A 112,596-nucleotide genomic window follows, 5' to 3' on the forward strand; every position below is an offset into this window, starting at 1 on the left:
TCGGGGAACTCCATCGCACCGTATCTGCGCCTCGGTCCGCTCGGCACCGCGCTGCTGCCTCAGGACCGGCCCCGGGTGCTGCTCGTCGACGAGATCGACAAGAGCGACATCGACCTGCCCGGCGACCTCCTCACCGTCTTCGAGGAGGGCTCCTTCGAGATCCCCGAGCTGGCCCGGATCGCCGCCCGGCAGCCTCGGGTCAGGGTCGGCACTCAGGACGGCCCGAAGGCCCGCGTCGGCATCGAGGGCGGACGCGTCCAGTGCCGGGCCTTCCCGATCGTGGTGCTCACCAGCAACGGCGAGCGCGACTTCCCGCCGCCGTTCCTGCGCCGCTGTATCCGCCTGCACGTCGAACCGCCCACGAAGGACAAGCTGGAGCGGATCGTCCGGCAGCGCCTGCGGCTCGACGGATCGACCGGTGACGACGACTACCGGGACCTCATCGAGGCTTTCGACACCCGCCGGACGGAAGGCGACCTGGCCACCGACCAACTCCTGAACGCCGTCCAGTTGCGGCTGAGCGGCGCGTGGTCCGGGGCGGACGAGCGGGAGGACTTCCTCAGGACCGTGCTGCAACGGCTGACGGGCCCGCTGGCGTGATCGAGGACCTGTTCCGCGCCCTGCGGGAGTCCGGCGCCGACGCCGGCCCCGAGGAGCTGGCGGACATCCTCTGGCTGGCGGCGCGTGTCGGCGGCACGGCGGGCGCGGGCGTACGGCAGTGGCCGGAGGCAGGTGCGGATCCCGATCCGCTCGACCTGCCCGAGCCCGGCTCGCCGGGGCGGGAGGAGGCGGCCCCGGAGCCGACCGAGGAGTTCTACGGCGCGGCCGATGTGACGGACGCGCCCGGCCCCTCACGCGACGGCATCGAACTGGTCCGAGTCCGTCGTGCCGCGTCCCTGCGGGACCCGCTGGCCCTGATGCGGGCCCTGCGCCCCCTGGGCCGCAGCACGGGCCGGCGGGAGCCGGACTACGGCTCCGCAGACCTGGAACTCGACGAGGAACTGACCGTCCGCCGCACCGTCGAGCAGCGACTGCCGCTGCCCGTGCTGCGCCCGCGCAAGGCGCGGTGGCTGGACCTGGCGCTGGTGATCGACGCCCACCACTCGATGCTGCTGTGGCACGACCTGGTGGCGGAACTGCGGCGCGTGTTCGTGCAGACGGGCATCTTCAGGGACGTCCGCGTGTGGCACCTGAGCGGCACGGGTGGGGGCGGGCCGCTGTCGGTCTCCCGGACACCGGACGGCGAGCCGCGCAGTGTGCAGGAGGTGTCCGACCCGTCCGGCCACCGTCTCGTCCTGGTCGTGACCGACACGGTGGCGAGCGGCTGGGCCGGGGCCGAGGCCGCCGGGATGCTGCGGCAGTGGTCGACCCACGGTCCGGTGGCCCTGCTCAACGTCCTGCCCCGCCGGCTGTGGGACCGGGGCGCGGTGCGCCCTCGGGCGTTGCTGGTCCGTTCGGTGGGACCGGCGGCACCCAACACGTCCTGGCGCCAGTCCCCGGCCAACCGGAGCCGACGCCGCCGACGCCCCGAACCGGAGGGCATCGCGATTCCGGTGGTGGAGGCCACGGCGGGGTCGGTGTCGGTGCTGGCGAGGGTGGTGGCTGGCGACAGTCAGTGGAAACGGGTGCAGTCCTTGTCGGTCCCGAGGGTGCCGGGGGCGCACGCGCCGGCATCTGCCCTTCCTGAAGAGCCGGGCGCAGAAAGTGTCGAGGAGATCCTGCGGCGCTTCCGCGCGGGAGCGTCACCGACCGCGCAACAGCTCGCCGGGTACCTGTCCGCGGTGCCGCTGAGCCTGCCGGTCATGAACCTGGTCCGCCAGGTCATGCTCCCGGACTCCGAGCACGGCCACCTGGCGGAGGTCGCCCTGGGCGGCTTGCTCAGGCCCTGGGCCGGTGCAGACGCCACCGACCCGGACAGCGTTCCTTTCGACTTCCGGCCCGGTGTGCGCGAGGCCCTGCTCGGCGGACAGCGGCGGGACGCCATCACGTCGGTGCAGGAAGTCGTACGGCGGGAGATGGGGGCGGGGGTCAGTGAGCGGGGGGCGGTCAGCGGGGGTGACTTTCTCGCGGGGCGCACCGGCCGGGGTGAGGGAGGTCAGTGGGCGGTCGCGGGAGAGGCGGTGCCGTTCGCTACTCGGGCGACGGGGGCGGACGGTTCCGGGGAGGCGTGGGAGCCGCAGTGGCAGCGGGTCTCGGATCTCTCGTGGGACGTTCCGGACGAGTCGAGCTACGTCGTGCGGGCGGTGGACGAGCAACTCGACGAGGTCATCACGCGGGCCCTGGAGGGCCACTCCTCGTGCACGGTGCTCGTCGGGGCGCGGGGCGCGGGGAAGACTACGGCGATCGCCCGTGCGGTGCGCAAGTTGCCGGCTGACTGGACCCTTTGGATTCCGCGGGATCTGGACCGGCTGGAACAAGGCCTGCTCCTCCTGCCGCCCCGCTCCGTCGTACTGCTGAACGAGCTGCGTCCCTCTGGCCGCGAGCACCTCCACTACGCCCGGTACTTGTTCGCCCCGTGGCGGTCGGGGCCTGTCGTCGTGTTCGACGAAATCACGGAGGACGAGGCGGAGGCGGTTCCGCCGCAGGAGTACATCGAGGTGGCGTACGTCAAGCCCTGGATCGCGCATACCGACGTACTGCGACGGGTTGAGGCAGCACCTTTGGTCGCCAGAGCCGTGCTGCGGGCGGCGCTGGACATTCAGCGTCTGGGCCATGCCCCCGATATGAGGCGGGACCTGCTGACGGCTGCGGCCGAGGTCTATCTCCCCACAGGTGTACCGAAGGGCCTGACGCAACAGGACATCTCCAAAGCCCTGGCGTACGCTTGCGAGCCTTTCGCGGAGAAACCGCCGCTCATACTCAGGACACCGCGCCTTGCAGGCCCGTACCGGTTGCTCCGCCTACTGCTGCACGCGTACGAGGCGGAAACCCCCTCGTTCAACCCGCCAGAGGCTCTGTGGCAGGTGCTGGCCCAGTACGCCGACCGTGACTCGCTTCCCGCACTCGCCCAGTCCGCCCGCGAGCGAGGGTTGTCCGACACAGCCCGGCACCTCGACGCCGTCTTCGCCTTCCACGACCCTGATCCACGGTCTGCCGCCGTCATCCGGGACATCGCAAAGGATGCCGAGCGGCGTCTGTGCCAGGTTCGCAGCAGTCGAGGCGACCTGCTGGGCTGCGGCGTCATCCTGTCCGACGACGGGCTGGTGGTCACCGCGTTCCCACGGATCCCCGTCGCGGACCTGACCGGAGTCCTACGAGTCCGGCCGCACAACGGCGACCTCGTCGTCGCCGCACGGCTTGCGCCGTCCCCTACGCCGACGGAGCTCTCCTACCTGACCATGAACCCCCGCGCGAAACTGCCGGGCGTGGAGCGGGTGGACGCGACGTCCATGCCGTCCCCCGGCCGGCTGGTCCTCGTGGTAGGTCTCGACGGCGAACGAGCCGCCCAGGTGACCGTACTTCGCTGTCTGGTCAGCCATACGGCAGGGAACGCCTACTACCTCGAACCGATCGCGCGTGCCCCATGGCCCGCTCCCGGTGCGGCTGTCGTCGACCTGAGCGGCAAGGTGATCGGGGCCGTGGGGGCTGTCCACGAACCGTCCCAACGGCTCGTCGGCACCCCCATCACTCCCCCCGGAAGCCTCGATGTGCGCTCGGCCCAACTCTCCGTGCCCCCCGGACTCATCGACCCGACGCGGTCGCGTGCCTTGGTCGTTGGAGCCGGTGCCTATCGTGACGAAAATCTGCCGGACCTGCCGGGCGCCGCGAACGCGGCGAACGCGCTGGCGTTCGCCCTGGGGTGGGGGCATCAGAGCAGAGCCTTCGGCTCCCAGAATGTCGAAGCGCTCTGGAACCCGCCTTCTCGCGAAGGGTTCGCAGCCAGGCTCCTCGATACGGCCCGGCAGGCCGAGCACACGCTCCTGCTGGCCTATACGGGCCATCTGATCGAGACCCAGGACGATGCGTTTCTGGCGCTCCCGGACACCGATGTCGAGCACCCCCACCCCACCGCCCTGTCCATCCAGGACCTGTATTCCATGTTCAAGCAGAGCCCGGCCCGGTTCAAAGTGCTGCTCCTCGACGCCCACGCCCAGAACCCGGACCGTATCTGGTCGTCGCTCAGCCAGGACCCCGACCGAGAGGGAACCTGGGCGTTGCTGTCGTCGCGCCAGCAGTCCGACCAAGAGCCGCACGCCATGACCCACCACATCGCCCGCTTGCTCGGCACAGGCATCCCCGGAGGTCCCGAGTTCCTGACCCTCCCGGACTTCGTGCCCACCGCCGGCAGAACCGTCTCGGCCTATTGGTACGACGTCCCTGCCCTGCGCATCCGCAACCCCGCCTTCACCCCGTCCGCCTCCGCCGAGCACACCGGCGTCATCAAGTGGTTCAACCTGGAGAAGGGCTTCGGCTTCATCACCCTCGACAGCGGCCGCGACATCTTCGTCCACGCCTCCGTGATCGACTTGAACAGTTTCAGCACGTTCGAAGCAGGTCAGCGCGTCCGCCTCACGATCAGCAAGCACGCCAGGGGGACCCAGGCCACCAACGTCCGCCCGTACTGAAGATCCGGGACTCAACCCCCACGCCCCGGGTACACGGAGCCCGACTCGTGTGATCCTCGGGAAAGGGCAGGACTCCCGTGCCGCCCGGGTGCGGCGGGCGGGTCTTCTGGCGCATTCTTGCTGTGTCGCCCCTAGGGACGGCGCACGGACGAGGTAGGGGCCGATGACTGGGAGCGTCGAGCACACGCAGCTGACGCCCGGGCGGTCGACGGCGGCGCTGATCGACGCCTCACTGAAGGCGTTCAGGGCCGCGGAAGGCCACGCGGCGGGGGTTTACATGACCTCCAGCACGCCCGGAGTGCTCCGCCTGTCCGCGCTCGTAGGACTTCCGGGCCGCCTGTTCAAGCCCTGGTGGCGGCTGCACATGGACAGCCGTTTCGCCGTCGCCGACGCGCACCGGCTCGGGGTCGAGGTCGTGCTGGCCAACGCCACCGAGACCATGCGCCGCTATCCCCAGTTCGCGGCCGGTCTGCCGTTCCAGTTCGGGTCCCTGTACGTGCCGGTCACGACCGACGGCAAGGCGTACGGCGTGCTCACCGTGCTGCGTCCGGCCGCCGCCGACGCCACCGAGCTGCTGCCGGAGCGGGAGCGGCTGGCGCGGCTGGCGCAGGAGCTGGCGGGGCGGCTCAAGGAGGCGGAGGCGGACGGGCCCGTGCGGTGGGACGGCGAGCCGCTGTGCGTACGGCCGCCCGCGTCGCATCCGCCGGGGCGGGCCGGATGCTTCGGCTGGGACCCCGCGACCGGGGCTGTGACGGCGGACGACCGGCTGCGCAGGATGCTGGGGGCGGTCGCCGAGGAGTGCACGAGCGGCGAGCGTCCGTTCGCCGATGCCGTGGCCCCAGGTGATCCCGAACCGCTGCTCGCCGCACTGCGTGACGCCTCCGCGGGTCGGCCGCCGCCGCTGCCGCTGTATCTGCGCGGCGCGGACGGCGCGCTGCGGCTGGTGGAGTTGTGGCGGGCGGACAACGGCGCGTCCCCGGTGTCCGAGGTGCACGGTGTCGTCATCGATCCCGGGCCCGCCTCGGCGGCCGAGTCCGCGGCCGATCTGCTCCCCGACGGAGTGTTCGCGCTGGACCGGCTGGGGACGGTCGTGTACGCCAATCCGCGCGCCGCCGACCTGTTGGAACTGCCCCGGTCGCAGTTGCTCGGCAGACCCCTGTGGGACGCCGTGCCGTGGCTGACCCAGCCCGCCTGCGAGGACCATCTGCGCAAGGCGCTGCTGTCCCCGGAGCCGGTGTCCTTCCACGTCGGACGGCCCGATGCCAAGGCCGCCGGGGACTGGCTCGTGCTGTCCCTGCACCCGGGCCCGGAGCTGCTGACCTGTTCGGTGCGCCCGGCGCACCACGTGGTCGAGGTGCCCGCCGACGCCCCGAAGGAGGTCGCCGAGCCCGTCGAGGCCGCGCCGGCCCCGGAGCCGTCCATGGCGCCGCTGTACCGGCCGATCGTGCTGGCCATCGCGCTGACCGAGGCGGTGACCGCGCGCCAGGTGTCCGCGGTGGTCATGCGGGAGCTGCTGCCCGCGTTCGGCGGGCGTCGGCTGGCGATCTACCTGCTCCAGGACCGCCATCTGTTCCTGGCCTGGGAGAGCGGCTTCCCGCCCGGGTTCCTGGCGCCCTTCGAGGGGGTGGGGCTGGACGAGCGGCTGCCCGGGGTGGAGACGCTGACCAGCGGTCGCCCGCTCTTCTTCGACTCGATGGAGCAGCTCGGGGAGGCCTATCCGGGCATACCGCTGGACGCCGAGGAGGGCGCGCGGGCGTTCCTGCCGCTGATCGCCTCCGGCCGTCCGGTCGGTTCGTGCATCCTCGGCTTCGACCGGTCGCGCACCTTCAGTACCGAGGAGCGAGCCGCGCTCACCGCGCTCGCCGGGCTGATCGCGCACGCCATGGAGAAGGCCAGGCGCTACGAGAGCGAGGCAACCCTCGCCCGCGGCCTGCAGCAGGCGTTGCTTCCGCGGCGGCTGTCCGCGCACCCGCTGATGGAGACCGCGGGCCGGTATCTGCCCGCGACCCAGGGCATGGAGATCGGCGGGGACTGGTACGACGTGGTCGCCGCCGGGGACGGGCTCGCCCTGGTCATCGGTGATGTCCAGGGGCACGGGGTGCAGGCGGCGGCCACGATGGGCCAGCTGCGCACGGCGGTGCGGGCGTTCGCGCTCGGGGACCGGCCGCCGGACGAGGTGCTGAGCGGTACGAACCGGCTGCTGATCGACATCGACTCGGGGCTGTTCGCGAGCTGCTGCTACATCCGCCTCGACCCGGTCACCGGCATGGCCCGGGCGGCCCGTGCCGGGCATCTGCCGCCGCTGCTGCGTAGCCCGGACGGTCGTACGCACCGAGTGGATCTGCCCGGCGGGGTGGTGCTCGGTGTGGACCCGCAGGCCCGCTACCCGGTGGCGGAGCTGGTCATCGACCCGGGCGCGGTGCTGGCGCTGTACACGGACGGGCTGGTGGAGCGGCCCGGCGGGGACATCGACGACGGCATCGGGCGGATGCGGGTGGCACTGGCCCGGGCGGGCACTCCGCTCGGCAGGCCCGGCGGGCAGTCGCTGGCGAAGATCGCGGACCGGCTCACGGCGACCGCCCGGCACACCGTCGACCGGCCCGACGACATCGCGCTGCTGCTCGCCACCCGGCGCGCGGCGCCCCGGCCCGATGCCTGAGGAACCCCGGTGACATGCTGTGACGGTGTGTTACGCCTCTCGCCTCCTGGGGTCGAGCAGTGTAGACATGGCTCATGGTCCGACTCTCGGGTCGATCAGGGGCCCGGTCACTCCGACGTCGTAGTGGTCCGCGTCCCCACCGTGCGCCCGACCGCGCCCGCGGGCTGCGCGGAGGCGGCATACCGGACGGCGGGCGCCCGGCGAAGCACAGCCGGCGGCCGAGGTCGCCGCTGAGCCGGATCAGTGTGGCCGGGCAGGTGTTCCTGTTCCAGGTCGTCATCGTGATGCTGCTGGTGGTGGCCGCGGTGGTGGCGCTGGTGCTCCAGGTACGGCACGACAGCACCCGCGAGGCCCGCAACCGCTCGGTCGCGGTCGCCCAGTCCTTCGCCAACGCGCCCGGCACCGTGGAGACGCTCGGCGCACCCGACCCGTCCAAGATCTTCCAGCCGCAGGCCGAGGCCGCGCGGGTGACGACCGGGGTCGACTTCATCGTCGTCATGAACACCGACGGCATCCGCTACAGCCACCCCAAGCCGGACCGGATCGGCAAGCAGTTCGTGGGCACCATCGAGCCCGCGCTGCGCGGCGAGGTGGTGACGGAGGAGATCGTCGGCACGATCGGGCCGCTGGTGCAGGCGGTGGTGCCGATCAAGGACGCCGACGGCAAGGTGGTGGGCCTGGTGTCGGCCGGGATCACCACGGCGACCGTGGGCGGTACCGCCGACCAGCAGCTGCCGCTGCTGCTGAGCGCGGCGGCGGTGGCGCTCGCCCTGGCGACGGGCGGTACGGCCCTGGTGAGCAGACGGCTGCTGCGGCAGACGCACGGCCTGGGCCCGCACGAGATGACGCGGATGTACGAGCACCACGACGCGGTGCTGCACGCCGTGCGCGAGGGCGTGATCATCGTCGGCGACGAGGGGCGGCTGCTGCTCGCCAACGACGAGGCGCACCGGCTGCTCGACCTGCCGGCCGACGCGGAGGGCCGCCAGGTCGCCGAGCTGGGGCTGGCCTCCGACACCGCGGAGCTGCTGACCTCCGGTCGGGTGGCCACCGACGAGGTGCACCTGGTCAAGGAGCGGCTGCTGGCGGTGAACCAGCGGCCGACGAATCTGCGCGGCGGCCCGTCCGGCAGTGTGGCGACGCTGCGCGACTCCACCGAGTTGCGGGCGCTGTCCGGCCGGGCGGAGACCGCGCGCGAGCGGCTGAGCATGCTCTACGACGCCGGTGTGGGCATCGGCACCAGCCTGGACGTGACGCGCACCGCCGGGGAGCTGGCGGACCTGGCCGTGCCGAGGTTCGCGGACTTCGTCACCGTCGACCTGTTCGGGGCGGTGCTCAGCGGCGGCCAGGCCGAGACGGTGTCGCCGCTGCACCGGACGGCGTTCAGCGGCATCCGTGAGGACGCTCCGCTGTACCCGCTGGGCAAGGAGATCGCGTTCGTGGAGACCTCGCCGCAGGCGCGGGCGCTGGAGGCGGGGCGGCCGGTGCTGGAGCCGATGCTCGCCCAGGCGCCGGGCTGGCGGGCGCAGGATCTGGAGCGGTCGGCGCAGGTGGTGGAGTACGGCATCCACTCGCTGATCGCGGTGCCGCTGCGGGCCGGGGCGCTGGTGCTGGGCGTGGTCAGTTTCTGGCGGTCGGAGAAGCCGCAGCCGTTCGACGCCGAGGAGCTGGAGCTGGCGGAGGAGCTGGTCGCGCGGGCGGCGGTCTCCATCGACAACGCCCGCCGCTACACCCGTGAGCACAGCATGGCTGTCACGCTGCAGCGCAGTCTGCTGCCCCGTTCGCTGCCCGAGCAGAACGCGCTGGAGATCGCCTACCGGTATCTGCCCGCGCAGGCCGGGGTGGGCGGCGACTGGTTCGACGTACTGCCGCTGTCCGGGGCCCGGGTGGCTCTGGTGGTGGGGGACGTGGTCGGGCACGGGCTGCACGCGGCGGCCACCATGGGCCGGCTGCGGACCGCGGTGCACAACTTCTCGGCGCTGGACCTGCCGCCGGAGGAACTGCTCTCGCTGCTGGACGAGTTGGTCGCCCGGATCGACCAGGACGAGGCGGCGGAGGCCGCGAGCGCGCCGGTGACCGGGGCGACCTGTCTGTACGCGGTGTACGACCCGGTGACCGGGTGCTGCACGGTCGCCCGGGCCGGGCATCCGCCGCCCGCGCTGATCCACCCGGACGGGAGCGTGGAGTTCCCGGACGTGCCCGCGGGTCCTCCGCTGGGGCTGGGTGGGCTGCCCTTCGAGACGGCCGAGCTGGACCTCGCGGAGGGCAGCCGGCTGGTGCTGTACACCGACGGTCTGGTGGAGGACCGGGAGCACGACATCGACGAGGGTCTGGAGCTGCTGCGGGAGGCGCTGGAGCGGGCGGGCGGCGGTTCGCCGGAGGAGACCTGCCGGAGGGTGCTGGACGCCCGGCTGCCGGACCGTCCCGGTGACGACATCGCGCTGCTGGTGGCGCGGACCCGGGAGCTGCCCGCCGACCGGGTCGCGGAGTGGGAGGTGCCGTCGGATCCGGCGGAGGTCGCCAAGGTGCGCGCGGAGGTGACCCGGCGGCTCGCCGACTGGGACCTGGAGGAGCTGGGGTTCACCACCGAGCTGATCCTCAGCGAGTTGGTGACCAACGCGATCCGGTACGGCGGTGAGCCCATCCGGGTGCGGGTGATGCGCGACCGGACGCTGATCTGCGAGGTCTTCGACAGCAGCAACACCTCGCCGCATCTGCGGTACGCCGCGATGACGGACGAGGGCGGGCGCGGGCTGTTCCTGGTGGCGCAGGTCGCGGAGCGCTGGGGCACGCGGTACACGTCCGAGGGCAAGGTGATCTGGGCGGAGCAGCCGCTGCCGTAGGGGCCGCCGCCCGTAGGCGCGAGCGCACCGCCCGTAGGCGCAGGCGCGCCGCCTGTGGACGCGGAACCACCCATAAGCGAGGCCGGGGACAACCCATAAGCGTGCCTTATGAGCTCATAGAGCGGACCCCCGTACCGACTTAGGGTTGCCTTAGCTTAGGCTTCCCGTCGAGTCGCTTGTCCTCGCTCGAAGGGAACCTGATCATGCCCCGCCCCCTGCGGGTAGCCATAGTCGGAGCCGGCCCCGCCGGGATCTACGCCGCCGACGCGCTGCTCAAGTCCGAGGTGGCCGCCGACCCCGGTGTCTCCATCGACATCTTCGAGCGCATGCCGGCCCCGTTCGGTCTGATCCGCTACGGCGTCGCTCCCGACCACCCGCGCATCAAGGGCATCATCACGGCCCTGCACCAGGTCCTCGACAAGCCCCAGGTCCGCCTCTTCGGCAATGTGGAGTACGGCGCCGATCTGCACCTGGACGATCTGCGCGCCTTCTACGACGGCGTCATCTTCTCCACCGGCGCCATGGCCGACCGCGAGCTGAAGATACCGGGCGTCGACCTGGACGGCTCCTTCGGCGCCGCCGACTTCGCGTCCTGGTACGACGGCCACCCGGACGTGCCGCGCACCTGGCCGCTGGAGGCGGAGAAGGTCGCCGTGCTGGGCGTGGGCAATGTGGCGCTGGACGTCTCCCGCATCCTCGCCAAGACCGCGGACGAGCTGCTGCCGACCGAGATCCCGCCGAACGTCTACAAGGGCCTGAAGGCCAACAAGGCCGTGGAGATCCACGTCTTCGGCCGCCGCGGCCCGGCGCAGGCGAAGTTCAGCCCGATGGAGCTGCGCGAGCTGGACCACTCCCCCACCATCGAAGTCATCGTCAACCCCGAGGACATCGACTACGACGAGGGCTCCATCGAGCAGCGCCGCTCCAACAAGCAGGTCGACATGGTCGCCAAGACCCTGGAGAACTGGGCGATCCGCGACGTCGGCAACCGTCCGCACAAGCTCTTCCTGCACTTCTTCGAGTCGCCGGTGGAGATCCTCGGCGAGGACGGCAAGGTCGTCGGTCTGCGCACCGAGCGCACCGAGCTGGACGGCACCGGCAACGTCAAGGGCACCGGCCAGTACACGGACTGGGAGGTCGGCGCGGTCTACCGGGCCGTCGGCTACCTCTCCGACAAGCTCCCGAAGCTGCCGTGGGACATCGAGTCCGGCACCGTCCCGGACGAGGGCGGCCGGGTCATGCAGGAGACCGGCGAGCACCTGGACTCCACCTACGTCACCGGCTGGATCCGGCGCGGCCCGGTGGGTCTGATCGGCCACACCAAGGGCGACGCCAACGAGACCGTGGCGAACCTGCTGGACGACTTCGCGAACGGGCGGCTGCAGACGCCGGGCACACCCGCGCCGGAGGCCGTGGAGGCGTTCCTGGCCGAGCGCGAGATCCGCTTCACCACCTGGGAGGGCTGGTACAAGCTGGACGCCGCCGAGAAGGCACTGGGCGAGCCGCAGGGCCGTGAGCGCGTGAAGATCGTCGAGCGGGAGGACATGCTCCGCGCGAGCGGCGCCTGATCCCTACGGCGTGCGGGGCCCGGGACCGGCCGTCCCGGGCCCTTCCGCGTACGCCGAGTGGCTGCCCGGCTGCACGTCGTGCACGATGTGGCGGGGGATCGTGAAAGCCGACGGAAGGATCACCGGCCATGCGCACAGGCCCCCAGCGACCGACAAGACCGCCCCGGAGCCGCTCGGCGGCCATGGCGCTGGCCGGGATCCTGGCGGCCGCCGTGGGCGCGGTCTCCCTGGTGTCGTGCGGCTCGGACGACGACGACAACGGCTCGGCACCCACACGGAGCCGCACCGCGCCGGACACGGCGTCCTTCTCGGGCACCCTGCCCTCCGCGCTGGGTTCGGCGGCCGAGTCGGTCAAGGCGTCCCTGTCCGCGAGGGCTTCGTCCGCCTCGGCGCGCGCCTCCGAGTTCGAGGCGTCCGTCTCCGCGGAGGTGGCCCGCGCCAACGCCGCCGCGCAGGAGCAGTTGGAGGACGTCGAGGGCCAGGGCAACGCCATGGCCGACGTCTCGCTGCGCGGCAAGCCCCGGGCCGACACCGGCGGACTGCTCGCCGTCGTCGTCAGCATCACCAACCGCACGGACGAGACCGCCTCGTACGCCGTCCAGGTCGACTTCAGCGACTCCGACGGCAAGGTCGTGGAGACGCGGTACGTCGGCGCGGAGGACCTGGAGCCCGGTGAGCGCGCCACCCCGATCGCCATCAGCCGCAAGCCTCCGGAGCCGCCGCTGACGGCGAAAATCGCCAAGGCGCAGCGCTACTGAGGCAGTTACCGCCCGGCGACGGCGGGATGTCATCCAGCGGGAAGACCTGATCGAAAGGTCTTCCCGCTGGATCGTTTTGTGAACGGTTCTGACCGATCGACCCCAACGGACCTCACCAGTCCGCCGCATGCATATGATCGGATCTCTTCACTGAACCTTCACAAGGGGGGCTTCGTCATGCGCATACGCATTCTTCTGGGGGCGACGGCCGCCGCGGGCACGCTCGTCGCACTGTCGGTCGTACCGGCCCAGGCCGCCGAGTACACCTCGGCCCTGAAGATCAAGGGTGTCCAGTACGACGCTCCGGGCCGCGACTCCAACAACTGCGCGACCGGCAACTCCAAGTCCGAGTACCTGGAGATCAAGAACTACTCGTCCACCAAGACGGTCAACCTCAAGGGTTACGTCGTCAAGGACGCCGTTGGGAACAGGTTCACGTTCACCGCGAACCACTACCTGCAGCCCGGTGACCAGATCAAGCTGCGCGGGGGGCACGGGACCGACTCCGACGCCAAGAACGTCGTCTACCGCGACAACTGCAACTTCATCTGGAACAACGACAAGGACACCATCTACCTGAACAAGCCCACGGGCGCGGGTGCCGACTCGCACAAGTACACCAAGAGCGGTTCCGACCCGGACGGCAACGGCTACATCAAGTACCACGGCTGACAAAGTGTGACAAAGTGCGCAGGGCCCGCCCCAATGCGGATGGTGGGCGGGCCCTGCGCACGGGCCATTGTCATGAACTCAGCCGCCTCGGACCACGAGTGAACGGCATCCGGCCGGTGCGGTCCGCACACACCCCGTGTGCGGACCCCCGGTGACGGGGGACCGCTCCCAAGCGCCGATACTGGACGGAGCACCTGCCCCCGTCGCCCCCAGGACCCATGCCCAGCACGCCGAACGTCCGCCCCACCACTCCCCCCACCGTCTGGCTGGCCCGCGGCCGGCACACCGGCTCCCGTGCCGCCGAGGAGGTGGTACGGCAGTGGCTGCGGCGGCGCAAGGACGACGGCGGCATCGACGACTTCGCGGAACCGGCCGCGCAGCAGCGCGCGGATGAGCGCGTGTTCGAGGCCCGTTGGCGGGTCGAGGGCTCGACGGTGACGGTACGGGCCCGGCTGGCCCTCTCCGGCACCGGGGACTGGACGCTGGCCGCCGAGGCGGAGCGCCCCTGGGATCCCCGCTGGCCGTCGCCCGCGGAACTGTTCTGGCCGTCGGAGCCGGACGCCGGGTGGGACCGGGATCCGGCCACCGGAGCGCGCCTGGGCGGCCTCGACCCGCTTCCCGACGACGACAAGGCCATGCGGCACCTGCTGAAGGACGCCACCGGTGACGGCTGGGCCGTCCATGTGGTGGTGCACGAGGCCATGACCACCGACCAGCGCGGACAGCGGCCGCTCGGCGCGATGCTGCCGCCGGGGCTGCGGCACCGGGTCGTGGAGCACCGCGCCGCCCCGCACCAACTGCGCATGGTGAACTGGGCGCTGCGCGGCACCGGCGTGGAGGTACCGCGCGGCGGCGCCGTCGTCCTGCCCGGCTCCCCGGTCCCGCCGGACTACGACCCGGCCGCGTTCTCCGTGCGCACCGTCTTCCTCGACGGCACCGAACCCGCCGAGCTGATCGCCGCCGTCACCCGGTACGCGGCGCTGGACCGCCCGCTGCCGGAGGGCGCCGAGGACGCCGTCACCGCGCTGCGCGAGCGCTGGACCCTGCTCACCCTCGAAGAGGAGCTCGCCCGCGAACGCGCCCTGGTGGCGATGTACGCCGAGGCGCTGGAGGCGATGACCAAGTCCCGGGACCTGTACCGGGAGGCCGCGGAACGGGCCAACGAGGCCCTCGCCGCCTATCGCGAGGCGGCCGAGCTCCCGCCCCCGCGGCAGCCCTCGTCCGAGGGTTCCCCCCTCCAGTCCCTGACCCGGACCTTCACCCGTCTGAAGGAATCCGCCCTGTCGCTGCGACCGAGCCCGGCACCCGCGCCCTCGCGGGCCACGGAGCGCTCCGAGCACAGCCCGGACAGCGCCTGACGGACACGCGCACGGGACGGCGCCCGGAGAACCCGCGAAGGTCCCTCCGGGCGCCGTACGAGCGCTGCCCGGCCGTCACTGCGGACCGGCGCTCACCCCCGCCGTTTCACGCGGCGTCGGCTCCTCGGGCGTCGCCCGCTCCACGGGCGCGGGTGCCGTGCGCGCCTGTGCCCGTCCGGGTGACGTCACATGGGCCAGCAGGCCCGTCAGAGCCACCACGGCCGCGCAGCCCGCGGTCAGGGCGGCGGCCCAGGGCGGGGCGAGGGCGAGGTGCAGGGAGCGCGACAGGGGTGCCAAGGGCAGCCGCTCGCCGAGGAGTTGGGCAGCGGCCAGGGCCGCCGGGAGCAGGGCCGCGGTCGCCAGGAACGGTGCCGTGGTCCGTAGCGTCAGCAGCAGGGCCACCGCCAGGCACGCCACCGACATGCCCAGGGCCAGGGCGTAGACCCGCAGGCCGAAGCCCTCCGGGTGGAGCGGGAAGTACGCCACCGCGCACACCACCAGGGCCGCCACGGTGAGCCTGCCGGGCCAGATGGGCGGCCGGACCGGGCGCGGGGGCGCCGCGGGCGGCTCCGGCGGCGAGTCGGGGGTCGAGAGACCGTCGCGTTCCGCCGACAGGCGCCGGATCAGTTCGACGAGTTCCTCCACCGGACGCCCGGTGGCCGCCGCGCGCACCACCAGCCGCCCGCAGTGCGGCTGCAGGTCGGTGCGGTGCAGCAGTCCGACCAGCCGCGACACGTCCTCGACCGGGCGCCGCTCGGCGGCGGCGCGGATCGTCTCGTCCGCGCCCTCGGCGGTGCGCGGTGGCCGGGTGAGCAGGTCGACCAGGCGGGTCACGTCCTCCACGGAGCGGTCCACACCGACCGTACGGAGTGCCTGAACGGTGGAGCCGGCGTGCTCGGGCGAGCGCTCCAGCAGGGTGATGAGCCTCGCGACGTCCTCCACGGGCCGGTCGGCCACGGCGGCGTGCAGCAGCCCGCCCACGGGGTCGCCGTCGGCGGCCTCGGAGGGGGCGGTGGGTATGGCGGGGTCGTTGGAACTGGGTGATGAAGAGCGGGTGGTCATGCAGTGCTCCAGAGAGGGGTGCGCTGCCGCTGCTGCGCCCCCGAAGCGACACGCGACTGTACGGAGTCCATTACTAAGCGTTGCCGAGCACAACCGCCACCGGAGTACGCCAGACGTATGAGTCGCCTCCCAGCAGACCCTCCCGACCGCCTGAGCCACCGCTTGGTCAGATGTGCGATTGCTCCGGTTGCCGCAGTGCGGCCATAGCCGCGCCGGAGCAGGGAATCCGTTGGATGAGGCGTGCGCGCCGCGGGCTCCCGCGCGCGCCCCGAGGACGAGGAGGGCTCGGTGGACTCGACCACAGTGGTGATCGTCGGCGCCGCCGTCCTCGCGGCCGGTCTGCTGGCCGTGGCGACTGCGGTGCTGGTCCGGCTGGTGCGGACCCGGCGCAGGCTGCGCCGTGCGGGCCTGCCGACCGGGCCGCGCTGGGTGTTCTGGGGCGCCCTCGCGTACTTCGTGCTCCCGGCCGATCTGCTGCCCGATCCGGTGTACTTGGACGACATCGGCGTACTTCTGCTCGCCCTGCGCGCCTTGCGTGGATCCGTCGACCGGCGTGGTCCGGGGACGCCGTCGGAGCCGGTCGGGGTCGGTCGCCGCGGGGACGCCGCCTGAGCCGTTCGTCGGTCAACGGGCCTGCTGGGAGCGGTAGTCGGGCGGTCGATTCGTCGACAGTCACGGAGAGTAAGGAAACCAACCACTCGTTCGATTCGTATAAGTGGGTGGAAGCCGAAGGAAGTCGGCGGACCGAGTGACGTCCCTGGGTGGGCGGCGCGCTCGATCGAAGCAGCACCGGCGAGGGAGAGACGATGCAACCGTTCGCGCTCAACTACGCACGTCCGGCAGTGGACGCGCAGGTCACGGCGGGGTATGCCTACGATTCCGGACTGCAGTTGAACGTGACTCCGGACGGGCGGATCGCGGCACGCGACCACGCCCTGCTGAGAGAGCTGGGCACCACGACCTCCACGGCGGGTTCGAAGACCCACTTCGACGACTGAACGCGGACCCCGCCACCATGACCGTGTTGATTCTGACCACCGAAGAGGACGTCACCGCCGACATGGTGGTGGTGCACCTCAACGCCGGTGCGGTGCCGGTGGTCCGGCTCGACCCAGCCGATCTGACCGAGGGCGCCGCGCTGTCCGGCGAGTATGTGCACGGCGCCTTCCGTGGCCATCTGTCGTCCGGGGGACGGCTGGTGAGCCTGGACGGACTGCGGTCGGTGTGGGTGCGCCGGCCGGGGGTCCCGGCCGCGCGCGCCGCTCGGCCGTCGGCCTGGCTGACCGAGGAGTCGGCGCAGGCGCTCTACGGCATGCTGCGTGCCACGGGCGCCCGCTGGATGAACGACCCCGACGCCGCGCACCGGGCCCGGCACAAGCCCTGGCAGCTGCGGCTGGCGCAGAGCTGCGGGCTGCCGGTGCCGGCCACCCTGATCACGACGTTCCCACAGGCGGCGCGGGAGTTCGCCGAGCGCTACCCGGATCTGGTGGTCAAGCCGGTCTCCGGCGCCCATCCGCAGGATCCGCCGCGGGCGGTGCCGACCAGCAGGGTCGCTCCCGACGCCGACTTCTCCGCCGTGGCCTACGGCCCCACCCTGCTCCAGCGGCGCGTCGCCAAGCGGGCGGACATCCGGCTCACGGCGGTGGGCGAGCGGCTGCTGGCGGCCCGGATGCCGGTGGCGGCGGACGCCGACCCGGACGAGGTGGACGTCCGGTTCGCCCGGGCCGCCTCGCCCTGGGAGCCGGTGGAGGTGCCGCCGCGGATCGCCGAGAGTGTGCGCGCGTATCTGCGCGGGGCCCAACTGGCCTACGGCGCCTTCGACTTCGTCGAGGACGCCGACGGGACCTGGTGGTTCCTGGAGTGCAACCAGTCGGGGCAGTTCGGGTTCGTCGAGGTGGACACCGGCCAGCCGATAGCGCGGACCATAGCCGAGTGGCTCTCCCGGCCGGCCGTGCCCCGGCAGGCGCGGTTCAGGGGCGCGGACTCGGCGGTGTGCTGAGGGCCCGGGTCAGCGCTGCGGCCCGGGCGGCAGCGCCGAGCGCTGCCATCCGGCCCCAGGCCGGTCCGGGCGCTCGGCGGGCAGTGGGCTGAAGGACTCCAGCGGCTGCATGACGAACTCCAGCTCCCTGCTCACGCGTTCGGCCTCCCGCCGCACCTGCGAGGGAACGTCGCCACGTTCCGAGATCAGTCGGTCGTAAATGGGAGAATCCTGGAACACCCGTCAACGCGCCTTTCGTATCGCGGCCCATCGGCATGGGCACGACCGCCGAGTCTAGGCGCCCCGGCACACGCGCGTGCTAATCAGGGGACCCCCATTGACGAGGCACGACCCGGCGCTACGGCGCATTCGGGGGCGCACACCACCCGTTCAGGCGCCGGTGGTGGAACCCGGCCGGACGATCATCAGTACGGTGACCGTCGCCCACAGCAGATTGAAGACGCCGGTGAACATGGCGAGTTGGACCGTGCCGGACCGTTCGACCCGCTGTTCGGCGGCGAGTTGCTCCACGATCTCGTCCTGCCGGGGCAGGACGAACGCGACCAGGATTCCGGCGGCGGCCGCGGTCAGGGTGATGGACGTGATGAGCCAGGCGTCGCCCAGGACACCCATCGCGGCGCCGGTCGCGAGACCGAGCAGCGGGACGGCGACGCCGATCCCGGAGTAGACCCTGCAGATCCGGTGCAGCAGCCGGACGGTGTTCAGCCGGCCCTCCCGGTCGGTGCGCGCGGCCGGAGGGAACATACTGGCGGCGACGGTGACCGGGCCGACGGCCACGATCGCGGCCAGGACGTGCAGGGTGAGCAGGAACTTCGTCATCGCGGGGCGTCCGCCTCCGTGCCTCGGGGTGCTGGGGTACGCGGCCACGCTAGGAGCTGTCCGGACGGTCTCCCAGAGGCGAAAGTGACAGCTTCCAACGGATTCTCGCCAACCGGCGTGGACTGGCACTTCGGACGGGGAAGCGGCTGGACCTGGCTTCCTTCCCCTGGCGGGAATCCGCTTAGGGTGGTCTCCATGCACACCGTGGCGATCCTTGCGCTGGACGACGTGGTGCCGTTCGACATGGCGGCGCCCATGCAGGTCTTCGACTGGACCCGGCTGCCGGACGGCCGCCCCGCCTACCGGGTGCGCCTGTGCGCCGAGACCCCTGAGGTGCGCGCCGACTGCGGCTTCGGGCTGCGGGTCGACCGGGGCCTGGAGGCGCTGGCGGACGCGGACACGATCATCGTGCCGGGCCGCGCCGAGGGCGCCCCGCCCGCCTCACCGGCCGTGGTCGACGCGCTGCGCCGGGCGGCCGAGGCCGGTACCCGGATCGCCTCGGTGTGCGTGGGCGCGTTCGTGCTCGCGGAGGCCGGGCTGCTGAACGGGCTGCGCGCCACCACCCACTGGGTGGCCGCCGACCTGCTGGCCCGCGGCTACCCGGAGGTGGAGGTGCAGCCGGACGTGCTCTACGTCGACAACGGCCAGATCCTCACCTCCGCCGGGGCGGCCGCCGCCCTGGACATGTGCCTGCACATGATCCGCCGCGACCTCGGCTCGGCCGTCGCCGCCAACGCGGCCCGGATGTCGGTGATGCCGCTCGAACGGGAGGGCGGACAGGCCCAGTTCATCGTCCACGAGCACCCGCCGGTGCCCCGCGGCTCGACCCTGGAGCCGTTGCTGGACTGGATCGAGGACCACTTGTCCGAGGACCTCACCCTGGCGTCGATGGCGGCCCGCGCGGGGATGAGCGAGCGCACCTTCGGCCGCCGCTTCCGCGAGCAGACCGGCACGACCCCCTTGCAGTGGCTGCTCCGGGCGCGGGTGCGCCGGGCCCAGTACCTGCTGGAGAACTCCGACCACTCGGTGGAACGCATCGCCGGACAGGCCGGCTTCGGCTCGGCGACCGCCTTCCGGGAGCGGTTCCGCAAGGTCGTGGGCACCACTCCGTACGCCTACCGGGCCGCCTTCCACTCCAAGGCGCCGGGTATCTGAGCAGGTTTCGAACAGACCGGGTGATAAATCACCCGCGTCCCCCGGGGGCCGCTCGCCGTTGAGCAGGGCGCATTGCCCATCGCACGGACGGTGTACACCCATGAACTGCTCCAGCCGCCTCCTCTCCACCCTCTACATCGCCACCAGCTCCGGGCTCGCCTGGACGGCGGTCCTCGAATACCTCTCCGGGCCGATGTGGGCCGCGTGCCTGTTCGCGGCCGCCAGCATCGTCCCGGTCATCGCGGTGGTGCGCGAGAGCGTGATCGGTGACCAGCGCCGGGCCCTGGCGCAGTGGTCGGCACGGGCCGCGGCGCCCGTCCCGGCCCTCGTCGGACCGGACCCGGACGCCGCCGAGGACATCGTCCGCGCCGAACTGGACGGCGCCTGCTGCGAGCGCTGGTGGACCAGCCTCGGCAACGACCACGACCGCACCTGCCGCCACCACATCCGCCGCAGCAGCAGCGCGGCCTGACCGCACACGCGACCGGGGCGGAAACGGTCCCTCACACGTCAGGCGACCTGACCGCTGTGCAGGGCCGCGTAGGCGCCGCCCCGGAGCAGCAGTTCCTCGTGGGTGCCGGTCTCCTCGATCCGGCCGTCGGCCATCACCACGATGCGGTCGGCGCCCCGCACGGTGGACAGCCGGTGCGCCACGACGAACGTGGTGCGCCCGCGCATCAGCCGGGCGAGCGCCTGCTGCACCAGCGCCTCCGAGCGGGTGTCCAGCGCCGAGGTCGCCTCGTCCAGGATCAGCACCCTCGGGTCGCGGATCAGGGCGCGGGCGATGGCCAGGCGCTGGCGCTGGCCGCCGGAGAGTCGGGCGCCCCGCTCCCCCACCAGGGTGTCCAGGCCCTGCGGCAGCCGGTCGACGAACTCCAGCGCGTTGGCGTCCCGCAGGGCCGCGCGCACGCTCTCCTCGTCGGCGTCGTCCATGCCGTAGGCGACGTTCTCCCGGACCGTGCCGTCGAAGAGGATCGACTCCTGCGGGACGACCGAGACGAAGCGCCGGTAGGTGCGCAGGTCGAGGGTGGTCATGTCGGTGCCGTCGAGCAGGATCCGGCCGCCGGTCGGGCGGATGAACCCGATGACGAGGTTGAGCACGGTGGACTTGCCCGCGCCGGAGGCGCCGACCAGCGCGATCGTCTCCCCCGGCGCGACCGTGAGGCCGAAGTCGCGGACGGCGGCCCGGTCCTCGTCGTAGGCGTGGGTGACGTGCTCGAAGGTGACGGCGCCGCGCAGCGCGGTCAGTTCGGCCTTGCCCTCGTTGTCCTCCAGTTCGGGCGCCTGGAGCACCTCGCCGACGGAGCGCACCGACTCCAGGCCCTTGGTGATGACGGGGGCCAGACCGGCGAGGGTGGTCGTCGAGTTGGTGAGGGTGGTCAGGAAGGCGCTGAGCATCACCACGTCGCCGGGGGTGACACCCCAGACACCGTAGTACGAGACCAGGGCCGCGCCGGCCAGGACGAGCACGCCGACCACGTTGAGGACCACCCAGGACAGCGAGCCGAAGCGGCCGTTGACCAGGTCCAGGCGCATCCCGGAGGTCAGCAGGCGGCGCAGGGTGCCGTCCATGCGGCGCAGCGCCTTGCGCTCCAGGCCGTGGGCGCGGGTGACGGGGATGAGCCGGGTCATCTCGGTGACCCGGGAGGAGAGGGTCTCGACCTCGTGCCGGAAGTGCTCGTTGTGGCTGCGCAGCCGTGCCCTCAGTCTGGCGACGATCAGCGCGGCGACGGGCACCACGACGAGGAAGACGGGCAGGAACTCCGGGGTGCGCACGCCGATGATGACGAGGCCGCCGATGAGCACGGTGGTGGCGCCGAGCCCGAGTTCGGCGGTCTGCTGCACCATCTGCTCCACGGTCTCCACATCGCGCACCACCTTGGCCTGGAGCACTCCGGCGCTGACCCGGGAGTGGTAGCCGATGGAGAGCTGCTGCATCCGGGTGCACAGCGCGGAGCGCAGGGTGGTGCCCATGCGGCGGACGCTGCCGTAGAGCAGGCGGACGTAGAGCACGTGCAGCGGGTAGTTGACGACGAGGATGAACAGGATCAGACCGGTGCTGAGCCACAGACGGCTGATCGGGTGGTGGGCGACAACGGTGTCGATGATCTCCGCGGTGATCAGGGGCAGCAGCCAGACGGGGCTGTGCTTGACGGTGAACACGCCCACCGCGCCGATGAGTCGGCGGCGGTCGGCGCGCAGCAGGTAGCCGAGGGTACGGACCGGGTGCTCGCCCCGGTAGCGGTGGTCGAGGGGTCTTTCCAGCGGCGAGGCCACGGGCGGTGATTCCTTTTCGGGGTCCGGAGTGGTGAGCGGCTACACCGCGTCCAGCAGGGCGATGTCCTCGGCCGTCAGGGTGAGGTCGGCCGCGGCGACGGAGTCACGGATGGTCTCCGGGCGGCTGGCGCCGGGGATGGGGACGACGACCGGGGCCTTGGCGAGCATCCAGGCCAGGCAGACCCGCTGCGGGCTCACCCCGCGGGCCTCGGCGACGGCGGCGAACGGCGCGTAGGCGGAGCCCAGTTCGCGGGCGCGGGAGATACCGCCGAGGGGGCTCCAGGGCAGGAAGGCGATGCCGAGTTCGGCGCACAGGCGCAGTTCGGGCTCGCTGGAGCGGAAGGCCGGGGAGAACTGGTTCTGCACGGAGACCAGCCGGCCGCCGAGGATCTCGTCGGCCTCACGGATCTGGTCGGGGTTCGCGTTGGAGATGCCGGCCATCCGGATCTTGCCCTCGTCGAGCAGTTCCCGGATCGCGCCGACGGACTCCGCGTACGGCACGCGCGGGTCGGGGCGGTGGAACTGGTAGAGCCCGATGGCCTCCACGCCCAGTCGGCGCAGGGACGCCTCGCAGGCCCGCTTGAGGTACTCGGGGCGGCCGTCCAGGGTCCAGCTGCCGTCGCCGGGGCGCAGGTGGCCGCCCTTGGTGGCGACGAGCACGGCGCCGCCGCGGTCGTGGGAGGCGAGGGCCTTGGCGATCAGGGTCTCGTTGTGGCCGACCTCGTGGGCGTCGCGGTGGTAGGCGTCCGCGGTGTCGATGAGGGTGACACCGGCGTCCAGGGCCGCGTGCAGGGTGGCGAGGGAGCGGGCGGTGTCGGGGCGGCCCTCGATGGACATGGGCATCGCGCCCAGTCCGACGGCGCTGACGTCGATGTCACCGATGCGGCGGGAGTGCATGGGGTAGTGACCTCTTCCGGATCTCACGCGGAGTGCGAGGGGACACTCAAGCGTGGCTGCCGGACGGGTCGCGGGTCCAATAGAGGATGGAGAACGCATTCATCGTTGGCGGCGCTGAATCCCGGTCCGCGGCGCCGCCGGGGCACCGCGGACCGGGTGATGCGCCGTCAGTTCTTGGCGGCCAGGTACTCCTTCACTCCGGGTGCCTCGTGCGCGTCCTCGACGTTCACCATGGCGCCGACGGCCTTGGCGTCCGGCCTGAGCACGTAGGTGGCCGAGCTGGCCGGCTTGGCCATGTCGGAGAAGTCCTGCGGGCTGCCCAGACCGGTGTCGATGTCGTTCTGCGAGCGGTGCGCGGCGACCACGTCCTCGCGGGCGAGGCTGCCGTTGTCGCAGGCCTTCTTCAGGTCGGCGCCCATGAGCTGGGCGGCGTTGTAGCCGGAGAGCACACCGGAGTCGACCAGGGCGCCCGGGTACTTCTTCTGGTAGGCGGCGACCATCTTCTGCACGCCGGGCACGTCGGCGCTGACGGCGGGGGCGGCGCTGACGACGTTGAGCATGGCCTCCAGGGCGGCAGCGGCGGGGGTGTCCATCAACTGAGGTGCGAATCCGGGGGCGCTGCTGACGACGGGCACCTTCAGTCCGCGGGAGGCGGCGACACCGACCAGGGAGGCGGTCTGGGCCGGTCCGGCGCTGATCAGGATGGCCTTGACGCCCTCCTTGCGCAGCGCGGAGACCTGCGCGGACAGATCGGTGTCGGTGGCCTTGATCTTCTGGCCGACGACCTTCATCCCGGCCTTCTTCGCGGCCCAGGTGGAGCCTTCGAGCGCGTTGGCGCCGTAGTCGCCCTCGAAGTAGACGTGACCGATCCTGTCGCCCTTCTTCAGGCCCTTGGTGCGGGTGAGGAAGTCGACGGCGGCGATCATGTCGAGGTCGTAGGTGGTGCCGATGACCTGGACGGAGTCCTTGCCCAGCAGGGAGGCGGCCCAGGCCTGCGGGAAGGTGAGCACCTTGTCCCGCTCGATGTCGTCGAGCAGGGCGGCGACCACCGGCGAGCCGATGACCTGGGGCAGGGCGACCACGTCCGGGGAGATGTCGGCGTAGGCGGTGACCGCCTTCTGCACGTCGTAGCCGTGGTCCTTGACGACGATCTCGACCTTGCGGCCGCAGATCCCGCCCTTGGCGTTGGTCTCGTCGGCCCACATCTGCTGGGCCTGCACGATGGACTTGCCGAGGGTGGCGTACGGGCCGGTCAGGTCGGTGAGGGCGCCGAGCTTGATGGTCTTGTCGGTGACGCCGGGCCCGGCCTTGACGCCGTCGGCGCCGTCCGCGGCGCTGCCGCCGTCCGCCTTGGAGCTGCATCCGGTGCCGGCCAGCAGCAGGGCCGCCACTGCGGCGGCCAGGACCGTCCTGGTGCGGTGAGTCGGGTGGTTCACGGTGTCGGCTCCTTGGCTCGTACGGCTGAGGCGGGTGAGGGGGTCGGGGTCGCGGGGTCCGCGTCCTTGGCGGCGGAGCGCCGGCGGCTGCGGATCCGGGCGCGGGCGCGCCTGAAAAGTCCGTGCAGTCCGTCGGGGGCGAAGAGCAGGATCAGGACGATCGCCGCTCCGTAGAGGTAGCGGGCGGCCTCGGTGGGGCCGACCACGCCGTCGGTGGTGCCGGGGGCGGCCACCAGGGGGAGCTGGTCGGCGTACCGGGTCATCAGCAGGGGCAGCGCGGTGACGAAGACCGCGCCCGCGGTGGCGCCGGCGACCGAGCCGAGGCCGCCGATGACGATCATGGCGAGGTAGTCGACGGAGAGGGCGAGGGCGAAGTAGTCCGGGACCACGCGGCGGAAGGCGAGGGCGAGCATCACCCCGGCCAGGCCCGCGTACATGGAGGAGACCACGAAGGCCGCCGAGCGGTAGCGGGCGATGTGCACGCCCAGCACCGCGGCCGCGGTCTCGCTGTCCCGCAGCGCCACCAGGGCCCGGCCGGGGCGTCCGCGCAGCAGTCCGCGGGCGGTGAACCAGGTCAGCGCGAACAGCGCGAGGCCGAGGTACCACAGGCGTTCCTCGGCGCCGAACGGCACGCCCAGCACGGTGAGTTCGGGGTCGGCGCCGGTGAAGGTGAACCCGCCGATCTCCAGCGGCGGCACCGAGCGGCCGTTGAAGCCGCCGGTGACGGAGTCCGCGGTGAGCAGGACGTGGTGGCCGAGGAAGACCAGGGCGAGGGTGGCGACGCCCAGGTAGATGCCGCGCACCCGGCCGGCGACGGGGCTGAACAGTCCGCCCGCGGCCCCGGCGAGCAGCACCGCGAGGACGAGCGCGAGCACGGGTGGCAGCCCCGGGCCCGGCTCTCCGGCCAGCCAGACGTATCCGTACGCGCCGACGGCGAGGAAGAAGGCGTGGCCGAGGGAGAGTTGGCCGGCCGTGCCGGACAGCAGGCCCAGTCCGACGGCGCCGACGGCGGCGGCCATGGAGAACAGGCCGATGCGCAGCCAGAAGGCGTCGAGGTAGAAGGGCAGCGCGCAGAGCAGGAGGACGAGCAGGGCGGTTCCGGCGCGGTAGCGGCGCAGCAGCTCAGACACGGGCCGCCCCCTTCGCGCCGAACAGCCCGTTGGGCCGTACGAGGAGGACCAGGACCATCACGGCGTACGGCGCGACATCGCCGAACCCCTCGCCGAGGACGTGCAGTTCGGACTGGTATCCGGCGACCAGGGCCTCGGTCAGCCCGATCAGGAGGCTGCCGGCGAGGGCGCCGGGCGGTGAGGCCATGCCGCCGAGGATGGCCGCGGGGAACGCCTTGAGGGCGATCTGCCCGGTCGTGCGCTCAAGTCCCGGCGCCGGGAAGGCCGCGAGGAACACCGCGGCCAGTGCGGCGAGTCCGCCCGCCAGGCACCAGGCGAGGGTGCGCATCCGCACCAGCCGTACGCCCATCAGGGCCGCCGCTTCCAGGTCCTCGGCCGAAGCGCGCAGCGCCAGGCCCCAGTTGGTGTACCGGAAGAGGGCGAAGACCCCGCCGATGACGACGGCGGAGACCACGATCGCGGCGAGGCGGCTGTCCGCGACCGTGATCGGGCCGAGGCCGCTGACCGAGTCGCCCCAGGGGTCGCCGAGGGTGAGCAGGTCGCCACCGATGCGCCGGGACAGGTCGGTGAGCAGGACGATGTCGACGCCGATGGTGACGATGGTCTGCACATGGGCGGCCTGCGCGTCCTGTTCGCCGGCCTGGAGCAGGAAGCGGTCCATCAGCCCGGCCACGGCGGCGGTCGCGAGGACGGCCACCGCGAGGGCGCCCGCGAAACCGAGGTCCTCGTGCAGGACGGCGGTGAGGTAGCCGCCGAGCAGGAGCAGCGAGCCGTGGGCGAAGTTGATGACGCCGGAGGCCTTGAAGATGATGACGAAGCCGAGGGCGACCAGGGCGTACACCGAGCCCAGGGCGAGGCCGTTCAGGACGTTGTCGAGGAAGCCGGTCATGCCGCGGCCTCCCCGGTGGCCTCGGTGCCGAGGTAGGCGCGCAGCACCTCGGGGTCGCCGCGGACCTCGTCGGGGGTGCCGTGGGCGATGACCCGGCCGAAGTCGAGCACGGTGACCTCGTCGGCGAGCCGCATGACCAGGCCCATGTCGTGTTCCACCAGGAGGACGGAGAGGCCGAGTTCGGCGCGGACGGTGCGGATGGTGTCGGCGGTGCGGGCGCGTTCGGCGGCGTTCATGCCGGCCACCGGTTCGTCGAGCAGCAAGACAGTGGGCTCCAGACAGAGGGCGCGGGCGAACTCCACCCGCTTGCGGTCGCCGTAGGACAGCAGCGCGACCGGGGAGTCGAAGTGCGGTCCGAGGCCGGTGAGTTCGGCGATCTCGCGGGCGCGCGCGAGGTGCGCCCGCTGTTCGCGTACCGCGCTCGGCAGGCGCAGGGCGCTGGCGGCGAAGCCCGCGCGGGAGAGGATGTGGCGGCCGAGCATCAGGTTGTCGGCGACGGTTCCCTCGGTGGTGACGATGTTCTGGAAGGTGCGGGCGACGCCGAGGGCGGCGATGCGGTGCGGGGCGAGCCGGGTCAGCTCGGTCCTGCCGAGGGTCACGGTGCCGGAGGCGGGCCGGTACAGGCCGGACAGGACGTTGAAGCAGGTGGACTTGCCCGCGCCGTTCGGCCCGATGAGGGCGTGCACGGTGCCCGGGGCGACCGTGAAGGACACGGAGTCCAGGGCGGTGAGCCCGGCGAAGCGGACGGTGACGTCCGTGACGCCGAGGACGGGCGGTGTGGTGGTGCGGTCGTTCACGCGGCCCCCTGACCGTCGGCGGTCTCGCCCAGGTACAGGCGGCGTACGGCATCGGTGCGGGCGAGTTCGTCGGCCGCGCCGGAGAGTCGGATCTCGCCGACCTCCAGGACGTAGGCGCGGTCGGCGAGGGAGAGCGCCATGCCGGCGTTCTGTTCGACCAGGAGCACGGCGGTGCCCTGGCTGTTGATCTCCTTCACCACGTCGGCGATACGGGCCACCATCTGCGGGGCGAGGCCGAGTGAGGGTTCGTCGAGGAGCAGCAGTTTCGGGGCGGCCATCAGGGCGCGGCCGATGGCGAGCATCTGCTGTTCGCCGCCGGAGAGGAGGCCCGCGGCCTGGCCGGTGCGTTCGGCGAGGCGCGGGAAGAGGTCGAATACGCGGTCGCGGGCCTCGCGGACCTGGGCGGGGGCGCGTCTGCCGAGGCCGAGGCCCCCGGTGCGCAGGTTCTCCTCGACGGTGAGCCCGGCGAAGACCCTCCGGCCCTCGGGGACCTGGACGACTCCGGCGCGCACCGCGGCGACCGGGTCGCGGCCGTCGAGTTCCGTGGCGCCGTAGCGGATGCGGCCCGCGGTGACGGCTCCGCGGTGCAGGCGCAGGGTGCCCGACACCGCCCGCAGCAGGGTCGTCTTGCCCGCGCCGTTGGCGCCGAGCAGGGCGACGACCGCGCCGTGCGGGACGGTGAGCGACACGGAACGCAGGGCGGACAGGGCGCGGCCGTAGGTCACGTCGACGGCTTCGACGCGCAGGGCCGGTTCCGCCTCCGGTGGTGCTTCGGGCATCACGTCTCCTCGGGTCCGTGCCGCACGGGCACGGGTGTTCGGGGAAGGGGTGCTCACGACAGCACGGGCGCGGGCGGGCGGAACAGGTCTGCGGGCGGGGTCGCTGCGCGGTCCCAACCGGGGTGGGCCGGGGTTGTGCGGGTGCCCAGACGGGTGGCGCGCGGCCGCGGCTGCGGATTCCCGGACGGTGGCGTGCCCCCGCCCCGGATTCCCGGACGGTGGCGTGCCCCCACCGCGGATGCCATGACGGTGGCCCGCCGCCTCAACCGCAGACGCCCAGGCGCGGCGCACCCCCACCGCGGACACCCGGACAGCGGCCCACCCCCGCAACCACCGACGCCCAGACCGTGGCGCACCCCCACTGCGGACACCCGGACAGCGGCCCACCCCCGCAACCACAGCCGGACGCCCGGGCGCGGCCCCCGGGCCGCGGGTGCTCCCCCGAACGGCCCAGCGGAGGCGGGTGCGGGGAAGCGGGGTGCCGTTACGGATGTGACCGTCGTGGAAGGGATGTGCGCGCGAACCCGAGCCGAGGAACCAGGAGGCGGCATGCTGACGGGCCTGACCGAGGGCGATGCGGCGGGAGCCGACCCCCTGCGCGGCGAGCACCCCTCCCGGCACTGCTTCGAGCGGCTCGCGGCCCTCGCCGACGCCGTGCTGTACGAGGGCTACCTGCTCTACCCCTACCGCCGCTCCTCCACCAAGAACCGGGTCCGCTGGCAGTTCGGGGTGCTCTTCCCGCGTGACTGGGTGGAGGCGTCCGGCCCTCTCGTCCCGGGGGTGTCCGGCTCCGCGGACTCCTGGTACCAGCGGACCGAGTGCCTGCTGCGGGTCCGCCGTCCCGGCGCTGTCGTAAGGGTGAAGGTGCGCTACCTCCAGATGCAGCACAAGCAGGTCGAGGAGCCCGTCCCGGACGGCGGGTACCGCCCGGTCGCCTCACTGCGGACGGAATCCGGGGCGGCGTATCTGACCTTCGACGAGGCGGTGCCCCGCGAGACCGAGGTCGCGGTCCGTCTGGACGACCTGCTCCAACGTGAACGCACGGTTCCGGTCGGTGCGGCGGCCGGCACGGACACCGAGCCGCTTCCCGAGGGCGTGGGGCGGGTGGTGCGCCGCCGTGAGGAGGTGCGCGCCCACACCACCCTGGTCGCCGAGCACGTCTTCGACGACATCTGCCGGATCCGCGTCCGGACCGCGCACACCGGATCCGCTCCCGGCCTCCGGCTGCCGCGCGACGAGGCGCTGCGCGGCGCCCTGATCGCCACGCACACCCTGCTCGACGGCGACGGCGTGCAGTTCGTGTCGATGATCGATCCGCCCGCGCCGCTCGTCGAGGCCGCCCGCGCCTGCCGCAACGAGTTCACCTTCCCCGTGCTCGGCGGCGAGCCCCCCGAGGACGGCGCCGACACAGGCGGCACCGCGCCCCTGCTGCTCTCCGCGCCGATCATCCTCCCCGACCACCCGCAGGTGGCCCCGGAGAGCCCCGGCGATCTGCACGACGCGGCGGAGATCGACGAGATCCTCAGCCTGCGCACCATGCTGCTCACGGACGAGGAGAAGCGGGAGGCCCGCGCCACCGACCCGCGGGCCGCCGCCATCATCGACCGGGTCGACTCCATGCCCCAGGAGGTCTTCGCGCGGCTGCACGGCGCCGTCCGCTCGCTGAAGCCCGCTGACCCGGCCGCCGACCAGCGCCCCGTGTGGTGGCGGGAGGACGCCGACGCCGAGCTGTCCCCGGTCACCGACACGGTGCTCGTCGACGGTGTGCCCGTCAGCGCGGGCAGCCAGGTCCGGCTCCGCCCGAAGGGCCGCGGCGCGGACGCCCAGGACATGTTCCTGGTCGGACGGACCGCCCAGGTGGCCGCCGTCCTGCACGACGTGGACGGCAGCACGCACCTCGCGGTCACCCTCGACGACGATCCGGCGGCCGAACTGCACTCCTGGTACGGCCGCTTCCACTACTTCCGCCCCGACGAACTCCAACCGCTCACGTCCGCCGACGCGGCGGCCCCCGGCGCGGCACGGACCGACTCCCCCACCGACTCAGAGCGGAGGCCGATGACATGACGACGGACAGCAGCACCACCGAGTCCGGCGAGCAGCCCGAACAGGGCGAGGAACAGCAGGGGTTCGACGAGATCCACATCCTCTGGATCTCCGAGGGCATGAGCTGCGACGGTGACACCGTCTCCCTGACCGCCGCCGACCAGCCGTCGCTGGAGGACCTGGTCCTGGGGCTGATCCCGGGCCTGCCGAAGGTGAACCTGGTCAACAAGGTGCTGTCGCCGAGCCTGGGCGGTGAGGACTTCCTCGCCCCCTACCGGGCGGCGGCACGCGGCGACCTCGCTCCGTTCATCCTCGTCATCGAGGGCTCGATCCCCAACCAGAACGTCATCGAGGGCGACGGCTACTGGACCTCCTTCGGCAACGACCCGGAGACCGGTGAGCCGCAGACCCTCAACGAGTGGATCGATCAACTCGCGCCCAAGGCCTGGGCGGTGGTGACGGCGGGCACCTGCGCGGCCTTCGGCGGCATCCACGCCATGGCCGGCAACCCCACCGGCTCGATGGGCCTCGCGGACTACCTCGGCTGGGACTACCGGTCGCAGGGCGGGCTGCCCGTGGTGAACATTCCGGGTTGCCCGATCCAGCCCGAGAACTTCATGGAGGCCCTGATCTGGCTCCTCCAGCACGCGGCCGGGACCGCTCCCCCGCCCCCGCTGGACCACATGCTGCGCCCGCAGTGGCTGTTCGGGAAGACGGTCCACGAGGGCTGCGACCGCGGCTCGTACTACGAGCAGGCGACCTTCGCCGCTGACTACAACTCCCCCAAGTGCCTGGTGAAGACGGGCTGCTGGGGGCCGGTGGTCAACTGCAACGTGCCCAAGCGGGGCTGGATGGCCGGGATCGGCGGCTGCCCGAACGTGGGCGGCATCTGCATCGGCTGCACCATGCCCGGCTTCCCGGACGCGTTCATGCCGTTCATGGACGAGCCGCCCGGCGGCACCCTGTCGTCGCTCGCCATCAAGCCGTACGGCGCCGTCATCCGCCGCCTGCGCGGCTTCACCAACGAGCTGGTCAACCACGAACCCCGCTGGCGCCACAACAAGCGCAAGCTGACCAGCGGTTACAACCCGCGCTGGCGCCCCTGACACCGTGCGCCGCGCACCCCACCCACGGACCCTGAGGAACACCGACAGCGAGGGGCAGTAACAGCGATGACCACAGCCGAGGCCCGCACGACGGGACGCAAGGCGCCGCAGATCGTGGACATGTCCTGGGATCCGATCACCCGGATCATCGGCAACCTGGGCATCTATACGAAGATCGACTTCGCCAACCGGGAGGTCGTGGAGTGCCACAGCACGTCCTCGCTCTTCCGGGGCTACTCGGTGTTCATGAAGGGCAAGGACCCGCGCGACGCGGGCTTCATCACCTCCCGCATCTGCGGCATCTGCGGCGACAACCACACCACCTGCTCCGACTACGCCCAGCAGATGGCGTACGGCGTCAAGCCGCCGCGGCTGGCCGAGCACATCGTCAACCTCGGCGAGGCGGCCGAGTACATGTTCGACCACACGATCTTCCAGGACAACCTGGTGTTCGTGGACTTCTGCGAGGCGATGGTCAAGGCCACCAACCCCGGTGTGCTGGCCCGCGCCGAGCGCACCGACGCACCGCGCGGGGACATCCACGGCTACCGCACGATCGCCGACATCATGAAGGCCTTCAACCCGTTCGAGGGCGAGGTCTACAAGGAGGCGCTGAAGGTCAGCCGGGTCACCCGGGAGATGTTCTGCCTGATGGAGGGGCGCCATGTGCACCCCTCCACGCTGTACCCCGGCGGGGTGGGCACCCTGCCGCAGCCGACCGTGTTCACCGACTACCTCAGCCGGCTGATGCGGGTCATCGACTTCGTGAAGAAGGCCGTCGCCATGAACGACGACGTCTTCGACTTCTTCTACGAGGCGCTGCCCGGCTACGAGGAGGTCGGCCGCCGCCGCGTCCTGCTGGGCTGCTGGGGCGCCTTCCAGAACCCGGACGTCGTGGACTACCGCTACGAGACGATGGACCACTGGGGCAAGGCGATGTACGTCACCCCCGGCATCGTCGTCGACGGCGAACTGGTCACCAACAACCTCGTCGACATCAACCTCGGCCTGCGCATCATGCTGGGCAGCTCCTTCTACGAGGACTGGGTCAACGAGGACCCCTTCGTCACCCACGACCCGCTCGGCAACCCGGTCGACATGCGCCACCCGTGGAACCAGACCACGGTCCCGGTGCCGCAGAAACGCGACTTCGACGGCAACTACAGCTGGGTGATGAGCCCCCGCTGGCTCGACAGCCGCACCGGGGACCACCTCGCCCTGGACACCGGCGGCGGCCCGCTGGCCCGGCTGTGGTCCACCGCGCTGAGCGGCCTGGTGGACACCCCGTACATCAAGGCCACGGGCAACAGCGTGCGGATCTCGCTGCCCAAGGGCGAGTCGCTGCCGGAGACGACGTTGGAGTGGCGCATCCCGAAGTGGAGCAACACCATCGAGCGCGACCGCGCCCGGCCGTACTTCGTCGCCTACGCGGCCGCGATGGCGCTGCAGTTCCTCGACGAGGCGATGGGCCTGGTGCGGGCCGGTGACACCAAGGTGTTCGAGAACTTCGAGGTGCCGGACGAGGCGATCGGCTGCGGCTTCCACGAGGCGGTGCGCGGTGTCCTCTCCCACCACCTGGTGATCAAGGACCGGAAGATCGCCAACTACCACCCGTATCCGCCCACCCCGTGGAACGCCAGCCCCCGCGACAAGTTCGGCACCCCGGGCCCGTACGAGGACGCCGTGCAGGGGCAGCCGATCTTCGAGGAGAACGGGCCGGACGACTTCAAGGGCGTCGACATCATGCGCACCGTCCGCAGCTTCGACCCGTGTCTGCCGTGCGGGGTGCACATGTACGTCGGCAACGGCAAGACCCTGACCACGCAGCACTCCCCGACGTACGGGGCCAGTCATGGCTGAGGCACCCGCCGAACGGCTCGCCGACGACGACGTGGAGGCCCGACTGGCGCGCCTCAACGAACTGTTGGACGGGCTCGAAGCGACACCTGGGCCCGCCTCCCGCTCCGCCGTGGCGGCGGTCGCGCTGCTGACCGAGGTCTACGGCGAGGCGCTGGCCCGGGTCATGGACCTGGCCCAAGGGACACTCGCCGCGCGCCTCGCCGACGACGAACTGCTGGGCCATTTGCTGGTCCTGCACTCCCTGCACCCGGAACCCGTCGAGGTCCGGGCGGCCCGTGCGGTGGAACGGCTGCGGCCCGCCGTGCGCGAACGCGGCGGCGACGTCGAGTGGGCGGGCGTGGCGGACGGTGTGGGCCGGGTGCGGCTCACGACGGGTGGCGGGTGCGGGTGCGGTGGCTCCGGCGATGTCGCCACCGCGGTCCGGGAGGCGGTGCTGGCCGTCGCCCCCGAGCTGACGGCGGTGGAGCCGGTGGAGGTCGCTCCCCCGGCGTTCGTCCCGCTCACCACGCTCACCCACCGGGGCGCGCCGTGACCGCGCGGGGTGCCCTGGCCCGTCTCATCCGCTCCTCGGCCGACCGCACGACGGATGTGGAGCGGTGCGACCTGTGCGCGGCGCCGGTGCCCGAGGAGCACGCGCACCTGTACGACACCGCCGAGGAGCAGGCCGCCTGCGCCTGCGGCGCCTGCGCGGTGCTGTTCGCCGACGACGGCGCCGGTGACGGCCGCTACCGGCTCGTTCCCCGCAGGCGGATCCGGCTGCCCGAGGTGGACACTGAGGTTCTGGGCGTGCCCGTCGGCCTGGTGTTCTTCGTGCCCCGCGCCGACGGCACGGTCACCGCGGAAGGGCCGAGCCCGGCCGGTGCCATGCGATGGGAGGTGGACCCGGCGGCCTGGCGGCGGCTGGTCGACACGCAGCCGGAGCTCGCCTCGCTGCAACCGGACGTCGAGGCCCTGCTGGTGAACACCGTCCACGGCCTGCGGCACCACTGGATCGTGCCGGTCGACGACTGTTTCCGGATGGTCGCGGTCGTCCGCCGGGCCTGGCAGGGCCTGTCCGGCGGAGGGCAGGTCTGGCCGGCCGTGGAGCGGTTCTTCGAGGACCTCACCGAGCGTCCGTGACCGCCGCGACCGTACGACGGTCACGACGAGGAGGAAGGAGCACCTCATGGGGAGCATCAGGGTGGGCCGGCCCCACACCAGGCCCGACGCGACCGGGCACGTGCCCGGCATGCACCAGGGCAACAAGGGGCCGTACGCCCATCAGAGGGGGCATCACAAGGACGGCACCGCCGACGCGCGCCGTTCCACCGGAATCCACTGGAAACGGCACGACGCTCTGCTCGACGTCATGCCGAACATCCCCCCGGCATGAACGACCGCGCATGAACGACCGCGCATGAACGACCCCGGCATGACGAACGACAGGGAGTGGCCGCGATGAAGGGCCGACGAGCACATACCAAGAAGGTTCCGCCCGTCAGGGCGTCGGAGCACCGGCTGCTGCTGGCCGAGGCCGTGGTGGCGGGCGCGGTGGTCGCCGCGTTCCTGGTCAAGGAGTTCCCGAGTCTGCGCCGGGAGATGCGGATCTGGCGGATGTCCGGCGGGTTCCGCGCCCGCCACCGCTACCCGTGAGCCGGCCGTGCACGAGCTGTCGATCGCGACCGCGATCATCGAACAGGCCGACGCCCGCGCCCGCGCCGACGGCACGGACGCCGTCTCGACGGTCACCGTCCGGGTCGGCGAGCTGGCCGGGGTCGTCCCCGACGCGCTGACCTTCGCCTTCGAGGTGGCCCGCGACGGCACCTCGCTCGCCGGTGCCCGGCTGGTGGTGGAGCAGATCCCCGCGCAGGCCTACTGCGGGCCGTGCGCCGAGGAGTTCGCGGTGGGCATGCCGCCGTTCTTCTGGTGCCCGCGCTGCGACCGGCCCTCCACGGAGCTGCGCAGCGGCCGGGAGCTGGAGATCACCGGCATGCAGTGACGGCAACGGTCCCCGCACAGTGCGGGGACCGTTGTTCCGTGCGGTCAGCAGATGCGCGGCAGCTGCTCCCCCAGCGGCAGGTCCACCACCCGGGTCCCGCCGAGGCCGGTCGCGACCACGACCATGCCGGGGTGCTCGGCGACACACTCCCCGATCACCGCGGCACCGGAGCCCTGCGGGTGGGCGCGCATCGCGGCGAGGACCTCCTCCGCCGCCGACGGGGGCACGAAAGCGACCAGCCGTCCCTCGTTCGCCACGTAGAGCGGGTCAAGGCCGAGGAACCCACAGGCGTTGGCGACCGCGTCGGGCACCGGGATCGACCGCTCCGAAAGCCTCACGCCCGTGCCCGAGGCGCGGGCGATCTCGTTCAGGGAGGCGCCGAGGCCGCCCCGGGTGGGGTCGCGCAGGACGTGGATGTCGGGGGTGACCGCCAGCATCGCCGCCACCAGGTCCGCGAGCGGCGCGGTGTCGCTGGCGATCTCGACGCCGAACTCCAGCCCCTCCCGCACGCTCATGACGGCCACGCCGTGCAGGCCGATCGGCCCGCTGACGATGACGACGTCACCGGGCCGGGCGCGCTGGGGCCGGATGTCCACCCCGGCGGGGACGAGCCCCACGCCGGAGGTGGTGACGTAGACGCCGTCCCCGTGCCCGGACTCGACGACCTTGGTGTCACCGGTGGCGACGACGACCCCCGCCGCCTCGGCCGCCGCCCCCACGGCACGCGCGACCTTCTCGACGACGCTCAGCTCCACACCCTCCTCCAGGACGAAGGCGGCGGAGAGGTACGCGGGCCGGGCGCCGCTCATCGCCAGGTCGTTGACGGTGCCGTTGACCGCGAGGTCGCCCAGGCTGCCGCCGGGGAAGAACAGCGGCCGTACGACGTAGGAGTCGGTGGAGAAGGCGAGCCTCGCGCCGCCGAGGTCGAGGACGGCGGAGTCGGTGAGCGCGGCGAGGGTGGCGTTGCCGTAGGCGGGGGCGAAGACCTGTTCCATCAGCTCGGCGGAGAGGGCGCCGCCCCCGCCGTGCCCCATGACTACGACGGGCTGGTCGCGCAGGGGCGCGGGGCAGGTCCAGCCGGCGGGGTCCACCGTCGGTTCGGCGAGTTCAGACAACGGGGTTCATCTCCTCGGGGACGGCCCCGCCGGCCTGCGCCACCGGGGCGTTCATCCGGCGGTACAGGTAGTAGGCGGCGCAGGCGCCCTCGCTGGAGACCATGGTCGCGCCGAGCGGGGTGCGCGGGGTGCAGGTGGTGCCGAAGGCGGGGCACTCGGTCGGCTTGATGAGCCCTTGCAGCACCTCGCCGCTGCGGCACTCGGCGGGCTCCTCGGTGCGGATGCCGGTGACGTCGAAGCGGTGCTCGGCGTCGTAGGCGCGGAACGCCTCGGTCAGCCGCCAGCCGCTGCGCGGGATCGGGCCGATGCCGCGCCAGTTGCGGTCGGTGACCTCGAAGACCTCCTCGATCATCCGGACCGCGACCGGGTTGCCCTCCTCCCGCACGGCACGCGGATAGGCGTTCTCCACCTGGTGCTCCCCCAGCTCCAGTTGGCGTACCGCCCGCCTGATCCCCTCCAGGATGTCCAGTGGTTCGAAACCGGTGGCCACGATCGGCACCTTGAACCGTTCGGCCAGCTCCGGGTACTCGGCGGTGCCCATCACGCTGCACACATGTCCGGCGGCCAGGAAGCCCTGCACCCGGCAGGCGGGGGAGGTCATGATGGCCTCGATCGCGGGTGGGACCCGGACGTGGGAGACCAGCAGGCTGAAGTTGGTCAGGCCCAGGCGGCGGGCCTGGTGGACGGCCATGGCGTTGGCGGGGGCGGTGGTCTCGAAGCCGATGGCGAAGAAGACCACCTCCCGGTCCGGGTTGCGGCGGGCCAGCTCCAGGGCGTCCAGCGGCGAGTAGACGACGCGGACGTCACCGCCCTCGCCCTTGACGCGGAACAGGTCGCGGTCGGTGCCGGGGACGCGGAGCATGTCGCCGAAGGAACAGAAGATCACGCCGGGGCGGGCGGCGATCTCCAGGGCCTTGTCGATGACGTCCAGCGGGGTGACGCACACCGGGCAGCCGGGGCCGTGGATCAACTCGATCTCTTCGGGAAGCAGTTGGTCGATGCCGTGCCGGATGATGGAGTGGGTCTGCCCGCCGCACACCTCCATCAGGGCCCAGGGGCGGGTGACCGTCGCGCGGATCTCGTCCAGCAGGACCCGCGCCAGGTCGGGGTCGTTGAACTCGTCGATGTACTTCACCGGGCCTCGCCCCCTCGGGGTTCCTCGGCGACCGCGGCGACGCCCGCGTCCCGGGCCGCCTGTTCCCAGGCGTCGCCGAACTCCTCCTCCAGCAGCCCCAGTTCCTCGAAGAGCTTCAGCGAGGCCAGCGCCGACTCCTCGTCCAGGCGCTGGAGCGCGAAACCGACGTGCACGATGACGTACTCACCGACCTTCACATCGGGGACGTAGTCCAGACACGCCTGCTTCTGGACACCGCCGAAGTCGATGATTCCGGTGAGCGGATCGGCCGCGCTGTCAATGGCCACGACCTTGCCGGGCACGGCAAGACACATGGGTCACTCCTTTCCTCGTGGGTGTGCCGCGACCGCCAGCTGGCCGAGGGCCAACCCGCCGTCGTTGGGCGGGACTTCGCGGTGCCGGAGCACCGTGAAGCCGTCGTCGGCCAGCAGCTCCGCGCACTCCGCCTCCAGGAGCGCGTTGGCGAAGACGCCGCCGGTCAGGGCGACGGTCGTCAGGCCGGTGGCGCCGCGTGCGCGTCGGCAGACCTCGTGGACGGCGCGTGCGACCCCGCGGTGGAAGCGGGCGGCGATCAGCGGCGCCGGGGTGCCGGCGCGCAGGTCGCCGAGGACCGAGCGGAGCAGCGGGGCCGGGTCCAGTCCTCGGGGGCCGAGACCGAAGGCGTACGCCGCGCTGTCCGCTCCCCAGGCCGAGGCAGCGGCGGCCTCCAGTTCCAGGGCGGCCTGGGCCTCGTACCCGGCGCGATGGCAGACGCCCGCCAGGGAGGCGACGGCGTCGAAGAGACGGCCCATGCTGGAGGTCGGCACACAGGCCACCTGCCGCTCCAACTGCCTTTCCAGCAATGCCAGTTCGTCCGGTGCGCAGGCGCGGACGCTGGGCAGGTCCGGGTTCCGGGGCAGGCCTGCGGCCCACAGCCGGGCCAGTGCCAGGCGGCAGGGGTTGGCCACGCCCGCGTCACCGCCGGGGAGGGGGGCCGGGACCAGGTGGGTGAAGCGCCGGTAGCCGGTGTAGTCGGCGAGCAGCACCTCGCCGCCCCAGACGGTGCCGTCGTCGCCGTAGCCGGTGCCGTCGAAGGCGACGCCGATCACGGGGGTGGTGCCGTCGAGTCCGTGCTCGGTCATGGCGGAGGCGATGTGGGCGTGGTGGTGCTGGACCAGCACCGGCCTGCGGTCCGGCAGTTCGGTGGCGCGACGGTGGGCCCAGCGGGACGAGTGGTAGCCGGGGTGCCGGTCGGCGGCGACGCGCTCGGGGTGCACTCCGGTCAGGCGCCGCAGGTGGGACTCCGCGCGCCGTGCGGCCTCCAGGGTGGTCAGCTCCCCCATGTCACCGATGTGCGGGCCGAACCAGGCCAGGTCGTCCTCGCCGAGGCAGAGCGCGTTCTTCAGGTCGCCGCCCACGGCGAGCGTGGGACGGACCGTGAAGGGCAGACGCAGGGGCCGGGGCACGTATCCACGGGAGCGGCGCAGTACCTGCTCGGTGCCGTCCGCGCGGACCCGGAGCAGGGAGTCGTCGCAGGGCGAGGCGATCGGGCGGTCGTGGACGAGCCAGGCGTCGGCCAGTCCCGCCAGCCGGGTCAGGGCTTCCCCGTCGTCGGTGACGATGGGTTCCCCGGAGCGGTTGCCGCTGGTCATGACCAGGGTGCGCGGGCCGGGCGGATCGCCGGGCAGCCCGAACAGCAGGGTGTGCACAGGGGTGTAGGGCAGCAGCACGCCGAGGTGCGGGCTGCCCGGGCAGACGCCGGGGGCGAGGCGGGAGGGGCGGGGGCGGAGCAGGACGATCGGGCGCCGGGGGCCGGTGAGGGCGGCGCGCTCGGCTTCGGTGATCTCGGCGAGCCGCTCCACGTCGGCGAGTTCGGCGCACATCACCGCGAAGGGCTTGCCACCCCGCTCCTTGCGGACGCGCAGGGTGTCGACGGCGCGCGCGTTCTTAGCGTCGCAGGCCAGGTGGTAGCCGCCGAGCCCCTTGACCGCGAGGATCCGCCCGTCGGCCAGCAGCATGCGGGCCGCCGCGAGGGCGTCGGCGTCCCGGGCGGGCTCAATGCCACTGCCGGGGGCGGGGACCAGGCTCAGCCGGGGGCCGCAGTCGGGGCAGGCGACGGGCTGGGCGTGAAACCTGCGGTCGCCGGGGTCGCCGTACTCGCGGGCACAACGGGGGCACATGGGGAAGCCGGACATCGTCGTGGCCGCGCGGTCGTACGGCATGCCGGTGGCGATGGTGAAGCGGGGCCCGCAGTGGGTGCAGGTGACGAAGGGGTGGCGGTGGCGGCGGTCGGCCGGGGCGGCGAGTTCGCGCAGGCAGTCGGCGCAGGTGGCGGTGTCGGGCGGGAGTTGGGTGCGGCCCGCGGAGCGCTCGGTGGTGCGGATCGTGAAGGCGCCGTCGGTGCCCGTGGGCGGTACGTCCTGCACGCCGAGGCCGGTGACGACGGCGAGCGGTGGCGGCTCGGCGGCCAGGCGGTCGCAGAAGCGGCTCACGCCGTCCGGGGTTCCCTCCACCTCGATGAGCACGCCGTAGTCGGTGTTGCTCACGAAGCCGGACAGCGTCAGGTCGGTGGCCAGGCGGTGCACGTGCGGGCGGAAGCCGACGCCCTGCACGGTGCCCCGCACGACGACGCGACGGCGTACCGCCCCGGTGGTGGTCGCCGTCACGAGACGTGGTCGGCGGTGAGGCCCGGGTGCGGGTGGGGTGCGAGGGGCGGCCGGTGGACCGGGGCCCCGTCGCGTACGGCGAGCACGCGCTCCAGGACGGTGTCGACGCCTTCGCCGGTACGCGCGCACGACCGTACGATCTCCACGCCCGGATTGACCCGCTGGACGTACGACTCGAAGGCCGCCGCGTCGAAGTCGGCGGGTTCGGCCAGGTCGGTCTTGGTGAGCACGACCAGGTGGGCGGAGCCGAAGGCGGTGGGGTACTTCAGCGGCTTGTCGGCACCCTCGGTCACGGCCATCAGCGCGATCCGCAGGCTCTCGCCGAGGTCGTAGGAGGCCGGGCAGACGAGATTGCCGACGTTCTCGACGAAGAGGACGGAGGTGTCCGGGGGCAGCCAGTCCTCCACGTGGCCGCGCAGTTGCCGCGCCTCCAGGTGGCACAGGCCGTCGGTGAGGAGCTGTTTCACCGGGGCGCCGGAGCGGGCGAGCCTGGTGGCGTCGTTCTCGGTGGCGAGGTCGGCGGTGAGGGCGGCCACGGGGACGCCCCGTTCCACCGCGCGGGCCAGCACCCGGCCGAGCAGTTCGGTCTTGCCGCTGCCCGGGCTGGACAGCAGGTTGACCACGCTCACCCCGCGCAGTGCGAGGTCCGCGCGCAGGCGCGCGGCCAGGCCGTCGTTCTTCGCCAGGACGGCCTGGGTGGCGTGGGTGACGTCCTCGGACTCGCACATGGGCGGGGGCTCCTCACGATGGACACACGGATGACACGTTGAACAAACGGATGAACCGGGACAAAAGGCGTCCCGGTCACCGATCCTCGACGCCCCCGCCCGGCGAAGCGGCGAGCCCGGCCGCTGAGCCGTGGGCGGATTCCTCCGGGCGGCTCAACCGGGGGGTGGCCGCCGGGTCGGCGAGCAGGGCCGGGACCAAGGCGTGCAGGGCGTCGACAGCCCGGTCGACCGCGTCCGCCACGGGCGCGCTGATGCCGGGGAGGATGTCCTCGTCGCCGCGCGGCCGTTCCTGGGGTTCACAGGCGAGGACCAGGACGCGCGGCAGCGGTCCGTGACCGAGGTGGGCGGCCAGGGCCAGTACCTTCGCCGGGTCCATGCCGTGCGCCTCGGGCGGGGCGGCGGGGCCGGGGCCGTCCGGGAGGTCGGGCTCGATGACGGAGAGGGTGCCGGGCGTCTGGCCCCGTTCGGCCGCGTCGACCAGTACGGCGACGTCGTAGCCCTCCAGGAGTTCGTACGCCAGGTCCAGGCCGCGGATGCCGAAGTCCCGGGCCCGCGCCTCGGGCGGCAGCGGACGGCGCTCCAGGGCGCGTAGGACCTCGGGGCCGAAGGCGTCGTCGCCCAGGAAGATGTTGCCGACCCCGGCCACCAGCAGCCGGGTCACAGCGCGCCGCCGCTCAGCGGCCGGGCCGGGCCTCCGGGCTGCTTGCGTACGAACGCGGAGCGCAGGGCGTGGTACGGGGCCGTCGGGTCGAAGAACACGGCGCGCATCCGGGCGAGTTCGGCGCGCCGGTGGTCGGTGAGCGGACGGCGTTCCTCGTCCGCCCGCCGTGCCGCGGCCTTCGCGGCGATGCGCCGCGCGAGGTCCGGGTCCCCGGCGAGGGCGATGGCCCTGCGCTCGGTCTCGGCGGTGAACTCGTGCGCCGCGACAGGGACGAGCCGGTCCACCAGGCCGATGCGGGCCCCGGTGGCGGCACTCACGGGCAGCGCCTCGTCGGTCAGCCGCCGGGCCGTCTGCGCACCGACGCGGCGCGGCAGCGAGTAGGTCCAGAACTCCGAGCCGTACAGGCCCATCCGCCGGTAGTGCGGGTTGAGGACGGCGCCGGTGCGGCACCACACCTCGTCGGCGGCGAGCGCGAGCATCAGGCCGCCCGCCGCCGCGTTGCCGCCGAGGGCGGCCACCACCAGCCGGTCGGTGGTGCGCAGGACCGCCTCCACCAGGTCGTCCATGGCGTGCAGGTTGGCCCAGGACTCGCCGGCCGGGTCGGAGGCGGCCTCGATGACGTTCAGGTGGATGCCGTTGGAGAAGAAGTCGCGTGTGCCGCCGAGGACGAGGACCGAGGTGGGGCGGGTGAGCGCGTACCGGTAGGCGGCGAGGAGTCTGCGGCACTGGTCGGTGCTCATCGCCCCGGACGGGAAGGAGAAGCTCAGGAAGCCGGTGTCGGCGAGCTGCCGGTAGCGGATGTCGGTCCAGGTCCGTCGGTCGGGCGGCAGTTCGAGCGGGGCGGGCTCGTCCGGGAGGCGGTCGCGGGCGGGGGCGCCGGCGGTGAAGGCGGCGAGCACGTCGGCCGCCGGGCGGCGGAAGGGGGCGGGGTCACCGGATTTCTTGCGGGGGCGCAGCTCCGGGATCCACACGGCACCGTCGCGGGTGGCCCGGCAGACGGCGCCCGCGCGAGTGGCGAGCAGTTCGCCGGGGCGGCCGCGCAGCCGGTCCTCGGGGTGTCCGCCGTGCAGGAACACCTCCCGGCCGAGGAGTTCGTCGAGGACGCCGGGCTGCGAGTCGCCGCCGCGCAGCTTGCGGAGCACCACGTGCGTGCTGTCCCTCTCCCAGTCGATCCGCCGCCGGTCCTGCCGGAAGGCGTCGCGCCACACCACGGGGATCCGCGGATCGCTCTGCGGGCGCGGCTTGAACGCGCCCTCGGCGTAACGCCGTACGGCGGTCCGGACGGCCGCCAGGGCCGCGTCGGCGGCCTCGCCCCGGTACAGGTCGCTCTTGCCGACCGGCGGCACCGGGAAGGTCTCGCTCGCCCAGACGGGGCCCGCGTCCATGGCGGCCTCGGCCTGCAGGACGGTCACTCCCCACTGGGGCGCTTCCTCGGCGATCGCCCAGTCCAGGGCGGACGGTCCGCGGTCGCCGGGCGGTCCGGGGTGCACGATCAGGCAGGTGTACTCCCGCCATACGTCCTCGGGGAGCGCGCTCTTCAGCATCGGGGCGAGGATCAGCTCCGGGCCCAGCTCGCGGGCCGCGGCGCGCACCGCGTCGGGGCCGTGGGAGGCGAGGACGACGTCCACCCGGTGCCCGAGGTCGGACAGTTCGGCGTGCACCCGCTGGGACAGGCTGTTGAACGCGCTGGCGACAAGCAAGATGTCCATGACGCGGGATGCTCGCCGCTTTCCGGGGGGCAGGGAAGAATCCTTACGGCGTTTCGCCGGGGTCCGACCGGTCCTTGCTCCATCCGGACTGTTTTTGCGTCATCGGTGCCGCAACCGGTCTCGCGTCATCGGCACCCCGACCGCTCCCGCGTCATCGGCGCCGCACCCCCTCTCGTGTCGTCCGTACCGCTAACCGCGCAGGAGCCGCCGCGCGGTCAGGGCCAGGCTGATCTCCACCACGTCCAGCGGGCGGGCCAGTGAGCGGCCGGTCAGCTGCTCGCAGCGCCTGAGGCGGTTGAGGACCGTGTTGCGGTGGCAGTACAGGCGCTCGCCCGCGCGCTGGGCGGAGCCGTCGCAGGACAGCCAGGCGGACAGGGTGTCCAGCAGGACGTCCCGGTCGGCCGGTTCCAGCCGGAGCAGCGGCCCGAGCACCTGGTCGGCGAGGGTCGCGCCGAGTTCGGGGCAGGAGACGACGAGGGCCTCGGGCAGATGCTCGGTCAGCCGGATCGTGCCGCCGGCCGGCGGGCACATGCTCAGCGCCAGGTCGGCCATGCGGCGGGCGTCGCCGACCGCGGCCAGGCCCGTCACCACGTTGCCGATGCCGGCCTTGACGCCCGGGACGGTCGGCTCCAGGCCCTCCAGCGGGTCGCCGTCGCCCCCCGGGTCCTCGTCACCGACCAGGACGATGCCGTGGTCCACTTCCCCTCCTGAGTGCCAGTGCACACGGGTGCCGGGCGGTACGACGACGGCGCGGGCGCCCGCGGGCCGTCCACCGGCGATCGCGACGACCAGGTACCGGCCGTGCTCGGGCAGGCCGAGGCCCTCGGCGGTCTCGGGCAGGTCAGCGATCCGGCTGGTGCCGTCGAGGAGCGCGGCGGCCAGCAGCCGTACCCGGTTCTCGCGCCGCCAGGCCAGCTGCCGCTCGGTCTGCCGGTAGGCGTCGGCCACGAGGGTGCAGTGCTCGTCGACGAAGTTCCACATGTCGGTCGCCACATGGACCAGCAGCCGGACGTCCTCGGGCGCCGTGCGGGAGGTCTCCTCCACCAGCCGCTGCCAGACCAGGGAGCCGCCGAGCCGGAAGGCGTGCAGCAGGGCGTCCAGCGGCAGCCCCTGCTCGGCCCGGCGCACCCCGATCTGCCACGAGCAGCGCCGGGCCGCGTCCCGGGTACCGCGCGGGTCGATCAGCGACTGCACGCTGTGCCGCAGGGAGCGGTGGACCTCCTGCCAGGTACCGGCGTAGTCGGTCTCCAGGGCGGTGCGGTAGGCGGCTTCCTGGTCCCGGACGAGGGCTACCAGCCGGTCGGTGAGATCCGGCAGGCCGTCGAGCAGGACCCGGGCGGCCCGGTGCAGCACCCGCAGGGCGTCGGCGTCGATCAGCGACCGCCTGCGCCCGGTCCGCGGCTGCGGAACGGGCGCCGGTCCGGTGCGGATGCTCGCGTGGGTCCGTACGGCAGGATGCATCGCGGTCCTCCCACAACCTCGGCCTCCCGGCGCCGCGCCCGTGCCGGGAGACACAGTGGTGTCCGGTCGCCCGCGTCGCCCGTACGGCGGCGGCGGCCGCCCGACTCGTCCTGCCCCGCAGGATGACATACCGTCCGGTCGGTCCCTAGGGTTCTGCACCGCTCTTTTTCCACCGGGCCCGCTCAGAAGATGCCCTCCGCCCCTCCCCGCGGCCTCCTCCCGGCCCGCCGGGTGACGCGTACCGCGGGTCACCGGCCGCCCTGCCGCTGCACCATCCGGGCCAGCTCCATCCGGGAGCGCACGCCGAGCGCGGCGAAGACATTGCGCAGGTGGTAGTCGACGGTGCGGGTGCTCACCGCGAGGCGCAGCGCGACCTCCCGATTGGTGGCGCCCTCGGCGACATGGCGGGCGATGCGCAGCTGCTGCGGGGTGAGCCGGGCCAGCTCCCCGGGGCCGTCCGCCCGCCCGGCGGCCCCGTGCGCCCGCAGTTCCCCGCGCGCCTGTTCCGCCCACGCCCGCGCCCCGCACCGCTCGAACCCGACCAGCGCCGCCCCCAGCCTGGTCCGGGCCTCCCGCAGCCGCCGTCGGCGGCGCAGCCATTTGCCGTGCAGCAGTTCGGTGCGGGCCCGCTCGAAGTCCCCTCCTTCGGCGTCGTGCCGGTCCAGCGCCTGCCGGTACAGCTCGTCGGCGCGGTCCGCGGGGGCGAGCAGCGCGCGGCAGCGGGCGAGCTGGGCGGGCGCGTGCGGGTCGGCGCCGAAGGCCGCCCAGCGGGCGAAGTCCGGCACAACCGCCCGCGCGTCCTCGGGCCGCCCGGCGAGCACGGCGGCCTCCACGAAGCAGGGGACCGCCAGCATCCAGACGGCGAAGTGACCGCGCCGCACTCCGGGCAGAACCAGCGGGCCGAGCCGGTCGACGGCGTCCAGGGGGCGGCCGCGGGCGAGGTCGGTACGGGCCAGGGCCCACTCCGCGAGCGTCGCGGCCTGGGCGAGGCCGTGCCGGCGGGCCGTGGCGAGCGCGGCCGTCGCGTGGGCCTCGACGGTGGCCCGCTGACCCGTGATGGACGCGGCCAGGGCCAGCATCGCGGTGTGGTGGGCCGCGGTGTTGCGGCGTCCGGCCCGGTGCGCGGCCCGTACGCCGTCCTCGGCGTGGGCGCGCGCCTGGGCATGGCGTCCCGCGCGCAGTTCGGCGTAGGCGAGGTACTCCAGGGCCCGCGACTTCAGTGCGGCGGAGTCCAGGTCGCGGGCCGCGGCCAGGGCGCGGGCTCCTGCCCGGCGAGCGACCACGACATCGCCGAGCAGGAGGGCCGCGGCGGCGGACCGCAGCAGGTGCTCGGGCCGGTCGCCGGGGTGGGCGAGGACCCGGCGCAGGGGTTCCACCGCGTGCTCGGGGCGCTGTTCCAGCAGGGCGCGCATGCCGGAGCGGTAGTCCCCGGTGACCCCGGGGCGGTCCGTGTCCGGTCCGCCGAGCGCCCTGAGGCATCCGGTCCGGTCTCCCGCGGCCCAGGCGGCGTCGGCCGCGGCGAGCCGGGCGGCCTCGGCCTGCTCCGGATCCTCGGCGGCCAGCAGCGCGGCCGCCCACAGCAGGGTCTCCCGGGCGTCGTCGACCGGGCCGTCACCCAACTGCTCGCGTCCACGCGCCAGTTCGGCCCGCCCCCGGTCCGCCCGTGTGCTCGTGTCACCGGTCATTCCCGTGAGACTACTGACCCGTCAGTAAAGTCGCGCTGCCGTAGCGGGACGGCTGTGCCGCCGCCCAGGGTTTCCGGGCGGCGGCCGTGCGGGGGCACAACGTCAGCCGGTGTGCGGGCAGTTGCCCCGGTACTCCTCGATGGTCGCGCTCGGCCGGGGCAGCGGGCAGAGGAACTGCTCGTAGCGGGTGTCGTTGTCGATGAACCGCTTGAGCCAGGAGATGCTGTACTTCGCGATCGTCGTGTTCGACGAGTTGGGCGTGAAGTGGGTGGCGCCGTTGAGCTCCAGATAGGCCCGGTCCAGTCCGGACGGCAGGCTGCCGTAGAAGGGCTCGGCGTGGCCGGCGACCGGGGCGATGGTGTCGCCGTCGGCGCCGATGATCAGGGTGGGTGTGCGCAGTTCGGGCCAGGTCTTGTCGGTGTTCCACGGGGTGAGCGGGATCGCCGCCTGAAGCGCGGGCCGGGACTTGGCGGCCTCCAGGCTGCCGCCCCCGCCCATGGAGTGGCCCATGACGCCGAGCCGACTGCTGTCGATCCGTCCGCGCACCGAGCTGCGCTCGGTCAAGTAGTCGAGCGCGGCGAGCAGTTGGCGGCCCCGGGAGTCGGGCTGGTCGAGGGTGGTGAGGGTGTCGATGGTGAACACCACAAAGCCTTGGGAGGCCAGGCGCGGGCCCAGCCAGGCGATCGAGGACTCGTAGGCGGTGAAGCCGGGTGAGATCGCCACCGCCCCGAAGGTGCCGTCGCTCGTGGTCGTCGGGTAGTAGATGGTGCCGCCGCCGAAGCCGGTGACGGAGAGCGAGGAGACCGAGGTCTGGGAGACGGCGTAGGGGCCGCGGGCCGCCTCGATACTGCTGGTGGTGGGTGCGGGGCCGCGTTCGTAGGGGTTGTCCGCCGCGTGGGCGCCGGGACCGGCCAGGCCGGCCAGTCCGAGGAGCGCGGCGAGGGCCGCGGCGGCTCCGGCGAGCCGGCCGGCCCTTCGGGGCCGGGTGTGGGGGTGGACCTGCACGACGAGTCGTCCTCTCTGTCGTGGCGCACGGGCGGCGCGGGGACACCGCGCCACCGGGCACCGCCGTGGTTGGCGGTGCCACTGTGAGTGCGGGGTCCGGGCCCGGGGACCGGCAAAGTCACCGGTCTTGTGGAGCGGTCTCGTCCGTGCCGCGCCGGGGCCCGGGTTGCCCGGGCCCGGGGCCGGTGTGAAACGCTCGATGGCATCCGTTACGGCAGCGTGGAGAGGCGACGGTATGCGCATCGGACTGCTCGGCACCGGCCCGTGGGCGCAGATGGCCCACGCCCCCGCTCTCGAACAGCACCCGGAGGTGGACTTCGTCGGCGTGTGGGGCCGCCGCGCGGACGCGGCGAAGGAACTCGCCGGACGGCACGGCGCCCGGCCCTACGACGACATCGACGCCCTGCTCGCCGAGGTGGACGCGGTCGCCGTGGCCCTGCCGCCGTCGGTGCAGGCGGAGCTGGCGGTACGGGCCGCGCGGGCCGGGTGCCATCTGCTCCTGGACAAGCCGCTGGCGACGACCGTCGACCAGGGGCGGGCGGTTGCTGAGGCCGCCGCGGAGTCCGGGGTGGCGTCCGTGGTGTTCTTCACCACCCGGTTCCTGCCGGAGACCGAGGAGTGGATCGCCGAACAGGCCGCGGCGGGCGGCTGGTTCACCGCCCACGCGCAGTGGCTGGGCTCGGTGTTCAGCGGCGGCGACAGCCCGTTCGCGAACTCGCCGTGGCGGCGGGAGAAGGGCGCGCTGTGGGACGTGGGCCCGCACGCCCTGTCGGTGCTGCTGCCGGTACTCGGCGAGGTGCGGCGGGTGGCCGCCGCCGCGCCCGGCCCCCGGGACACCGCGCACCTGGTCCTGGAGCACACCGCCGGCGCGTCCAGCACGCTGACGCTGAGCCTGACGGCCCCGGCCGAGGCCGCCGGGACCGCCGTGGAACTGCGCGGCGAGCACGGCGTGACCCGGTTGCCGACCGCCGCGCCGGGTGTCGTACCGGCCTTCCAGCGGGCGGCGGACGCCCTGATCGCCGCCGTGCGCACGGGGCGTCCGCATCCGTGCGACGCGGCGTTCGCGCTGCGGGTCACCGAGATCCTCGCCGAGGCGGAGGGTCTGCTGGAGGGCTGAGTCAGTCCTCGAAGGGTTCGTCGCTCCACCGGAACCAGGCCCGGTCGCCGTCGATGTGCAGCAGGAACTCGGCGACCGGCCCGTCCGGGGAGGAGAGGGAGACCCGGCGCTCGATCTCGGCGTACGCCGCCTCCCACTCCTCGACGTGCCCGTCGATCCCGTCCAGCAGGGCGAGTTCGCGGGCGAACAACTCACGTACGGAGGCATAGCCGGGCCCCGGGGTGAAGTGCCCGTGCAGCCAGGGGAAGTCGGCCTCCTCGACGCGGATCTCCCCCACCGGCCCGTCCGCGCCGCGGACCTGCCACACCTCTCCCTGGAACCCCACCGTGCCTCCGTACGCCGTCACTGCCAGTGCCCGGTCAGCATCGCACCCGGCACTGACATTGCTGCCGATACTCAGGTTCCGGTGGTCGTGGCTCGGGCACCGACCGACACAGCGGCCGCCCTACGAGGTCACGCCCGGGATGTGGAAGTCGATCCGCTCGCGGACCACCGGGTGTCCGGCCTTGGTGAAGTTCGCGGCCATCGGGAAGTTGCCCTGGTCGGTGGCGCCGCCGATGAACTCGGCACCCTGCTCGGCGAGGAAGCGGGTGCACTCCACGAGCAGGTCGTAGGCGTAGCCGCGGCCGCGGTGCTCCGGTACCACACCGATGAAGCCGATGACGGGCGCGGTCTGGTTGCGGGCCGGGATGTGGATGCCCACCAGGTCGCCCTCCGGCGTGCGCGCGATCTGCCACCACTCGCGCGGGGAGGGGCACCAGTGGAAGAAGTCCAGCTCCTCCTGGGCGGCCTGGTCGAGCCCGCCCTGCTCGATCGCCTTGAGGGCGTGGGCGTCCAGGGTGACGGAGTGGATACGGCGCAGCGCGTCGAAGAACACCGCGTCGTCGGGCTCCGGCTCGAAGACGAGGCGTCCGGGAGACTCGGGGAGCCCGCACTCGGGGGTCCAGCGGTAGATGTAGCGCTCCACGAGGGGTTCGTAGCCCGCGCCGCGGGCGGCGGTGAAGCAGGCCTCGGCGGCGGCGCGTACCTCGGGCCTCTCGCGCCAGCCGGCGGGCAGGTTGAACTCCAGCTCGACCTGCCAGGGGGCGGAGCGCAGGAGTTCGGCTCCCGCTTCCTCCTCCCCCTCGGCGACGTCGAACCAGTTGACGAGCATCGGCTCGGTGGCGTCGGGGCCGCCCCACCAGGCGCCGCGCGCGACGACCTCGCCGTCGCGCAGGGCCACGCGCTTCCATTCGGGGCGGTGCACGGTGGTGCGGTGTGCTTCGGCGGCGCCCAGCGGGTCGGGCAGGGCGTCGAAGAGATGGGCGTCGCTCTCGTCGAGCGCACGGATGACCAGATCGGTCATGGGTGGATTCCTCCGGGATCAAGCTGCGTGGAGCGCTCCCGGCCGGATCACACGAAGCACGCCGGGACGGTGAAGGGAGCGCTGGAGAGGGTGAACTGCACGGCACTCGCCTCCTTCCGTCAGCTCAAGGCGTGATGATCACACCGTAGGGGTTCTTCCTCGGGCGCGTCCAGGGCTTTTACGGCAGGTGCGTTGACGGTTCCGGACCCCGGCGAGGGCTAGGGTCGGCTCATGACCGACTCCACCTTGCGCTCCGTCTCCGTCGAGCGCACCGCCACCGGCCACTTCACCGCGGTCAACGCCGACGGTGACCGACTCGCATTCGGCACCGCGGGTGACGGTTTCACCCCGGTCGAGCTGCTGCTCGCGGCGATCGGCGGCTGCACCATGGCCGATGTCGACGTCGCCACCAGCCGGCACGCCGAACCGGACCGCTTCACCGTCACGGTGACCGGCCACAAGATCAGCGACGAGAACGGCAACCGGATGACCGACCTGGAGGTCACCTTCTCCGTCGCCTTCCCGCAGGGCGAGGGCGGCGACCGGGCCCGCGCCATCCTGCCCCGCGCGATCAAGAGCTCGCACGACCGGCTGTGCACGGTCAGCCGCACGGTCGAGACGGGTACGCCGGTGCGGACGGTCGTCACCGACGCCTGAGCGATAACCATTTGCGAGGGGCGATGGAGTCACCCGACGCTGGCCCCATGTCCTACGCCATACGCCCCGCGCGGCTCTCCGACGCGCCCGCCGTCACCGAGCTGCTGAACCAGGTCGACGTCTTCGAGACCGGCCACCCGGAGACCGATGTGGCCTCCGTCGAGGCCGACCTCAAGCACCCCGAGGTCGACCTCGCGCGGGACTCCTGGCTGGCCTTCGACGGGGACCGGCTGGTGGCCTACGCGCTGGTGTGGGACGAGTCGGGCGGCGAGCGGCTGGACGCCGACCACTATGTACTGCCCGACCACCAGGAGGCCGGGCAGCGGCTGTTCGCGGAGCTGGAGTCCCGCGCCCTGGCCAAGGCGCGGGCCAACGGCGCGTCCCGGGCCGTGGTCCACCTGCACCTGCACAGCAACCCCACACTGGAGACCGAGCTGATCCGCGAGCGGGGCTGGTCCGTGGTCCGCCGCTACCACGTACTGGACCGCCCCGTGGATCCCGCCGTCGACCGCGCCCCAGAACCTCCGGCCGGAGTACGGCTGCGGGCGTGTGCCGACGAGGCGGACCGCAGGCGCGTCCACGCGCTGTACCAAACGTCGTTCGCCGAGCACTTCGACTTCCAGCCGCGTACGTACGAGCAGTGGCTGCACGACGTGGACGCCGGGACGCTGGACTGGTCCCGGGTGTGGATCGCGGGCACCGACGAGCACGGGGACGCGGGCTTCCTCATGTCCCGCAACGACCGTGAGTCCATGGGCTGGATCCGCAGCATCGGCGTCCTGCGGGAGGCGCGCGCCCAGGGGCTCGGGGGCCTGCTGCTGCGGCACGCCTTCGCCGCGTACGCCGCCCTCGGCCGGGACACCGTGGGCCTCGGCGTGGACACCGGCAACACCACGGGCGCGCCCGGCCTGTACGCGCGCAACGGCATGACACTCCGGTACGCCGTGGACACCTGGGAGGCGGTGCTGAGCTGAGGCTCAGTAGGCACGGATGGGGTAGTGCGGGTCCTCCCAGCGGGCGGGGCCGCTGAGTCCGATCAGGCGGGCACGGTGCTGGAGTTCCTCGGAGGCTCCGCACGCGCGCAGGCGGGCCGGGGCGTACCGGGCGAGCCAGGTGGACAGCTCGGTGCGCAGGGCGTCCTCGTCGTCGTGCCAGGTGCTGAAGGGCAGGGCGTCGCCGAGCAGTTCGTACTCCCAGGCTTCGACGGTCAGCGCCAAGTGCCGGTCGGCGACGGGGTGGTGGTGCGTCTCCCAGACGTCCAGCCACGGGGTGAAGGTGCCGGCCGCCTCCGCGCACAGGGCCAGCAGTTCGTGCGCGGGTACGGCGGGGTCCGGGTCCAGGAGAGTGCGGGACCACCAGGCGTGCAGGAACTCCCATACGGCGTCGCTCTGTTGCCCCGGCCACTGGGTCCACTCGCCGCGTGTGAAGGAGGTGCCGACCATGTAGAAGCCGAACATCGGCTCCACCCGTCCGGCGACCAGCTCCCGGGCGAACTGGGGCAGGATGCGGCGCAGGACGGCGCCGTGGTCGTGCCAGTCGGGGGCGTCCCAGGTGCGTCGGAGCAGGTCCGGGTCCAGCTCGACGTCGGGGGTCTTGAGCAGCGCCAGCTCCTCCTCGTCGCCCCAGTGACAGGTGCACTGGGTCTCGTCGCGCCGGGCGGTCATGCCGCGGAAGGTGACGGACAGCGCGTCCAGGGCGCGGTCGAGGCGGAGTCGGGCGGATATGGCGTCGGGGGTCATGGCGCGACCGCCTCACGGGACTCCGGGCGGCTTCCGCCGGCCGAAGATCGCGACTCTACCCCCTTGGCGCACCGCTGTACCACCTTCCTTAAGAGCCCCTTAGTTCGCCCTTAAATCATGGCCGGATTCGGCCGGAGGCTCGATTTCCGTGGGGGACTCGATCATCCTGAGAGCGCTCTCAGACGCGGCCGGCCGTGGGCTTTCTCACCGGGCCCACGGCCGGCCGTACCCCACACGTACTACTGGAGTCCCCCACATGGCACCTCGTCACCAGCGTCAACTCGGCCGCCGCAAGCTGCTCTTCGCCCTCGGCGGTGCCGCCGTCGCCGCGCCCGCCGTGGCCGCGCTGGCCCCCCACGCGCTCGCGGACAGGAGCACGAAGGCGGCCGGGAGCCTGCCGCTGACGATCGTCAACAACTCCGGCTCGTTCGGCAACGGCAGCGTCCACGTGTACATCGTCGGCAACCAGGACGGCCGCCAGGTCCGGCTCACCCCCGACGGCACGCTCGCGCCGATCTCCCTGTCGGACAACGGCCCGGACGGCTTCACCGACTACGCCATCAGCCTCTCCGGCAGCGGCGAGACCCAGCTCTCGCTGCCGTTCATGTCCGGGCGGATCTACGTGGCGCTCGGCGAGAAGCTGAAGTTCAAGGCGGTGACCGACGGCGCCGGCAACGCCGCCCTGCAGTTCCCGGCGGGCTGGGTGACCTCGGACCCCAACTTCAAGGTGCTGCACGACTGCGCCGAGTTCACCTTCAACTCCGCCGGCATGTTCTGCAACACCACCATGGTCGACATGTTCAGCGTGCCGCTGAGCATCCGGCTGACCGGCGCGCGCGACCAGACCACCGGAACCCTGCGCAAGGGCGGCCGGGCCTCCGTCTTCGCGGCCGTACGGGAGCAGGCGGACTTCGCCAAGCTGGTGGTGGACGACACCCGGGTGCTGGCGCCCGGACACGGGCTGGACGCCGGGCTGTTCGCGAAGGACTACTTCGCGCCGTACATCGACGAGGTGTGGAGCACCTTCACCGGACGCGACCTGGTCGTGAAGACCAACGCGGGCGAGTTCACCGGGCGGGTGCGCGGTGACCGGCTGACGTTCTCCGGGCCCGCCGAGGTGTCGTTCGCGCGGCCCTCGACCCGGGACGTGCTCTTCTGCGACGGCACGCTGGCCGCGCCCAACGACGGCACCACCGGCCCGGTGGCCGCGATCCTGGGCGCCGGGTTCAACCGCTCGACGCTGGTGTCGCACCCCTCCCAGCCGACCACCGAACCGGCCGAGTTCTACAAGGGCGCCCTCACCAACCACTACTCCGCGGCCGTGCACGCGGCGACCGAGGACGGCCGGGCGTACGGCTTCGCCTTCGACGACGTCGCCGACTTCGCCTCCTTCATCCAGGACGCCGCCCCGACCGGGATACGGCTGACACTCACGCCTTTCGAGGACTGACGTTCACGCCTTTCCAGGGCTGACGCCCGTCGCCGGCTGCTCGTGCTCCCCCTCCGCGTCGATGTGCGGAAGGATCTTGTCCAGCCACCGTGGTGTCCACCAGGCGTGCGGACCCAACAGGGTCATCACCGCGGGGACCATGAGCAGCCGGACCACGGTCGCATCGATCAACACGCTCACCGCGAGGCCCAGTCCGAGCATCTTGACCACGATGTTGTCGCTGATGATGAAGGCGGCGAAGACGCTCACCATGATCAGCGCGGCACATGTGATCACCCGGGCGGTGATCTCCAGCGCGTGCGCCACCGACGCCTTCGCGTCCTTGGTGCGCAGCCACGCCTCGTGGACCCGGGAGAGGAGGAAGATCTCGTAGTCCATGCTCAGCCCGAAGATGATCGCGAACATCATCATCGGCACATAGCTCTCGATCGGCACCTTGCCGTTGACGCCCAGCGCGGGACCGCCCCAGCCCCACTGGAAGACGGCGACGACCACGCCGTAGGAGGCGGCGATCGACAGGACGTTGAGGACGGCCGCCTTCACCGCGACGAGCAGTCCGCGGAAGACGGCCAGGATGATCAGGAAGGCCAGCGCGACGACCACGGCGATGATCAGCGGCAGCCGTTCGGCCACGAGGTCGCGGAAGTCGACCTGGGCCGCGGTGGTGCCGGTGACATAGCCCTTGGCGTCGGTGCCGGAGACCGCGTCGGGCAGGGTGTCGTCGACCAGCCGGTTGGCCAGTTCGGTGGTGTTGGCGTCCTGCGGGGACGTCGTGGAGTAGACGGTGGAGATGAGGACGTCCCCGTCCTGGGTGGTCGTGAGCGGCGTGGCGAAGGCGGCCCCGGAGACGTCGTCGAGGCTCTTCTGCACCTTCGAGGAGAGGTCCGAGCGCTGGGACTGCGACACCTGGGTCTGGTCCACGACGACGGTGAGCGGACCGTTGGAACCGGGTCCGAAGGCGTCGGTCATCAGGTCGTAGGCGCGCCGGTCGGTGAAGGAGGTGGGGTCGGCCCCGTCACCGATGTGACCGAGTTGCATGGAGAAGACGGGGATGGCGAGGACGGCGACGGTGACGACTCCGACGCTGAGGTAGGTCAGCGGGCGCCGGGCGACGCGCTGGGCGTAGCGGTGCCAGGTGCCGTGCGGGGTGGCGCCCGGTTCGGCGTCGGTCTCGGCGACCGGTTTGCGGACCCGGTAGCGGTCGATGCGCTTGCCGATCAGCCCGAGCAAGGCCGGGACGAGGGTCAGGGCGCCCAGGACCGCGGAGACCACGGTCACCGCGGCGGCGAGGCCGAGTTTGCTGATGAAGGACACCCCGGACGCGGACAGGCCCGCCAGCGCGACGATCACCGTGCAGCCGGAGACCAGGACGGCCCGTCCGCTGGTGGCGGCGGCCTGTCCGGCGGCGGCGACCGGGTCGGCGCCGTCCATGAGGTTCTGCCGGTGACGGGTGATCAGGAACAGCGCGTAGTCGATACCGACGCCGATACCGATCATCGTGGCCAGGGTCGGGGAGACGGTGGCGAAGGTGAAGGCGGCGGCGAGCAGGCCCAGGATGGCCAGGCCTCCGATCACACTGATCAGCGCGGTGATCAGAGGGAGCACGGCGGCGATCACACTGCCGAAACCGATCAGGAGGACGACGATCGCCACCCCGAAGCCGATCGCTTCGCTCACCCGGTCGTCCGGTGCGGGCCGGGCCAGTTCGCCGAGCGGGCCGCCGTACTCGACCTCGGCGCCGGCCGAGCGCAGGGACTGCACCGCTTTGTCGACGCCGTCGAGGTAGCTGTCCCCGAGGGTGGAGGGCTGCACGTTGAACCGGACGGTGATGTAGGCGGTCTTGCCGTCGGTGGACAGGGGTCCGAAGTCCGGCTGGCCGCTCTTGGGCGGGGGTGCGCTCAGCGGGTTCTGGACCGACAGGACGTGCGGCAGCTTGCCCAGGTCACTGACCGTGGTGGACATCTGCGAGTCCAGCGACGTCAGCGACTTGTCCGCGTCGTGCACCACGATCTGGCTGCTGTAGCCGCCGGCCTGCGGATCGTGCTTCTTGAGCACGTCCTGGCCCTCCTGGGACTGCGACTGGGAGAGCGTGAAGTTGTCGGAGTACTCGCCGCCGTGGAGATGGTTCAGCGTCTGAAGGGCGGCGAGCGCGACCAGCCACGCGACGATGACGATCACGAAGTGGCGGGCGCAGCCCTCTCCGAGCCTGCGCAGTAGCCCCCGGCGGGGTGTCTTCCCGTTCCCTTCCCCCTGGTTGACGCTGGTCTCTGGCATGGCCCTGGCCTTTTCTGTCCGGCCCGAGACGTGACAGTTCCCATTAGACGACGCCCCGATCAACGCGGCACTTCCAGCTCGGGCCGGTCCGTGCGCCCGCCCCCGGAAGCCGCCGCGGAAGCCGCCTTCCGGATGCACGCCGGGCCGAGGCGTTGAATGGTGATAGGAAGCGATCCGGATCCGACGAGGAGCAAGATGATGCCGACGTCACAGCCCGCGTCCGGGCCGTCCGAGGAACGCGCCACTCCGGACGACCTGCTCCACACCCGCACCGGCACCGAGGTGTCGCCGGAGGACCTGGTCCTTGCCTCGGGCAAGGACATCACCCCCCGCAGTCTGGAATGGGCCAAGCGGAAGCTGGAGGCGGAGGGACCCGCGGCCCTCGACAAGATGCTCCCCTGAGCGGCCGGGCCGCCGCTCACCCGTGGTCCGCCGGGTCCGGGCACACCGCCCGGACCCGCTGGACCTGGTTGTTGGCGAATCCGCCGCGGTTCCAGGGCGGCCGGAGGGGCTGGGTGTGCCCTGCGGCGTCGGTGGCCCGCGCGCTCAGCACATGCTCTCCGGGTGTCGCGGTCCAGGGTGACCGCCAGCGCCGCCACGCCCACGGGTGTCCGCCGTCGGGCGCCAGTTCCGCCTGCCGCCATGTGTGCCCGTCGTCGGTGCTGACCTCGACCCCGGTCACCGGCGCGTGCCCCGACCAGGCGCGGCCCTCCAGGGTCAGGGGTCCGGGCGCGACCACGCGGGTGCGGGACATGAAGTCCGGGAATCCGGGCGGCACGAGCAGCGCCCTGGGCAGGATCCGGGTGACGGGCTCCCCCACCTCCTCGGGCCGCTGCCGGATGCGGTAGGCGACGGTCTGCTGGAACCCGGTGAACGGCTCGTCGACGACCGTGATCTCCCTGAGCCACTTCACGTGGGCCATGCCGTACCAGCCGGGGACGACCAGGCGCAGCGGCCGGCCGTGCTGCGGGGGGAGCGGGGCACCGTTCATCGCGTGTACGACGAGGACCTCCGGCTCCTGGCCGAGGACCACGTCCAGGGGCAGGGCGCGCTGGTAGTCCTGCTCGACACCGCGCTCCACGCCGTGGTCGGCGCCCGTGCAGACGACCTCGGCCGCGTCGCCCGCGATCCCGGCCCGCTCCAGCAGCAGCCGCAGGGGTACACCGGTCCACTCGGCGGTGCCGACCGCCTCGACCAGCCAGGGCTGGCTGACCGGGCGGGGGCTGAGCAGGGCCCGGCCGTTGCCCGCGCACTCCAGCGTGACCCGGGTGGTGACCTGGGGGAACGCCCGCAGATCGGCGAGGTGCAGGCGGAGCGGGCGGTGGACGCGGCCGTTCAGGGTGAGCTGCCAGGCGGAGGTGTCGGGGGTGTACGGGATGTCGTAGTGGGTCAGTACGTAGTGCAGGCCGGGCGGGGTGAGGTCGTAGCGCAGGGCCTCCAGCGGCAGGCCGTGGTTCCTGGTGGCGAGCGCCAGCTCGTCCCGGCCGACGGCCTCGTCGGACACGGGTGGCCGGGCGGGTACGCCGGCGTCACCGAGTCGTGCGCCCATGGCCGCATTGTCCCGCCGCGAGGGCCCGAACGCCCTGCCGAGGGCGTCTCTTGATCAACCGGCCGCTCCGCCGGGCGGGTCCGGATCGGCTTCGCCCTTTCGGAAACGGTCTTGGAGCTGCCAGACTCCGGAGGATGCCCGACTTCGACATGCTCGTCCTCGGATCCGGACCGGGCGGCCAGAAGGCCGCCATCGCCGCGGCCAAACTGGGCCGCCGGGTCGCCGTCATCGACCGCCCCGACATGGTGGGCGGTGTCTCCATCCACACCGGCACCATCCCGTCCAAGACCCTGCGCGAGGCGGTGCTGTACCTCACCGGTCTCACCCAACGCGACCTGTACGGCCAGAGTTACCGCGTCAAGGAGGACATCACCGTCGCCGACCTGATCTCGCGCACCCAGCACGTGGTGGGCCGCGAGGTCGACGTCATCCGCAGCCAGCTCTCCCGCAACCAGGTCGCCCTGTACGCCGGGACCGGACGGTTCGTGGACGACCACACCGTCGCCGTGCGCGAGGTCACCGGACAGGAACGGCTGCTGACCGCCGAGCACATCGTGATCGCCACCGGCACCCGGCCCGCGCGGCCCGCCAGCGTGGAGTTCGACGGGCGGACGATCATGGACTCGGACAATGTGCTCACCCTGGAGCGGGTGCCGCGTTCGATGGTCATCGTCGGCGCGGGGGTCATCGGCATGGAGTACGCCTCCATGTTCGCCGCGCTCGGCAGCCGGGTCACGGTGGTGGAGAAGCGTGCCGGGATGCTCGACATGTGCGACGTCGAGATCGTGGAGTCGCTCAAGTACCACCTGCGGGACCTGGCGGTGACGTTCCGGTTCGGGGAGACCGTCGCGGCGGTCGAGCGGCATCCGCGGGGCACGGTCACCGTGCTGGAGAGCGGCAAGAAGATCCCGGCCGACGCGGTGATGTACTCGGCGGGGCGACAGGGCCTGACCGATGAACTCGACCTGGACAAGGCCGGGTTGTCCGCGGACCCGCGCGGGCGGATCTCCGTCGACGAGCACTACCGCACCGAGGTGCCGCACATCTACGCGGTGGGCGATGTGATCGGCTTCCCGGCGCTGGCCGCGACCTCCATGGAGCAGGGCCGCACGGCGGCGTACCACGCCTTCGGGGAACCGGTCGGCCGGATGCACCACCTCCAGCCGATCGGCATCTACACCATCCCGGAGATCAGCTTCGTGGGCCGTACCGAGGACCAGCTCACCGAGGAGCGGGTGCCGTTCGAGGTGGGTATCTCCCGCTACCGGGAGCTGGCCCGCGGGCAGATCATCGGTGACTCGCACGGCATGCTGAAGCTGCTGGTCTCGACCGAGGACCGCAAACTGCTCGGCGTGCACTGCTTCGGCTCGGGGGCGACCGAGCTGATCCACATCGGTCAGTCGGTGATGGGGTGCGGCGGCACGGTCGACTATCTCGTCGACGCGGTGTTCAACTACCCGACGCTCGCGGAGTCCTACAAGGTGGCCGCGCTGGACGCCACCAACCGGCTCCGCCAGGTCGACCGGATGACCGACTAGGGCCTGTCTTCAAACTCCCGTCGTCGCCCGGAGGGCGGCCCCGCGGCGTCAGGTGCGTGCTCTCGGCGTGCCGGACGAAGGTCCTCGTAGCGGAGCTACTTGGACCTTTGGCCGGTGCGGCGAGAGTGCGTGCATGGCGGCTCGGGGCAGGCGGGAGTTTGAAGACAGGACCTAGCTCGCCGTGCCTCGTGCAGGGGGACCGCCTCGACCGGTCAGGCGGTCTCCTCGCCCACGATATGCACGGCCGCCTCCTCGGCGGACCCGGTCTCCTCGTCCTCACCGGCACCCGAACCCTCCGGGGCCTCCCGGGCGAGCCGTTCGTCCAGGCTCTCGCCCTGGTGCTGCTCGGCGGCGGTGGTGCCGTACTCGGTGACGCCGAGGGGGTGCTCGGGCGGGGAGTAGCCCGCGTCGAGGACGTCGTCGTAGGACGGTTCACCGACGGTGTTCTCGGGGTCGAGGGGCGTGGCGTCCTCCTGCTCCTCGTTGCCGCCGGTGGGCCCGTAGGTGTCGTCGGCCATCGGCTCGGGGGTGCTGGGGTCCGGGGCCATGACGGCCTCCCTCGTCTCCGGGCGCGGCCGGTCCGCCGCCTCCCGCACCGCGTTTCCCGATCCGCACCGGTCAACCACCCGGCGGGGTACGCCCAGGTCAGGGGGTGGCGACCGGGCCGTCGGGGCGGCTGCGGCGCGCCTCGACCATCTCCCGGCTCAGCTGCTCCGTCTCGGCCTCGGTGAGCCGCTCGAAGCCGTCCTCGGTGATGACGGAGACGATCGGGAAGATCCGGCGGCCGAGGTCCGGGCCGCCGGTGGCGGAGTCGTCGTCGGCGGCGTCGTAGAGCGCCTGGAGCGCGGCGAGGGCCGCCTCGCGGCGGGACATGCCCCGGTGGAAGAGCTTCTTCAACGCGCTGCGGGCGTACGGGGATCCGGACCCCTCGGCGTAGAAGTCCGTCTTCTCGTACAGGCCGCCGCCGATGTCGAAGGCGAAGATGCGGCCCCGTTCGCCCTCGGGCCGGGCCGGGTCGTAGCCGGTGAGCAGCGGGACGACCGCCAGGCCCTGCATGGCCTGGCCGAGGTTCTCGCGGATCATGCCCGCGAGGCGCCGGGCCTTGGCGCCGAGGGTCATCGGGACGCCCTCGATCTTCTCGAAGTGGATCAGCTCGACCTGGTACAGCTTGACCATGTCCACGGCGAGACCGACGGTTCCGGCGAAGGCGACGGCGGTGTAGTCGTCGGCCGGGTGCACCTTCTCCAGGTCGCGCTGGGCGATCAGGTTGCCCATGGTGGCCCGGCGGTCCCCGGCGATGAGCACGCCGTCCCCGAAGGTGAGGGCGAGCACCGTGGTGCCGTGCGGCACCCGGTCCGGGTCGGCGAGCATCCCGTCCGGCAGGACGCGGCGCGTGCTGAGCAGTTCCGGCCGATGGGCCGCGAGGAACTCCGTGAACGAGGAGGACCCTGGTGTGAAGAACTCCTCGCCCAGTCGCCCGCCGTACTCGTCCTGCGTCATGGCCCTCCCCCTCGTCCGCCGTCCGACAACCGAAGTCCTACCAGACGCGGCGACGCGGGCAACTCCGTTCGGATCACAGAGCCATCAGGCGGAGGCAGACCGGCAACCCGTCACCGAGCCTTGCGGCGGACCGGCAACCGGTCACAGCGCCTTGCGCCGGATCAGCACCCCCAGCACCAGCAACCCGGGCACCAGAGGCAGCCACACCGTCAGCAACCGGTAGCCGAGTACCGCCGAGGCCGCCGACGCGGCCGGTGCGCCGGACGCCGTGAGCGCCAGGGCGAGGGCCGCGTCCAGGGAGCCGAGGCCGCCCGGGGTGGGCAGGAGGGCGGCGGCGCTGCTGGCGGCCAGGTAGAGGAGGGCGACCTTCAGCGGGGGCAGGGGCAGGGCGACGGCCTGAGTGACGGCGACGAGGACCAGGCAGTGCAGCGCGGCGAAGGCGAACGAGCCGCCCCACAGGGCCGCCGCCCGCAGGGGCCGGGTGTGCACGGCGCGCAGGTCGGCGAGGGCGGTGCGGCAGACCCGGCGGCACCGCTGCCGCAACGGCCCGGCGAGCAGCGCGGCCACGGTCGCGACGGCGGCCGCGGTGAGCAGGACCGCGGTCGGCCCGGGTGAGCGGCGCGGGAGGGTGAGGACGCCCGGGCAGGCGAGGGCGAGGGAGGCGATGAGGACCGCGCGGACCAGGATCCCGGCGGTGCCTTTGGCGGCGACGGCGGTGGCCGCGCGGGCCGCCGGAAGGCCGCAGCGCATCAGGAACCGCAGGTTCACCACGCCCGCGCCGAGTCCGGCGGGCAGGACGTGGTTGGCGGCGGAGGCGGCGAACTGGGCGGCGACGAGCCGCACTCGGGGCAGCCGTTCGGGCACGGCGCCCTGTTGGGCGAGGGACGCGCACAGCCAGGTGCCGATCGCCGCCGTGCCCGCCACCAGCAGCCCGCCCTGGTCGGCCACGGCGAGCCGGACGGCGCCGTTCTCCAGTAGCGGCCAGTGCCGCTTGGCCAGCCAGAGGACGGCGACGAGGACGGTGAGGCCGATCGCGGTGTGCCAGTAGGCGGCCCGTCTTCGGGCGGGTGCGGCGACAAGCCGCCCGGATGTCACGGTGTTCCGCCCTCACGCGGGGCAGGCGCGATGCGCACGTCCACGCCGTCGAGGTGGTGCAGCTCCCAGTCGCGCGCGTAGGCGGGCGGTGTGCCGCCGGGCACGCTGAGCACGGCGACCGGTTCCCGGCGGGCCGTGCTGAGGATCTCCGCCCGCGTGATGTTGGCGTTGTTGCCGCGGATGGCGCCCGAGGCGCAGCCCGCGTAGTAGGCGACCGGGATCGCCTCGTGGCCCAGGAGCAGACAGGGCGGGCGGACGCCGAGGGAGCGCATCGTCTCGACATTGCGGGCCCAGGAGCCGTGGTGGGCCGTGGTGCGGTCGACCATGCCGTGCAGGACGGCGTACTGCACCGCCAGATGCCCGGCCACCGCGACCGCGAGCACGCCCGTGGCGAGTGGCCGCCACCGTCCGGCCCGGGTCCTGACCAGGTGCAGCAGCCCGTCGGCGACGGGCAGGGCGACCAGCGCGTAGGCGGGGGTCAGGAAGCGGGGCGCCGCGTAGCCGATGAGGAACAGATAGGGGACGGCGGCGGTGGTCGCGCAGGCCAGCGGGAGCAGAGTGCGCGCGGTGCGCCCGGCGCGTACCGCCACGGCCAGTCCGAGCAGGGCGAGCAGCGGCAGCAGGAACCACCACACCATCAGCACGGGGTCCGGCATGGGAACGGTGCACGGCCGGCACAGGGTCCGACCGCCCAGGCTGCGCATCTGGTCGTCGACGGCGAAGTTCCAGCCCAGTCCGCCCTGCACCCGCGACGCCTGGTCGAGCCGCTCGCGCAGTCCGCCGTAGGAGGTGTACGCCTCCACCACCCAGGGGACGGCCCCGGCGGCGAGGCCCGCCGTGGTGACGAGGCCGAGCCGCCAGTGGCGTCCGGCCAGGGCCGCGGCGAGCAGTGGAAGGGCGACATAGACCGCGTCCGTCGGACGCATCAGCGCCATGAACGCGGCGCCTGCCGCCACGCCCCACCAGGCCCCCCGGTCCGGGCGACGTGCGGCGCGGGCACGCAGGTAGCAGCCGACGGTGAACAGGCCGCCCAGGGCGACCCAGAGGTTGGGCATGGCCTGCGGGCCGTAGTAGAGGACCACCCACAAGGTGGCGAACAGGGCGCCCCCGGCGGCCAGTACACGGGTCGGGAACAGCCCCCGCCAGGCGCGCAGGGCGAGGAAGAGGGCGAGTCCGGAGAGAACGGCGAGAAAGAGGCGCAGCAGACCGGTGGAGGACGACCAGAGGGCCACCGGTGCCACGAGCAGCGGGACACCGCGGGCGCGCGGCGCGCTGAAGAAGGCGGCCGGTGCCTGGTCGCTGACCTGGCTGACGTAGACCGACTCGTCCCAGCCGAGCCCCATGTCCGGGTTCCCCAGGAGGAGTTGCCCGGCGGTGAAAGCTCCTGCCACGAGGGCGAGCGGGGTGTTCCCGCGCCTCCACCAGGGCGCTCCCGCCATGGCTGCCGGTTCGTGCCGACCGGCCTTTAAGAGCATGGCGTTACTGCCGTGGGACATCATCCACCCCTGTCTGGACCATCCACCCCTGACCGGAAGTGGAGAAAACACGGACAAAACTAACTCGGCCTGTGGGAAGGCGCAGGGTGCTGTTCGGCCAGCCGCCTGACGGCCCGGATGACAGACTCTGCTCGTGCCTCGAACGTTTGATCATCTGCTGGCCCGCGCCCGCGCTCTGGCCTCCTCGGGACAGCGCGCGATCCTCGGTATCGCGGGCAGCCCCGGCGCGGGCAAGTCCACCCTCGCCGAGCACCTGGTACGGGAGCTGAACGCGGACGGGCGGCCCTTCGCCGCCCACGTCCCGATGGACGGCTTCCACCTCGCCGACGCCGAACTGGACCGGCTGGGCCGCCGCGACCGCAAGGGTGCCCCGGACACCTTCGACGCGGCCGGGTACGCGGCGCTGCTGCGCCGGCTGCGCGACGAACCGGACGGGGAGGTGGTCTACGCGCCGGGATTCGAGCGGGAGCTGGAGCAGCCCCTGGCGGGCGCGATCCCGGTGCCCCCGTCGGCCCGTCTGGTCGTGACCGAGGGCAACTATCTGCTGTTGGACACAAGTGCCTGGGCGCGGGTACGGGCCGCCCTGGACGAGGTGTGGTTCTGCGAGCTGCCGGAGGACGAGCGGATCCGCCGCCTGGTCGCCCGGCACGAGCGGTTCGGCAAGAGCCCCGAGGCGGCGCGCGCCTGGTCGCTCGGCACGGACCAGCGCAACGCCGATCTGGTGGCCGCCACCCGCGGGCGCGCCGATCTCGTCGTCCCGGCGACGGCCGTGCCGCGGCCCGTGTGCCCCGGACCGGGCCGAAGTGCGTCGACCGCGGGCCGGTGCTGCAATTGACACGAGGGGGCTTCACGGGGGGCATACGTGAGCACCGGGAGTGGCACCGTGAGCGACGAACTCGAAGACGTGGGCCCGATCGACTACCTGGTCGTCGAGTTCCCCGGCAACCGGATGACGGGTGAGAACTTCCCGCTCCTGGTCGACCTGGTGGACCGCGGCATCATCCGGATCCTGGACCTGATGTTCGTCCGCAAGGAGGCGGACGGCACCGTCAGCGGCCTGGAGATCGCCGACCTCACCGGCGACGGCGCGCTCGACCTGGCCGTCTTCGAGGGCGCCTCGTCCGGGCTCCTCGGCCAGGACGACCTGGAGGAGGCCGCGAGCGCCCTGCAGCCGGGCAGCAGCGCGGGCATCCTCGTCTACGAGAACCGGTGGGCCGCGCCCTTCGCCGCCGCCCTGCGCCGCAGCGGCGCCCAGCTCGTCGCCTCCGGGCGGATCCCGGTGCCCGCCCTGGTCGCGGCCCTCGACGAGACCGAGTCCGCGTCCTGAACGCTGAACGCGTCCTGACCGAAAGGATCAGTCATGCCAGGTCTTCTCCGCGGAATGGCGCGCACCGCCGTAGTGGCCGGAACGGCGACCGCGGTCTCCAACCGGGTCAGCCGCCGTCAGGCGGGACGCTGGGCGGCGCAGGAGGCGCAGGAGGCCCAGTACGCCCAGCCGCCCGCGCCCCCGCCGGCCGCACCGGCCGCCGCTCCGTCGGCCCCCGACATGACGGACAAGATCGAGCAGCTCAAGCAGCTCGGCGACCTCAAGGCGCAGGGTGTGCTCAGCGAGGCGGAGTTCGAGGAGCAGAAGCGCCGGGTGCTGGAGGCGTGAGCGTCAGCTCGGGTCCCCCGGCGGCGTCGCCCGCCGGATCGCCGAGCAGCGCCGTGAACTTTGGTGTGTGTACGGTCAGTCCGGCCTCCGTCTGCTCGAACCGCACGGTGAGCGCGCCGGTTCCGCCGTAGCGCACCGCGAACACATGCAGATCGGCGGGGGCGTTGGGCGCCGGTTCGGCCTCCAGTGCGCTGGAGGCGATCAGATGGCTCCAGCCCTCGTCGGGGTTGCCGTAGCCGCGCGGATCGGCCGCGAGGGCGAACGCCGCCTGTTCCTGGGTGCGTTCGGCGCGGGTGTCGAAGTGGTCCGGGCTGTCGGACTGTGGGTGGGCCAGCCGGAGTGCGCCCGCCGCCGTCACCTCGTGGGCGGCGGTCCTGCGCACCCGGTCGCCGTCGTCGGCCGCGTACGGGAACCCGGCGAGCAGGTACGGCTCCCCGGGCAGGCGTTCCACGGCCACGGTCAGCCACAGACAGGTGCCGTCCGTGACGTACAGCGAGCGCACGTGGCGCAGGACGTGGTCGCGGCCGACGACCGGCTTGGTGACGAGCTTCGCCGCCAGGCCCGCGGTGCGCGCGTCGCGCACGCGGACCTCCCCCATGGGGCGGCACAGCAGGAAGCCGTCGGCCACCGGGCCGATGCCGTGCTGGCGGCCGACCGCCGCGGGCAGGTAGTAGGTCCCGCCCGCCTCGATCAGTGACGGCGTCATACGGCTGTCGAAGGCCACCGAGACCCCGTCCGCGCGCAGTTGGTGGCGATGGGTCGCCCGGGAGGGGGCGCGGTGCCAGGGCGTGGTGTCCTGGATCTGCCACACCAGCATGAACGCGAAGTGCCCGTCGATCCCGCCGTCCGGTTTGACCGCGTACCGGCCCCAGCGGCTGTCGCCCCGGTAGCGCCCCAGGTCCGCGCCGACGCGCCGACCGAAGTAGCGCAGCCCCAGCACCGACTCGAAGCCCGAGTGCTGCTCGCTGTAGCGCGGCCCGCCGATGTCGAAGCCGCCGCTGGTCAGCCGGGCGTCGAGGTAGCGGGCGAGGGTGTCGCCGTCCTCGGCGAAGACCGGCTCGCCGCTGACCCGGTGGGCCTGCGCGAGGAAGGACAGCGAGATCGGGCCGTAGTTGTTGTCGTACGCGCCACCGTGCTCGGGCGGCAGCAGCGCGCCCCGGTCGCGGACCCGGTGGGCGCGGATCTCCTCCTCGTACAGGCGCATCGCCCGGCCGCGCACCTCCTCCGCGTCCTCGCCGTCCAGGTGCGCGGCGAGCATCAGGCCGCCGACGACGGCGCCGATGGCCTGGTTGCCGGCCTCCTGCGGGTTGAAGAAGGTCGCCTCCGTCAGCCAGCGCCAGTAGCCGTGGCCCAGCTCGACGAGTGCGGTGCGCAGGGCGTCGTCGAGCAGGTCCTCGGCCGTGTCGAGGACGTTGACGAGCTGGAGCAGCGCCCACACCGTGCTCGGCCAGTCGCCGATCGGGTGCGCGCCGGGCTCCAGGACGTAACGGGCGTACGGGAGGCCCGAGTCGCGCACCTTGAGGTTGGGGTAGCCGGGGTTGTCCTCGGTGTAGACGCGCTCGCGCAGGTGGAAGCGGAGGGAGCGCAGTACCGGCTCCGGCAGCCGGGGGTCCTTGGTGCGCCGGTGTGCGAGGGCCAGCAGGGAGGTCACGCCGAGGGAGGTGTCGCCGATGTCGTCGAGGGCGTCGGGGTGTTCGAGGTTCCCCTCGGGGGTGAGGCGGGCCAGGGCCTGCTCGGTGATGTCGGCGAGGACCTTGTCGTACGCCTCCGGGGTGTCCGGCAGGTCGTGCAGCGGGCCGCGCTGGTGCGGGAGGAGCATGCGGTGTTCAGCCCTTCATTCCCGAGGTGGCCATGCCCTCGACCAGCCGCTTCTGGAAGATCAGGAAGCAGATCAGGGTGGGCAGCAGGGCGAGGGTCGACATCGCGAACATGGCGCCGTAGGAGGAGCCGCTGGTCTGGTCGAGGAACAGGGTGAGGCCCAGGGGCACGGTGAACTTCTCGTTCTGCTGGAGGTAGACGAGCTGGTGCAGGAAGTCGTCGTAGGTCCAGATGAAGGTGAAGATCGTGGTGGTGATCAGGGCCGGCTTCATCAGCGGCAGGATGATCTTCCAGTAGATCTGCAGGGGGTTGGCGCCGTCCATCATCGCCGCCTGGTCCAGCTCGCGCGGGATGGAGCGGATGAACTGGACCATCAGGAAGATGAAGAAGGCGTCGACCGCCAGGAACTTCGGGACGATCAGCGGCAGGTAGGTGTTGATCCAGGTCAGGTTGTAGAAGATCGTGTACTGCGGGATCAGCACCGCCTGGGTGGGCAGCATCAGCGTGCCGAGCATCAGGCCGAACCAGATCTTCTTGCCTCGGAACTCGAAGCGGGCGAAGGCGTAGGCGGCCAGCGAGCAGGAGATGACGTTGCCGATCACCGCGCCGATCGTGACGATCAGCGAGTTGGTGATGTAGAGAGAGAAGGAGTTGCCGGAGCCGCTCCAGCCCTCGGAGTAGTTCTCCGGGCGCAGTTCGCTGGGGATCAGGCCGGGGTGGGTGAAGATCTCGGTGTCGGGCTTGAGCGAACTGCTCAGCATCCACAGCAGCGGGTACAGCATCACGACGGCCACCCCGATCAGCAGGGTGTGCGTGAAGATGCGGCGCGGGCCGGTCAGCGTACGCAGGCGGGCCAGCGGCGAGGCGTTGGGCGTGATGGCGGACATGGGGTGAAGGCTCCTCGCTCGGCTCAGTCGTCGTAGTGGACCCAGTAGCGGCCGGCGATGAAGTTGACCGCCGTGAATCCCGCGATGACCAGGAACAGCACCCAGGCCAGCGCCGAGGCGTAGCCCATCTGGAGGTCGGTGAAGCCCTTCTTGTAGAGGTAGAGGGAGTACAGCATGGTCGAGTTGAGCGGTCCGCCCGAGCCATTGCTGATCACGAACGCGGGGGTGAACGTCTTGAACGCGTCGATGATCTGGAGGACCACATTGAAGAAGACGATCGGGGTGAGCAGCGGCAGGGTGATCCGGAAGAACCGGGTCACCGGGCTCGCGCCGTCGATCGCGGCCGCCTCGTAGACGTCCTTGGGCAGCTGCTTCAGTCCGGCCAGGAAGATCACCATCGGGGTGCCGAACTGCCAGACGGCCAGCAGGACCAGGGTGTAGAGAGCCGTGTCGGGGCTGGAGATCCAGTCCTGGCCCTCGATGCCGAACCAGGCGAGGAAGTCGTTGAACAGGCCGTCGCCGCCGAAGACCTGCCGCCACACGATGGCGATGGCGACGGCCCCGCCGAGCAGGGACGGCAGGTAGAAGGCGGCCCGGTACAGGCCGATGCCCTTCAGGTCCCGGTTGAGCAGCATCGCCACGGCGAGCGCGAGGGCGAGCTTGAGGGGCACCGAGACCACGACGTAGACCAGCGTGGCGTGCACCGAGTCCCAGAAGACCGGGTCGTCGGTGAACATCCGCTCGTAGTTGTCGGTGCCGGTCCACTGAGCCGGGGTGAGCAGGTCGAAGTCGGTGAAGGACAGATACAGCGAGTCGAGCATCGGGTAGATCGTCAGCCCGAACAGGCCGACGAACCAGGGGGCCAGGAAGAGGTACGGCCACCATCCCCCGCCCCGCCGTCTGGCGAGGCGGCGGCGCATCCGGTCGCGTTCCCGCCGGTCGGACGGGGTCGACGGAACCGGCGGTTCCGATGTGACCGCGTCGGTCTTCGCAGTGGTCGTACTCATGTCTCCCTGGCCCTCTCCGGGTGTCCTGTGCTGCGCGGTGCGGGCTCAGCCGCCCAGAATGCCCGCCGCCTGGTCGAAGAACTCACCGAGCTGCGCCTTGACCGACTTCTTGTCGAAGGCGATCGCGAGGTTCGACTGGAACAGCAGGTCCCAGATCTGGTCGGCGCCCTGCGGCGGAGCCGGCGGGGTGGGCAGGGCGTCGCTCGCCGCGGACACCCGCTTGGAGATGTAGTCGGCCATCTCCATGTTGAGCTTGTCTGTCTCGCTCAGGCCCGAGGCGATCAGGTCGCGGGCCTTCTCGGTCGGCGGGATGCCGCGGAAGAGCTGCATCGCCTTGATGGCGGTCTCGTCCTGGGCGAAGAACGACATGATCTTCACCGAGTCGGCGACCCGCTTGCTGGACTTGGTGGCGCTCAGCAGCACACCGCCGTTGACGTAGTTGCCCTCGCGGGCGCCGGACCAGTCGCCCTGCGGGCTGGGCAGGAAGTCCAGCTGCGCGTCGGTGACCGAGCCGCCGGCGCCGTAGACGCCGATGTCGAAGGTGAACAGGGCCTTGCCGATGACGACCGCGTTCTTGGTGAGGTCGTTGTGCGCGGCGGAGGTGATCGCCGGGGGCGGGCAGGCGTTGAGCTTGCGCATCTCGGCCCAGTACTCCCACCACTGCTGGAGGGTCTCGGGGGTGAAGCCGACGTTCTTGCCGTCCTCGGAGAAGAAGGTCTCACCGTGCTCGCGGGCGTAGATCTCGAACGCCTGCAGGGCGCCGCCGCCGACGTCGTCGACGCCGTGGATCTTGCCGCCGCTCTTCTTGTACACGTCCTGGGAGATCTTCCTCAGGTCGGCCCAGGTCCACTCGCGGTCGGGGAGCTTCAGCCCGAGGTCCTCCAGGCCGGAGCGGTTGACGGTGAGCTGGTTGACGCCGATGCCGGAGGGCACGCCGTAGAGCTTGCCGTCGACGGTGCCCGCGGCGAGCAGGGTCTTGGAGAAGCCGGTGAGGTCGAGTGACTTGCCGACGTAGGAGTCGAGCGGGGCGAGGACGCCCTTGCGGGCGTACTGCGCGACCAGCGCGGTGTCCATCTGGAGCAGGTCGGGGGCGCTGCCGCCGGCGATGTTGGTGTTGAACTTGTCGAAGTACCCGTCGTACCCGGAGTAGGTCTCCCGGATCTTGATCTTGGGGTTGTCCTTCTGGAAGGAGGCCAGCGCCTTCTTGTAGGCGGCGTGCCGGTCGTCGCTGCCCCACCACGTCATGGTGAGCTCGCTGCTGGTGCTGCCGGCTCCGGTGCCGCCGCCGCAGGCGCTCAGGGCGCCGCCGAGGCTGCCGGCGACGGCGAGGCCGCTCGCGGTGCGGAAGAGGGTTCTGCGCGAGATCTGGTGACCCACCGGGTCCTCCCTGGATGTGCGTGACGGATCGCCCGCCGATTCAGGCGGCTCGGGATCCTCGTGGATGGCGCGTTCCGGTGCCGCGACCTCGCCCGGTCGCACGGCCCTGACGGGCGGGGTGCACGGCGTTCGTCCCTGCCGTGTCCGGACGAGCACGCCCTCGTCCGGAGCGCCGTACGCGGTACGGCGCGGTGCCCCGCCCTGAACCGGGTCCCGCCGGTTCAGAAAGCGCTTGTCCGGACATTGGCAGAAGCGGCCGGAGTCCGTCAATGCCTGCCCGCGCCGACACCGGTCACGGTTTGGATTCCGCGGGCCACGGCGAGCCGGGTCGCCCCGACGACGGTGCCGCTGTCCCCGAGGGCGCTGCTGACGACCTCGGTGGGCCAGCTCAGCTCGGCGAGCGCGGTGCGGACACCGGGCAGGAGCCGCGGGTTCGCGCCGACTGCGCCGCCCAGCACGAGCAGGCCCGGGTCCAGTACGGCGGAGACCGCGGCGGCGAGCCGTCCGATGTCGGCGGCGTGCCGCTCGACCATGGCGGCGGCGGTGGCGTGCCCCTCGCCGGCCAGCGCGAACAGCCGCTCGACGGTGCGCGGGCAGGGTCCGTCGCCGTCCCGCCACGCCTCGGCCGTACGCCGCAGCAGCGACCGCACGCCGATGTGTTCCTCCAGCGCCTCGCGGCGCGGTTCGCGGGACTCGTCCCACGGGAAGGGCAGCCGGGCGACCTCACCGGCGGCGCCGTTCGCGCCGCGCAGCACCCGGCCGCCGATGACCACACCGAGGCCGATGCCGACGCCGATGCGCAGGTAGCCGAAGGTGTCCCGGCCGCGGGCGGCGCCCTCGTGGAGTTCGGCGAGGGCGGCGCAGTTGACGTTGTTCTCCAGGTGGACCGGGACGCCCGGGGGCAGGGCCACCGCCACCTGGTCGTAGACCGGTCCGGCCTTGGCGGTCGCGGGCCGCATCCGGGTGCCGTCGCGGGTGGTGACATCGCCGACGGCGACGACGATGGTGCGCAGCGGGGCGTCGGCGGGCAGCTCGGCCAGTACGGCGCGTACGGTCCCGGCGGCCTCGGCGCGGGTGCCGTCGCCCTCGGCGAGCAGGGCGCCGTCGAGGGCGCAGCCGCGGACCCGGGTGCGGTCCGGGCCGAGGTCGACGGCGAGGACGGCGCCGGCGGCGGGGCCGAGCCGGTAGACGGCGGCCGAGCGGCCGATCGCACCGGCCGCGGTGCCGGAGTGGGCGGCGAGTCCGGCCGCCTCCAACTCGGCGACGGCGGAGGACACGGTCGGTTTCGACAGTCCCGCGTCCGCCGCGAGCCGGGGGCGGGTGGCGGTACTCGCCCCGGCCAGCACGGCGAACACCGCACGCGCGCTCTCGCTCAGGTCCATGGTCTCCCCAGATCGTGCTGTGGCCGTCCGGTCTCGGTGCGGCGCTTGACGCACCCTACTTCGTTAGTTAACTTCCTAACGAACTCCGGCGGTACTCGCCTGCCGCACCCCTTCGAAGCCCGTCCCGGGGCTTCCCGACCGACTTCCCCTGTCCAGGCGCGGTTCGCCCGCCGTCGCAGACAACAGCACCCCTGCTACGACTGCAACGACGAAAGAGATCCCGTGCAGGACTCTTCTCTCCTGTCCCCGCTCGTGGTCGGTATCGACGTGGGCGGCACCAAGACGCATCTGCGCGCGGTCGCGGGCGCGGACCTGGTCGCCGACCGGGTCCGGGCGAGCACCGGCTGGCGGCCGCACGACCCGGTGGCCGCGGCCGACTGGCTCGCCGCGCTGATCGCCGACGCCCTGCCGAAGGGCGCCCGCCCGGCCGCCGTGGCGGTCGGCGGACACGCCTGCGAGACCCCACGCCAGTGCGCCTGGATCATCAATGCGCTGCAACTCCACCTCGACGCTCCCGTGTTGGTGGTCGGCGACGCCGAACTCCTCGTCCCGGCCGCCGGTCTGGAAAAGGGCGTCGGCCTGGTCGCGGGCACCGGCTCGGTCGCCGTCGGGCGGCTGCCCGACGGCAGCCCGCTCCAGGTCGGCGGCTGGGGCGCGGTCCTCGGTGACGAGGGCGGCGCGGCCGGGCTCGTCCGGGAGGCCGTACGGGCCGTCTGGGCGGCGCACGATCGCGGGGAGGCCCCGGACGCGCTGGCCGAGGGGCTGATCTCCGCGTTCGACGTGGCCGAAGTGCCCGCGCTGGGCGCCGCGTTGGAGTCCGCCGAGGATGTCTCCGCCGACTGGGGCAGCCGTGCGCCGGTCGTGTTCGAAGCGGCCGAGGCCGGTTCCGCGCTCGCCCGTTCCGTGATCACCGAGGGCGGCCGGTCGCTGGCCGGGCTCGTACGGCAACTCGCCGTGCGCGGCGCTCCGGTGGATGACGTGGTGGTCGCGGGCGGCACGATCCTGGCCCAGCCCGCGCTGTACGAGGCGTTCGTGGGCGCGCTCGACGATTGCGTTCCCGGGGCACGGTCCACGCGCCTGAGCGTGCCGCCGGTACAGGGAGCGCTGGCGCTCGCCCATGCGCTCCTTTGATCCCCGAGGCTCCGTCACTTCCCCTTCCCTTCCCGGCCGTTCGGCCGTGGCACTCCAGAGAGGCAGTCGCATGCCGTCCACCGCCGGGCCCCGGCCCCTCGCACCGGTCAGTGAAGTCGCCCTGAACAGAAGGGGGTTCCTCAGGACGTCCCTGGGTGCCTCGGCCGGGGTACTGGCCGCGCCCACCTTCGCGACCTGGCTGTCCGCCGCGGACGCCAAGGCCGCCGCCGGACTCCCCGCGTTCGTCGACGACTACCGCAGCAACATCGCCACGAACCTCACCCCCGAGACCAACGCCGTCGTCCGCATCCTCGGCGGCTTCGCCGAGGTGTGGAAGACCGGCGACGCCTGGAACACCGGCACCCCGCTGCTGCCCGAGGTGCTGCGCGCCAACGTCCGGCACTGTGTGCGCGTCACCACGGCGCGCACGGCCGAGCAGGCGAAGGAGGCGTTCGTCGTCGACCGCCAGCACCAGAGCTACGCCATGATCGCGGGCCTGGGTCCGCTGGCCGAGCTGTACCGCGCGGGCGGCAAGGCGGTCACCTCGATCACCAGTGCCCCCGACGGCACCCCGCCCGGCCGGATCAGCGACACCCTGCCCGCCGACGCCCCCGCCGGGTCGGCGCTCGGCGCGGGCTCGCACAGCTCGGAGCTGGGCAAGGTGGCCGAGCTGGTGGACGCCGTGCGCGGCCCCTTCGCGTCCGGCAACCCCGCCAAGTTCGCCTACCAGTACCCGCGTCCGTGGCGGCTCAACGCCAACAGCGAGGTCGCCGACACCGGCCGGACCGACGAACTCGGCTACCCCGTGTACGACTCCGGGGTCGTCGTCGCCCCGCAGTTGCTGCGGCAGCGCGGCACCGACCCGGCCGAGGACGGAGGTTTCCCCAGCGGGCACACCAACGCCCTGCACCTGGCCGGGCTGGCGTACGCCTACGCCGTCCCGGAGCGGTTCCAGGAACTCGTCACCCACGCCTTCGCCCTGTCCGACACCCGGATCGTGGCCGGTATGCACTCCCCCGTCGACGTCGTCGCCGGACGCGTCATGGCGACCGCGCTCACGGCCGCCGCCCTCTGCGACCCGGCCAACGCCGAGCTCAAGGCCGCCGCCCGCGCCCAGGCGCTCGCGTACTTCCGGGAGCGCACCGGCACGGAGGACCTGTACACCTACGCCCACTCGGCCGGCCCCGGCACCGACCCGTACGCCGACCGGGAGGCCAACGCCCGCTCCGTGCGCCCGCGGCTGACGTACATCCTCCCCCGGCGCGGCCGCGATGTGCCGCTGACCGTGCCCAAGGGGGCGGAGGTGCTGCTGGAGACACGGCTGCCGTATCTGGACGCGGCGCAGCGGCGGGCGGTGCTGCGCAGCACCGCGCTGCCGGCCGGGTACGTCCTGCTGGACGGGTTCGAGCAGTGGGGGCGGCTGAACCTGTTCGCGGCGGCGGACGGTTACGGCGCCTTCGACTCCGCGGTGACGGTCACCATGGACGCGGCGGCGGGCGGCTTCCACGCGGCCGACAGCTGGCGCAACGACATCGGCGGTCGCGGCTCGCTGACCAAGCGGGGCACCGGGACGCTCACGCTGACGGGGAGCAACCGATACTCCGGCGGGACCGTGGTGGAGGGCGGTGTGCTGGTCGCGGGTGCCTCGGACGCGCTCGGCCGCGGTGATGTGCGGGTGGTGGGACCGGGGACGCTGCGGGTGGCCTCGGCGGTGCGGGTGCCGGGTTCCTATGCGCAGGACTCCGGCACGCTGGAGGCGACGCTGAGCGCCGGGTGCGGGCCCGTGCTGCGGGTGGAGCGGCGGGCGCGGCTGGAGCGGGGCAGTGCGCTGGTGCTGCGGCTGGACGCCGAGCGGCCGCCCGCCGAGGGCAGTACGGTGCCGGTGCTGCGCGCGTCGGCGCTGCGCGGCCAGTTCGACCGGATCGAGCTGAACTCCGAGCGGCTGCGGGCCGTACCCGTCTACACGGCGGACGGTCTGTCGGTACGACTCCGGAGGCGGTGACACCGCTTGTGGCGGGAGCTGGTGCACAGTAGGCGCATGACGCGCCGCGGCACCCCTCCCGCCTCCGCGCGGCCGGTGACATGACGGAGCGGATGATGGCAAGCGAACTAGACACCCGCCCCTCCGTCCCCGCCGCCAGGCGCGCGCCTGCCCGGCGGCGCCCGGCCTGGCTCGTGCCGCTGCTTGCCGCCCTGCTGCTCGGGCAGATGGCCGTGGCGATGGTGACGACTGCGGTCCGGCAGACGCCCACCATCGACGAACCCGTGTACGTGGGGACGGCCGTCGTCTACCTCCACGAGCACAGCCTGCGCCTCAACCCCGAGCATCCGCCACTGGGCAAGCTGGTGGTGGCCGCCGGGGTGGCGCTCGCCGATCCGCGCTACGACGCCGCGTTCGAGGGCGATCAGGGCGAGGTGGGGCGGCATCTGCTCTACGAGTCGGGCAACGACCCCGGGCGGCTGATGCTGTTCGCGCGGCTGCCGGTGATCGTGCTGACGCTGCTGTTCGGGCTGGTCGTCTTCGCCTTCGCCCGCGAACTGGCCGGTGCGGTGGCGGGGTTGACCGCGCTGGCCCTGTACTGCTTCTCCCCCGATCTGATCGCGCACGGCTCGCTGGCCACGCTGGACGTGCCCGCGGCGGGCTTCGTACTGACGGCGGTGTGGCTGCTGTGGCGGGCCCGGCTGCGGCCACGGCCGTATGTCGCGCTCGCCGGAGTGGCGCTCGGGGCGGCGCTGGCCACGAAGATGAGCACGCTGCCCGCGGTGCCGGTGCTGATGGGGCTGGTGGCGGTGTCGGTGTGGCACGCGTCCGGCGGTGCCGACCGGTGGATCGCGGCGCGGCGGGCGTGCGCGAGTGCGGCCGTGGTGGCGGTGGTCGCGGTCGCCGTCGTGTGGGTCACGTATCTGGTGGTCGATCCGCGGCTGCGGTGGGACCCGGAGCAGCCGGTGCCGGTGGTGCGCGGGCTGCGGGGGCTGGCTGTGGAGCTGATGCCGTTCCCGGAAGCGTACCGGGACGGGATGCGGATCCAGTTCGCCTTCGAGAACCACCCCTGGCAGGGCTTCCTGTTCGGGCGTCTGTACACCGGTTCGCTCTGGTACTACCTCCCGGCCGCGCTGCTGGTGAAGACCCCGCTCGGCATGCTGGCGCTGTGGGTCGCCGGTGCCGTGGTCGTCCTGGCGGTACGGCGGCTGCGGCCCGCGGCGCCCTATCTCCTCGTGCCGTCGGGTCTGTTGCTGGCTGCGGCCATGCAGGGCTCGCGGGACTTCGGGACGCGGTACGCGGTGTTCGTGCCGATGTTCCTGGCGGTGGCCGCGGGGTGCGTGGCGGGCGTGTGCGGGGGGCGGGTCCGCAGGGGCCCGGTGTGGGCTGCGGCGGCGCTCGTGGGATTCGTGGCCGCCAGTTCGCTGCGGACGTTTCCCTACTATCTGCCGTACTCCAACGAGGCGTTCGGCGGTCCCGCGAAGACGCATCTGCATCTGCATGACGCGGCCGTGGACTGGGGTCAGGACCTCGGCGCGCTCGCGGACCGGCTGGAGGAGAAGCGGTACCGGGGCGAGCGGGTGTGGCTCGTCTACAAGGGCAGCGGCGTGCCGTCGTACTACGGCATCGAGGCCGCCGACCCGCGCAAGGTGCCCGCCGGTGAGGTGCGTGGACTGCTGGTGGTGTCCGACAGCGCGGCGGCCAAGGCGACCGGCCGACTGGCCGAGTTGATCGACAGCAGTCATCCGATCGATACAGTCGGGCACTCGATCACCATCTACCGACGCTGATCGGCGATCATCATCGGTGAGCGTTGTGATCCCTCACGCGCCGGCCGTCGATCTGCTCACAGTCAAGCCCTGGTCAACACAGTGCGTGGGCTATGTTGAAGCACTGTGGAAGACAAAGGAGGAGCACCGGTGCCATCGCCGCAGCAGGCACGCGCACAGGCATCCGCGATCACCTCGGGCAAGACCGCTCCGGAAGTGGAGGCGTCCCCGACTTCCCAGCTCCGCGTGCTCTTCGACGACGGTCCTCATCTCTCCCCGGGTCAGCGCCGCATCGCCCAGTACCTGATCGAGAACATCACCGAGGCCGCCTTCCTGTCGATCACCGACCTCGCCGAGCGGGTCGGGGTCAGCCAGCCCTCGGTGACCCGGTTCGCCGCCGCGGTCGGCTTCACCGGCTACCCGGCACTGCGGGAGAAGCTCCAGGCCATCGCGCTGGGCGCGCTCGCCGGAGGCCCGGGGACCGAGGAGAACAGCAGCAACGAACTCCAGGCCGCCGTGGACGCGGAGATCGAGAACCTGGAGAACCTGCGGCGCGACTTCGGCGACCCGGACCAGGTGATCGCGGTGGGCCGCGAGCTGTCCCGGTCGACCCCGCTGACCATCCTGGGTCTGCGCATCTCGGCCTCGCTCGCCGAGTACTTCGCCTACGCCGCCCGCCGTATCCACCCTGACGTCCGTCTGGTGACCCGGGGCGGCAGCGTCGCCTACGACGCGCTGCTGCAGTCGCGGGAGGCGGGCGGCACCTGGGTGCTGGCGTTCTCGATGCCGCGGCACGCCCAGGAGACGCTGACGGCGGTGCGGGTGGCGCGCAGCGCGGGGCTGCGGATCGCGCTCGTCACCGATCTGGCGCTCGGTCCGGTGGCCGACGCGGCGGACTACGTCTTCGCCACCGGCACGGGCTCCCGGCTCGTCTTCGACTCCTACGCGGCACCGGGCGTGATGGCCGCGGCGCTCCTCCAGGCCATGACCGACGCGGACCCCGAGCGGACCCAGGCCCGGCTGGAGGAGTACGAGCAGATCTCCGACCAGCACCAGTTCTTCCTGCGGGACTGACCCGCGCCTCCCGCAGGTTCTACTCGCGGGTAAGCCAAGAACCATACTCACGGGTATCCCACCGGGTCTGACCGGCGCTTTTCCCTCGGACCGGCACTCACCCCTTCCGCCAAACCGGATCACAGGGGCAGCATCCGGCTTTTTTCGAGCATGAATGTTTTCATACGTCTTGCAAAGCGGACGGCATATATAAATACTTCTCCACGCCGCACCAGCCCGCGGCAGCCGACGGTCCGCTCGCGCACGTCACCCCATCCGCCGTGCGCTTCCGTCAGCCCCGCGGGCTCCGCGACGGGCACCCTCAGCCGCCGTCTCCTACCCGCGTCGGCGCCCAGGGTGCTCGGCCGGGCGGCCCCGGTCATCCCCTAGGCCGGGGCCGCCCCGACCTCGTCGGACCACCCATCACGACGCCGCAATCCCCGGAAGCGAGCACCATGACGACACTGACGACCACGCGGACCCCCGCCGACTGGCCCTGCCAGGTCAAGCTGCCCGGCAGCTACGACTGGGAGCGCTCGGCCGCGAAGTGGCTGCGCGAACTGGTGCCGGCCCGCTACGCCAGCTACCCCGCCCTGATCCGCCACCCCGTCCTGCTCGCCCGTCATGCCCAGCTTCAGGTCCAGCAGGAGATCCGCGTCGCCCGTACCGCCCTGCAGACCGCCCGAGCGGACCTGCCGGCGCTCGGCATGCCCGAGTCGGTCATCGAGCACACGATCAAGCTCTACGCGGCGGAGGTCATGCAGCTCCAGCACATCGCGCGCAGCGTGCGGGCGGTGTCGCAGGCGCTGATCGAGCGCCGCTGACGCCTGCGGCGGCCGTCGAGGGGCCCCGCGGGAGCCTGCGGTCCCCGCCTGCCTCAGTCGTCGTGGCGGTGCAGCCAGTACCAGGTGACGCCCAAGGCCAGGGCCAGGAGGTAGACGGTGGGCAGGAGGAGGCCCACGGCGCGGGAGCCGTTCATGGGCGGCCCTTCGGGTAGGTGCGGGCCGGTCGCCGGTTACGCGGCCGGGCGCCCATGCTGACGCCGGGTCACACAGGGTGTGCGCCGCTTTCCGCACCTCTTGCTCTGTGTTCGAGGCTCAGCCGCCCGCCGGGGCCGTGCGGGACTCCAGCGCCGCGCGGGTGTCGTCCCCGTAGACGCCGGTCTCGTCGCCGCTGATGCCGTACCAGAGCTGGAAGCGCGCCACGGCCTCCCGGAGCGTGGCGTCGTAGAGACCGCTGGTGGAACCGGCGGTGTAGACATCGGGGACGTTCAACAGACGTCTCTGGAGCTCGGCGACCTCGGGTCCGCTGTCGCCCTCGCGCAGCGTGCCGGGGCCGTCGGGGTCGGGGGCGTCGGCGTCGGGAGCGCCGACGCCCCCGTCCGAGGACGGTGGGGCGGTCGCCGGTGGCGGTGCGGTCGCCGCGCCGTCCGGGCTTCGGTCGCCGCCCTGCGGTACGAGGAGCGCGGCGGCGCCGAAGCCGATCAGGGCCGCGGTGATCACGGCGGCCGCGGCGGCGAACCGCGGCAGGGAGCCTCCGTCGCGGACCGGCCCACGAGGTTCCTCTGCCGGGACGGGCGGCAGTTCCTGGGTGTCGTCCTCCGAGCCACCGGGCGGGGCTGACGGATCCACGGACTCGTAGCGGCCGGAGCCGTCCGCGGGTTCGCGGAACAGGTCGGCGAGGGCGTCGGTGCGGCGTGGACGCAGGACCCGGGCCGGTTCGAGGGGTGGGCCGTTGTTCTCCACGGTCGGCTTCCTTCCGTCCCGTACGCGAGGGCGACTTCACTCCGTCGAGTGATACGGCCCTGTCACATCCGGCGTTCAGCCACCCCTCGACCCCCAAACGCTCAATACGATCATTTTGGTTGAAACTGTTGAGCGTTTGATCGGTGGCTGCTAGAAACCGCCGACATGACGACTCGTTGGTCACGTCGCGGCTTTCTGACCGCGAGCACCGCGTCCGCACTCGCGCTGACCGTCCCCGTCCCGGCCGCGGGCACCGCTGCCGCCGCGGAGGCGGACGAGTTCGCGACCCTGCGCGCCAAGTGGCGCACCCTGGTGCTCGGCGAGGGGTTCAGCCCCACCGCCGAACCGTTCAAAAGCCGGCTCGCCGAACTGGGCAGCACCGCGAACGAGCTGCGCGCCGCCATGGCGCCGGCCCCTGGATCCCTGTGGCCGGACCTGGTCTACGCCGACCCCGAACCCGACGCCGACCAGCAGTCGTACGGCTACTCCGGCAACATGCACGCCAGTTACGGCCGACTCCACACGCTCGCCCTGGCCTACAGCCGGCCCGGCACCGGTCTGACCGGCAACAGCACGCTCAGAACGGCCATTCTGACCGGACTCGATCACCTGTACACCGATGTGTACAACGAGAACCGCGCCCGCTACGGCAACTGGTACAGCTGGCAGATCGGCGCCCCGCAGGCCCTGCTCGACGTGTGCGTGCTGATGTACGACTCGCTCACCGCCGCGCAAGTCGCCCACTACTGCTCGGCGGTCGACCACTTCGTGCCCGATTCGGCGGTCGCCAGCTACACCGGCACCAGTACCGGCGCCAACCGCGTCGACCTGTGCCGGGTGCTGGCACTGCGCGGCATCGTCGGCGCCAGCGCCGCGAAGGTGGCGCTCGCCCGGGACGCCCTCTCCCCCGTCTTCCCGTACGTCACCAGTGGGGACGGCCTCTACAGCGACGGCTCGTTCGTCCAGCACACCACCGTGCCCTACACCGGTTCCTACGGCTCGGTGCTGCTCGGCGGTCTCGGGATGCTGTTCGCGCTGCTCAACGGGTCGACCTGGGCGGTCACGGACCCCAACCGGCAGATCGTGTTCGACGCGGTGGAGACCGCCTGGGCGCCGTTCCTCTACAACGGCCTGGTGATGGACTCCGTGTCCGGCCGGGCCATCAGCCGGGGCCTGTCCGCCGCGGACGCCCAGCAGATCCAGCAGGACGACCACCTGCGCGGCCATCCGGTCCTCGCCTCGATCGTCCTGCTCGGGCAGGGAGCGAGCGCGGCCGAGAACGCGCGCTGGCGCGGTCTGGTGAAGGGCTGGCTCCAGCGCGACTACTACAGCCCGCCCATGAACGACCCCGCCCTCGCCCTGCCCCAACTGTCCCGGCTGAAGTCGGTCCTGGACGACACGGCCGTCATCCCGGTCGCCGAGCCGAACGGGCACCGGCTCTTCCCCAACATGGCCCGCGCCACCCACCGCAGGCCGGGCTGGGCGGCCTCACTGAGCATGGCCGACCGCAGGATCACGTACTACGAGACCGGCAACGGCGAGAACCTGCGCGGCTGGCACACCGGTTCCGGGATGCTCTACTGGTGGGGCGACACCTTCGCCAACGGCCAGTACAGCGACGCCTTCTGGCCCACCGTCGACCCTTACCGCCTGCCCGGCACCACGGCCTCCCGCAAGGTCCTCGCCGACGCCGCCGGCGGCGACTGGGGCGCCTCCCTTCCCGATGTGAACTGGGTCGGCGGCGCCACCGACGGTCAGCGCGCGGCGATCGGCCAGTACGTGAAGGGGCTCCAGTCCACGCTGCTGGCGAAGAAGTCATGGTTCTTCCTCGACGACACGGTGGTCTGCCTCGGGGCGGGCATCCGCTGCACCGACGGCACGAGGGTCGAGACGACCGTCGACAACCGCAACCTCGGCCCCGTCGGCAACGCCCCCTTCACCGTCAACGGCGCCACCAAACCGCTCGCCTACCCCTGGTCGGAGACGCTCACCGGTGCCCGCTGGGCCCACATCGACGGCCACGGCGGCTATGTCTTCCCCGGCGGGGCCACGGTCAAGGCGCTGCGCGAGGCACGGGACGGCCGCTGGAGCGACATCAACAGGGGCGGCTCCACGACCGTCCTGAACCGCAAGTACCTGACGCTCTGCGTCGACCACGGCACCGACCCGGCCGCGGCGACCTACGCCTATCTCCTCATGCCGGGCGCGCCGGCGGCGCAGACCGGGGCGCGGGCCGACGCCATGGGCTGGCTGACGGTCCTCGCCAACACCGACGACCAGCAGGGCGTGGCCGTGCCCTCGCTCGGTTTCACCGGGGTCAACTTCTGGTTCGGCGGCACCGTGGGCAGCCTGGTCGCGAGCGACCCGTGTTGCGTGATGATCCAGGAGCGCGGCGACGGGACGGCCGTGATCTGTGTCAGCGATCCGATGCGCATGCGGACGGGGCTGACGCTCACCTGGAACCGTGCGGTCGCCTCGGTGACGTCGAAGCCCGCCTCGGTGACCTCGGCGACGACCGGTTCCTCGTTGCGGCTCACCTTCGGTGACCTGCGCGGAACGGCGGGTGCCACCCAGCGCGTGACGGTCAGGCTCGGCTGAACATCCCGTGCAGGGACGCCTTCATCGCCCCGATAAAGGCGTCCCCGCGCGGGGGGTCGAGGGCGTCCAGGGAGAGGTACGGGTTGAGGTCCTCCAGCTCCACCAGCAGCAGCTCGCCGCCGGGGGCGCGGCAGGCGTCGACGCGCTGGATGCCGTGGCCGATGGCGTTCCAGTCGACGAACCGGCGGGCGAACTCCAGGTCCGCGCCGCTGGGTTCGTAGGGCTTCAGCTCCCAGCGGCGGTCCGGGTCCGGGGCGTACAGGGCGTACTGGAAGTGCTCGTCGACGAAGTAGAAGGAGACCTCGTACGCGAAGTCCACGCACGGCTGGACGAGGACGCTGCCGTCGGCCAGTTCGCGGGCCCGCTCCCGGGTGACGGTCTCCAGTCCTATGGAGTCGGCGCCGAGCTTGGGCTTGACCACGTACCGCTGCGCGTCCGGCAGCAGGCTCAGGTCCTCGGGCCGGTCCACGGTCGGGATCACCGGGAAGCCCTCGGCCGTCAGGTCGAGCAGGTACTGCTTGCCCGCCATGTCACCCCGCCCGGTCAGCTCGTTGTAGACGAGCGCCCCCGTCGCGGTCGCACACGCGCGGAAGGCGTCGTAGTCCTCCTGGTACGCCAGGACCGGGCCGCTGTTGCGGACAACGACGGCGTCAAAGCCGGCCATGAGCGCGACCGCGTCCCGAGGGTGGCACAGGGCGAGGTCGAAGTCCTCGCGGAGGGCGGCGGTGAGCCGGATGTCCTCGTCGCAGTAGCGGCGCCCGCGGGCCGGATAGGCCAGGTCGGTGACGTAGAGCAGGCTGCGGCGGGCGGTCGGCATACGGGCTCCTCGGGCGGGTGGGAGCCGATCGTACGCAGACCGCCGCGTACCGAACAAATGTCGGGTTACGGCGTCACAGGCCCGCCGACCACAGCTCCGGCCTGCCGATTCCCGCCAGGCCCCGGCGGACCGTGCGTCGGGGGCCGGGTTCGACGGGTGCGTAGGAGGGGACGGCGAGGACTCGGCAGCCCGCGGCCTCGGCGGCGGCGATGCCCGTCGGCGAGTCCTCCACGACGAGGCAGGCGGCGGGGTCGACGCCGAGGGCTCGGGCTGCGGCCAGGTAGGGATCGGGGGCGGGTTTGGTGCGCGGGGTCTCGCCCTCGGCGACCGTCGTACGGAACCGGACGGCGCCGAGGGTCTTCAGGACCGCGTCCACGACCGGACGGGAGGAGGCGGAGACCAGGGCGGCCGGGATGCCCCACTCGTCGAGGCGGTCGAGCAGTTCGAGGGCGCCGGGGAGCGGGGTGGCCTCGCGCTGGACGGCGGTGAGGAAGCGGGCTTCCAGGTCGGCGGCCAGGGTGTGCTCGTCCTCGCCGGTCAGGGTGTGCAGGCGGGCCGCGGTGTCGGCGGCGGAGCGGCCCAGGGCCTGGAACAGGTCGTCGGGTTCGATGCCGGGGGCGGCCTCGCGGACGGTGCGCAGCCACAGGGACTCTGTGTCGACGAGGGTGCCGTCCATGTCGAACAGCACGGCGTGCGGGGCCGCCGCGAACGGGGTCCCGTCGAGGGTCCAGTGCCGGTCGGGGTGACGGTTGAGCGCGGCGAACACCTGGGCGGCGACGTCGACGTGCCGGAGCGGCCGGGACGGGGCGCCGATCCCCGGTCCGGCCGCCGCCAGCCACGCCGTGCGCTCCTCGGCCGTGCGGCCGCCGTGGCCGCCCGCGTCGACGTGGCCGTGGTCGGTGACGACCAGCACGGTCCACTCCTCGTCGGGGTACGAGGGCCGGGAGCGGACGGCGTCGAGCAGGCGGCCGAGGCGGGCGTCGGCGTTCAGGATCGCCCTCTCGTACGCCTCGCCGCAGCCGAGGACGTGCGCGGTCTCGTCGGCCGCGCCGAGGTAGACGAAGGAGGCGGCGGTGTCGTCGGCGGGGTCGGCGAGGAGGCGCACGGCGGCCTCGGTGATCTGTTCGTCACAGTGCTCCCAGGCCTCCAGGGTGTCGGCGATGGGTGAGATGTACACGGAGCGGGAGGGCGCGGTGAACAGGGGGCTGCCGCCGCGGGCCTGCATCAGGGGCTCCCAGCCGGCGGCGACGAAGGTGCGGCGGCCGTCCTTGACGGCCAGCCGGGTCGCGAAGTCGGGGAAGACGGCCAGGCGGTGGCCGGTGAAGTCGTTGCTCCACACGCCGTGCCGGTCGGCCGTGACCCCGGTGACGATCGTGGCCCAGCACGGGCCCGACATGGTGGGCGTGCGGTCGTCGACCTGCACGGGGGTCAGGAAGCCCTCGGCGGCCAGGGCGTCGAGGTGCGGGGTGGTGAGCCGGTCGAGGGTGTCGAGGCGTACGCCGTCGATGCCGACGACGAGGACACGGCGGGCCGGGTCGGGCATGAGGTTCCTTTCCCGCTGCAGGAGTTCAGGCCGAGCGGATCAGTTCGTCGGGGGCGATCTCGTGGGCGAGGGGCAGGCCCTGGGCGTAGCGGGCGACCTCGTCCACGGCCCAGTCGGTCATCCGGGCCAGCTCGTTGCCGAGGGAACCGGCGATGTGCGGGGTGAGCAGCACGTTGGGGAGGGTGTACAGGGGTGAGTCGGCCGGGGGGACTTCGGGGTCGGTGACGTCGAGGACGGCATGCAGGCGGCCGGTGACCAGGTGGGCGACGAGGGCGTCGGTGTCCACGAGGTCGCCGCGGGAGGTGTTGATCAGTGTGGCGCCCTCCTTCATCAGGGCGAGTCGGCGGCCGTCGAACATGTGGCGGGTCTCGGGTAGTTGGGGTGCGTGGATGGACACCACGTCGCTGCGGGAGGCCAGTTCGTCCAGGGTGACGGGCTCGGCGCCGAGTGCGCGAGCCTGAGGGGCGTCGAGGTACGGGTCGTACAGCAGGACGTGCAGGTCGAAGGGGCGCAGCAGTTCGATGACCCGGCAGCCGATCCGGGAGGCGCCGACGATGCCGACGGTGCGCCGGTAGTTGCCGTGGCCGGTGTAGTACGGCAGGACGTCGGGGCGGGTGCGCAGGTCGGCGTAGTGGCGGGCGGCGTCCAGGACGCGTTTGCCGGCGAAGAGGACGGCGGCGAGGGTGAACTCGGCGACGGGCAGGGCGTTGGCGGCCGCGGCGGAGGAGACGGTGATGCCGCGGCGCCAGACGGCGTCGGTGACATGGTGTTTCACGGAGCCCGCGGCATGCACGACCGCGCGCAGCCGGGGCATCATGCGCAGCGCCTCCTCGGTGAGCAGAGGGGCGCCCCAGTGGGTGAACAGGACTTCGGCGGCGGCGAGTTCGCCCGGGTCGGCGCCGGTCAGATCGGTGACGACGGTGGTGGTGTCCACGCGGGCGACGGTGTGCAGTCGGGTCAGGGCGTTCTCGGCGAGGAGCTGCCGGTGGATCTGGGCGCCCATGGCGAGGACGGTGTGCGGGCGGGGGGTGGTGTTCAGGGGGGTGCCTTCCGGTGCGGGCATCGTCACTTCACCGCGCCGGCGGTCAGCCCGGAGCGCCAGAAGCGCTGGAGGCAGACGAAGGCGGCGATGAGCGGGACGACGGCGACGAGGGAGCCGGTGATGACGAGCGAGTAGAACTCGGGCTGCTGCTGGGTGACGCTGTTCCACATGAACAGGCCGAGGTTGACCGGGTAGAGCTGTTCGTCGTTGAGCATGACCAGGGCGCCGAAGAAGTTGTTCCAGCTGGCGGTGAACGAGAACAGGAAGATGGTCATGAAGCCCGGCGCCAGCATGGGCAGGCCGATGCGGGCGAAGGTGCGCAGTTCGCCGGCGCCGTCGACGCGGGCCGCCTCCAGGACCTCGCCGGGGACGTAGCCCTCGGAGAAGACCCGGGCGAGGTAGACACCGAACGGGTTGACCAGGGCGGGCAGCAGCAGGGCCCAGTAGGTGTTGACGACGCCGGCCTTAGTGGCGAGCAGGTACATCGGGAGCTGGATGACGGTGGTGGGGACGAGGACGCCGCCCAGGACCAGGCCGAACAGCTTCTCCTTGCCGCGGAACTCGTACTTGTCGAAGGCATAGCCGGTGGCCACGCACAGCAGGGTGGAGGCGGCGGAGCCGACGACGGAGTACAGGATGCTGTTGCCGAACCAGCGTAGATAGATGCCGTCGTGGTAGGTGAGGACGCGTTCGAGGTTGGCGAGCAGGTGGAAGTCGCCGAAGGCGAAGCCGGAGGTGGCGAAGAGGTCGCGGTGGTTCTTGGTGGCGGCGAGGAGCAGCCAGCTGATCGGCATCAGGGTGTAGAAGGCGGCGACGATCAGCAGTGCGTTGACGACGCCTCTGGAGAGCAGGGTGCCGGAGGCGGTGCGGCGGGGCTTGCGGGTGGGTCTGCGCGCGGCCGTGGGGCGGGCGGCGGGGGGTTCGGTGTGCTGGGTGAGGGTGGTCATCGCGCGGCCTTCCACCGGTTGCCGAGCCGGGTGACGAGGTAGGAGAGGGCGACGCCGAGGGCGGCGAGCATCAGGGACGCGGCGGCGGCGAGGCCGTAGTCGTGCTGCACGAAACCGGCCTTCCAGATGTACAGGGTCGGGGACCACTCGGTGTCGATGGAGGGGGCGCCGCGCTGGTTGAGGAGTTTGGGCTCGGTGAAGATCTGGATCGCGCCGACGCAGGTGAACAGAACGGTCATGACGACCGCGGAGGCGATCATGGGGACTTTGATGGTCAGGGCGGTGCGTACGGCGCCGGCGCCGTCCACGACGGCCGCTTCGATCACTTCGCGCGGTACGGCCTGCAGGGCGGCGTAGAAGATGACCATGTTGTAGCCGGTCCACTGCCAGGCGGTCAGGTTGACCAGGGAGGTGAGCACGTGATCGCTGGAGTAGAAGTCCCAGCTGCCGCCGAGCGCGCCGATCCAGTCGAGCACGGGGCTCAGGCCGGGTGTGTAGAGGTAGATCCAGATGATCGAGGCGATCAGTCCGGGGATCGCGTGCGGCAGGAACAGGGCGAGCTGGAAGAACCGTTTGGCGCGGGCGAGGGCGGAGTCCAGCAGCAGGGCGAGGGCGAGTGAGCCGCCGATCATCACCGGGATGTACAGGGCGCAGTACAGCGCGATGTGCCCGAAGGAGGAGCGGAAGCCGGAGGCGGACAGGGCCTTGGCGTAGTTGCCGAACCCTGAGAACACCCGCTCGGTGCCGCCGAATCCAAGCCCGGAGGAACGTTCCTGGAACAGGCTCATCCATGCCGCGTAGGCGATCGGGGCCGCCATGACCACGGCGAACAGCACGAAGAAGGGGACGATGAAGAGGGCGGCGGCACGGCGCTGCCCGCGCCGCAGCGGGGAGGCTCCCGGCGGGTGCGGAGCGGGTGCCCGCGCGGCGGCTGGGCGTACGGCCGGGGCGGAGGGGGCTGCCACGGGGGCTCCTTGGGGTTGGGCGGAGAGGGCGTGACGGGTGGGGCCGGTCGGGGTGACGAGTGGGCCGGAACTCCCGGCCCCGCGCCGCTACTTCGCCAGCTTCAGGCCGCGTTCCGTGATGCCGGACTCCGCCTTGCGCTGGCCCGCCTCGACGCCGGAGGTGAAGTCGGACTGGGCGGTCCGGTCCTGGACGGCGGTGTAGACGTCCATCTGGTTGGGGCCCCAGGTCCAGCCGGGGACGATGGTCTCGGCCTGCTCGGAGGCGAGGGCGTAGAGGTCCTGGCCGTTCAGGTAGTCGGTGTCGAACTTCGCGGCGGCCACTTCGCGCATCTCGGGATTGGCGGGCAGGGCGCTGCTGGGTGACTCCAGGTCGGCGAGCCGGGCCTCGACGCCGGCCTTGTTCGTGGTGAGCCAGGTGATGAACTCCGCGGCGGCCTTGGCGTTCTCGCTGCCCTTGAGGACTCCGTAGGAGGTGCCGCCGTAGTTGCCGCTGGCGGGGGTGCCCCAGTGCGGCACGGGCGCGGCGGCCCACTTTCCGGCGAGGTCGGGCATGGCGGTGCGCATACCGCCCGCGGACCAGGAGGCGCCGAGGAAGGACAGGGTCCGGCCGCTGGTGCGGGCCTTGGTCTCCTCGGGGCTGTAGCCGGTGTAGGACTGGACGAGGTCGTCCTCGATCAGGCCGTCCCAGTAGGTGGTGACCTTGGTGGTCGCGGCGTCGTCGACGGCGGGCTTCCAGGCGTCGCCCTCGACGGAGAACCACTTGGCGCCGGCCTGCCAGGACAGGGCGGCCAGCAGTGCGGGGTCGTTCTTGGGCATGGAGGCGAGCCGGGCGTTCTTGTCCTGTCTCTTGACCTTCTCCGCGGCGGCCTTGAACTCGTCCCAGGTGGTGGGGACTTCGATGCCGTACTTCCTGAACAGGTCGGCGCGGTAGTAGTAGAGCTGCGGGGCGGCGTCGTAGGGGACGGTCCAGGTCTTGCCGCCGAAGGTCACCAGGTCCTGGAGGGACTGCGGGAACTTCGTCCTGACCGTTTCCCCGGCGTATTCGGTCAGATCGATCAGGTTCCCCTGGCTGGCGAACTCGGGGACCATTTGGTACTCGATCGTGGCCACGTCGGGCGCGTTGCCCGCCTTCACGGCGTTGGCGAGCTTGCTGTACCCCTCGGTGCCGCTCGGTATCTCGGTCAGCTCGACCTTGATGTCCTGGTGCGACTTGTTGAACGCCTCGACCGTCGACTCGGCCCCGAGTGTCCAGGTCCAGTAGGTGAGGGTGACCGGCTTGCCGTGGGCGGCGGAGCCGGTCGAGTCGCCGTCGCCGCCGCCGCACGCGGTGGCGAGCAGGCCGAGCGCGGCGACGGCGGCGAGGGTGGCGGTGCTGCGGAACGATCTTGAGGTGCGCATCATGGCACGTCTCCTACGGAACCTCGCACGGGAAGAGGCGGTCGCAGGACATCCTTTGCGCCACAACGATCGACGTCAAGAGCGTTCGACCAATTCAATCAAAACGATCGTTGAAATGAGCGGATCGATCAGTCGGTGTTCGGCTCGCCGCCGCAGGACTTGCGGATGCGCAACGCGGGCAGCAGGTCCACGTGCTGACCGGGCCCGGGGCGCTGCCCCTCCCGCCGCTCGGCGAGCCGCTGGAGCAGCAGTTTCGCGGCCAGTTCGCCGACCGAGCGCTTGGGCGGGGCGACGGCGGTGAGCGGTACGTCGGACAGACCCGCGACCTCGTCGTCGTAGGCGATCAGCGCGAGATCGTCCGGGACCCGCACCCCGGCCGCCTGGAGCCGGGGTACCAGCACGATCGCGTCCTCGTCGCTGTGCACCAGCGCCGCGGTGACCCCGCGTTTGCGCACGGCGTCCACCAAGTGGTCGACGCTCGCCTCGTAGTCGCCGTGCTCGCGCACCGACGGGGCATCGATGTCAACGTCCAGACCGAGCGCCCGCACGGCCGCCCGGAACCCCGCCGAGATCTGGTCGGCGTGCGGTCCCTCCTGCAGCACCGCGGCGATCTTGCGGTGGCCGAGCGAGGCGAAGTGGCCGACGGCGACTGCGGCGCCGTGGGCGCGGTCGGTGCGGACCCGGTCCAGGTTGGCGGCGGGGTTCCCGGGCGGCGCCGAACGCTCTACCAGCACGGCCGGTACGTCGTGCTCCAGCAGCCACTTCTCCTGGCCGTCCTCGGGCACTCCCCCGAACCAACTCGGCGCGACCAGCAACCCCTGTGCCCCGCCCGCGATCAGGTGCTCGGCCTGCACCGCGTCCTCGGCGTCGACGTAGCCGGACACCCCGAGCACCAGCCGCCCGCCCTGGGCGGCGACGGTCTCGCGGGCGCCGCGGACGATGTCGGCGAAGATGTAGTTCGTGGTCGGCACGATCATCCCGATCACGGCGCCGGCGGCCCCGGCCGCACGCTCGCGCGGTTCCGGCGCCGCGTCCTCCGGCCAGACCACGGCGCCGTGCAGCCGCTGCACCCGCCCCTGGGCGGCCAGTGCCTCCACGTCCCGCCGCAGGGTGACCGCGGAGACACCGAGTTCGGCGGCGAGTTCGGCGACCCGGATGCTGCGCCGTTCGCGGACGAGTTCGAGCACTCGCTCATGGCGCTGGTCGACATGGAGTCGCATGGGTTCCCCCTGGGCGATGACGGTTCCTCCGGGGCGGACGGCATGATCCCGGAGCGCCTACTCTACGCCTCCAATCGTATCGATCGTTTGCGATCAATACGATCGGGTGCTGCTCGGCCAGCCGCGACGGTGGAGCTGGTCGGATGGTCGGCCGGTCAGCTGGTGAGGACCTGCGGTGAGGTCTCCTTCAGTTCGGTGTTGGCCCAGCGGAGCTGCCGCAGAGTGTCGGGATGGCAGCGCCGGGCCAGTCCCAGGAGCCGTTCGTCGGCCATGGCCTGGGCTGCCTGGGCCACCAGTTCCCAGTCGAGGGAGACCGCCGAGGCCCGCCCGCAGATCTCCCTCAGGTCGTTCAGGAGGAGCATCCCGGGGTCGGTGGGCCGGCCAATGAGCGCGCCGCCCTTCTCGCGGAGCCGGTCGGTGCGGCGCGGGCCGTCGTCGGGGTCGGGGTCGAGGCGGAGACCGTATGTGTCGGCGACGTCGGCCAGGTCCCGCAGGTGGCGGTGCGACCAGGTGGCGAGGTCCAGGGCGAGGTGATGGATTTCGTGGGCATCGCGGTGGCGTTCGGCGGTGAGCAGCAGACAGCGGATCAGCTCCCGCTCGTCGTCGTGCAGTTCCCGCAGGACCGTACCGATCTTCATGGGCTGTCTCCGCTGTCTCCGCCGTTTACGCTGTGTCCGCCGTGTCCGCTGCGTCCGCTATGTCCGCTGCTTCCGCTGGAGGGGTCGGGGTGTCCTTGCTGGAGGGCCGGGGGATGTCCTCGTCGACGTCCGCGTATTCCGCGCCGGTGCCGCTGTGCCTGGCAGGCACGGCGGCGTCGACGGGGGACGTGACGGTGGCCGGGGGCGCCGGGGCCGGGCCGTCGGCCGGGGCGAGGCGGCGCAGAGCCGCGGCCGCGGTCTTGAACAGGGGCTGTTTGGAGACCGGGTCCCAGTCCGTGAGGGTGAGTTCATTCGCGGCCCGGCCGGGTCGTCCCTCTCCGGGTCCGGTCGCGTCACCGGTGTCCCAGTAGCCGTAGTGGAAGGGCAGGAACAGCACACCGGGACGGATGCCTCCGACGCGAGCGCGGGCCCGTACGGTGCCGCGCGGGGTGGTGAGTTCGACCAGGTCTCCCTCGTCGATGCCGAGCGGGTCGGCGTCGACGCGGCAGATCTCCACCCACACCTCGGGGGCGGCGGCCCTCAGTTCAGGGGTGCGGCCGGTCTTGGTGCGGGTGTGGAAGTGGTACAGGGTCCGGCCGGTGATCAGGGCGAACGGGTAGTCGTCGGAGGGCTGTTCGTGGGGCGGGAGACAGCCCGCGGCTCTGATCACCGCCTTGCCGTCCGGGTTGAGGGCCCGGTACTCCACTGGCTCGGCGGGGGCGCCGGTGACCAGGTCGCGCCCGTAGCTCTCGCACAGGTCGGGGGCGCTCCAGAACGCGCCGTCGGCGTAGAGGCGTTCGGTGCCGTCGGGGTGGTCGGCGGTGCACGGCCACTGGATGCCGCTGGGGGTGGTGCGCAGCAGGTTGTGGCTGAGGCCGGTGTAGTCGCAGGGCCGGCCGCGTGAGCACTCCTGCCAGGCCTGGAACGCCGATTCGGGGTCGTGCCACTTCACCAGGGGGTCGCCGTCCTTGTCGCGCAGGTCGAGGCGGCGGGCGTAGTCGAGGAAGATGTCGAGGTCGGGGCGGGCGAGCCCGGGGGGTTCGACGGCCTTGTCGGAGAGGTGGACGGTGCGGTCGGCGTTGGTGAAGGTGCCGGTCTTCTCGGCCCAGCCGGCGGCGGGCAGGACCACGTCGGCGAGGGCGGTCGTCTCCGTCGGGTAGAGGTCCTGGACGACCAGGAAGAGTCCCTCCCGGGCGAGCACAGCGCGGATGCGGGCGAGTTCCGGCAGGGACACGGCGGGGTTGGTGCCGGAGATCCACAGCATCCGGAGGGAGCCCTGTTCGGCGTAGCGGAAGATCTTCATGGCGTGGGTCGGCGGGCCGTAGTGCGGCAGTCGCTTCGGCTCGATGTTCCACAGCCGGGCGATCTCGGCGACGTGGTCGTCGTTGGCCCAGTTGCGGAAGCCGGGCAGGTCGCCGTTGGCGCCGCACTCGCGCGTGTTCTCGGCCGTGGGCTGGCCGTTCATCTGGAGGACGCCGCAGCCGGGGCGGCCGAGCATGCCGCGCACCAGGTGGATGTTGTTGACCTGCACGGCGGCGGCGGTGGCCTGGTGGGACTGGTAGAAGCCCTGGAGCACGGTGGACAGCAGGCGTTCGCCCGTGCCGAGGAGGCGGGCGGCGTGCCGGATGTCCTCGACCGGGACGTCGCAGATGACGGAGGCGCGTTCGGGCGGGTACTCCTTGACGCACTCGCGCAGGTCGTCGTAGCCGACCGTGTGGCGTGCGAGGTAGTCGGGGTCGGTCCAGCCGTTGCCGACGATCTCGTGCAGCAGGCCGTTCATGAGGGCGAGGTTGGTGCCGGGGCGGGGCGCGAGATGGACGGTGGCGGCGCGGGCCACGGGGGTGTCGCGGGGGTCGACACAGATCAGCGCGGGTGGTTCGGGTCCGGCGAGCCGGTCCAGGATCCGGGACCACAGGACCGGCTGGGTGGCGGCCATGTTGTGGCCGAACAGGGCGATCGTGTCGGCGTGGTCGATGTCGGTGTACGAGCCGGGCTGGCCGTCGCAGCCGAAGGTCTCCTTGAGTGCGGCGGCCGCGGTGGCCGTGCACAGGCGGGTGTTGCCGTCGAGGTGGTTGGTGCCGATGCCGCCGTGGGCGATGACGGCGAGGGTGTAGTACTCCTTCAGGAAGAGCTGGCCGGTGGTGTAGAAGCCGATCGCGCCGGGCCCCTGCTCGTCGAGGAGGTTCCGGGTGCAACGCACCACCCGGTCCATGGCGGTGTCCCAGTCCGTCTCGACGAGCCGTCCGTCCTCCCTGATCAGCGGCGAGGTGAGCCGGTCCGGTGCGGCGACCGCCTGCCAGGCGTACAGGTCCTTCGGGTCGAGGCGGCCGTGGTTGACGCGGTCCTCGGCCCGTCCGCGCACCCCGACGATCCGGCCGTCGCGCACGGCGATGTCGAGGGCGTCGCCGTTGGAGTGCAGCACCGACGCGGACCGCACCCAGTGCTCGACCTGGTCCGGCCGGACGCCGTCGGCCAGATGGGTGTCCACCCGTACCGGCCACGGCTCGCCCCTGCCGTACGGCGTACGGCTTCCCCACGGCTGCGCGATGCGGTCGACCCTGCCCATGTCCCCTGCCTCGGGTTGTCCTGCGCTGCCCGCTCCGGGTGCCCCCCGGAAAGCGGGTGAATCCGGGGGGCTGTGTGAGCGTGCCGACCTCGGGCACTCGAAGTCCCGCGGCGGCCCGGCCGGGGCGCCGTCCGAGTCTGCTGGAGGTGAAGGACATGGGTCACGGTGGAAACGTGATCGACGAGCTGATGGTCGATCACCGCGAGGTCGAGGAACTGTTCGGCAAGATCGAGGCGCTGCCGCCCGGGGACAAGGACCGCAAGACGTACGCGGATCAGGCCACGATGGAGTTGGTCCGGCACTCGGTCGCCGAGGAGGCGTACCTGTACCCGGCCGTGCGCAAGCACCTCCCGGACGGGGACGCGCTGGCCGACGAGGAGCTCAAGGACCATGCCGAGGCCGAGCGGATCATGAAGGACCTGGAGGGCTGCGACGCCGGGGACCCGGAGTTCGACCGGCTGATCGGCATGCTGATGTCGGAGGTCCGCGCGCACATCGCGGACGAGGAGGGGCGGCTGTTCGTCAAGCTCCGCGCGGCGTGTCCGCCCGAGGCACTCGACGAGCTGGGCGACAAGGTCCGCCGGGCGAAGAAGACGGCACCGACACGGCCGCACCCGTCGGCTCCGGACACTCCGCCCGCCAACAAGCTGCTGGCGCCGGGCGTCGGCATGATCGACCGGATGCGGGACGCGCTCACCGGGCGCGGCAAGGAGGACTGACCGGGCCGGGCGGCGGCCTCGTACGGCCCGAGGCGAGTCCTCATGGCCGTACGAGGCCGGTCCTCACGGCCGTACAAGGCGGGCCCTCACGGCCGTACAAGGCGGGCCCTCAAGGCCGTACGAGCCCCGCCGCCCCGGTGCCCGCGTCCCTGCCGCCCGCCCACCGCCACAGCACCACCGAGCACACCGCCGCGACCGCGCACCACGTCGAGACGAACTCCATGCGCCACAGTGCGGCGCACACCACCGCGCCCACCGCCACCAGCGCCCCGAGGCCGATCAGTCCGCGGTCGCCGGAGAGCAGCAGGGAGCCGATGGTGGCGAGCAGGTAGGCCGCGATCAGCAGCTCGGCGTCCGGCAGGTCCACGGCGTAGCCGACGGTGTGGCCGCGGATCTCGGCGCGGACCTCGCGGGTGGCGAGGACGTAGGAGAGCACCGCTGCGGTGACGACCCCGGCGGTCAGGGGGATCAGGAGCCGCGGGCGGGCACGGGGTGGTGCCGCCAGGAGGACGGACACCGGCAGCCACAGCGGAAGTAGCGGAAGCGCGATCACCGCCCAGGCGAGGGTGGCCGGTCCCGTGCCGCCGTCGCCCGCCCAGACCGCGGCCTCGATCAGCTGGTGCGCGCCCAGCAGCAGCGGGAGTGCGGCCATGGGCAGATCGCGGGCGCGGCGGACGCGTACCACGCAGGCCATGCCGACGGCGGCGATGCCCGCTCCTGCCACGAGGTTGGCCTCCGCACTCCAGCACATCGCTCCCCCGGTGATCGCACGGCAGGAGTTCCATCTTCTCCTGTCCACGCCAAGTGCACTCAGTTCCCCGCAAACGCTGCACTGAGTGCCATCACGGGTGATCAGGTGCTACGTTCCCGAGCATGAGCTCCAGCAGTGCGGCGCCCCGCCGCCGCGACAAGGCGGAGGCGGCGGCCGCGAGACCGTCCATGCGGGAGGCGCTGATCGCGGCGGCCTTCGAGCTGTTCCTGGAGCGGGGGTACGAGCAGACGACGATCGACGACATCGTGTCGCTCGCGGGGGTCGGACGGCGGTCGTTCTTCCGGTACTTCCCGTCCAAGGAGGACGTCGTCTTCCCCGACCACGAGCGCTGTCTGGCGGACATGACGGCGTTCCTGGCCTCCGGCACCGGGGACGAGGAGCCGGTGCGGCGGGTGTGCGACGCGGCCCGGATGGTGCTGCGGATGTACGCGGAGAACCCGACGTTCTCCGTGCAGCGTTACCGCCTGACCAAGCAGGTGCCGAACCTGCGGGCCTACGAGCTGTCCGTCGTCTGGCGCTACGAGCGGGGCCTCGCCGAATACCTGCGGGCCCGCTTCAAGGGCCGGCGTGACGGGACGCTGCAGGCCGATGTGATCGCGGCCGCGGTGGTCGCCGCGCACAACAACGCGCTGCGCTCCTGGCTGCGTTCGGACGGCCGCCTGGACGCCGAGGCCACCGTCGACCACGCGCTGCGCTCTGTGCAGTCGGCGTTCGGCGCCCCGCCCCCGGCGCTGGTCGGCACGCGCGCCGACGACGTGCTGGTCGTGGTGGCGCGCCGGGACGCGCCGCTGTGGCAGGTGGTGCGGGAGATCGAGGCCGTTCGGGAATCCTCCGCAGATTGAGGGTACGGAGTGCCTTTACGGCTGACACTCAGTGCCATACGCTGCGGGTGTGCACGGTGGCACGGCGACCGGGCACAGCTGCGCGCGGCCGTCCCGCGCGCATGGGTTTCCGGCCGAGCGCAGGGAGTTGAACAGCGTGTACCACCCCTCAGGAAGCGTTGCTCGTCAGACCGCCGGCTCCGCGGTCGGCGTACTCGAATCGACCGGCACGGTGGCCGAGAGCTCGGACGCCATGCTCTTCCAGCGCTGCACCTGGTGCGGCACGGCGATGTACCACCGGCTGCTCTGCCCGGTCTGCCAGGGCAGTGACCTGCGCACGGAGCGCAGTGAGGGCGTGGGCACGGTCCGGCACTCCACGGTGGTGCACCGCAACACCCCGGCCGCGCGCAATGTGTCGCTGGTCGAGATGGCCGAGGGGTTCGTGGTGCGCGGCCGGGTGATGGGCCCGCCGATCGGCATCCACAGCGGGGACCGCGTCCGTCTGTCCCAGGCCAAGGACCCGGTGCGGGGCGAGCCGGTGTTCCAGCTGGTCGACGAGCCCTACCGCGCCTGGACCTGACGAACGCTCACGACGGTCCTACGGCGTGAGCCTGATCCTCACGCCGACCGTGCCGTCCGTCCCCCTGCGGATGCGGCTGCCGAGGAGCGTGAGGCGGCCCATGACGCCGTACTTGCGGGCGATCAGCTTGCGGTAGCGGGCGGTGGTCTCCCGGTCGGCGATCTCCGCGGTGGCCGGGATCTGGTCACCGGTCGGACGGCCACGCATGTCGCAGGGGCCGACGAGGACATCGGCGCGGGCCCGGATGCGCTTGACCTTCCAGGAGTCGGCGGCGGTCCACACCCCGAGGTGGTCGCCGTCGCGCACCACCCACACCGGGGTGGGGACGGGCATGCCGTTCTTGCGGTAGCTGGTGATCAGCAGGTACTGGCCGGTGCCGAGCCGCTCCAGCGGCGAGTCGTCCATGGGCCGCAGTTTAAGCAGGAGCGTCGCGGGCCCCTCCTGCGGGATGCTGGACCCTGGGCACACGACAGGGGGCAGCGTGGTGACGGGCGACGACGGGGACGCGAAACCATCGGTAGCACGCCGGCTGATCGAGGTGGGCTGCGACGAGTCGGGCTCGGACGGCGAGAACCTCACCGGCGGCAACACCGATGTCTTCGCGCACGCCGGTGTGCGGCTGCCGGTGCCGGACGCCGCCGAGTACGTGCAGCAGATCCGGGACTGGATCCGCTCCCCCGCCTCCGAGTACAAGGCCAACCATCTGCTGCGCGAGAAGCACCGGGCGGTCCTGGAGTGGCTGCTCGCCCCCGGCGGGCCCATCCATGGCACCGCGACGGTCCATCTGACGGAGAAGGCGTACTTCGTCGTGGACCGCGCGCTCGACCTGCTGCTCGACGACCCCGGCGCCGCCCTCCCGCTGTACCGGCGCGGCCCGGGGCTGTTCGGGCGGGAGCGCTGGCGGGAGTTCCTGCTCGCCGCGAACCGGCTGCTGCGGGTCCGCGACGAGGGCGCGCCCGAGGCCCCGGTCGAGGCCTTCTTCCGCACCGTCGCCGGTCTGCTCCCCCTGTCGGGTGGCGACGAGGTGGCCGACACCCTGCACCGGCTCGCCGCCGCCCGCCCCCGCGCGGACGCCTACCGGGCCGAGCTGCTGACGGGCCCGCCGCTGATCCCCGTACTCAATCCCCTGCTGCCCGCGATCGTCGCCACGGCCGCGTACTGGAGCCGGGGCGGGGCCGCGGTACGGCTGGTGCACGACCGGCAGAACATGCTGACGCCGGACCGGATCGACTGGATCGAGCACCGTGCGCGGCGGGCCGGGGTCCGGCTCACCGGGGTCGAGCTGGTGGTGTCGCTGGACGATCCGCGGGTGCAGCTCGCCGACTTCCTCGCCGGGATCGCCCGCAAGATCGCCGACGACGAGCTGGGCGGCCGGGGCGACCCGGTGCTGGCCGCGCTGCTGCGCCCGTACGTGGATCCGGCGTCGGTGTGGGGCGACGCGGCGGCGGGGGCGCGGCTCGGGGTGCCCGACGGCGCTCGCACGGCGCCCTCGGCGACCGTCAACTCACCCGTCCAGCTGAGAAGTTGACGCACCCGGCAGAGCCGGTGAACACCCGGGCCCCGAGCCACGTATGGACTGGGGGCACTCAACTACGGGAGTGCCTCGCGGTGTTCGTACCGCGCTGTTCGGGTTCGGGAGCCATGCATGAGGCACGCACGACGACGGATCGTCCGGCGAGTGACACGGCTGGCGGCCGTCGGAGGACTGCTGCTGGGCTCGGCGATGGTGACCCGGGCGGTGGCGAGCGAGCCACCCGACACCGCGCCGGAGGCGACCGTGCGCTCGGCCGTCGACACGGGCACCGGGCTGGTCGAGCGGCTCGGCGCCTCCCGTACGGCGGGCACCTGGATCGGCGCCGACGGGCGGCCGGTCGTCGCGGTGACCGACGAGGAGGCCGCGGCCGAGGTGCGCCGGGCGGGCGGTGAGCCGAAGATGGTGTCGCACAGCATGAACGAGCTCAAGTCGGCCACCGCCACGCTGCGTTCCGCGCCGCGGGTGACCGGGACAGCCTGGGCGATGGACTACCGCAACAACCAGGTGGTCGTCCGCGGCGACAGCACCGTCTCCTCCGCCGACTGGTCGAAGCTGACCGATGTCGCGGGTGACATCGGCAGTTTTGTCCGCATGGAGCGCACCGGGGGCACCTTCACCACCCGGCTGAACGGCGCGCTGCCGATCCTGTCGACCGCCGGGCGCTGCTCGGCCGGGTTCAACGTCACCGACGGGCAGCGGGACTTCATCCTCACCGCCGGGCACTGCGGTCCGAACGGCTCGCTCTGGTTCGCCGACAACCAGGGCCGCGAGCGGATCGGCAGCACGGTCAGGGGGAGCTTCCCGGGCGGTGACTTCTCGCTGGTGGCGTACGAGGACGGGGACGCCGGGGACGGCGCCGACGTGGTGGCCATCGGCGGGAACCGCGGGGTGCGCATCACCGGCGCGGGCGATCCGGCGGTCGGGCAGAAGGTGTTCCGCAGCGGCTCCACCAGTGGACTGCGCGACGGCACGGTGACCGCGCTCAACGCGACGGTCAACTACCCCGAGGGCACGGTGACCGGGCTGATCGAGACCAACGTGTGCGCGGAGCCCGGGGACAGCGGCGGGCCGCTCTTCTCGGAGGGCATCGCGCTCGGGGTGACCTCGGGCGGCAGCGGTGACTGCCAATCGGGCGGAACGACGTTCTTCCAGCCGGTGACGAAGGCCATGGCCGAGGTGGGTGTGCAGCTCATCGGGGCGCAGGCGCAAGGTGGCGGGCAGCAGGGCGCGGCACCGGCGCCGTCGGCGTCGGCCACGCAGAGCGCGATCGCCCCGGGCGCGGCCTCGCCGGGCTCCTCGGCGCCGGTCGGCGGTGGCACGGAGGGGGCCCAACTGCTGGCCCGGCTGGCCGATCCGCGCAACGTCGGGCCGGGTCTGCTGATCATCGCGGGGTCGCTGGTCGCGCTGGTGGCGACGCGGTTCATCCGCGCGGAGCAGGACCGCAGGGCGTACCAGCGGTACTACTCGGCGACTTGGGGATAGGGGGAGAGGAATGGAAGGGGGGCACCCGTCACATCAGGGTGCCCACTGCGGTCTTCGAGGGCTCGGCGGTCCTCGGTGAGCGTCAGGCCGCCTTCACCGGCTGCGGGGCCGCTGCGGCCCACTCCATGACGAGGCGTTGGTACTCCTCGCGCTCCTCGACGCTCAGTGTCCCGCCCGCCCGGCGCCACAAGGCCCGGATCTCCTCGTTGACCTCGTCAGCCGACCTCTCGGAAACGGGTTCAACACTGGTGGACATGCTGTGAAGCATACGGGCCGCGAGGTGAAGGCGCCGTGAGTAAGCACACACAATACGGGCATACCGGACCGTGTTGCTGATCACGTCCTGATCTTGGCCGATACGTCAGGTTCCGCACGCCTCGCGCGCGTCCGCCCTCTTCCCTTCGGACGCCTGCCGCCTCCGTTTTCAGGCGCCCGTCGCCTCCACGTCAGGCGTCCACCGCCCCCAGCACCAGCACCTGGATCGCGAGCACGGCGGCCCCGCGCGCCCAGTCGTGGAAGTCGGACTTGCGGGTTTCCAGATCGAGCGGCGCGGCCAGCGGATGCCGGTGCTCCCGGACCGTGCGCATCACCTTCTCCCCCGCCACGTTCATCAGCCCGACCCCCTCTCCGGCCAGCAGGATCCGCTGCGGCATGACGAAGTTGGAGATCTGCGCGAGCAGGATCCCGAGGGCGCGGGCGGCCTCGTCGACGATCCGGCCGGGCAGCGGGTCCCCGGCGGCGGCCAGCCGCAGGATCTCCTCGTACGTCCAGTCCCGGCCGGTGCCGGCCTGCACCTGGTAGCGGATGTTGGGGATGGTGAGCATGGACACGGCGCTGCCGCGGGCGCCGTCCGGGGTGAGCGGGCCGTACGGGTCGATGATCCAGTGCCGGCCGAAGCCGCGGTCCTCCTCCTCGCAGGGCACGCGCCTGCCGCCGAGGACCAGGGAGTAGCCGAGTCCCGCGCCGATGGTGAGCACCACGAAGCGGTCGAGGCCGCGGCCCGAGCCGAACCAGTTCTCGGCCTCGGTCAGGGCGGCGACGTCGTTCTCGACGACGACGGGCAGTGAGGTGCGCTCCTGGACGAGCGCGGCCAGCGGGATGTCGCGCCAGCCGAGGAACGGTGACTCGGCGACGACCGTGCGCCGCTGGACGAGGCCACCGACACCGATGCCGATTCCGGCGAGCCGGGGGAAGTCGCTCCTGAGCCGGTCGGTCATCTCCGCCAGCAGATCGGCCACCTCGGCGGGGTCATGGGTGGTGAGCGGCCGGTCCAGGCGGGCGACGATCTCGCTGCGCAGGGTGGTGACCACGCCGTAGACCATGTCCGCGGTGACCTTGTAGCCGACGAAGGCGCGGGAGTCGGCGACCACGTCGAGGGGCTGGGAGGGGCGGCCCTGGCGCACCTCGGCCGGGGAGCCCGCCTCGGACACCTCGACCAGCAGCCCCGACTCGATGAGCGGCTTGGTCAGCCGGGTGAGACTGCCCGCAGAGAGATTCAGCCGGCGGGCGATCTCGGTGCGCGACAGCGGGCCGCCGAGAAGCACCTCGATCGCCACCGAGCGCTCCCCCGCGCTCAGCGGACGCCAGTCGGCGACGGCAGCGGTCATGTCGTTCAGCCCCCTCGTTCGACCGGTGTCCGCCGATCGGTATCGGTTTCGGTCACCCATTTTTTTCCCTACGAAAACAACAAGGTCATCCTACGGCCGCTGGCGCGACCGGCAAAAGATATTCGCCGACCTCTTGACGCGTCGATTCTTTCGCCTCAAAAGTAAGTGCCCGAGGACGAGCCGCCGTGGACGAGGGAGTCTCCTGATGACCATCGCCTCCAGCAGCCCTCCGTCGCGCCTGCCCCTGGGCGGCGCGCGGGAGGCACGGACCAGGCCGAGAACGGACCGGGCGCGGGCCCGGGCCCGGGAGTCGGGGGGTGACGGCCGGCTGGCCGCGCTCTTCCTGGCCCCGGCCCTGCTGGGCTTCGTGGTCTTCCTGCTCTGGCCCACGCTGCGGGGCGTGTACCTGAGCTTCACCCGCTTCAATCTGCTCACCCCGGCCGAGTGGGTGGGCCTGGACAACTACGTACGGATGGTCAACGACCCCATCTTCTGGGACTCGTTGACGGTGACCGTCGAGTACGTCGTCATCAACATCGGCGTCCAGACGGCCGCCGCGCTCGCCATCGCCGTACTCCTGCAACGGCTCACGCAGTCGGCGATGCTGCGCGGGATCGTGCTGACGCCGTATCTGATGTCCAACGTCGTCGCCGGCATCGTCTGGCTGTGGCTGCTGGACACCCAGCTCGGCATCGGCAACGAGATCGTCGCCGCGCTCGGCGCCGACCGCATCCCCTTCCTCGCCGACGAGACCTGGGCGATCCCGACGATCGCGCTGATCAATGTGTGGCGCCATGTCGGCTACACCGCGCTGCTGCTGTTCGCGGGGCTCCAGGCGATCCCCCACGACATGTACGAGGCGGCGCGGGTGGACGGCGCGAGCGAGTGGCGGATGTTCCGGCGGATCACCCTGCCGCTGCTGCGGCCGGTCCTCGCGGTCGTCCTGATCATGACGGTGATCGGTTCCTTCCAGGTGTTCGACACGGTCGCCGTGACGACGTCGGGCGGTCCCGCCAACGCCACCAATGTGCTCCAGTACTACATCTACGGCGCCGCGTTCGGCCGCTTCCAGTTCGGCTACGCCTCCGCGATGTCCGTGGCCCTGCTCGTCGTGCTGAGCGCCATCACGTTCCTCCAGTACCGGCTCACCCTGGCCGGCCAGAGCGACCTCGGCTGACGGAAGGGAGCGTTTCGACATGACCGCCGTGACGGCGACCACCGCGAAGATACGGCCCGCCGGGCGCCGCGGGCTCTCCCCCGGCCGCGTCCTGGCCTGGACGGCGATGGCCGCGATCGTACTGATCACCCTGCTGCCGTTCTACTGGATCCTGCGCACCGCGCTCTCCTCCAACTCCGCGCTCGCCTCCGACCCGGGCAACCCGCTCCCCGTGGACCTGACCACCGGCGGCTTCGAACGGGCCCTCGGCCTGCAGTCGACCGAGGAGGCCATCGCCCAGGGCGGCGCGGGCGGCGGGCTGAAGTTCTGGCGCTATCTGATCAATTCGGTCGTCGTGTCCACCCTGATCACCGTCGGCCAGATCTTCTTCTCCGCGATGGCCGCCTATGCCTTCGCGCGGCTGCGCTGGCGGGGCCGGGACAAGGTGTTCGCGCTCTTCCTGGCCGGGCTGATGGTGCCGACCATCTTCACACTGCTGCCGAACTTCGTGCTTATCAAGGAACTCGGCCTGGTCGACAACCTGCTGGGCATCGCCCTGCCGACGATGTTCATGACCCCCTTCGCGGTCTTCTTCCTGCGCCAGTTCTTCACGAACGTGCCCCGCGAGGTCGAAGAGGCGGCCCTGCTCGACGGGGCCGGGAAGATCCGGATCTTCTTCCGGGTGATGCTGCCGATGGCGTCCACGCCGATCCTCACCCTGGGCGTGCTGACGTACATCACCGCCTGGAACGACTACTTCTGGCCGCTGATGGTGTCCTACAGCGACAGCTCACGGGTGCTGACCGTGGCGCTGGCGATCTTCCGGGCGCAGACCCCGCAGTCCGGCTACGACTGGTCCGGACTGATGGCGGCCACCCTCATCGCCGCGCTGCCGATGCTGCTGCTCTTCGCCTGCTTCGCGCGCCGCATCGTCAGCACGATCAGCTTCACCGGCATCAAGTAAGGGGACCACCATGCGCATACGCACCCTCGCGGCCCTGACCGGCGCGCTGGCCCTGTCCCTGGTGACCGGCTGCGGACAGGGCGGCACCGTCGGATCGGGTTCCGGCACGGTGACGTACTGGCTCTGGGACGCCAACCAACTGCCCGCGTACCAGGCATGTGCCAAGGACTTCGAGCGGCGGAACCCGGGCCTGAAAGTGAAGATCACGCAGATGGGCTGGAGCGACTACTGGACCAAGCTCACCGCGAGCTTCATCGCGGGCACCGAGCCGGACGTGTTCACCGACCACATCCAGAAGTTCGGCCAGTTCGCCGACCTCGACGTCCTGGAGCCCCTGGACGACCTTGGCATCGACGACTCCGCCTACCAAGAGGGCCTGGCCGCCAACTGGACCGGTCAGGACGGTCATCGCTACGGCGCCCCGAAGGACTGGGACACCGTCGCCCTCTTCTACAACCGGAAGATGGCCAAGGAGGCCGGCCTCACCGCCGAGGAACTCAACAGCCTCTCCTGGAACCCCGAGGACGGCGGCACCTTCGAGAAGGCCATCGCCCACCTGACCGTCGACAAGAACGGCAAGCGCGGCGACGAACCCGGCTTCGACAGGGACAACGTCAAGGTGTACGGCCTGGCCACCGGCGGCGCCGGGGACAGCGACGGGCAGACCACCTGGAGCCCGTTCACCGCGTCGGCGGGCTGGCACTACACCGACAGGGCCCGCTGGGGCACCGAGTACCAGTACGACGACAAGACCTTCCAGCAGGTGATCGACTGGTACTTCGGCCTGGCGGAGAAGGGCTATCTGGCGCCCTTCACCGACTACACCGACGGCGCCAACCCGGCCAACGCCCAGCTCGCCTCCGGCAAGGCGGCGGCCTCCTTCGACGGCGCGTGGATGATCTCCACGTACTACGGCACCAAGGGCCTCGACGTCGGCACCGCCCTCACCCCCACCGGGCCCACCGGCAAGCGCGCCACGATGATGAACGGCCTCGCAGACTCCATCACCAAGAACGCCGACAACAAGTCCGGCGCGCGCAAATGGGTCACGTACCTGGCCTCCGACGAGTGCCAGCGCACGGTGGGCCGCTACGGCATCGTCTTCCCGGCCACCCCCGGGGGCACGCGGGCCGCGGTGGCCGCGTACGAGAAGAAGGGCATCGACGTGTCCGCCTTCACCGAACCGGTCACCGGCCGCCGGGACTCCCTGACCTTCTCCTTCCCGGTCACCGACTACGCGGCGGACGTGTACGCCCTGATGCGGCCCGCGATGCAGGACGTGTACGCCAACGGCGCCCCGGTGAGCGACCTGTCCAAGACCAACGACCAGATCAATCTCATCCTCGGCCAGTGAAAGGCACTCACTCCATGACGTTCTCCCTCGGCATCGTCGGCGCCGGCCAGTTCTCCGGCAGCTTCGCCAAGCTGTTCCGGGCCCACCCCGGTGTCAGCGACGTCTACGTCACCGACCTCCTGCCGGAGCGGGCCGAGCAACTGGCCGCCGCCGAAGGGCTGTCGGGCACCTTCCCCTCGTACGAGGCGATGCTGGAGTCCAAGGCGGTCGACGCGGTCGCCGTCTTCACCCAGCGCTGGACCCACGGGCCGCTGGTGCTCCAGGGCCTGAACGCCGGCAAACATGTCTACTCCGCGGTCCCGATGGCGATCACCACCGAGGAGATCGCCGCGATCATCGAGGCGGTCAAGGCGACCGGACTGACCTACATGATGGGCGAGACCAGCCAGTACAACCCGGCCACCGTGCACGCCCGCAACCAGATCGCCAAGGGCGCCTTCGGGCGGCTCTTCTACGCCGAGGGCGACTACGTCCACGACATGGACCTGGGGTTCTACGAGGCGTACCAGTACAGCGGCGGCGAGAACTGGAAGGCCACCGCCTCCTATCCGCCGCTGCTGTACCCGACCCACGCGGTGGGCGGGGTGCTCGGTGCCTGGCGGACGCACGCGGTGAGCGTCTCCGCGATCGGGGTCGTCGACGAGCGCGGCGACGGCGTCTTCGACAAGGACGTCAGCCAGTTCGGCAACGACGTCTCCAACGCCACCGCCCTGTTCGAGGTCGCGGGTGGCGGCTCGTTCCGCACCAACGAGTTCCGGCGGGTCGGCTACCCCTCGCACATCCGCGAGTCCCGTTTCCGCTTCTTCGGCACCGACGCGAGCATGGAGCAGCTCGCCACGGTCGCCCTGTGGCAGGACAAGACCGGCGTGGAGGACATCAGCGAACTGCTGGAGCCGAAGCCCACGCTGGCGCCGGACGACCCCTCGCTGCGGCACATCGCGCCGGACCTACGGGCGGCGTTCACCTCGGGTTCGGCCCCGGTGCACGACCGCGCCCGTCTGCCGCGGGTGTTCGACAACCTCCCCAACGGCCATGAGGGCAGCCACCACTTCCTGGTGGACGACTTCGTGACCGCGGTCAACACCCGCTCCCTGCCGTCCGTGAACGCCTGGGTCGCCGCCCGCTACACCCTGCCGGGCATCATCGCGCACGAGTCGGCCCGGCAGGGCGGGGCGCGGCTCACGATCCCGGACTTCGGGGACGCCCCGGAGGCCTGAGTCCGTCCGGCCGCTTCGGTGGCCCGCCCAGGCCCGCGTCGCGGGCGCGGGCCACCGCCGCGGCCCGGTCGGAGACCTGGAGCTTGTACAGGATCGCCGAGACATGGTTGCGGACGGTCTTCTCGGCCAGCACCAGCCGCGCCGCGATCTGGTGGTTGCCCAGACCGAGGGCGATCAGATCGAGCACTTCCCTTTCCCGCTCGGTCAGTTCGGGGAAGACCTGCGCCGCGTAGTCGCGGTGGGCGCCGGTGAAGAAGTCCGCGATCCGGCGGGCGACGGCACGCCCGTACACGGCGTTGCCCGCGGCGACGGCGAGGACGGCGCGGACGATCTCGGTGCTGTCGGCGTCCTTGAGGAGGTATCCCCTGGCCCCGGCGCGCAGGGCCCCGAACAGGGCCTCGTCGTCCTCGTGCATCGTCAGCACCAGCACGGCCGGTGCGGGGCGCCGGGCGACGAGGGCGCGGGTGGCGGCGGTGCCGTCGAGGCCGGGCATGGCGAGGTCGGTGACCACGACATCGGGTGCCGCGCGGTCCACGGCGGCGAGCAGGGCGTCGCCGTCGGCGGCCTCGGCGACCACCTCCACGTCACCGCTCGCGCTCAGGGCGGCGGTGAGCCCGTAGCGGAACATGGGGTGGTCGTCGGCGATGACCACGCGGACGGGGCCGGTCCCCTCGCTCATGGCTCCTCCCGGTGTCCCGGTCCCGCCGTACGAGGGCGGTCCGCCCGGCCGGGTGAGGACCTGTGCCTCAGGCCGGTGCGGCGGCGGGCGGCGACCATGTGCTGCGTCCCGCACCCGAACCCACCCGTGGGAGCGCCATGCCGACGCCCACCTCCCAGAGCACCGTCGCCGTCTGGACGACCGGTGTTCTGGCCATGATCCCGCCCGTCCTCGCCGCCGCGGCGGGGCTGCTGCTGCACTCGCAGGACGCCGAGCGGGTCGCCCAGCTCGCCGCCGTCCTCACCGCGCTGATCACGGCCGGTGTGCCGGTGCTGCACCGCTCGACCGGCGCCGACTGCCGCCGGGCCGCCGACGACTGCGGTCATGTCACCCATCTGACGGGCCCGTTGCCGAGGATCGTCCCGAGCGCCACGACGGTCGCGCTGTCGCTGGCGCTCGGGGTCGCCGCGTTCTGGCTGCTGTACCTGCTGAGCACCTGGCTCGGTCTGGGCAGCCTCGGCTATTGGAGCGGCGAGTACCCCAGCGACCCCTCGGAGGTGTACCGCAAGGTCGCGCTGCGCGGTCTGCCGGTCCTGGTCCCCGGTGTCTTCGCCATAGGCGTGGCCATGGCGCACCGGCTGCACGGTCTGGCGCGGCCCGTCCTGCTGCTGACGAGCGTGCTGTTCACCGTCTCGGTGCTCGTCAGCAACGCGGTGCTGGTCCGCCACCGGCGCAGCGAACCGCTGCCGGAGGACGTGTATGTGCCGCTGTTGCTGGGCGCGCTGGCGTGGCTGGTGTGCCTCGCCGCCCGCGCGTACGCGGCCCGCACCCAGCGGCTGTTCGACCTGATGCAGGCGGTGCGGCTGGAGCACCGCCGCACCGCGGAACCGGCGGACAGCCGGGCCTGAGACCCCTCGGGGCCCGGTTCCGCTCACGGCCGGCGGCCGAGCAGGCGCAGCGCCCGGTCGGCCCGTACGAGCTTGAACCGGTGTGTGCCGTCGGGGGCGAGGGCGGTCAGGCCGCCGGTGTCCGGGTTGCCGGCGCCCTGGTCGACGTCCAGCGCGCTGTCCTGGAGCAGGGTGCGGATCCGGCGCGGGGTCAGCTCCCGGTCGGCCTGCCGCAACAGGGCGCAGACTCCGGCGACTTGGGGTGCCGCCGCCGAGGTGCCGCTGAGCACCACCCATCCGTCGCCGGGGGTGGTTCCGTCGCCGTCGGGGTACGGCTTGGCGGCCCGGTGCTGGTCGATGCTGGAGCCGCGGGGCGCGGGCAGCAGGATGTACGTGGCGCCCGGCCGCATCCCGACCAGGCCGCACACATCGGGCACGACCCGGCCGCGGAACAGGGCGCTGGTGAAGGCGCTCGCGTAGTCGGAGGCCCGGTGCACGCCGTGCTCGTCGCGGTGGACCCCGCCGACGGCGATGACGCCGGGGTGCTGCGCGGGGAAGGCGTAGTGGCCGTTGCCCGCCGCGCACACCACGACGACCCCGGAGCGGACCGCGAGGGAGACGGCGACCGCCAGCATGGGCTCGATGGCCTCCTCGGGTGTCTTGACGTGGTACTCCAGGCTCATGCTGATGATGTCCGGCTGCTGCCGGAGCGCGGTGTTGAAGGCCGCCAGCAGATTGGTGTCCTTGGCCTTGACCATGGTGAAGTCGATGCCGGGCGCGACCGCGAAGGCGTTGGCGGACTCACAGGTGCCGTGCCCGTCCTCGTCCACCTCGGGGTCGGCGGTGCCCGGCCCGAGGACGACGGTGCCGCGCAGGCCGCGTTCCCGGAAGTACGGATGGGGCTCCCAGCCGGTGTCCACCATGACGAGCCGGACTCCGGCGCCGGTGATGCCCTGGTCGTGGGCGGCGCGGGCGCCCAGGTACTCGGCGACCATGTCGGTAGTCAGGTGCCAGTAGTCGGGCTTGGGGACGGGGGCGGCGGTGCCGTGCAGGGTGGTGGCCGGCTGTTCCAGGGCCACGCCCTCCAGGAACTCGGCGGCGGGCAGCCCCCGGGTGGAGATCAGTCCGGGCCGGTCGGCGCGGGCGGTGTCGAGGAAGGTGCGGGTCCTGCGCAGTTCCACCGCGCCGGGCTGGATGACCTCGCGTTCCTCCGTGATCAGGGTGGTCTCGAAGTAGCGGTCGTACAGCTCGGGCGGACCGGCGATGTTGATGCCGGCCGGTGAGCTGTCGAGGACGGTGAATCCGGCGGCGGCCAGTTCCCGTTCCGCGCGCTGCGTGACCACGTCCGTGGCGAGGTAGTCCTCCACGTTGTCCGCCCTGATCTCACCGGCGTCGAAGACGGACTCGCCGCCCTGCGAGCGCGGTGACGCCTGCGCGTACACCAGGCTGGGCAGCCGTCCGTCGATCCTGTAGGCCATGTGTGGTTCCCCCAAAGGTCAGTGGCGTGCGGCCGGTACGGCCAGTGCCAGGTAGCGCGGTCCGTCGCGCAGGACGAGCCCGGCCTCCGTGAAGGTGTCCAGGACGCGCCGCACGTCGTCCGCCGGTTCGCGCGGTCCGAGCCGTGCGCGCACGGCGTCCGCCGTCACCGGCCGGTCGCAGCAGGCGAGGTACAGATCGGCCGCTGTTCCCTCGAAGACGTGGGTGCCCGCGCCGTCGCTTCGTCTGCTGTCGTGGATCTGCACGTAGTGGGGTGCCCGCCGGTACTCCAGTACGGGCGGTGCCCCGCTGTCGCTCCAGGCCTCCTGCCAGTCGGTGACCGCCGTGCGCAGGCCTGCGTAGGCGTCGTCGGGGAGCGCGCCGTCGAGCCGGTAACTGAAGAAGTAGGCGACACGGTCGAGATCGGTGTCGGCGGGATAGACGTAGCGGTAGGGCGGTGCGGGGCGCAGGTCGCGCAGGATGCCCTCCCGGTCGGTGAAGAGCGGGCTGAAGCGCTGCATGGCGAGGCGTCCGGCGTCCCCCGGTGGTGTCAGATGCCACAGGTGGGGCATCAGGGCGGCCTGTGCGGAGCAGTCCTCGGGCCGCTCGCCGGGAAATCCCCAGAGCAGGTTCCAGTCCACCTCAATTCCGTAATGCCGCGCCCAGCGCAGGAGATTGACGTTCTGTGCCACTGTCACGCCCTTGCGCATCAGGCCCAGTACGCGGGTGCTCAGTGATTCGATTCCGGGCTGGATCCGGGTCACGCCCGCGTCGGCCAGGAGTTCGATCTGGGTCCGGGTGAGATTCGCCTTCACCTCGTGGAAAAGGTCGTAACTCGCCTCGCTTTCCACGAGGGCCGGGAAAAGGGTCCGGAATTAGCGCATGTCGAGGATGTTGTCGACCGCCTCGAAGCGGAAACTGCGGTATCTGCGGGCCAGGTGGGCCAGTTCGTCGAGGACGCGCGGGCCCGACTTGGAACGGAAGTTCATGGTCTGGGCGTTGAGACCGCAGAAGGTGCAGTGGTGTTTCGCGCCCCACCAGCAGCCGCGTGCGGTTTCCACGGGGAGGTGGACGGCGCGGGACGCCGTGCGGGGCAGCAGTCCGAGGTTCTCGGCGCGCCGGAAGTACTCGTCGTAGTCCGGCATCGGCAGGTCGTCGAGGTTCCGGGTCGGTAGTGCCGGTGGTCCCATGACGACCTTGCCGTCGACGCGGCGGGCCAGCGCGGGTACGGAGCCGAGGTCGCCGCCGGTGGCGAGGGTCCTCAGGAGGTGGGGGAAGGCGGTGTCGGCCTCCCCGATGACGGCGGCGTCGACGGAGTCGACGGTGCGGACGAGTTCCGGGCCCATGGGGGCGTCGAAGTTGGCGCCGCCGAAGACCATGAACAGGTGCGGATGGCGCTGTCGCAGCCGCCGGGCGAGCGCGATGGAGGCCGCGTTCTGCTGGAACGTCGAGGTGAAGCCGACGACACGGGTCTCCTGCCAGTACGGCGCGTCGGCGAGCGCGTCGAGGTAGGCCGGGACCTCCCGGCGCCGGATGTGCAGGAGGCGTTCGCGCAGGCGGTCGGCGGGGATACCGTGCTCCCGTGCCAGGTCGTCGGCACAGAGGTCCAGGTAGTCGCCCCGCGGATCGGGGGCTGCGGGCCCGAACGCCGCCGGGGAGAACAGTCAGTCCCCCGCCAGCTGGCCGGGCCAGTCGGCGAGCGTCCGGTACGTCTCCACGCCGATCCCGGCCGCGAAGTCCAGGTTGGCGTGGACAGTACGGGCCGGGAAACCCTCGGCGCGGGCGAGCGCGGCGAGGAGACCGGCTTGGAGGGACGGGCGGCGGTCGTCCATGAAGGGCATGCACACCAGGACGACCGGCCAGGCGTCGTGGGCCGACGGCATCACGCGGGCCCCGGATCAACACCGCCCGGGTTCGGAGTCGGGTGGGTCGAAGTCCGGTGGTTCGGCCGTCACCGGTTCCGGCGAGTAGAGCTCGTACACCTTGAACGCGCGCCGGGTCTTTTCGGCATCGGAGCCGGGCAGGAGCGTGCCGAGCGTCTGCGCCACCGGTGTGTCCGGGACGAGGACATTTCCCGCCACGTCGAACACCAGACGCAATGCCCTGATCTCGGCGTCGGTGAATATATCCACCCGTTCCAGTTTTTCGGCGAGGCCCACGATGTCCCGCCAGTCGACTTCTTCCTTTTCCACGATCTTTCCCCCTGTCGTGCACGGAATGGCGGGGAGTCTGACGACGCGCTCACCTTGCGTCAAGGGACTTGATTTTCCGGCGAGTTGGATTCCGTTTCGGCGGTGAGGCGGGCGCGTACCTCGGCGGCCCGGCGATGTCCGAGTTCGTCCAGCACGTCGGCCGACCGCCGCAAGGCCGCGGTCGCCGCACCGCGCTCCCCGGCGGCCAGGTGCAGGTCGCCGAGTGAGTAGAGGGTGTCGGCCTCGTTGTAGCGGTCGCCGGTCTCCTCGTAGAGCACGAGCGCCCGTTCGAAGCACTCGGCGGCCTGCGCGTAGTGGTGCAGATGTCGGTGGATGTGACCAAGGCTGTCCCAGGTGTCACCCTGGTCGAAGCGGTCGTCGGCCTCCTCCAGCAACCGGAGGGCCTGCTCGCAGTGGGTGAGCGCCTCCTCGTGGCGGCCGAGCCGGGAGCAGAACCAGCCGAGGGCGTTCAACGCCCGCGCCCGCCCGGTGCGGTGGCTGGCCGCGGTGAACAACTCCAGTGCCCGGCGGGCGTGGTCAAGCCCCTGTTCGTACTGTCCTTTCTCGTCCCGGAGCCAGCACAGCGTCCGATGGGTGTGGGCCTGGCCGAGGACGTCGCCGAGTGTCTCGTACAGGTGGAGTGCCTGCCGCATGTGGGTGGCGACCTCCTCATAGCGGCTGAGCCTCATGTACGCATACGCCAGGCAGCCGTGCACCACGGCCTGTCCGTGCGCGCTCCCGGCGCGCCGGGCGGCGCCCAGCGCACGCTCGTGCGCGGCGGCGGAGTCGTGCCAGTGCCCGGCGCGGTCGAAGTACGGCTGGAGCGCCCAGGCCAACTGCCAGGCGTGGCCGTCGAGTCCGTGGTCCACGGCCAGCCGCTGCACCGCCAGCAGTACGGCGTGTTCGCGCAGGAACCACGAGAGCGCCTCGTCGTGTCCCGCGAACCGCTCCCCGGTGACGGGTGCCCGGGGCGGGGCGAGGGTGATGGGGTCGTCCCGGTGCGGGCTCAGGTGGAGGCTGGCGCGGTAGGCGCTGTGCAGGTAGTGGTCGAGCATGCGGCGCACCGCGGCCGTGCGGTCGGCGGAAGTGTCGTGCGTACGGGCGAGTTCGGCGGCGTAGGCGCTCAGCAGGTCGTGGCCTGCGTATCGGTCGGCGGCCGGCGAGAACAGCAGGTGACTTGCCGTCAATTCGGCGAGCTGTGAACGGACTTGCGCGGCAGGCAGTCCGGCGATTCCGGCGACGGCGGCCGTGCCGATGTCGGGGCCCGGGTGCAGGCCGAGCAGGCGGAACAGCCGGGCGGCGGGTTCGGTGAGCCGGCGGTAGGACCAGGAGAACACCTTGCGCACGTCGGTGGCCGCGTCGCCGCCGTCGAGGAGGTCCAGGGCACTGTGCGCGGCCCGCAGTTCCTTCGCGACAGAGGCGAGGGGCAGTTGCGGCTGGGTGGCGGCGTGCGCGCCGACGATGGCCAGGGCGAGCGGGAGCCGCGCGCAGGAGGCGATGATGTCCTCCAGCGCGTCCGGGTCGCCGGTGAGCCGGTGGCCGCCGATGCGGTGGCCGAGGACGTCCGTGGCCTCGGCGCGGGACATCAGGCCCAGGGTGACGGGCCGGGCGCCGTCGGTGATCACCAGGCCGGTGAGCAGGTTGCGGCTGGTGATGACGGTGCAGCAGTGCGGTGAGCCGGGCAGCAGCGGGCGAACCTGGTCGGTGTCCTGGGCGTTGTCGAGGACGACGAGCATGCGCCGGTTGGCCAGCAGGCTGCGGTAGAGCCCGATCTGGCCGTCCGGGTCGACCGGGATACGGCGGGGCGGGACGCCGAGGGCGTCCAGGAAGCCGCGGATCGCCTCGGCGGGGCGGACGGCGGGGCCGCCGGGGTCGAAGCCGCGGAGGTTGACGTAGAGCTGGCCGTCGGGGAAGCGGTGGCGGACGCGGTGGGCCCAGTGCACGGCGAGGGTCGTCTTGCCGACGCCCGCGGTGCCGCCGATGGCGGTGATCACGGCCATGGCCTGCTCGGGGCCGTCCGGGTCCGTCGGCAGCAGGGCGTCGAGCAGCGCGAGTGCCTCCTCGCGGCCGACGAAACCCGCGACGGGGTGCGGGAGTTGGGCGGGTACGACCGGGGCGGGCAGTGCGGAACGGGCCGTTTCCACACCGGCGGGTTGGGCCTCCCCGGCGTCGAGGGCCGGGTCGGCGGCCAGGATCCTCGTGTGCAGGCGCCGCAGTCGTTGTCCCGGTTCGATGCCGAGTTCGTCCCGCAGCAGTCGGCGGGCCCGGTGGTAGACGGCCAGGGCCTCGGCCTGCCGTCCGGAGCGGTGCAGGGCGAGCATGAGCAGCCCGTGCAGCCCTTCCCGCAGCGGGTGCGCCTCGGTGAGCTGCCGTACCTCGCCGGCCAGGTCGAAGTCGTCGCCGAGCGCCAGGTCGACCTCGATGCGCTCCTCCAGCACGCTCAGCCGCCGCTCGGCCAGCCGGTCGCGCTCCGCGTCCAGTAGCGGGCCCGCCAGCCCTTCGCAGAGCGGGCCCTGCCACAGGCGCAGCGCGGCGCGCAGGCACTCCGCGGTCGCGGGCAGGTCACCCCGGGCCCGAGCGGCATGCGCCCGCCCGATCAACTCCTCGCACCTGCGCAGGTCCGACTGGTGCGCCCCCAGGGTCAGCAGGTACCCGGCCTCGGTCCAGGCGAGCAGCCCCGACGGGCTGCGCGGCGCGCGCTCGGGTTCCAGCACGCGGCGCAGCGCCGAGACATGCCGTTGCACCAGGTTCGCGGCCCGCGCCGGTACGGCCTCGCCCCAGACCGCCTCGACGAGCCGCTGCCGGTTCAGGGGCCGTCCGGCGTGCAGGAGGAGCACGGCGAGCACGACGCGCCGCTGCGACGGCCCGAGGTCCAGCTCCTGCCCGCCCCGCCAGGCGCGCAGCGGTCCGAGCACCTGGAACCGCAGACCGTCGACCGACTCTCGCCCAGTCATCACACGGGCCCCCACCCTCGTCCCCTGCCGTCCAAGCTAGCGCCGAACCGGTACCGGCACCGCAGGCTCGGAGTGCAGCGGCCGGTGCAGTGGTGACTGCAACCCGGGATCGCACGCTGGTGCCCGAG

General features: G+C 72.1%; 99 protein-coding genes and 2 pseudogenes (1 of these 101 only partly in view). 46 read left to right on the forward strand and 55 right to left on the reverse strand.

What is annotated here, in order from left to right:
• The 8 genes from ACZ7L7_RS14490 to ACZ7L7_RS14525 form a co-directional block, all read left to right on the forward strand.
• Positions 1-600: the 3' portion of an AAA family ATPase gene (locus tag ACZ7L7_RS14490; protein WP_471432461.1), read on the forward strand. Its footprint begins 465 nt before the window's first position; only the last 600 of its 1,065 coding nucleotides appear in the window; its start codon lies off the left edge, out of view; its stop codon occupies positions 598-600.
• Positions 597-4,565: an SAV_2336 N-terminal domain-related protein gene (locus tag ACZ7L7_RS14495; RefSeq protein ID WP_472075967.1), complete on the forward strand. Its 3,969-nt coding sequence runs from the start codon at positions 597-599 to the stop codon at positions 4,563-4,565. The genes ACZ7L7_RS14490 and ACZ7L7_RS14495 overlap by 4 nt, the downstream gene beginning before the upstream one ends.
• 163 nt (positions 4,566-4,728) lie before the next feature.
• Positions 4,729-7,224 carry a SpoIIE family protein phosphatase gene (locus tag ACZ7L7_RS14500; protein WP_471593369.1) on the forward strand — a complete coding sequence of 832 codons (2,496 nt, stop codon included), beginning with the start codon at positions 4,729-4,731 and terminating at the stop codon, positions 7,222-7,224.
• Between the two features lie 74 nt (positions 7,225-7,298).
• Positions 7,299-10,067: a SpoIIE family protein phosphatase gene (locus ACZ7L7_RS14505; protein WP_472075968.1), complete on the forward strand. Its 2,769-nt coding sequence runs from the start codon at positions 7,299-7,301 to the stop codon at positions 10,065-10,067.
• Between the two features lie 203 nt (positions 10,068-10,270).
• A complete protein-coding gene (locus ACZ7L7_RS14510) occupies positions 10,271-11,635 on the forward strand; it encodes an FAD-dependent oxidoreductase (protein WP_472075969.1) in 1,365 nt (454 codons plus the stop codon).
• Between the two features lie 128 nt (positions 11,636-11,763).
• A complete protein-coding gene (locus ACZ7L7_RS14515; protein ID WP_285512644.1) occupies positions 11,764-12,393 on the forward strand; it encodes an FxLYD domain-containing protein in 630 nt (209 codons plus the stop codon).
• A 177-nt stretch (positions 12,394-12,570) separates the two neighbouring features.
• A complete protein-coding gene (locus ACZ7L7_RS14520) occupies positions 12,571-13,065 on the forward strand; it encodes a lamin tail domain-containing protein (RefSeq protein WP_285512645.1) in 495 nt (164 codons plus the stop codon).
• Between the two features lie 218 nt (positions 13,066-13,283).
• Positions 13,284-14,423: a hypothetical protein gene (locus ACZ7L7_RS14525; protein ID WP_285512646.1), complete on the forward strand. Its 1,140-nt coding sequence runs from the start codon at positions 13,284-13,286 to the stop codon at positions 14,421-14,423.
• Positions 14,424-14,498: 75 nt separating this feature from the next.
• On the opposite strand, the gene ACZ7L7_RS14530 is transcribed toward ACZ7L7_RS14525, so the two are convergent.
• Complete coding sequence (locus ACZ7L7_RS14530) at positions 14,499-15,485, reverse strand: hypothetical protein (RefSeq protein WP_285512647.1); 987 nt, start codon at positions 15,483-15,485, stop codon at positions 14,499-14,501.
• A gap of 288 nt (positions 15,486-15,773) precedes the next feature.
• Between ACZ7L7_RS14530 and ACZ7L7_RS14535 the strand changes: the two genes are divergently transcribed.
• The 3 genes from ACZ7L7_RS14535 (at position 15,774) to tgmB (ending at position 17,484) form a co-directional block, all read left to right on the forward strand.
• The gene (locus tag ACZ7L7_RS14535; RefSeq protein WP_285512648.1) at positions 15,774-16,097 is read left to right on the forward strand and encodes a DUF1232 domain-containing protein; all 324 of its coding nucleotides are present in this window, start codon (positions 15,774-15,776) and stop codon (positions 16,095-16,097) included.
• 194 nt (positions 16,098-16,291) lie between these two features.
• Positions 16,292-16,483 carry a putative ATP-grasp-modified RiPP gene (gene tgmA, locus ACZ7L7_RS14540; RefSeq protein ID WP_093724750.1) on the forward strand — a complete coding sequence of 64 codons (192 nt, stop codon included), beginning with the start codon at positions 16,292-16,294 and terminating at the stop codon, positions 16,481-16,483.
• A 17-nt stretch (positions 16,484-16,500) separates the two neighbouring features.
• Positions 16,501-17,484 carry an ATP-grasp ribosomal peptide maturase gene (gene tgmB, locus ACZ7L7_RS14545; protein WP_285512649.1) on the forward strand — a complete coding sequence of 328 codons (984 nt, stop codon included), beginning with the start codon at positions 16,501-16,503 and terminating at the stop codon, positions 17,482-17,484.
• Between the two features lie 9 nt (positions 17,485-17,493).
• On the opposite strand, the gene ACZ7L7_RS14550 is transcribed toward tgmB, so the two are convergent.
• Entirely contained in the window at positions 17,494-17,703 is a 210-nt protein-coding gene (locus tag ACZ7L7_RS14550; RefSeq protein ID WP_285512650.1) for a hypothetical protein, read from the reverse strand.
• Positions 17,704-17,853: 150 nt separating this feature from the next.
• Entirely contained in the window at positions 17,854-18,303 is a 450-nt protein-coding gene (locus ACZ7L7_RS14555) for a DUF2269 family protein (RefSeq protein ID WP_285512651.1), read from the reverse strand.
• 195 nt (positions 18,304-18,498) lie between these two features.
• On the opposite strand from ACZ7L7_RS14555, the gene ACZ7L7_RS14560 reads away from it, so the two are divergent.
• Together ACZ7L7_RS14560 and ACZ7L7_RS14565 are read left to right on the forward strand one after the other, a co-directional pair.
• Entirely contained in the window at positions 18,499-19,458 is a 960-nt protein-coding gene (locus tag ACZ7L7_RS14560) for a GlxA family transcriptional regulator (RefSeq protein WP_285512652.1), read from the forward strand.
• Between the two features lie 100 nt (positions 19,459-19,558).
• Positions 19,559-19,930, forward strand: coding sequence for a hypothetical protein (locus tag ACZ7L7_RS14565; protein ID WP_285512653.1), 372 nt, complete (start codon positions 19,559-19,561; stop codon positions 19,928-19,930).
• Positions 19,931-19,968: 38 nt separating this feature from the next.
• Here ACZ7L7_RS14565 and ACZ7L7_RS14570 read toward each other — a convergent pair whose 3' ends face one another.
• The 7 genes from ACZ7L7_RS14570 to ACZ7L7_RS14600 all read right to left on the reverse strand — a co-directional run bounded on the left by ACZ7L7_RS14570 (position 19,969) and on the right by ACZ7L7_RS14600 (position 27,663).
• The gene (locus tag ACZ7L7_RS14570) at positions 19,969-21,735 is read right to left on the reverse strand and encodes an ABC transporter ATP-binding protein (RefSeq protein WP_285512654.1); all 1,767 of its coding nucleotides are present in this window, start codon (positions 21,733-21,735) and stop codon (positions 19,969-19,971) included.
• Positions 21,736-21,774: 39 nt separating this feature from the next.
• A complete protein-coding gene (locus ACZ7L7_RS14575) occupies positions 21,775-22,632 on the reverse strand; it encodes an aldo/keto reductase (protein WP_472075974.1) in 858 nt (285 codons plus the stop codon).
• Positions 22,633-22,799: 167 nt separating this feature from the next.
• Positions 22,800-24,068, reverse strand: a complete 1,269-nt coding sequence (locus ACZ7L7_RS14580) for an ABC transporter substrate-binding protein (protein ID WP_472075976.1) — start codon at positions 24,066-24,068, stop codon at positions 22,800-22,802.
• Positions 24,065-25,198: a branched-chain amino acid ABC transporter permease gene (locus ACZ7L7_RS14585; RefSeq protein ID WP_472075978.1), complete on the reverse strand. Its 1,134-nt coding sequence runs from the start codon at positions 25,196-25,198 to the stop codon at positions 24,065-24,067. Before ACZ7L7_RS14585 ends, ACZ7L7_RS14580 begins: the two co-directional genes overlap by 4 nt.
• On the reverse strand, positions 25,191-26,087 hold the full coding sequence (locus tag ACZ7L7_RS14590) for a branched-chain amino acid ABC transporter permease (RefSeq protein ID WP_285512658.1): 897 nt from the start codon (positions 26,085-26,087) through the stop codon (positions 25,191-25,193). The genes ACZ7L7_RS14585 and ACZ7L7_RS14590 overlap by 8 nt, the downstream gene beginning before the upstream one ends.
• Positions 26,084-26,884 carry an ABC transporter ATP-binding protein gene (locus ACZ7L7_RS14595; RefSeq protein ID WP_285512659.1) on the reverse strand — a complete coding sequence of 267 codons (801 nt, stop codon included), beginning with the start codon at positions 26,882-26,884 and terminating at the stop codon, positions 26,084-26,086. The genes ACZ7L7_RS14590 and ACZ7L7_RS14595 overlap by 4 nt, the downstream gene beginning before the upstream one ends.
• Positions 26,881-27,663, reverse strand: coding sequence for an ABC transporter ATP-binding protein (locus ACZ7L7_RS14600; protein ID WP_285512660.1), 783 nt, complete (start codon positions 27,661-27,663; stop codon positions 26,881-26,883). Before ACZ7L7_RS14600 ends, ACZ7L7_RS14595 begins: the two co-directional genes overlap by 4 nt.
• 549 nt (positions 27,664-28,212) lie before the next feature.
• Between ACZ7L7_RS14600 and ACZ7L7_RS14605 the strand changes: the two genes are divergently transcribed.
• The 8 genes from ACZ7L7_RS14605 (at position 28,213) to hypA (ending at position 34,653) form a co-directional block, all read left to right on the forward strand.
• Positions 28,213-29,730, forward strand: a complete 1,518-nt coding sequence (locus ACZ7L7_RS14605; protein WP_285512661.1) for a hypothetical protein — start codon at positions 28,213-28,215, stop codon at positions 29,728-29,730.
• A complete protein-coding gene (locus ACZ7L7_RS14610; protein ID WP_472075981.1) occupies positions 29,727-30,815 on the forward strand; it encodes an NADH-quinone oxidoreductase subunit B family protein in 1,089 nt (362 codons plus the stop codon). The genes ACZ7L7_RS14605 and ACZ7L7_RS14610 overlap by 4 nt, the downstream gene beginning before the upstream one ends.
• A gap of 66 nt (positions 30,816-30,881) precedes the next feature.
• Complete coding sequence (locus tag ACZ7L7_RS14615) at positions 30,882-32,675, forward strand: nickel-dependent hydrogenase large subunit (RefSeq protein WP_093721898.1); 1,794 nt, start codon at positions 30,882-30,884, stop codon at positions 32,673-32,675.
• A complete protein-coding gene (locus tag ACZ7L7_RS14620) occupies positions 32,668-33,207 on the forward strand; it encodes a NifU family protein (protein WP_453607233.1) in 540 nt (179 codons plus the stop codon). Before ACZ7L7_RS14615 ends, ACZ7L7_RS14620 begins: the two co-directional genes overlap by 8 nt.
• Positions 33,204-33,794, forward strand: coding sequence for a DUF5947 family protein (locus tag ACZ7L7_RS14625; RefSeq protein ID WP_453607235.1), 591 nt, complete (start codon positions 33,204-33,206; stop codon positions 33,792-33,794). The genes ACZ7L7_RS14620 and ACZ7L7_RS14625 overlap by 4 nt, the downstream gene beginning before the upstream one ends.
• Positions 33,795-33,840: 46 nt before the next feature.
• A complete protein-coding gene (locus tag ACZ7L7_RS14630; RefSeq protein WP_285512665.1) occupies positions 33,841-34,047 on the forward strand; it encodes a hypothetical protein in 207 nt (68 codons plus the stop codon).
• Between the two features lie 65 nt (positions 34,048-34,112).
• Complete coding sequence (locus tag ACZ7L7_RS14635) at positions 34,113-34,307, forward strand: hypothetical protein (protein ID WP_285512666.1); 195 nt, start codon at positions 34,113-34,115, stop codon at positions 34,305-34,307.
• A 7-nt stretch (positions 34,308-34,314) separates the two neighbouring features.
• The gene (gene hypA / locus ACZ7L7_RS14640) at positions 34,315-34,653 is read left to right on the forward strand and encodes a hydrogenase maturation nickel metallochaperone HypA (RefSeq protein ID WP_285512667.1); all 339 of its coding nucleotides are present in this window, start codon (positions 34,315-34,317) and stop codon (positions 34,651-34,653) included.
• A 44-nt stretch (positions 34,654-34,697) separates the two neighbouring features.
• On the opposite strand, the gene hypE is transcribed toward hypA, so the two are convergent.
• The 10 genes and pseudogenes from hypE to bdeA form a co-directional block, all read right to left on the reverse strand.
• Positions 34,698-35,768, reverse strand: a complete 1,071-nt coding sequence (hypE, locus tag ACZ7L7_RS14645) for a hydrogenase expression/formation protein HypE (RefSeq protein WP_285512668.1) — start codon at positions 35,766-35,768, stop codon at positions 34,698-34,700.
• Entirely contained in the window at positions 35,761-36,903 is a 1,143-nt protein-coding gene (gene hypD, locus ACZ7L7_RS14650) for a hydrogenase formation protein HypD (protein ID WP_453607245.1), read from the reverse strand. The genes hypE and hypD overlap by 8 nt, the downstream gene beginning before the upstream one ends.
• Positions 36,900-37,217 (reverse strand): HypC/HybG/HupF family hydrogenase formation chaperone, encoded by a 318-nt coding sequence (locus tag ACZ7L7_RS14655; RefSeq protein WP_285512670.1) that lies wholly within the window; start codon positions 37,215-37,217, stop codon positions 36,900-36,902. Before ACZ7L7_RS14655 ends, hypD begins: the two co-directional genes overlap by 4 nt.
• Before the next feature lie 3 nt (positions 37,218-37,220).
• On the reverse strand, positions 37,221-39,548 hold the full coding sequence (gene hypF, locus ACZ7L7_RS14660; protein WP_472075985.1) for a carbamoyltransferase HypF: 2,328 nt from the start codon (positions 39,546-39,548) through the stop codon (positions 37,221-37,223).
• The gene (hypB, locus tag ACZ7L7_RS14665; RefSeq protein ID WP_285512672.1) at positions 39,545-40,276 is read right to left on the reverse strand and encodes a hydrogenase nickel incorporation protein HypB; all 732 of its coding nucleotides are present in this window, start codon (positions 40,274-40,276) and stop codon (positions 39,545-39,547) included. Before hypB ends, hypF begins: the two co-directional genes overlap by 4 nt.
• A gap of 76 nt (positions 40,277-40,352) precedes the next feature.
• Positions 40,353-40,937: a hydrogenase maturation protease gene (locus ACZ7L7_RS14670; RefSeq protein WP_472075987.1), complete on the reverse strand. Its 585-nt coding sequence runs from the start codon at positions 40,935-40,937 to the stop codon at positions 40,353-40,355.
• Positions 40,934-42,646, reverse strand: a complete 1,713-nt coding sequence (locus ACZ7L7_RS14675; protein ID WP_285512674.1) for an enoyl-CoA hydratase-related protein — start codon at positions 42,644-42,646, stop codon at positions 40,934-40,936. Before ACZ7L7_RS14675 ends, ACZ7L7_RS14670 begins: the two co-directional genes overlap by 4 nt.
• A gap of 189 nt (positions 42,647-42,835) precedes the next feature.
• Entirely contained in the window at positions 42,836-44,107 is a 1,272-nt protein-coding gene (locus tag ACZ7L7_RS14680; RefSeq protein WP_285512675.1) for a PucR family transcriptional regulator, read from the reverse strand.
• Positions 44,108-44,355: 248 nt separating this feature from the next.
• Positions 44,356-45,765: pseudogene (locus ACZ7L7_RS14685) on the reverse strand (LuxR C-terminal-related transcriptional regulator); the annotation flags it as partial.
• A gap of 129 nt (positions 45,766-45,894) precedes the next feature.
• Positions 45,895-46,797: a bis(hydroxyethyl) terephthalate hydrolase gene (gene bdeA / locus ACZ7L7_RS14690; RefSeq protein WP_285512676.1), complete on the reverse strand. Its 903-nt coding sequence runs from the start codon at positions 46,795-46,797 to the stop codon at positions 45,895-45,897.
• Between the two features lie 235 nt (positions 46,798-47,032).
• Between bdeA and ACZ7L7_RS14695 the strand changes: the two genes are divergently transcribed.
• A complete protein-coding gene (locus ACZ7L7_RS14695; protein ID WP_285512677.1) occupies positions 47,033-47,914 on the forward strand; it encodes a Gfo/Idh/MocA family protein in 882 nt (293 codons plus the stop codon).
• Position 47,915: 1 nt separating this feature from the next.
• On the opposite strand, the gene ACZ7L7_RS14700 is transcribed toward ACZ7L7_RS14695, so the two are convergent.
• Positions 47,916-48,239 (reverse strand): hypothetical protein, encoded by a 324-nt coding sequence (locus ACZ7L7_RS14700; protein ID WP_285512678.1) that lies wholly within the window; start codon positions 48,237-48,239, stop codon positions 47,916-47,918.
• Positions 48,240-48,359: 120 nt separating this feature from the next.
• Positions 48,360-49,259, reverse strand: a complete 900-nt coding sequence (locus ACZ7L7_RS14705; RefSeq protein WP_285512679.1) for a GNAT family N-acetyltransferase — start codon at positions 49,257-49,259, stop codon at positions 48,360-48,362.
• Between the two features lie 231 nt (positions 49,260-49,490).
• On the opposite strand from ACZ7L7_RS14705, the gene ACZ7L7_RS14710 reads away from it, so the two are divergent.
• A complete protein-coding gene (locus tag ACZ7L7_RS14710; protein WP_285512680.1) occupies positions 49,491-49,916 on the forward strand; it encodes an OsmC family protein in 426 nt (141 codons plus the stop codon).
• A 47-nt stretch (positions 49,917-49,963) separates the two neighbouring features.
• Positions 49,964-50,890: a GNAT family N-acetyltransferase gene (locus ACZ7L7_RS14715; RefSeq protein WP_285512681.1), complete on the forward strand. Its 927-nt coding sequence runs from the start codon at positions 49,964-49,966 to the stop codon at positions 50,888-50,890.
• 3 nt (positions 50,891-50,893) lie between these two features.
• Here the strand turns inward: ACZ7L7_RS14715 and ACZ7L7_RS14720 are convergent, their stop codons facing one another.
• Positions 50,894-51,655, reverse strand: coding sequence for a hypothetical protein (locus ACZ7L7_RS14720; protein ID WP_472075990.1), 762 nt, complete (start codon positions 51,653-51,655; stop codon positions 50,894-50,896).
• A gap of 256 nt (positions 51,656-51,911) precedes the next feature.
• Here ACZ7L7_RS14720 and ACZ7L7_RS14725 point away from each other — a divergent pair, with 256 nt between their 5' ends.
• Entirely contained in the window at positions 51,912-53,105 is a 1,194-nt protein-coding gene (locus ACZ7L7_RS14725) for a glycoside hydrolase family 64 protein (protein WP_285512683.1), read from the forward strand.
• 3 nt (positions 53,106-53,108) lie between these two features.
• On the opposite strand, the gene ACZ7L7_RS14730 is transcribed toward ACZ7L7_RS14725, so the two are convergent.
• On the reverse strand, positions 53,109-55,379 hold the full coding sequence (locus ACZ7L7_RS14730; RefSeq protein ID WP_453607266.1) for an MMPL family transporter: 2,271 nt from the start codon (positions 55,377-55,379) through the stop codon (positions 53,109-53,111).
• Positions 55,380-55,577: 198 nt separating this feature from the next.
• Between ACZ7L7_RS14730 and ACZ7L7_RS14735 the strand changes: the two genes are divergently transcribed.
• Entirely contained in the window at positions 55,578-55,781 is a 204-nt protein-coding gene (locus ACZ7L7_RS14735; protein ID WP_093721905.1) for a hypothetical protein, read from the forward strand.
• Positions 55,782-55,797: 16 nt separating this feature from the next.
• Here ACZ7L7_RS14735 and ACZ7L7_RS14740 read toward each other — a convergent pair whose 3' ends face one another.
• On the reverse strand, positions 55,798-56,928 hold the full coding sequence (locus ACZ7L7_RS14740; protein ID WP_285512685.1) for a sulfite oxidase: 1,131 nt from the start codon (positions 56,926-56,928) through the stop codon (positions 55,798-55,800).
• Positions 56,929-57,062: 134 nt separating this feature from the next.
• Here ACZ7L7_RS14740 and sthA point away from each other — a divergent pair, with 134 nt between their 5' ends.
• Complete coding sequence (gene sthA / locus ACZ7L7_RS14745; protein WP_285512686.1) at positions 57,063-58,466, forward strand: Si-specific NAD(P)(+) transhydrogenase; 1,404 nt, start codon at positions 57,063-57,065, stop codon at positions 58,464-58,466.
• A gap of 263 nt (positions 58,467-58,729) precedes the next feature.
• On the opposite strand, the pseudogene ACZ7L7_RS14750 reads toward sthA, so the two are convergent.
• The 4 genes and pseudogenes from ACZ7L7_RS14750 to ACZ7L7_RS14765 all read right to left on the reverse strand — a co-directional run.
• Positions 58,730-59,014: pseudogene (locus ACZ7L7_RS14750) on the reverse strand (DUF5709 domain-containing protein); the annotation flags it as partial.
• Positions 59,015-59,111: 97 nt separating this feature from the next.
• Positions 59,112-59,966 (reverse strand): proteasome subunit beta, encoded by an 855-nt coding sequence (gene prcB / locus ACZ7L7_RS14755; RefSeq protein ID WP_285512687.1) that lies wholly within the window; start codon positions 59,964-59,966, stop codon positions 59,112-59,114.
• Positions 59,967-60,107: 141 nt separating this feature from the next.
• Entirely contained in the window at positions 60,108-61,061 is a 954-nt protein-coding gene (locus ACZ7L7_RS14760; protein ID WP_285512688.1) for a lysylphosphatidylglycerol synthase domain-containing protein, read from the reverse strand.
• A complete protein-coding gene (locus ACZ7L7_RS14765; RefSeq protein WP_472075994.1) occupies positions 61,058-62,557 on the reverse strand; it encodes a hypothetical protein in 1,500 nt (499 codons plus the stop codon). The genes ACZ7L7_RS14760 and ACZ7L7_RS14765 overlap by 4 nt, the downstream gene beginning before the upstream one ends.
• Positions 62,558-62,690: 133 nt before the next feature.
• On the opposite strand from ACZ7L7_RS14765, the gene ACZ7L7_RS14770 reads away from it, so the two are divergent.
• From ACZ7L7_RS14770 to ACZ7L7_RS14780, 3 genes are read left to right on the forward strand one after another with little or no spacing between them, the layout of a single operon-like run.
• Positions 62,691-63,392, forward strand: coding sequence for a nucleoside/nucleotide kinase family protein (locus ACZ7L7_RS14770; RefSeq protein ID WP_472075996.1), 702 nt, complete (start codon positions 62,691-62,693; stop codon positions 63,390-63,392).
• Between the two features lie 48 nt (positions 63,393-63,440).
• Positions 63,441-63,884 (forward strand): DUF6325 family protein, encoded by a 444-nt coding sequence (locus ACZ7L7_RS14775; protein WP_285512691.1) that lies wholly within the window; start codon positions 63,441-63,443, stop codon positions 63,882-63,884.
• Between the two features lie 33 nt (positions 63,885-63,917).
• Complete coding sequence (locus tag ACZ7L7_RS14780) at positions 63,918-64,211, forward strand: SHOCT domain-containing protein (RefSeq protein ID WP_285512692.1); 294 nt, start codon at positions 63,918-63,920, stop codon at positions 64,209-64,211.
• Here the strand turns inward: ACZ7L7_RS14780 and ACZ7L7_RS14785 are convergent.
• The 5 genes from ACZ7L7_RS14785 to ACZ7L7_RS14805 all read right to left on the reverse strand — a co-directional run bounded on the left by ACZ7L7_RS14785 (position 64,162) and on the right by ACZ7L7_RS14805 (position 70,682).
• Entirely contained in the window at positions 64,162-66,030 is a 1,869-nt protein-coding gene (locus ACZ7L7_RS14785) for a hypothetical protein (protein ID WP_285512693.1), read from the reverse strand. The two genes, ACZ7L7_RS14780 and ACZ7L7_RS14785, sit on opposite strands and share 50 nt — an antisense overlap.
• A gap of 7 nt (positions 66,031-66,037) precedes the next feature.
• The gene (locus ACZ7L7_RS14790) at positions 66,038-66,916 is read right to left on the reverse strand and encodes a carbohydrate ABC transporter permease (RefSeq protein ID WP_285512694.1); all 879 of its coding nucleotides are present in this window, start codon (positions 66,914-66,916) and stop codon (positions 66,038-66,040) included.
• Between the two features lie 23 nt (positions 66,917-66,939).
• Positions 66,940-67,923, reverse strand: a complete 984-nt coding sequence (locus ACZ7L7_RS14795; RefSeq protein ID WP_285512695.1) for a carbohydrate ABC transporter permease — start codon at positions 67,921-67,923, stop codon at positions 66,940-66,942.
• A gap of 45 nt (positions 67,924-67,968) precedes the next feature.
• Complete coding sequence (locus ACZ7L7_RS14800) at positions 67,969-69,300, reverse strand: ABC transporter substrate-binding protein (RefSeq protein ID WP_285512696.1); 1,332 nt, start codon at positions 69,298-69,300, stop codon at positions 67,969-67,971.
• A gap of 266 nt (positions 69,301-69,566) precedes the next feature.
• A complete protein-coding gene (locus ACZ7L7_RS14805; RefSeq protein ID WP_285512697.1) occupies positions 69,567-70,682 on the reverse strand; it encodes an ROK family protein in 1,116 nt (371 codons plus the stop codon).
• A gap of 222 nt (positions 70,683-70,904) precedes the next feature.
• Here ACZ7L7_RS14805 and ACZ7L7_RS14810 point away from each other — a divergent pair, with 222 nt between their 5' ends.
• The 5 genes from ACZ7L7_RS14810 (at position 70,905) to ACZ7L7_RS14830 (ending at position 77,440) form a co-directional block, all read left to right on the forward strand.
• On the forward strand, positions 70,905-71,813 hold the full coding sequence (locus ACZ7L7_RS14810; protein WP_472076000.1) for an N-acetylglucosamine kinase: 909 nt from the start codon (positions 70,905-70,907) through the stop codon (positions 71,811-71,813).
• 70 nt (positions 71,814-71,883) lie between these two features.
• A complete protein-coding gene (locus ACZ7L7_RS14815; RefSeq protein ID WP_472076001.1) occupies positions 71,884-73,815 on the forward strand; it encodes a phosphatase PAP2 family protein in 1,932 nt (643 codons plus the stop codon).
• 95 nt (positions 73,816-73,910) lie between these two features.
• Entirely contained in the window at positions 73,911-75,584 is a 1,674-nt protein-coding gene (locus ACZ7L7_RS14820) for a phospholipid carrier-dependent glycosyltransferase (protein WP_472076003.1), read from the forward strand.
• A gap of 129 nt (positions 75,585-75,713) precedes the next feature.
• Complete coding sequence (locus ACZ7L7_RS14825; RefSeq protein WP_285512700.1) at positions 75,714-76,637, forward strand: MurR/RpiR family transcriptional regulator; 924 nt, start codon at positions 75,714-75,716, stop codon at positions 76,635-76,637.
• A 434-nt stretch (positions 76,638-77,071) separates the two neighbouring features.
• Entirely contained in the window at positions 77,072-77,440 is a 369-nt protein-coding gene (locus ACZ7L7_RS14830) for a hypothetical protein (RefSeq protein ID WP_093721862.1), read from the forward strand.
• Between the two features lie 273 nt (positions 77,441-77,713).
• On the opposite strand, the gene ACZ7L7_RS14835 is transcribed toward ACZ7L7_RS14830, so the two are convergent.
• Entirely contained in the window at positions 77,714-78,361 is a 648-nt protein-coding gene (locus ACZ7L7_RS14835) for a peptidoglycan-binding protein (protein WP_285512701.1), read from the reverse strand.
• 165 nt (positions 78,362-78,526) lie between these two features.
• Between ACZ7L7_RS14835 and ACZ7L7_RS14840 the strand changes: the two genes are divergently transcribed.
• Positions 78,527-80,959, forward strand: a complete 2,433-nt coding sequence (locus ACZ7L7_RS14840) for a polysaccharide lyase 8 family protein (protein ID WP_472076005.1) — start codon at positions 78,527-78,529, stop codon at positions 80,957-80,959.
• On the opposite strand, the gene ACZ7L7_RS14845 is transcribed toward ACZ7L7_RS14840, so the two are convergent.
• The 9 genes from ACZ7L7_RS14845 to ACZ7L7_RS14885 all read right to left on the reverse strand — a co-directional run bounded on the left by ACZ7L7_RS14845 (position 80,946) and on the right by ACZ7L7_RS14885 (position 92,095).
• Complete coding sequence (locus tag ACZ7L7_RS14845; protein WP_472076007.1) at positions 80,946-81,776, reverse strand: ATP-grasp domain-containing protein; 831 nt, start codon at positions 81,774-81,776, stop codon at positions 80,946-80,948. The two genes, ACZ7L7_RS14840 and ACZ7L7_RS14845, sit on opposite strands and share 14 nt — an antisense overlap.
• 73 nt (positions 81,777-81,849) lie before the next feature.
• Positions 81,850-83,319: an HAD-IA family hydrolase gene (locus ACZ7L7_RS14850; RefSeq protein ID WP_472076009.1), complete on the reverse strand. Its 1,470-nt coding sequence runs from the start codon at positions 83,317-83,319 to the stop codon at positions 81,850-81,852.
• A 25-nt stretch (positions 83,320-83,344) separates the two neighbouring features.
• Positions 83,345-84,382: a hydroxyacid dehydrogenase gene (locus tag ACZ7L7_RS14855; protein WP_285512705.1), complete on the reverse strand. Its 1,038-nt coding sequence runs from the start codon at positions 84,380-84,382 to the stop codon at positions 83,345-83,347.
• A 2-nt stretch (positions 84,383-84,384) separates the two neighbouring features.
• Positions 84,385-85,308 carry a carbohydrate ABC transporter permease gene (locus tag ACZ7L7_RS14860; protein ID WP_472076010.1) on the reverse strand — a complete coding sequence of 308 codons (924 nt, stop codon included), beginning with the start codon at positions 85,306-85,308 and terminating at the stop codon, positions 84,385-84,387.
• Complete coding sequence (locus ACZ7L7_RS14865) at positions 85,305-86,273, reverse strand: carbohydrate ABC transporter permease (protein WP_285512707.1); 969 nt, start codon at positions 86,271-86,273, stop codon at positions 85,305-85,307. The genes ACZ7L7_RS14860 and ACZ7L7_RS14865 overlap by 4 nt, the downstream gene beginning before the upstream one ends.
• Before the next feature lie 87 nt (positions 86,274-86,360).
• On the reverse strand, positions 86,361-87,674 hold the full coding sequence (locus ACZ7L7_RS14870) for an ABC transporter substrate-binding protein (protein WP_285512708.1): 1,314 nt from the start codon (positions 87,672-87,674) through the stop codon (positions 86,361-86,363).
• A 125-nt stretch (positions 87,675-87,799) separates the two neighbouring features.
• On the reverse strand, positions 87,800-88,891 hold the full coding sequence (locus ACZ7L7_RS14875; RefSeq protein WP_472076012.1) for a substrate-binding domain-containing protein: 1,092 nt from the start codon (positions 88,889-88,891) through the stop codon (positions 87,800-87,802).
• Positions 88,892-89,046: 155 nt separating this feature from the next.
• On the reverse strand, positions 89,047-89,529 hold the full coding sequence (locus ACZ7L7_RS14880) for a hypothetical protein (protein WP_285512710.1): 483 nt from the start codon (positions 89,527-89,529) through the stop codon (positions 89,047-89,049).
• A gap of 25 nt (positions 89,530-89,554) precedes the next feature.
• Entirely contained in the window at positions 89,555-92,095 is a 2,541-nt protein-coding gene (locus ACZ7L7_RS14885; RefSeq protein ID WP_471432657.1) for a molybdopterin oxidoreductase family protein, read from the reverse strand.
• A gap of 155 nt (positions 92,096-92,250) precedes the next feature.
• On the opposite strand from ACZ7L7_RS14885, the gene ACZ7L7_RS14890 reads away from it, so the two are divergent.
• Positions 92,251-92,814 carry a hemerythrin domain-containing protein gene (locus ACZ7L7_RS14890; RefSeq protein ID WP_285512711.1) on the forward strand — a complete coding sequence of 188 codons (564 nt, stop codon included), beginning with the start codon at positions 92,251-92,253 and terminating at the stop codon, positions 92,812-92,814.
• Positions 92,815-92,923: 109 nt separating this feature from the next.
• On the opposite strand, the gene ACZ7L7_RS14895 is transcribed toward ACZ7L7_RS14890, so the two are convergent.
• Positions 92,924-93,565, reverse strand: a complete 642-nt coding sequence (locus ACZ7L7_RS14895) for a DUF6629 family protein (RefSeq protein ID WP_471432603.1) — start codon at positions 93,563-93,565, stop codon at positions 92,924-92,926.
• 122 nt (positions 93,566-93,687) lie between these two features.
• Here ACZ7L7_RS14895 and ACZ7L7_RS14900 point away from each other — a divergent pair, with 122 nt between their 5' ends.
• Both ACZ7L7_RS14900 and ACZ7L7_RS14905 read left to right on the forward strand, forming a co-directional pair.
• The gene (locus ACZ7L7_RS14900; RefSeq protein ID WP_472076014.1) at positions 93,688-94,428 is read left to right on the forward strand and encodes a TetR family transcriptional regulator; all 741 of its coding nucleotides are present in this window, start codon (positions 93,688-93,690) and stop codon (positions 94,426-94,428) included.
• 136 nt (positions 94,429-94,564) lie between these two features.
• Positions 94,565-94,987 carry a Zn-ribbon domain-containing OB-fold protein gene (locus ACZ7L7_RS14905; RefSeq protein WP_093722936.1) on the forward strand — a complete coding sequence of 141 codons (423 nt, stop codon included), beginning with the start codon at positions 94,565-94,567 and terminating at the stop codon, positions 94,985-94,987.
• 18 nt (positions 94,988-95,005) lie between these two features.
• Here the strand turns inward: ACZ7L7_RS14905 and ACZ7L7_RS14910 are convergent, their stop codons facing one another.
• Positions 95,006-95,392, reverse strand: a complete 387-nt coding sequence (locus ACZ7L7_RS14910; protein ID WP_471593418.1) for a PPOX class F420-dependent oxidoreductase — start codon at positions 95,390-95,392, stop codon at positions 95,006-95,008.
• A gap of 79 nt (positions 95,393-95,471) precedes the next feature.
• On the opposite strand from ACZ7L7_RS14910, the gene ACZ7L7_RS14915 reads away from it, so the two are divergent.
• Together ACZ7L7_RS14915 and ACZ7L7_RS14920 are read left to right on the forward strand one after the other, a co-directional pair.
• Positions 95,472-96,515, forward strand: coding sequence for a hypothetical protein (locus ACZ7L7_RS14915; RefSeq protein ID WP_285512715.1), 1,044 nt, complete (start codon positions 95,472-95,474; stop codon positions 96,513-96,515).
• Between the two features lie 117 nt (positions 96,516-96,632).
• Positions 96,633-98,003, forward strand: a complete 1,371-nt coding sequence (locus tag ACZ7L7_RS14920; protein WP_471593419.1) for a S1 family peptidase — start codon at positions 96,633-96,635, stop codon at positions 98,001-98,003.
• Between the two features lie 82 nt (positions 98,004-98,085).
• Here ACZ7L7_RS14920 and ACZ7L7_RS14925 read toward each other — a convergent pair whose 3' ends face one another.
• Both ACZ7L7_RS14925 and ACZ7L7_RS14930 read right to left on the reverse strand, forming a co-directional pair.
• The gene (locus tag ACZ7L7_RS14925; RefSeq protein WP_285512763.1) at positions 98,086-98,271 is read right to left on the reverse strand and encodes a hypothetical protein; all 186 of its coding nucleotides are present in this window, start codon (positions 98,269-98,271) and stop codon (positions 98,086-98,088) included.
• A gap of 178 nt (positions 98,272-98,449) precedes the next feature.
• Entirely contained in the window at positions 98,450-99,610 is a 1,161-nt protein-coding gene (locus ACZ7L7_RS14930) for an ROK family protein (RefSeq protein ID WP_471593420.1), read from the reverse strand.
• Positions 99,611-99,815: 205 nt separating this feature from the next.
• Between ACZ7L7_RS14930 and ACZ7L7_RS14935 the strand changes: the two genes are divergently transcribed.
• From ACZ7L7_RS14935 to ACZ7L7_RS14950, 4 genes are read left to right on the forward strand one after another with little or no spacing between them, the layout of a single operon-like run.
• Complete coding sequence (locus ACZ7L7_RS14935; protein WP_472076017.1) at positions 99,816-100,787, forward strand: carbohydrate ABC transporter permease; 972 nt, start codon at positions 99,816-99,818, stop codon at positions 100,785-100,787.
• Positions 100,788-100,806: 19 nt separating this feature from the next.
• Entirely contained in the window at positions 100,807-101,730 is a 924-nt protein-coding gene (locus tag ACZ7L7_RS14940) for a carbohydrate ABC transporter permease (RefSeq protein WP_285512719.1), read from the forward strand.
• Between the two features lie 10 nt (positions 101,731-101,740).
• Entirely contained in the window at positions 101,741-103,084 is a 1,344-nt protein-coding gene (locus ACZ7L7_RS14945; RefSeq protein ID WP_285512720.1) for an ABC transporter substrate-binding protein, read from the forward strand.
• Between the two features lie 14 nt (positions 103,085-103,098).
• On the forward strand, positions 103,099-104,301 hold the full coding sequence (locus tag ACZ7L7_RS14950) for a Gfo/Idh/MocA family protein (protein ID WP_285512721.1): 1,203 nt from the start codon (positions 103,099-103,101) through the stop codon (positions 104,299-104,301).
• Here ACZ7L7_RS14950 and ACZ7L7_RS14955 read toward each other — a convergent pair.
• Entirely contained in the window at positions 104,264-104,980 is a 717-nt protein-coding gene (locus ACZ7L7_RS14955; protein WP_471432611.1) for a response regulator, read from the reverse strand. The two genes, ACZ7L7_RS14950 and ACZ7L7_RS14955, sit on opposite strands and share 38 nt — an antisense overlap.
• A 137-nt stretch (positions 104,981-105,117) precedes the next feature.
• On the opposite strand from ACZ7L7_RS14955, the gene ACZ7L7_RS14960 reads away from it, so the two are divergent.
• Complete coding sequence (locus ACZ7L7_RS14960) at positions 105,118-105,867, forward strand: hypothetical protein (protein WP_285512723.1); 750 nt, start codon at positions 105,118-105,120, stop codon at positions 105,865-105,867.
• 23 nt (positions 105,868-105,890) lie between these two features.
• Here ACZ7L7_RS14960 and ACZ7L7_RS14965 read toward each other — a convergent pair whose 3' ends face one another.
• From ACZ7L7_RS14965 to ACZ7L7_RS14990, 6 genes are all read right to left on the reverse strand, one after another.
• Positions 105,891-107,324, reverse strand: coding sequence for a S8 family serine peptidase (locus ACZ7L7_RS14965; protein ID WP_472076020.1), 1,434 nt, complete (start codon positions 107,322-107,324; stop codon positions 105,891-105,893).
• An 18-nt stretch (positions 107,325-107,342) separates the two neighbouring features.
• The gene (locus tag ACZ7L7_RS14970) at positions 107,343-108,173 is read right to left on the reverse strand and encodes a radical SAM protein (RefSeq protein ID WP_471432616.1); all 831 of its coding nucleotides are present in this window, start codon (positions 108,171-108,173) and stop codon (positions 107,343-107,345) included.
• A gap of 24 nt (positions 108,174-108,197) precedes the next feature.
• Complete coding sequence (locus ACZ7L7_RS14975) at positions 108,198-108,701, reverse strand: hypothetical protein (RefSeq protein WP_471432618.1); 504 nt, start codon at positions 108,699-108,701, stop codon at positions 108,198-108,200.
• 285 nt (positions 108,702-108,986) lie between these two features.
• On the reverse strand, positions 108,987-109,205 hold the full coding sequence (locus ACZ7L7_RS14980) for a hypothetical protein (RefSeq protein WP_472076022.1): 219 nt from the start codon (positions 109,203-109,205) through the stop codon (positions 108,987-108,989).
• Positions 109,206-109,220: 15 nt separating this feature from the next.
• On the reverse strand, positions 109,221-109,514 hold the full coding sequence (locus tag ACZ7L7_RS14985; protein ID WP_453607031.1) for a hypothetical protein: 294 nt from the start codon (positions 109,512-109,514) through the stop codon (positions 109,221-109,223).
• 59 nt (positions 109,515-109,573) lie between these two features.
• Entirely contained in the window at positions 109,574-112,468 is a 2,895-nt protein-coding gene (locus ACZ7L7_RS14990; protein WP_472076046.1) for an AfsR/SARP family transcriptional regulator, read from the reverse strand.
• Between the last annotated feature and the right edge of the window lie 128 nt (positions 112,469-112,596).

Source organism: Streptomyces sp. NPDC110618 (assembly GCF_055657065.1).

Excerpts from the sequence above, each read along its gene's own strand:
- ACZ7L7_RS14525 (WP_285512646.1), top strand. The coding sequence starts at position 13,284 with ATGCCCAGCACGCCGAACGTCCGCCCCACCACTCCCCCCACCGTCTGG.
- ACZ7L7_RS14510 (WP_472075969.1), top strand. The coding sequence starts at position 10,271 with ATGCCCCGCCCCCTGCGGGTAGCCATAGTCGGAGCCGGCCCCGCCGGG.
- ACZ7L7_RS14590 (WP_285512658.1), bottom strand. The coding sequence starts at position 26,087 with ATGACCGGCTTCCTCGACAACGTCCTGAACGGCCTCGCCCTGGGCTCG.
- ACZ7L7_RS14840 (WP_472076005.1), top strand. The coding sequence starts at position 78,527 with ATGACGACTCGTTGGTCACGTCGCGGCTTTCTGACCGCGAGCACCGCG.
- ACZ7L7_RS14600 (WP_285512660.1), bottom strand. The coding sequence starts at position 27,663 with ATGCCCGAAGCACCACCGGAGGCGGAACCGGCCCTGCGCGTCGAAGCC.
- ACZ7L7_RS14575 (WP_472075974.1), bottom strand. The coding sequence starts at position 22,632 with ATGCACTCCCGCCGCATCGGTGACATCGACGTCAGCGCCGTCGGACTG.
- ACZ7L7_RS14655 (WP_285512670.1), bottom strand. The coding sequence starts at position 37,217 with ATGTGTCTTGCCGTGCCCGGCAAGGTCGTGGCCATTGACAGCGCGGCC.
- ACZ7L7_RS14940 (WP_285512719.1), top strand. The coding sequence starts at position 100,807 with ATGACCGCCGTGACGGCGACCACCGCGAAGATACGGCCCGCCGGGCGC.
- ACZ7L7_RS14620 (WP_453607233.1), top strand. The coding sequence starts at position 32,668 with ATGGCTGAGGCACCCGCCGAACGGCTCGCCGACGACGACGTGGAGGCC.
- ACZ7L7_RS14960 (WP_285512723.1), top strand. The coding sequence starts at position 105,118 with ATGCCGACGCCCACCTCCCAGAGCACCGTCGCCGTCTGGACGACCGGT.
- ACZ7L7_RS14725 (WP_285512683.1), top strand. The coding sequence starts at position 51,912 with ATGGCACCTCGTCACCAGCGTCAACTCGGCCGCCGCAAGCTGCTCTTC.
- ACZ7L7_RS14935 (WP_472076017.1), top strand. The coding sequence starts at position 99,816 with ATGACCATCGCCTCCAGCAGCCCTCCGTCGCGCCTGCCCCTGGGCGGC.
- ACZ7L7_RS14680 (WP_285512675.1), bottom strand. The coding sequence starts at position 44,107 with ATGCATCCTGCCGTACGGACCCACGCGAGCATCCGCACCGGACCGGCG.
- ACZ7L7_RS14860 (WP_472076010.1), bottom strand. The coding sequence starts at position 85,308 with ATGACCACCCTCACCCAGCACACCGAACCCCCCGCCGCCCGCCCCACG.
- ACZ7L7_RS14805 (WP_285512697.1), bottom strand. The coding sequence starts at position 70,682 with ATGGACCTGAGCGAGAGCGCGCGTGCGGTGTTCGCCGTGCTGGCCGGG.
- ACZ7L7_RS14605 (WP_285512661.1), top strand. The coding sequence starts at position 28,213 with ATGCTGACGGGCCTGACCGAGGGCGATGCGGCGGGAGCCGACCCCCTG.
- ACZ7L7_RS14715 (WP_285512681.1), top strand. The coding sequence starts at position 49,964 with ATGTCCTACGCCATACGCCCCGCGCGGCTCTCCGACGCGCCCGCCGTC.
- ACZ7L7_RS14850 (WP_472076009.1), bottom strand. The coding sequence starts at position 83,319 with ATGCCCGACCCGGCCCGCCGTGTCCTCGTCGTCGGCATCGACGGCGTA.
- ACZ7L7_RS14885 (WP_471432657.1), bottom strand. The coding sequence starts at position 92,095 with ATGGGCAGGGTCGACCGCATCGCGCAGCCGTGGGGAAGCCGTACGCCG.
- ACZ7L7_RS14955 (WP_471432611.1), bottom strand. The coding sequence starts at position 104,980 with ATGAGCGAGGGGACCGGCCCCGTCCGCGTGGTCATCGCCGACGACCAC.
- ACZ7L7_RS14515 (WP_285512644.1), top strand. The coding sequence starts at position 11,764 with ATGCGCACAGGCCCCCAGCGACCGACAAGACCGCCCCGGAGCCGCTCG.
- ACZ7L7_RS14560 (WP_285512652.1), top strand. The coding sequence starts at position 18,499 with ATGCACACCGTGGCGATCCTTGCGCTGGACGACGTGGTGCCGTTCGAC.
- tgmA (WP_093724750.1), top strand. The coding sequence starts at position 16,292 with ATGCAACCGTTCGCGCTCAACTACGCACGTCCGGCAGTGGACGCGCAG.
- ACZ7L7_RS14890 (WP_285512711.1), top strand. The coding sequence starts at position 92,251 with ATGGGTCACGGTGGAAACGTGATCGACGAGCTGATGGTCGATCACCGC.
- prcB (WP_285512687.1), bottom strand. The coding sequence starts at position 59,966 with ATGACGCAGGACGAGTACGGCGGGCGACTGGGCGAGGAGTTCTTCACA.
- ACZ7L7_RS14610 (WP_472075981.1), top strand. The coding sequence starts at position 29,727 with ATGACGACGGACAGCAGCACCACCGAGTCCGGCGAGCAGCCCGAACAG.
- ACZ7L7_RS14815 (WP_472076001.1), top strand. The coding sequence starts at position 71,884 with ATGCCGTCCACCGCCGGGCCCCGGCCCCTCGCACCGGTCAGTGAAGTC.
- ACZ7L7_RS14765 (WP_472075994.1), bottom strand. The coding sequence starts at position 62,557 with ATGTCCCACGGCAGTAACGCCATGCTCTTAAAGGCCGGTCGGCACGAA.
- ACZ7L7_RS14735 (WP_093721905.1), top strand. The coding sequence starts at position 55,578 with ATGCCGACGTCACAGCCCGCGTCCGGGCCGTCCGAGGAACGCGCCACT.
- ACZ7L7_RS14505 (WP_472075968.1), top strand. The coding sequence starts at position 7,299 with ATGGTCCGACTCTCGGGTCGATCAGGGGCCCGGTCACTCCGACGTCGT.
- ACZ7L7_RS14950 (WP_285512721.1), top strand. The coding sequence starts at position 103,099 with ATGACGTTCTCCCTCGGCATCGTCGGCGCCGGCCAGTTCTCCGGCAGC.
- ACZ7L7_RS14975 (WP_471432618.1), bottom strand. The coding sequence starts at position 108,701 with ATGGTCTTCGGCGGCGCCAACTTCGACGCCCCCATGGGCCCGGAACTC.
- ACZ7L7_RS14705 (WP_285512679.1), bottom strand. The coding sequence starts at position 49,259 with ATGACCGATCTGGTCATCCGTGCGCTCGACGAGAGCGACGCCCATCTC.
- ACZ7L7_RS14720 (WP_472075990.1), bottom strand. The coding sequence starts at position 51,655 with ATGACCCCCGACGCCATATCCGCCCGACTCCGCCTCGACCGCGCCCTG.
- ACZ7L7_RS14780 (WP_285512692.1), top strand. The coding sequence starts at position 63,918 with ATGCCAGGTCTTCTCCGCGGAATGGCGCGCACCGCCGTAGTGGCCGGA.
- ACZ7L7_RS14910 (WP_471593418.1), bottom strand. The coding sequence starts at position 95,392 with ATGGACGACTCGCCGCTGGAGCGGCTCGGCACCGGCCAGTACCTGCTG.
- ACZ7L7_RS14880 (WP_285512710.1), bottom strand. The coding sequence starts at position 89,529 with ATGAAGATCGGTACGGTCCTGCGGGAACTGCACGACGACGAGCGGGAG.
- ACZ7L7_RS14710 (WP_285512680.1), top strand. The coding sequence starts at position 49,491 with ATGACCGACTCCACCTTGCGCTCCGTCTCCGTCGAGCGCACCGCCACC.
- ACZ7L7_RS14845 (WP_472076007.1), bottom strand. The coding sequence starts at position 81,776 with ATGCCGACCGCCCGCCGCAGCCTGCTCTACGTCACCGACCTGGCCTAT.
- ACZ7L7_RS14500 (WP_471593369.1), top strand. The coding sequence starts at position 4,729 with ATGACTGGGAGCGTCGAGCACACGCAGCTGACGCCCGGGCGGTCGACG.
- ACZ7L7_RS14790 (WP_285512694.1), bottom strand. The coding sequence starts at position 66,916 with ATGTCCGCCATCACGCCCAACGCCTCGCCGCTGGCCCGCCTGCGTACG.
- ACZ7L7_RS14695 (WP_285512677.1), top strand. The coding sequence starts at position 47,033 with ATGCGCATCGGACTGCTCGGCACCGGCCCGTGGGCGCAGATGGCCCAC.
- ACZ7L7_RS14730 (WP_453607266.1), bottom strand. The coding sequence starts at position 55,379 with ATGCCAGAGACCAGCGTCAACCAGGGGGAAGGGAACGGGAAGACACCC.
- sthA (WP_285512686.1), top strand. The coding sequence starts at position 57,063 with ATGCCCGACTTCGACATGCTCGTCCTCGGATCCGGACCGGGCGGCCAG.
- ACZ7L7_RS14615 (WP_093721898.1), top strand. The coding sequence starts at position 30,882 with ATGACCACAGCCGAGGCCCGCACGACGGGACGCAAGGCGCCGCAGATC.
- ACZ7L7_RS14630 (WP_285512665.1), top strand. The coding sequence starts at position 33,841 with ATGGGGAGCATCAGGGTGGGCCGGCCCCACACCAGGCCCGACGCGACC.
- ACZ7L7_RS14900 (WP_472076014.1), top strand. The coding sequence starts at position 93,688 with ATGAGCTCCAGCAGTGCGGCGCCCCGCCGCCGCGACAAGGCGGAGGCG.
- ACZ7L7_RS14795 (WP_285512695.1), bottom strand. The coding sequence starts at position 67,923 with ATGAGTACGACCACTGCGAAGACCGACGCGGTCACATCGGAACCGCCG.
- ACZ7L7_RS14740 (WP_285512685.1), bottom strand. The coding sequence starts at position 56,928 with ATGGGCGCACGACTCGGTGACGCCGGCGTACCCGCCCGGCCACCCGTG.
- ACZ7L7_RS14870 (WP_285512708.1), bottom strand. The coding sequence starts at position 87,674 with ATGATGCGCACCTCAAGATCGTTCCGCAGCACCGCCACCCTCGCCGCC.
- ACZ7L7_RS14930 (WP_471593420.1), bottom strand. The coding sequence starts at position 99,610 with ATGACCGCTGCCGTCGCCGACTGGCGTCCGCTGAGCGCGGGGGAGCGC.
- ACZ7L7_RS14980 (WP_472076022.1), bottom strand. The coding sequence starts at position 109,205 with ATGCCGTCGGCCCACGACGCCTGGCCGGTCGTCCTGGTGTGCATGCCC.
- ACZ7L7_RS14635 (WP_285512666.1), top strand. The coding sequence starts at position 34,113 with ATGAAGGGCCGACGAGCACATACCAAGAAGGTTCCGCCCGTCAGGGCG.
- ACZ7L7_RS14990 (WP_472076046.1), bottom strand. The coding sequence starts at position 112,468 with ATGACTGGGCGAGAGTCGGTCGACGGTCTGCGGTTCCAGGTGCTCGGA.
- ACZ7L7_RS14555 (WP_285512651.1), bottom strand. The coding sequence starts at position 18,303 with ATGACGAAGTTCCTGCTCACCCTGCACGTCCTGGCCGCGATCGTGGCC.
- ACZ7L7_RS14830 (WP_093721862.1), top strand. The coding sequence starts at position 77,072 with ATGACGACACTGACGACCACGCGGACCCCCGCCGACTGGCCCTGCCAG.
- ACZ7L7_RS14675 (WP_285512674.1), bottom strand. The coding sequence starts at position 42,646 with ATGGACATCTTGCTTGTCGCCAGCGCGTTCAACAGCCTGTCCCAGCGG.
- ACZ7L7_RS14875 (WP_472076012.1), bottom strand. The coding sequence starts at position 88,891 with ATGCGACTCCATGTCGACCAGCGCCATGAGCGAGTGCTCGAACTCGTC.
- ACZ7L7_RS14965 (WP_472076020.1), bottom strand. The coding sequence starts at position 107,324 with ATGGCCTACAGGATCGACGGACGGCTGCCCAGCCTGGTGTACGCGCAG.
- ACZ7L7_RS14530 (WP_285512647.1), bottom strand. The coding sequence starts at position 15,485 with ATGACCACCCGCTCTTCATCACCCAGTTCCAACGACCCCGCCATACCC.
- ACZ7L7_RS14945 (WP_285512720.1), top strand. The coding sequence starts at position 101,741 with ATGCGCATACGCACCCTCGCGGCCCTGACCGGCGCGCTGGCCCTGTCC.
- ACZ7L7_RS14520 (WP_285512645.1), top strand. The coding sequence starts at position 12,571 with ATGCGCATACGCATTCTTCTGGGGGCGACGGCCGCCGCGGGCACGCTC.
- ACZ7L7_RS14920 (WP_471593419.1), top strand. The coding sequence starts at position 96,633 with ATGAGGCACGCACGACGACGGATCGTCCGGCGAGTGACACGGCTGGCG.
- tgmB (WP_285512649.1), top strand. The coding sequence starts at position 16,501 with ATGACCGTGTTGATTCTGACCACCGAAGAGGACGTCACCGCCGACATG.
- hypB (WP_285512672.1), bottom strand. The coding sequence starts at position 40,276 with ATGTGCGAGTCCGAGGACGTCACCCACGCCACCCAGGCCGTCCTGGCG.
- ACZ7L7_RS14820 (WP_472076003.1), top strand. The coding sequence starts at position 73,911 with ATGGCAAGCGAACTAGACACCCGCCCCTCCGTCCCCGCCGCCAGGCGC.
- ACZ7L7_RS14895 (WP_471432603.1), bottom strand. The coding sequence starts at position 93,565 with ATGTGCTGGAGTGCGGAGGCCAACCTCGTGGCAGGAGCGGGCATCGCC.
- ACZ7L7_RS14565 (WP_285512653.1), top strand. The coding sequence starts at position 19,559 with ATGAACTGCTCCAGCCGCCTCCTCTCCACCCTCTACATCGCCACCAGC.
- ACZ7L7_RS14925 (WP_285512763.1), bottom strand. The coding sequence starts at position 98,271 with ATGCTTCACAGCATGTCCACCAGTGTTGAACCCGTTTCCGAGAGGTCG.
- ACZ7L7_RS14855 (WP_285512705.1), bottom strand. The coding sequence starts at position 84,382 with ATGCCCGCACCGGAAGGCACCCCCCTGAACACCACCCCCCGCCCGCAC.
- ACZ7L7_RS14785 (WP_285512693.1), bottom strand. The coding sequence starts at position 66,030 with ATGCTCCTCCCGCACCAGCGCGGCCCGCTGCACGACCTGCCGGACACC.